The sequence below is a fragment of the Bradyrhizobium genosp. L genome (assembly GCF_015624485.1).
GTDB lineage: Bacteria > Pseudomonadota > Alphaproteobacteria > Rhizobiales > Xanthobacteraceae > Bradyrhizobium.
On the sequence record NZ_CP061378.1, the window covers coordinates 738,928 to 852,369 of the forward strand.

The window sequence follows — 113,442 nt, forward strand, 5'->3', positions numbered from 1 at the left end:
ACAGTTCACGAAACACCCGGAAAATATGGCTTTCTCATCTTCGTTCGGATCTGACCGCGCTCCCGGCGCCGGCGTCACTGCGGTGCTGGGTCCGACCAACACCGGCAAGACGCATCTTGCGATCGAGCGGATGCTGGCGCATTCGTCCGGCCTGATCGGGCTGCCGCTGCGGCTGCTGGCGCGCGAGGTCTACAACAAGATCGCGGACCGCGCCGGCGTCGACAACGTCGCGCTGATCACCGGCGAGGAGAAGATCAAGCCGAAGGCGCCGCGGTTCTGGGTCTCGACCGTGGAGGCGATGCCGCGCGATCTCGACGTGTCGTTCCTCGCCGTCGACGAGATCCAGATCGCGGCCGATCTCGAGCGCGGGCATGTCTTCACCGACCGCATCCTCAACCGCCGCGGCCGCGACGAGACGCTGCTGCTCGGTGCTGCGACGATGCGGCCGATCATCGAGCGGCTGCTGCCGGGCGCCTCGATCATCACGCGTCCGAGGCTGTCGCAGCTCGAATTCGCCGGCGACCGCAAGATCACGCGGCAGCCGCGACGCACCGCAATCGTCGCGTTCTCCGCCGACGAGGTCTATGCGATCGCGGAATTGATCCGCCGCCAGCATGGCGGTGCCGCCGTGGTGCTCGGCTCACTGTCGCCGCGCACGCGCAATGCGCAGGTGTCGATGTTCCAGAACGGCGACGTCGATTATCTCGTCGCCACCGACGCCGTCGGCATGGGGCTCAATCTCGACGTCGATCACGTCGCCTTCGCCTCCGACCGCAAATATGACGGCTATCAGTTCCGCCGGCTGACGCCGGCCGAATTCGCGCAGATCGCCGGCCGTGCGGGGCGTGCCACCCGCAACGGCACCTTTGGCACCACCGGGCGCTGCGCGCCGTTCGAGCCGGAACTGGTCAATGCGTTGCAGAACCACACCTTCGACAGCGTGAAGATGCTGCAATGGCGCAATGCAAAACTGGATTTCTCCTCGCTCGGCGCGTTGCAGGTGTCGCTGGCGCTGTCGCCCAATCATGAGGCACTGACGCGGGCGCCGTTCGCCGAGGACCAGCGCGTGCTCGACCATGTCGCGCGCGACGCCGAGGTGCGCGAGATGGCGCATGGCGCCAAGGCGGTGGAGCGGCTATGGGAAGCCTGCCAGGTTCCTGATTACCGAAAGCTGTCGCCGGCGGCGCATGCCGAACTCGTGACCACGCTGTACGGCTTCCTGATGCAAAAGGGGCGTATCCCTGACGCATGGTTCGGCACCCAGGTCGACCAGGCCAACCGCACCGACGGCGATATCGACACGCTGTCGGGACGGATCGCGCAGATCCGGACCTGGACCTTCGTGGCCAACCGGCCGGACTGGCTGTATGACCCGGAGCACTGGCAGGGGATCACGCGCGATCTCGAAAATAAATTATCCGATGCGCTGCATGAACGGCTCACGGAGCGTTTCGTTGACAGGCGGACCAGTGTATTGATGCGCCGCCTGCGGGAGAACTCAGTTTTGAATACGGAAATTGGCAAGACCGGCGAAGTGATCGTGGAAGGCCACGTGATCGGCCGCCTCGATGGTTTCACCTTCGCGCCCGATGCGGCCGAGGCCGGCAGCGATGCCAAGGCGCTGCAAGCCGCGGCCCAGCAGGTGCTGGCGCGCGAGATCGATGCGCGGGCCGAGAAGCTCGGTGCAGCGCCGGACGAGCAGTTCGTGCTGACGTCCGACGGCACCATCCGCTGGACCGGCGATGCGGTGGCCAAGCTCGTCGCCGCCGACCAGGCGCTGCATCCGCGGCTGCGCATCATCTCCGACGAGCGGCTGACCGGTGCCTCGCGCGAGGCCGTGCAGACCAGGCTCGACCTCTGGCTCAAGACGCATATCGAAAAACTGCTCGGGCCGCTGTTCGAATTGTCCAAGGCGGAGGATCTGCAGGGCATCGCCCGCGGCATCGCCTTCCAGCTCGTCGAGGCGCTCGGCGTGCTGGAGCGTTCGAAGATCTCGGCCGAGATGAAGGATCTCGACCAGCCGTCGCGCGCCACGTTGCGCAAATACGGCGTGCGGTTCGGCGCCTATCACATCTACTTCCCGCTGCTGCTGAAGCCCGCGGCGCGCTCGCTGGCCTCGCTGCTGTGGGCCGAGAAGCAAAGCAATGTCGACATGGCTGCGCTGTCGAACGTGCAGCATCTGGCGTCGAGCGGCCGCACCTCGTTTCCGGTCGACAAGGCGTTGCCGCGCGACGGCTATCGCGTGCTCGGCTATCGCCAGTGCGGCGAGCGCGCGGTGCGCGTCGACATCCTGGAGCGGCTTGCCGACCTGATCCGTCCGGCGCTGGCCTGGCGCGAGACCAATCCCGGCGAAAAGCCCGCCGGCGCATTCGATGGCCGCGGCTTTGTCGTCACCCAGGCGATGACCTCGCTCACCGGCTCCGCCGGCGAGGATTTCGCCTCGATCCTGCGCGCGCTCGGCTACCGCATGGACCGCCGCCCGCCATTGCCGCCGAAGCCGGTTGAAGCCGCGCCGGCGGAAGCGACCGAGACCGTCGCCGCCGAGACGCCGCCGGTTGAGGCGACCTCCGATGCCGCCGCTGACGCGCCGGTCGATGTTGGCGCAGAACCCTCGGCCGAAGCCACCGACACGCCCCATGCGCCGCTGGAGACTGCGGCCGAGCCCGAGGCTGCGACCGAACTGCCGGTCTCCGGGGATCCCGCGCCGACATCGGCGCTGCTGCCCGATATCGGCTTCGCCGAGGTCACGGCCAGCGAGACGACGCCCGTCGTCATCGAAACCCACCAGGATGTTGCGGCCGAGCGCGCCGCACCGGTCGACGAACCCGCCAGCGCAGCCGAGGCTGCGCCCGCGGAAGCCGCCGAGACGCCGTCAGAGCCTGCGACCGAAGCGCCTGCGGAGACCGCAAGCGCTGACCCCGCCACCGCCGAGGCTGCTCCCGCAGCGCCGGAGACGCCGGCCGAGCCGCAACTGATCGAGGTCTGGCGTCCGGGCGGGCGCGCCGACGATCAGCGCCCGCGGCAGCATGATCGAAACCGCGATCGCAACCGCGGCCGTCATCAGGGTGGCCAGCCCGCGCAGGCCGGCGCGCCTGCGGCAGAGGGCGGCGAGGGCGAGAAGCGCGAGCATCATCGCCGGCCGCGCCGCCACCAGGATTTCCGCCACAAGCCGCGCGAGGCCGCGCCCGCCGACGTTTCAGCCGCGGCGCCCGCCGATGCCGCGGCTGCGCCCGCCGATGGCGCGCCGGCCCGCGACAACAATCGTCCGGACCGCGGCGAGCGCCGCGACCGGGTCGAGGGCAAGGGCCGCGATCGCGACAATGAGCGGCGCGGCAACAAGTTCGGCGGCGACCGCAAGGGCGATCGCAATGATCGCGGCGGCCGCGATTTCAACCGCGACAAGGGCGGCCGCGACAAGCGCGACGGCGGCGGCCCGTCGCATCGTCCCTATGCTTCGAGCGCGCCGCGCGAGCGCGACCGGCCGATCGATCCGAACTCGCCGTTCGCCAAGCTTGCCGCGCTGAAAGAGCAGCTCGCCGGCAATCGCAAGGATTGATCGCAGGATTTGGACAGGCAGCGGCTCGACAAATGGCTGTGGCACGCGCGGGTGGTGAAGGCCCGCACCAGCGCTGCTGCACTCGTCGAGTCCGGTCACGTCCGCATCAACGGCGTCAGGGAGAAATCGCCGGGCCATGCGGTCAAGCTCGGCGACGTCGTCACGGTCGCGCTCGACAACAGCGTCCGCCTGCTGAAGGTGATCGGCTTTGCCGAGCGGCGCGGCGATGCCGCCTCCGCGCGCCTGCTTTGCGAGGATTTGCAAGAAGGCAAGGAATAGCTATTTAGGGCCAGCATTTCCTTGCGGCTGCGGTATTCCTGCGCTAGGCAACCCCAGAAAAATGCTGATCGTTTCCGGAGTTTTGGATGACCTACGTCGTCACTGAAGCGTGCATCAAGTGCAAATATACCGACTGCGTCGAGGTCTGCCCCGTCGACTGTTTCTACGAGGGCGAGAACATGCTGGTCATCCATCCCGACGAATGCATCGATTGCGGCGTGTGCGAACCGGAATGCCCGGCGGATGCCATCAAGCCGGACACCGAGCCGGGGCTGGAGAAGTGGCTCGAGGTCAACACCGAATACGCCAAGAGCTGGCCGAACATCACCCAGAAGAAGGACTCGCCCGAGGACGCCAAGGAGTGGGAGGGCAAAGAGGGCAAGTTCGAGAAATATTTTTCTCCGAATCCCGGCAGCGGCGACTGATTCGCTGATCGAGGCCGTGACCGGCGGATCCTTGCTCCGGATGCGCCACGTTTCGGCACGTTGGACCTTTGTTTCGCCTGACGATTTAACCCTAATGACGGACATATGACCGAAAGCGCCGGGCATATGTCCGGAATCGGGCGTAAATCATTGATTTTTGCGGAAAATGTGCTATATTGAGCACATACCAAGCCAAGAACCTGCCATGCGTATCTTGTGGCTTCGAGGTTCCCGCAAACATCGAACAGGGGCGTGGCAGTTTCCACGCGCAGGCTGTGTCACAGAAAACGCGTAAAAAGAGTGCTTCAAAGACGACGAAGAAAGCCGCTGTCGTTGCTCGCAGCGCATCGAAGGGCCGTGCCAAGGCGTCCGTGAAGGCTGCCCGGAAAGCACCGGCCGCAAAGTCCTCAAAGAACAAAAGAAGCGTGATGCCAGAAAAGACTGCCAAGACTGCCGCGAAAGCGGCAGCTGCGAAGACCCCTGCTGCCAAGGTCGCTCCGAAGCCTGTTGCACCCAAGCCGGCCGCCCCCAAGGCTGCCGTTGTGAAGCCTGCTGCCGCCAAGCCCGCCGGCGCCCCCGTTGTCGCTCCGAAGGTCGCCGCCAAGCCGGCCGCCGCCCCGCGCGTCGAGGAGCCGAAGAAGGTCGTGACCCAGCGCCAGGGCTTCAAGGCCAATGAATTCGTCGTCTATCCTGCTCATGGCGTCGGCCAGATCCTGGCGATCGAGGAGCAGGAGATCGCGGGCGCCAAGCTCGAGCTGTTCGTGATCAACTTCATGAAGGACAAGATGACGCTCCGCGTCCCGACGGCGAAGGTCGCCAATGTCGGCATGCGCAAGCTGTCGGAGCCGGCGCTGGTCAAGCGGGCGCTGGAGACGCTGAAGGGCCGCGCCCGCGTCAAGCGCACCATGTGGTCGCGCCGCGCCCAGGAATACGAAGCGAAGATCAATTCCGGCGACATCGTCGCGATCGCCGAGGTGGTCCGCGATCTCTATCGCTCGGAATCGCAGCCCGAGCAGTCCTACTCGGAACGCCAGCTCTATGAAGCGGCGCTCGACCGCCTGTCGCGCGAGATCGCGGTCGTGCAGCACTCGACCGAGACCGAAGCGATCAAGGAGATCGAGAGCCAGCTCGCCAAGAGCCCGCGCCGCGGCGCCAAGGCCGAGGGCAGTGAAGGCGAAGCCGAGGGCGATGCCGAAGGCGACGAGACCGACACCGACGGCGACGACGCCACGGTGGAAGACGAAGCCGCCTGAAAGGGTTCGACGGATTGAAAACAAAAGCCCGGTCGCAAGACCGGGCTTTTTGTTTTGTGAGGTGTCGCTGCTGGCTGCATTGCGCAAATCATCCTTGGCCCAACGCCGCGACTCATGCCTCTTGCGGCGCTGGCGCGCGGCGCCAGTCGGGGGCTCGGCATGCTTGCACAACGATCGCTGGGGCGCGGATTTGGCTGGCTGTGGGCAGCGTTTGCGGTCTCGACGTTCGGGACCACGATCGCCTTCGACGCCTTGCCGTTGATCGCGATCCTGGTGCTCCACGCAGGACCCGCCAGCGTCTCGATCCTTGCGGCGACGGGACTGGCCGTCGGCGCCGCGGTGGCGGTGCCGCTCGGCCCATGGGTCGAGTTTCGCCGCAAGCGCGGCGTGATGATCACGATGGACCTCGTCCGCTTCGCGGCGGCGATCAGCGTGCCCATGGCGTTCATGGTCGGATGGCTGAGCTTCGCCCAGCTGGTCATCGTGGCGATCGTCATGGCGGCATCGGACATCGCCTTCCGCGCCGCGAGCGGTGCCTGCCTGAAGGCGTTGGTCGCGCCGGATGATCTCGTCACCGCCAACGGGCGGCTCGAGGCCACGACCTGGACCGCCACCGCGATCGGGCCGCCGCTCGGCGGCGCGGCGATCGGACTGTTCGGTCCGGTCGTGACCGTCATCGCCAATGCACTCAGCTTCCTGCTGTCGGCGGCGGCGATCGGTGCGATCGGCGGCACCGAGCCGCTGCCGGTTCGGCAGGATACGCAGGGCTTTCGCGTTGCCGAGCTTGCCGCGGGCTGGCGCACCATCCTCGCGCATCCGGTGCTACGGCCGTTGTTCTTCAATACCATTCTGGTCAACGGCCTGATCATGGCGACGGCGCCGCTGCTCGCGGTGCTGATGCTCGGCGAGCTCGGATTTGCGCCATGGCAGTACGGCCTCGCCTTCGGCGCGCCGTGCATCGGCGGCCTGATCGGCGCCCGGCTGGCCGCTCCGCTGGTCGCGCGGTTCGGGCAGCGCAATGTTCTGCTCGTCGCGGGTGCGCTTCGTGCCTGCTGGTCGCTCGGCCTTGCCTTCATCCCCGCAGGCGCTGCCGGGATCGTGGTCGTCATGATCCTGCAGCTCGGCATCGTCACGAGCGTCGGCGTGTTCCAACCGGTGTTCGCAGCCTATCGCCTTGGACAGATCGAGATGGACCGCACGGCGCGGACCCTGTCGGCCTGGTCGATCACCTCTAGCGCGACCATTGCCGCGCTGACCGCATTGTGGGGAGTGCTCGCCGGCCTTGCCGGCGCACGCCCGGCGATCGCGCTCGCCGGTCTGCTGATGCTGGCGACGCCGCTGTTGCTGCCATGGCGCGCACTGGCGATCCCTCGCGGCCTCAGTCCGACCGCTGCTTGATGCCCAGCCGCCCGTTTGCAGCTCAACCCTCTCCGCTCGAAAGCGATCGCGATCGTGTCTCGGGCGCAAGCAGCGCCGCGATGAGGCTCACCGCGGCAAGGCCCGCGAGCCAGGCCGGCGCGGGCCAATAGCTGCCGCCGGCCCATTTCACCAAGGCGGTCGCGATCAATGGCGTGAGGCCGCCGCCGATCGCAGCGGAGAGCTGATAGCCGAGCGACGCACCGGTGTAGCGGACGCTGGTCTTGAACAGCTCCGGCCCGAACGAGCCCATGATTCCGAACAGCACGCCGTTGGCCATTCCACCGACCGCCATGCCGAGCAGGATCAGCGACGTGACTTTCGTGTTCACGAGCCAGAACAGCGGAAAAGCGAACATGATCGTGAAGATCGCCGATGCAACGAATACCGGGCGGCGCCCGATACGATCCGAATACGCGCAGATCGGGACGATGATCAGGAGTTCGGCGAGCGCAAATGCAAGCACGCCATTGAGCATCAGTTCGCGGGGCAGGCCGAGATTTGTCGAGCCGTACGCGACCATGAAAGTCACGTAGACGTAGAAGCCACCGCTGGTGACGAGGAACAGCCCGGCAGCCAGCAACACCTCGCGCCATTGCGTCCGCAAGGTCTCGACCAGAGGCAATGTCACGATCGTGTTGTTGCGCCTGGCCTGTGAGAACGCCTTGCTCTCGGGCATCGAGAAGCGGGCCAGCGCACCGACGATCACGAGCAGAAGGCTCGCAAGAAACGGCAGCCGCCAGCCCCACGCAGCGAATTGCTCGGCGGTCGTCGTCGCGCTGATGGCGGCAAACACCAGCGTTGCGATCACCAATCCTGCCGGTGATCCCAATTGCGGCAGGCTGCCGAGCAGTCCGCGCCGCGACTGCGCTTCGCTTTCGGTCACGATCAGTACGGCGCCGCCCCATTCACCGCCGAGGCCGATGCCCTGGATCACGCGGAGCAGCACGAGAAGGATCGGCGCAAGCACGCCGATCGCATTGTAGTTCGGCAGGCATCCGACCAGCAGTGTCGCGCCGCCCATCAGCAGGAATGTCGTGATCAAGGTCGACTTGCGGCCGATGCGATCGCCCATGTGTCCGAAGATGATCGCGCCGATCGGGCGCGCCAGGAATCCGACGGCAAAGGTCGCGAAGGAAAGCAGCGTGCCGGCGACCGGATCGATGTTTGGAAAGAACTGCGAGTTGAAGATCAGGGCCGCGGCGAGGCCATAGACCTGGAAGTCATACCACTCGATGGTCGTGCCGACCGTCGCCGCAAAGGCCGTGCGAGGGAGTGAGTCTGTGGCCTGATCGGCCGGAGTTGCTACCGCCGTGTCCGAAATCTGCGTCATGAATCAGCTCCTTACGCGCAACGCTGGCTGTCGAATGATCTGCTTGCCTTAGTACCGATATTAGATTATCGATAATCGAAGATCACGTAACGTCACTGGATTGTCAAGGATGACGCTCGCGGACGGCCTCGCCGGCATTTCGACCACCAAGCTCTCGACCCCCGAGCTGATCGCCGACCAACTGCGCCGCGCCATCCTGCTCGGCGCGATTGCCGGCGGTGCACAGCTCAAGCAGAACGACGTCGCGGCGCGGTTCGGTGTCAGCGTCGCGCCGGTGCGCGAGGCGCTGCAGCGGCTGGTCGCGGATGGGTTGGCGGTGCTGCATCCCAATCGCGGGGTGACGGTGTCCCGGATATCCGAGCCGGATTTCCTGGAAATCGCTGAACTTCGCGGGCTGCTCGAGCCGCACGCGCTTCGTCTCTCAGCGCCGCGGCTGACGGAGGTGGACCTCGATTATTCCGAGTCCGTTCTGGCCAAGGCTGCGGCGGCCGCAGACCCGCTCGACCGCGCCGCGCTGCACTGGGAGTTTCATCGCAGCCTTTACCAGCGGGCCGAGAGGCCAAGGCTGCTCGCGCAGATCGCCGGTCTGTACCAGGGCATCAATCGCTATTTGCTGCCGGCCTGGGCGCAGTCCGGCCTCAGCGCGGGCTGGGTCGATAGCCATCTTTTGATCGTGGCCGCGATCCGCAACGGCGATACCGAGGCGGCGGCGCGCCTCATCGTCGATCAGACCGATGCATCGACAAGGCGCGTGCAGGCCCATTTGCACCGCGACACCGCAAAGAGAGAACAGCAGCGATGATCCACTTCGCGCAATTCAAGGTGATCACGTTCGACTGCTATGGAACGCTGATCGATTGGGACTCGTCGATCTCGCAACTGGTCCAGCCCTGGCTCAGCGCGATGGGCTCACCGGTGCCGCCGGATCTCGTCGTCAGCACCTTTGCGCTGATGCAGGCGAGACATCAGCAGACCCGGCCGACCCTGCTGTATCCGGAGGTGCTGAGGCGCTCCTGGCGCGATATCGAGGAGCAGTTCGGGTGGGAGGCCAACCCCGAGCGTGCCGACGCATTTGCGCAGTCCGTGCCGCATTGGCGTCCTTTCGCGGATACTGTCGATAGCCTGCGTTATCTCAGCCGGCATTACCGGCTCGCGATCCTGTCGAATGTCGATAATGCATCGCTGCAGGGCACGCTCAAGCTGCTCGAGGTGCCCTTCCTGTTCACCGTCACCGCAGAGGACGTCAGTTCCTACAAGCCGGGACAGCCACACTTCGATGCGGCATTCCGCGAGGTCGCGCGGCACGGCATGGTCGGCAGCGATATCCTGCACGTCGCCCAAAGCAAGCATCACGACATCGCGCCCGGCAACAGCCTTGGCCTGACGACCGTGTGGGTCAATCGTCGTCACGGCAAAAAGGGCACCGGCGCGACGCTGGCGGCGACGGCTGAGCCCACGCTGACGATCAATTCCCTGGCAGAACTGGTCGATCTGCACCGGGCGGCGCAAGCAGGTTCAGCGCCGCTCGCCTCGGCACGGTAGCTTTGGCGACAGCGTGCGAACCATCGACGACGGCGGCTGCTACTTCACCCGCTGCTTCTCCAGCTTCCGCGCCAGCGTCCTGCGGTGCATGCCGAGCCGTCGTGCGGCTTCGGAGATGTTGAAATCGGTCTCGATCAGGGTCTGGTGGATACGTTCCCATTCCAGCGTCTTGATCGAGGTTGGGCGGGCACCGAGCTCGATGGCGGCATTGCCGGCGGCTTTCTGGAATGCGGCCTCGATGTCGTCGGTGTTCGATGGTTTTGCCAGATAGTGGCAGGCGCCGAGCTTGATCGCCTCGACCGCGGTCGCGATGCTGGCGAAACCCGTCAGCACGACGATCAGCATCTCTGGATCATGCGCGTGCAACGCTTCGACGCAGGCCAGCCCCGAGGCGCCGCCGGCGAGCTTGAGGTCGACCACGGCATAGCCGGGCGAGTGCTGCTCGACGAGATGGCGGACCTCGTCGAGCGAGGCCGCGATGGCGACGCCATAGCCGCGGCGCTCGAACGAGCGCTTCAGGGTGCGGGCAAAGCCGGCATCGTCCTCGACGATCAGGAGCTGGCGTTCATCCGTCAAGATCGTCTCCGATCGCGAGCGTCGACAGCGGCAGTTCGAGCCGGACGGCGGCGCCGATGTCCGGCCGGTTGCGCGCCGTCACCACGCCGCCGAGCTTGCGCACGACATTGACCACCAGGAACAAGCCAAGCCCGCTGCCGGCGCGGCCCTTGGTCGACTGATAGGGTTTTCCGACATGCGGCAGCACTTCGCGCGAAAAGCCGGGGCCACGGTCGATCACCGACAGCACCAGCCGGTCGTAGTCGCGCTCGGCCGTCAGCTCGATCCATTCGCGCGAGACCTCGGCGGCATTGTCGAGCACGTTGAAGATCGCCTGCTTCAGCGCGATGTCGGAGACGATGGGCAGGTCGGCGCCGAACGCGTTGCGGAAATACAGCGTGGCCGAGGGGCGCGTGGTTCGCCACTCCTCCACCAGCGCGGACAGAAACGCCGCGACCGTGGTCGGCGCCGAGCCCTCGCCGCGGGCTTCGCCGGCCGACAGCAAAATCCCCGTGACGATCGACTTGCAGCGCTGCAGCGAGGTTTCCATCTCGCCCAGGTCCTGCGCCAGTTCGGGATCGGCGGCGAGCTGAGGCATTCGCCGCCAGTCGCCGAGGATCACCGAGAGCGAGGCGAGCGGCGTGCCGAGCTCGTGCGCGGCGCCGGAGGCGAGCAGGCCCATCCGGACGATGTGATCCTGTTCGGCGGCATGCTGGCGCAGTGCGGCGAGCCGCGCGTCGCGGTCGCGCAAATTGTGGTTGATCCGGGTCACGAACACCACGAGCAGCACGGCGTCGAGCACCAGGCCGATGAGGGTGCCGGCGATGTAGCGGCTGAACGCATCGCCGAAGCCCTGATGCGGCGACCCCAGCGGCTCGTAATAGCCGGTCAGCCAAGCGTAGCTCATGCAGACCAGCGCCACCAGCGACCAGGTCGAGGGGGCGTCGAGCAGGACCGCGCCGAGCGTCACCTGCAGCAGATAGAGCGAGGTGAACGGATTGGTGGCGCCGCCCGAGAGATAGAGCAGGGTGGTCAGCGCCGCGACGTCGAGCGTCAGCGCGATCAGGAGCTCGCGGTTGTTGACGTCGGCGCGGTAGCGCACCCAGAGCAGGCTGACGAGATTGAGCGCCACCAGCGCGCCGATCACACCGGCCATCGGCAACAGCGGCAGTGCGATGCCCATCCAGAACTGGACGAAGGCGATGGTGACGATCTGGCCGATCACCGCGGTCCAGCGCAGCTGGACCAGGAGCGCCATGTTCTTGCGGTTGGTGGCGACGTCGGGCGGCGACAGCGCCGCGAGATCGAATGGCATGCCGGCGGACGCGCTCGCGCCGGCCGGCATCACGGCCGGCCCGGTCGCGGCATTCTCCTCATGCGGATCCGATGTGCGCTCGAGCATCTGGGCCTGTGTCGCGAGACAGATTGCGGGCTGCGCCGATCAGGCGGCGCACGGCGGCGCGCCGTGAGCCCCACTTTGGATCGGAGGCGCCGGCGCGGCCCCTGCCGCGCAAATTGCGCAGCAGCGCACCCGCCAGCATAAAGGCCAGCGTGAACCATGTCAGCGCGTAAATCAGGTGGTTGTTGGGAAACCGGACAATCGTGAGCCCGCCGAGGGGATAGCCGTCCGGGTTTGGCGTCGCATCGGCGTCGATGAAGTAGGGCGCGACCAGCGACAATCCGTGCGTCGCGGCGATCGCAGCGACGTCGCGCGAATACCATCGGCCCGCCGCGGGATCGTTGTTGCGCAGAAAGCCGCCCCTCGGCTCCGACATCCTGAGCAGGCCGGTGACAGTCACCGGGCCCTTTGGCTCGCCGTCATGCCGGGTCGCGGGGGCGCGCTTGTCCGGTGGAACGAAGCCACGGTTGACCAGCACCGTGGTTCCGTCGGCGGTGCGGAGCGGGGTCATGACCCAGAAGCCGGGACCCTCCGTCGTCACCGCCTGCACCAGCGTCTCGTCGGTGTTCAGGAAGCTGCCGCTGATCGTGACGTGCCTGTATTCGTCGCCGGCGGCGTTGATTGCCGGCCAGGACGACGAGGGCGGCAGCGGCACGGGAGCCGCATGGACGCGCTGCTCGACCCGCTCGATCAGCTCGAGCTTCCAGGTCCTGCGTTCGATCTGCCAGACCCCGAGCGCGGTGAGCAGCACCACGCCGAGCATGCCGAGCGTGAGCAGCGGGACCGATGGTCTGGCAGCCCGCATCGTCACGGCATCTGGCTCATGTCGTGGACCGGCATCATGTTGGTGTTGAGGTGGTGCATGACCCAGAGCGAGCCGGTCAGCCCGATCAGCACCATGATCACGGTGAAGATCAGCGCCATCATGATCCAGCCGTTCTCGGAGCGGGTGTTCATGTGCAGGAAATAGACCATGTGCACCACGATCTGCACCGCGGCCAGCGCCAGCACGATCACGGCGGTGACCTGCTTGTCGGCGATCGCGCCGGTCATCACCAGCCAGAACGGAATCGCGGTGAGGACCACCGAGAGGCCGAAACCGATCAGATAGGTCTTCAGCGAGCCGTGGGCCGCCGCGTCATGGACGTGGTGGCCGCCGTGACCGCCGGCGTTGGCTTCGAGGGCGTGAGCTTCCGTGTTCATCGCAGCATTCCCAGCAGGTAGACGAAGGTGAAGACGCCGATCCAGACGACGTCGAGGAAGTGCCAGAACATCGACAGGCACATCAGGCGGCGCCGATTGGCCTCGATCAGGCCGAAGCGCGCCGTTTGCGCCATCAGCGTCACCAGCCAGACCAGGCCGAAGGTGACGTGCAGGCCGTGGGTACCGACCAGCGTGAAGAACGACGACAGGAAGGCGCTGCGCTGCGGCGTCGCGCCTTCATGGATCATGTGCGCGAATTCGGTGAGCTCGATGCCGAGGAAGGCGAGGCCGAACAGGCCGGTGATGGCGAGCCAGGCCTGGGTGGCGCCGATCTTCGACTTCTCCATGGTCAGCATGGCGAAGCCATAGGTGATCGAGGAGAGCAGCAGCATCGTGGTGTTGAGCGCGACCAGCTTGAGGTCGAACAGGTCCTTCGGCGCGGGTCCGGCGGCGTAGTTGCCGCCGAGCACGCCGAAGGTCGCGAACAGCATCGCGAAGATCAGGCAGTCGCTCATCAGGTAGATCCAGAAGCCCAGCATGGTGCTGGCGCCTTCCGGATGCGCGTGCTCGTCGATGACGTGGAAGACCGGTTCGGCGCTTTGCGTGGGGGCGGTGGCGACGGTCATGACTTGGCTCATCACTTGGCTCCCGCGGCGATAAGGCGCGTGCGCGCGGCTTCGACGTGGTCCACATCTTGGGCGGGGATGTCGAAGTCGCGGTGATAGTTGAAGGTGTGGCCGATCGCGACCGCGAGCAAAGCGACGAAGCAGACCGCGGCGAGCCACCAGATGTACCAGATCAGGCCGAATCCCATCACGGTCGCGAGCCCGGCGAGGATGACGCCGGTGCCGGTGCTGGAGGGCATATGGATCGGCTTGAAACCGGTCAGCGGACGCTTGTAGCCGCGGCGCTTCATGTCCCACCAGGCGTCGTTGTCGTAGACCACGGGCGTGAAGGCGAAATTGTAGGCCGGCGGCGGCGACGAGGTCGCCCATTCCAGCGTCCGCGCGTTCCAGGGATCGCCGGTCGTGTCCTTCAGCTGCTCACGACGCAGGATGCTGACCGCGAACTGCACCAGCATCGAGATGATGCCGAGGAAGATCAGCAGCGCACCGAAGGCGGCGATCACGAACCAGATCTGCAACGACGGATCGTCGAATACGCGCAGCCGCCTTGTGACGCCCATCAGGCCGAGCACGTAGAGCGGCATGAAGGCGAAATAGAAGCCCGAGACCCAGAACCAGAACGACAGCTTGCCCCAGAACGGATCGAGCCTGAAGCCGAACGCCTTCGGGAACCAGTAGTTGATGCCGGCGAACAGGCCGAACAGCACGCCGCCGATGATCACGTTGTGGAAATGCGCGACCAGGAACAGGCTGTTATGCAGCACGAAGTCGGCCGGCGGCACCGCCAGCAGCACGCCGGTCATGCCGCCGAGCACGAAGGTGAGCATGAAGGCGATCGTCCACATCATCGGCAGCTCGAAACGGATGCGGCCGCGATACATCGTGAGCAGCCAGTTGAACATCTTCGCGCCCGTCGGGATCGAGATGATCATCGTGGTGATGCCGAAGAACGAATTGACGCTGGCGCCGGAGCCCATCGTGAAGAAATGATGCAGCCAGACGAGATAAGAGAGGATGGTGATGACGACGGTGGCGTAGACCATCGAGGTGTAGCCGAACAGGCGCTTGCCGGAGAACGTCGCGGTCACCTCGGAGAAGATGCCGAAGGCCGGGAGGATCAGGATGTAGACCTCGGGATGGCCCCAGATCCAGATCAGGTTCACGTACATCATCGGGTTGCCGCCGAAGTCGTTCGTGAAGAAGTTGGTGCCGACGTAACGGTCGAGCGCCAGCAGCGCCAGCACCGCCGTCAGCACCGGGAAGGAGGCGACGATCAGGACGTTGGTGCAGAGCGCGGTCCAGGTGAACACCGGCATCTTCATCATCGTCATGCCCGGCGCGCGCAGCTTGACGATGGTGCAGATCAAATTGATCCCCGAGAGCGTGGTGCCGACACCCGCGACCTGCAGGCCCCATATGTAATAGTCGACGCCGACGTCGGGACTGTAGCCGATGTTCGACAGCGGCGGGTAGGCGAGCCAGCCGGTGCGGGCGAATTCGCCGACGAACAGCGACATCATCACCAGCACGGCGCCGCCGACCGTCATCCAGAAGCTGAAATTGTTGAGGAACGGGAAGGAGACGTCACGGGCGCCGATCTGCAACGGCATCACGAAGTTCATCAGGCCGGTGACCAGCGGCATCGCCACGAAGAAGATCATGATCACGCCGTGGGCGGTGAAGACCTGGTCGTAGTGATGTGCGGGGAGGTAGCCGTCGGCGCCGTTGAAGGCGATCGCCTGCTGCAGGCGCATCATCAGCGCGTCGGCGAAGCCGCGCAGCAGCATCACGATGCCGAGCACCATGTACATGATGCCGATCCGCTTGTGGTCGACCGAGGTGAACCACTCGCGCCACAGATAGCCCCAGAGCCGGAAGTAGGTGACGATCGCGAACAGCGCGAGGCCGCCGGTTGCGACCACCGCGAAGGTACCGACCAGGATCGGCTCGTGCAGCGGCAGCGCGTCGAGGTTGAGGCGGCCGAAGACCATCTTGATGAGATCGGGATTCATGCGGCGGTCCTCAGGATAGCGGAATTGGTTTGCTCAGCTTGCTCGGTGTCATCACCCGCGAATGCGGGTGATTTAGTATTCCGGAGACGGCAGTACTTGAGCCGATAAGCCGCGGCGTACTGGGTCGCCCGGTCGGGCCGGGCGACGACAACGGTGGATGAGGACAAGGACTTCACATCTGCCTCAGGAGTCTGATTTCGGGCGCTGGCCGAGCAGCAAAGACGTCGATGACGGGTTGACGGGCAGGAACGGCGGGCGCTTCAGCCCGACCCCGCGCAGCGGCGTCAGGTCGAGCGGCGCGGCGACATCGCGCGACGGCGCACCCTTGATCTCGTCCATCGAACAGATGCCGGCGACGAAGGTCGGCGCGTTGCCGAGCGGCGCGCCGCGGCGGGCGTATTTGTCGTAGGTCAGCGGCAGCGTGTTGTTGAGGCCCTCGCGGCCGAGGCCGCCCTTGGCGTCGATCGCCATCATCTCGCTCATGCACATCTTGCCCGGCTCGACGCACATGTTGAGGATCGCCTTGTAGAGATCGCGATCGACCGTGCCGTAGAAGCGGACCGGATCGTTCTGGCTCGGGCGTTCGAGTTGCAGATAGTCGCTGCGGCCGAGCATGTCCGGGCTCGCCCTGGCGCTTGCGATCCATTTGTCGAAGTCGGCGGCCGACAGGCTCTTGAACGCGAAATGCATGCCGGAGAATCCGGCGCCGCTGTAATTGGCGGAGAAGCCGCGGAAGGTGCCCGGCTGGTTGGCGACCGCGTGCAGCTTGGTCTCCATGCCGGGCATGGCGTAGATCTGGCCGGCGAGGGCCGGGACGTAGAAGGAGTTCATCACGGAGGAGGCCGTGATGGCGAAGCGGATCGGGCGGTCGACCGGAGCCGCGAGCTCGTTGACGGTGGCGACGCCGTAGTCGGGGTAGATGAACAGCCACTTCCAGTCGAGCGCCACCACCTGAACGTTGAGCGGAGCGTCCTGCGTCGCGATCGGGCGGTTGGTGTCGATGCGGCCGAGCGTGCGGTAGGGATCGAGCAGATGGGTGCCCATCCAGGTCAGCGCGCCCAGGCAGATGATGATCAGGAGCGGCGCCGACCAGATCACGAGCTCGAGCTGGGTCGAGTGATCCCACTCCGGCTCGTAGGTGGCTTCCGTGTTGGATTGGCGGTAGCGCCAGGCGAACAGCACGGTGAGCGCCATCACCGGAATCACGATCACCAGCATCAGGATGGTGGAGATCACGACCAGGTCGCGCTGCTGGGCGGCGACGTCGCCGGCGGGGGCCAGGACGACGAAATCGCAACCCCCGAGCAGCGCCACAAACGGCAATAAGGCCAGTAATTTCAAGGCGCGCACGGCTCACCCCATTAGAATTTTATGAGTTCTGCCAAGGGGTAGCTGCGATGCAGCAAATCGGACATTGGACAATTTGTCCAATGTTGCAGTGCGAGATGGGGGATCAGAAATTTACCGGGAACGCGCGGCAAAGGCTGCCCGCGGCCGCACTTTCCAGGGACGGTTTCGGCGATGGCACAGGCCCCAGCAATGGCTCACGGCACCCCGACGGCATCAGGTCACGGCCAGGCCAAGCCCGGCGAGATCGCCATCGGCGTGATCATCGGGCGGACCTCGGAATTCTTCGACTTCTTCGTCTACGCCATCGCCTCGGTGATCGTGTTCCCGAAGCTGGTGTTTCCGTTCGTCAACGAGCTCACCGGCACGCTCTATTCATTCGGCATCTTCGCGCTGGCGTTCGCCGCGCGGCCGCTCGGCACCATCATCTTCATGGCGGTCGACCGCCGGCACGGCAAGGGCGCCAAGCTCGTCATCGCGCTGTTCCTGCTCGGGACGTCCACGGTCGCGATCGCGTTCCTGCCCGGTCATGCCGACATCGGTGCCGCCGCGATCTGGCTGCTCGCCGCGGCGCGGATCGCGCAGGGTATCGCGTGGGGCGGCGCCTGGGACGGCCTTGCCTCGCTGCTGGCGATGAATGCGCCTTCGCGGCATCGCGGCTGGTACGCGATGGTGCCGCAGCTCGGCGCGCCGCTCGGGCTGATCGTGGCGAGCGCGCTGTTCGCGTTCTTTGCCGGCAATCTGTCGGCGGACGATTTCTTCGACTGGGGCTGGCGCTATCCGTTCTTCGTCGCCTTCGCCATCAACGTGGTGGCGCTGTTCGCGCGGCTGCGGATCGTCGCGACCGAAGAATACGCCGAGCTGTTCGAAAGCCGCGACCTGCAGCCGACACGCATCAGCGAGACCGTCAAGGAAGAGGGGCGCCACATCCTGCTCGGCGCCTTCGCGCCGCTGGCGAGCTTTGCGCTGTTCCACATGGTCACGGTGTTTCCGCTATCCTGGGTGTTCCTGTTCACCCGGGAGAGCCCGGTGCGCTTCCTGATCATCGAGATGGTCGGCGCCATGGTCGGCGTCGGCGCGATCGTGGCCTCGGGCGTGATCGCCGACAGCATCGGCCGCAAGCCGCTGCTGATCGGTTCGGCGATCGCGATCGCGGTCTATAGCGGCTTCGCCCCGCAGCTGCTCGACGCCGGCGCCTATGGCGAGACCGTCTACATGGTGCTCGGCTTCGTGCTGCTCGGTCTGTCCTTCGGCCAGTCGTCGGGCGCGATCGCCTCGAGCTTCGCGCAGACCTATCGCTATACGGCGTCAGCCCTGACCTCGGATTTCGCCTGGCTGTTCGGCGCCGGCTTCGCGCCACTTGCGGCGCTGCTGCTGGCGACCCATTTCGGCCTGCTCTCGGCCGGTGCGTATCTGTTGTCCGGCGCGGTGTGGACGCTGCTGGCGCTGTGGCTCAGCGGCCTGCGCGAGGCGGAGAGCTGACTCATCTCCTTCCCCCTGAAAGGGGGAAGGTCGGGATGGGGGGCAGCCACAAGCACCGCTCTATGCGGAGAGACCGAATCCCCACCCGCTTTGCTCTGGCGAGCAAAGCGACCTCCCCTTTTCAAGGGGAGGTGGAGTTCACCGAAACAGCCCGTCGACGCGGAAGGAATAACCGACGCCGACCACATAGGTCGGCGAGTTGCGGTTGAGGCCGAACGCGACATGGAGGTCGACCTGCTGGGTCGGCGTCAAATGAGCCATGCCGCCGGAATTGATGAGCTGGGTCGGCACCGCGCCATTGGGATAATCGCCGACATATTCGGTGAACACGCTGAGCTTTTCGGTCAGCTTCTTCTCGATCACGAAGGTCGCCTCCGAGATGTGGCGGCCCGTCAGCTCGGCGGGACGGAAGAACTCCGTGAACATGCCGCTGAGCCCCCAGCCATCGTGCAACTCCCACGACCATGGCAGCTGGATGTAGGGCTGCGTGCCACGGCCGGCGATCGCGGTCGCGCCGGTCGGCAGCGCGACGCCGGCCGTGATCGACAGGTCGATCTTGCCGGGCACCGGGCTGACCTGCCATTTGACCGCCGGCGCGACGTCGGAAAAGCCTGAAGCGCCCAGTCCTTTCAGCGGGCCGACATAGCTCGGCAAATCGATGAGCACCTCGAGGCAGGGCGCGACGCCGAGCCGCCAGCGGCTGTTGCTGCCGTCGATGGTGCGGCCGCCGTCGCGGCCGGTCAGGTTGACGCCGTTCTCGTTCTGCAGGCTTCCGACCGGCACGACGATGCTCGAATTGGTCACGTCGGGCCGGTCGGTCGCCATCTCGTCGCTCGATTTCGGACAGCCTTCTGCATGGGCGGCAGCGGAGGCGGCTGTCGCAAGCGCGGTCAATCGAGCGACGACACCGAGCCGGTTCAGAAACACTGGGGATGCTCCAATCGCGCGGTGCCGCTGCTGGGGGGCAGCACCAATGGAGATCGTGCGAGGCGGCAGATATTCCCGCCTCAGCCTGCTAGATAACTGCACCCTCCACGAGTCGTCCCGGCGAAAGCCGGGACCCATAACCACAGAGCATTGTTGCTTGAGCGCGCCGTGGCCCCAGCTTCTTCAAACGACTGATGACGGTGGTTATGGGTCCCGGCCTTCGCCGGGACGACGGCGGTGATTAAGCGCGGGCTCAATCGATGTCCGCGAGCCTCAATCCACCACGATCTTGACGCGGTCGCGCGGCTTGACCTGGGCGTGGGCGTCGAGGCCATTGAGGACGCGGAAGCGCTCGGCCGGGTGATCGATGCCGGCCATGCGGTGCGAGAGCGATTCCACGGTGTCGCCGGGCTGCACGTTGATCACCTTGATGCGCAGCGGACGTGCGGCCTGGATCTCCTCGAGGGTCAGGCGGCGGAACGAGTTGACGGTCTCGCGCGCATTGCGCTCGCTCTCGGTGGACTTCTGCTTGGCGGCGAAGATGAAGCGGTAGACGTCGCTGCCGAAGCGTAGCGCGTAGACCTTGAACTGCCACTGGTCGCCATGCGCGGTGGCGGAGGCCGCCGGAAAACCGTTGATGTTGATGTCCTCGGTCGAGGCCTTGTCGACGCCTTCCATCCAGCCCGAGTTGAGGTAATCGCCGAGCGACTGCTCGGCCGGCACCCGCACCACGTCGAAGCGCATCGCCTGGCTGCCGCCCTCGCGCACGCCGATCACCGCCTGCGCGGTGTTGTCGAGCGTGAAGGTGTCGGGCGCGGTGAAGGTGAAGCCGAGCTTGGGATGCAGGAAGCGGCGGCCGCGCACGAAGCCTTCGCTCGGATCCTCGCCATAGACGATGTTGTCGATCGCGGCGAGATAGGTCTCGCGGTCGCGCTCGTCGCTGTCGGGCGACGAGTATTGCCGCGCGGTGGTCTGCGCATTGGCGATGCGCTCCGGCGTCGCCGGATGCGAGGAGGTGAAATCCTGCGCACGCGGATCGAGCGCGGTGCGGCCGACCTTGAGCGCGGCGTTGCGCTCCATCGCGGTCAGGAAGCGCGCCGCGCCGTAGGGATCGAAATGCGCGCGCGCGGCAATCCCGACGCCGATGCCGTCGGCCTCGAATTCCTGCTGCCGCGAGAAGCTCGCCATCGTCAGCTTGGTCTTGGCGAGTGCGAGCGCGGTGAGATCGGGATCGGTGCTCATGTCGGTGACGACGCGCGTCACCACCGCGGCCTGGCGGGCCTGGTCCTCGCGCATCGCGGCGTGCTTGGCCAGCACATGCGCCATCTCGTGGCTCAGCACCGAGGAGAGCTCGGACGTGTCGCTGGCGAGCGCGATCAGGCCGCGCGTGACATAGAGCTGGCCGGTCGGCAGTGCGAAGGCGTTGACCGCGCCGGAATTGAGGATGGTGACCTTGTAGGCCTGGTCGGGCCGGTCGGAGGCCGCAACCAGCCGCTCGACGGTCTTGCTGATCAGCGCCTCGAGCCTGGGGTCGTCATAGGCGCCGCCATAGGTCGACAGGATGCGCTCATGCTCGCGCTCGCTGGCCGGCGTCTGCTGCACGATCCGGTTCGGCTTGATCGGCGCGGCCGACGCCGGGGGCGCCGCGACCTGCTCGAAGCGGCCGGCGTTGCCGCAGGCCGAGAGCGTGAGCGCGGCGCAAAGCAGCGCCGGCGCAGCTGCAAGGCAGCGACCCGTCACTTCCCCACGCCGTCCTGCGCGCTCAATCACGTTTTCAAAACTCACAATTTTATCGAATGAACCGAACGGGGCTTCGATCTCTGCGGTCCCGCGCCCCTAGTTCCCGCCAACCAGCTCCACCTGCCCGACCCGGAGCAGTTCGATTCGTGGCCCACGTCGTGCTTCCACCCAGCCTCGGACCCGAATCCTTCGATTTTCGAGGGACTTGGGCGCCAACCCGGCCGCCTCGAACGCAGGGACTATGCGCCTTGAAATAGTCGCCGCAAAGTCCTGTGTCCAGTTTCGGCCGAAATTCAGGTAGGTCGTTGACCCAGCCTGCCGCACCGACAAAACCCTGCCCTCGACCACCGCAAAGCGCCCGATCCCCGCCAAAATATCGCCCGGACTTTCGGCGTTTTTTATGACCGTTAACTCTCCCCAGGTTCCCGATTTGGCGGCCCGCGCCTCGGCCTCCGCCGCCATCAGCAGCGCGGTGCAGTCCTTGGCCACGCTGTCGGGCGATACCAGCACGAGCCCCTGCCGGAGCAACTCGCTTTGCACCGGCGTCTCGCTCCCGGCGAGGAAGACGTAAGCCGGCTGGCGGCCATAGCGATCCGGCGTGTCGTCGCCGCCGCGCAGGCTCACCTCGCGGCCGACCAAAAGCGCCGATAGTGCCGCCATCGCCTTGGCTTTGTCCGCGACTTCGATACCGGCCAGCCTGATCTCGCTGCCGTCATCGAGCCGGAAGCTGCGTGCATCGACGATGGCTGCGACACGACCTTCGCCCTGGGTCTCGAAATCGCATCCGGCCGCGTCAGCCCGCCCGATGCACGCGCCGATCAGCACGGCGCAGGCCGTCGTGATCGTCAGCACATTCAGTCTGCGATTTGGTGCTCTCTTGCGCGCGCGTGTCATGCTTTCCGTGCTGGGTCCGCCGGTTCGGTCGCGTCCGAATCTGCCGCTGTTCACGCCGCTTCGCAACTGCCGGTTGAATGAACGGCATTTGCGGTGGCATTCGGTTCCATCGTCGCGGCCATTCAAGTCTCATTCCGGGACGTGCGTCGCCGCAATTCTAGAGGCGTCCACGCGAATCGCGCGGCCGTGGTCGACTAAAGTTAATCAATCCTTATTTGTCTTGTTGGCGTCGCGATCCACTGTTACCTTTTGTCGCATTGCCAGTGCGCGTCAATTATACGCTTGCGCGACTTTTTTCTCGAAGCGCAAGAAAGCGGATAAGAGCTCCGCACATAAACCCAGCCCTGGCACGCGGGAGTGCGGCCAATGAGGCTGAACAAATGGCTGCCGGGGCATCATGGCGCCGGCGACGATATTGCAGACAGCAACGTTGCGGGACTGAACGATCCATTTGCCTCTGACTTTGTCACGCCGTTCACGATTTTCGATCCGCAGTCCTCCCAAGCGCATTCTTCCGAAGCCCATCCATCGACGCTGCCACAGAGCAGTAGCGCCGCGGGCGCGATAGAGGTCCACGACACGCCGGATGCCTCGCACGGGCTGCTCCCGGACGCGCAGGCCTTCGTGGTCGACGGCGGTGGTGCGGGCTCCGATCATCCCGGCGCCGCAGATGTCACCGATCAATCCGGCAGCTTCCAGCTTGTGTACTCCGGCGCGGTTGAAGACGGATCGGTCACGGTCACCGATGTCGCGCTCGAAAGCTACGCCGCACTGATAGTGCAGACCGACGCCGCGACGACAACATCGGACCAGCCGCTGGTCCCGGTCGATCCGGCGCCGAACTCCGAGGTCACCGTCGTCCACAACACCACGACCGCGTCGAACAATTTCGGCGCGGTGTTCGGTGTCGCCTATCTCACGGGTGGCAATACCGTGCTGGTCGGCGCGACGCCGCCCGGTTCCAACGATAGTTCCGCCGGCGGCAATCCCGTCGATACCGGCTTGCAGGTCGCGATCGTCAACGGCTCGAACGTCAGTTTCGTCGATATGCCGTTGCCCGGCGGAAGCGTTTCGACCGACTACGTCGGCGGGGCCTCCGTCACGGCGCTGACCAACGGCAATTTCGCCGTGCTGTATTGGGGGTCGAACGCCAGCAATGGCGGTGAAGGAGCCCAGAACAACGATAACCTTCCAGATTACTACGTTCAGATCTTCACGCCCGACGGGACACAAGTCGGCGGTCTGATCACGCTCGATGCCGCCGCCAGCAACAACTTCAATGGTTACGGTTGGATTGCGGAAGATCCGGCGAACAACGGCTTCGTCGTCTCGACGGCAACCAACGACGAGGTCGACGTTGTCGTCCAGCGCTTCAGCAATACGGGCACGGCGGGCGCGAGCTTCAGCATCACCGGTGGCTATGGCTTTGCTTATGTCGATTCGGCTGGGGACATCGTCGAGACCTACGAGGACCGCAGTCTCAACAGCAAATACGCGTTCATTCCGGCCGGCGCCACGTCGCTTGCGAGCAGCGGCGTCCTGCTCGACCAGCCGATGCCGGGCTCGAGCTACCTGAATTTCACGGCCGCCGCCTCGGGCGGCGGCTTCGTGGCGTTCTACTTCAGCGGCACCAACCTGATGGCCCAGACGCTGTCGGCCACCGGTGCGCTCGGATCGCCGATCACGGTGGCCAATGTCGGATCGGTCGCGACCGGTAACATGCCCTGGTCGGTGGTCACGCTCTCGAACGGCAACTACGCGATCACGCTGGTCTCGCAGAGCAACAGCGGCTACACGGAATATCCCGGCACCAACAAGGTCATCGAGGTCGGTCCGAGCCTGACGTCGGCCGATACGACGGTCTATGACCTGACGACAAGCGGCGGGTCTTCGTCCGTGCAGCTCGGGCCTTATGCGGTGGCCGGGCCTTCGGGCAGCCTCATCAGCTACAATGAGACTGCGGGCAACGGCGTATCGAACCACGACGTTCCGCTGGAAGCCACGGTGACCGCCGTGAGCTATCTCGGCAGCACCGGGCCGACCGTCACCGCGGCGAACATCCACGTCAGCGGCGGCAGCGGCACGGGCAGCGCGTTCAAGATCGGCGACACCGTCACCGCGACCTGGAACAACAGCGCCAGCGGCGACAACAACACCGATCCGATCAACGGCGTGACTTTCGACTTCTCGCAGTTCGGCGGCGGGTCGGCGGTCCACGCGACCAACAGCGGCGGTGTCTGGACCGCGACCTATGTCGTCACTGCCGGCAGCATCGACACCGCCAACGCCCATGTCGCGGTGACCGCGACCGATACCAGCAGCAACGCCACCACCACCAGCGGCAGCGCCGTCACCGTCGACGATGTGCAGCCGGTCATCACTGCGGCGCATATCAGCATCTCCGGCGGCACCGGCACCGGCGGCGCGTTCAAGATCGGCGACACCGTCACCGTCAGTTGGGACAACAGCGCCAGCGGCGACCATAACACGGACACCATCAATGCCGGCGGCGTGACCGCCGACTTCACGGAATTCGGCGGCGGGGTGGTGCACGCGACCAACAGCGGTGGCATCTGGACCGCGACCTACACGATCACCGCGGGCACCGTCGACCAGAGCGGCGTCCACGTCAACGTGGACGTGCTCGACCACGTCGGCAACTCGAGCACCCAGTCCAGCGGTCCCGTGACCGTCGACAACGAGCAGCCGGTCGTCACTCCGGCGCATATCAGCGTATCCGGCGGCACCGGCACCGGCGGCGCATTCAAGATCGGCGACACCGTCACGGCCACCTGGGACGGCGGCGCCGGCGGCGACAACAACACCGACACGATCTCCTTCGGCGGCGTGACCTTCGACTTCTCGCAGTTCGGCGGCGGATCGGCGGTCATCGCGACCGATCAGGGCGGCGGCGTCTGGAACGCGACCTACACCATCACCGCGGGTGCCATCGACACCGCCAATGCACATGTCGGCGTGACGGCAGCCGACCATGTCGGCAACGCCACCACTGCCGCCAGCAGTACCGTCACCGTCGATAACGAGCAGCCGGTCGTCACCACGGCGAATATCACCACGGGTGGTGGCCCGTTCGGGGTCGGCTATAGCGTCACCGCAATCTGGGACAATAGCGCTGCCGGCGACAACAACACGGATACCATCAGCGCCGTGACCTTCGACTTCTCGCAGTTCGGCGGTCCGTCGGCCGTCGCGGGAAGCAACCTGGGCCACGGCGACTGGATCGCGGGCTACACGATCGCCATCGGCAGCATCGACACCGCCAACGCCCATGTCGTGGTGACGGTCACCGACCACGTCGGCAACGCGACCACCGCCAGTGGCAGCGCCGTCACCGTCGACGATATGATACCGCAGGTCCACGCGGCGAATATCCATGCGAGCGGCGGCACCGGCACCGGCGGCGCATTCAAGATCGGCGACACCGTCACCGTGAGTTGGGACAACAGCGCCAGCGGCGACCATAACACCGACACCATCAACGCCGGCGGGGTGACCTTCGACCTCTCGCAGTTCGGCGGCGGCACCGCGGTGGTCGCCACCAACAACGGCGGCATCTGGACCGCGAGCTACACCATCACCGCCGGCAATATCGACATAGCCCCGGCCCATGTCGGGGTCACCGTCACCGACCACGTCGGCAATGCGACCACCACCAGTGCCGTCACCGTCGATGTCGACAACGAGCAGCCGGTGGTCACCACTGCGAATATCCATCTGTCCGGTGCTTCGGGCGCCGGCGGCGCGTTCAAGATCGGCGATACCGTCACCGCGACCTGGGACGACAGCGGAACCGGCGACCACAACACCGATACCATCAACGCCGGCGGGGTGACCTTCGACTTCACGCAGTTCGGCGGCGGATCGGTGGTCGCAACCGATAACGCCGGCGTCTGGACCGCGACCTACATCATTGCCGCCGGCAACATCGACACGGCCTCGGCCCAGGTCGGCGTGACCGTCATCGACCACGTCGGCAACACGGGCTCAGCCAGCAGCAGCGCTGCCACCGTCGACAACGAACAGCCGGGTGCTCCGACATTGGCGCTGCACCAGGACACCGGCGTGCTGAGCACCGACCACGTCACCAGCAATCCATTGATCGACTACACCAAGGCCAATCCCGCCGACACGCTGCTCTACAAGCTCGACGGCGCGGCGGGCTTCACCACGGTCGTGCCGGTCATCACCACCGATGGCGTGCACACGGTATCGGTCGAGGAACAGGATGCCGCCGGCAATGTCAGCGCGGCGTCGAGCCTGACGTTCACGCTCGACACCACCGCGCCGACGGTCACGGTGTCGGCCGATCACCCCGTGCTCGCGCCGGGGCAGACCGCGACCGTGACCTTCGACTTCTCCGAGGCGGTTGCGGGCTTTTCACTTTCCGATGTCCAGCTTGGCGGCGGCGCGCTGAGCGATTTTCAACATGTCGGCCTCAACGGCGGACATGACATCTACACCGCGACCTTCACGCCCCAGGTCGCGGTCAATCTGTCTGATGCGCTGTCGGTCGCGGCCGCGGGCTACACCGACATCGCCGGCAATTACGGCGCCGCCAGCAACACCGTCACCTTCACCGGCGACACCAACAGTCCGGGCGCGCCGCACCTGGCGCTGCAATGGGACAGCGGCACCTCGGCCACCGACGGTGTCACCAGGGATCCGGTGATCGACTACTTCAAGTCCAATCCGGCCGATACGCTGCTGTTCAAGGTGGACAATGCGACGAGCTTTTCGTCGACTATGCCGAGCTTCGCGACGGACGGTTCGCAGGACGGCGCGCACACGGTATCGGTCGAGGAGGCCGATGCGGGCGGCAATCTCAGTGCGGTGGCGAGCCTGAGCTTCACGCTCGACACCACGGCGCCGCATATCACCGAGTTCGGTGCATCCGTCTCCAATGGCAGCGTCATGGCGGGGTCGACGGTGCAGTTCACCATCGGCTTCAACGAGGGGGTCAGCGTGGCCGGCGGAACGCCGGAGCTGACGCTGAACGACGGCGGCACCGCAGTTTACGATGCGGTGGCGACGATGGCGAAGGGCGACACGTCGAAGCTCGTGTTCGACTACGTCGTGTCGGCGACGGACCAGACCTCGGCGCTGACCGTCACCGGCTTTGCTTCCAACGGCGCCGTCGTCAACGACGCCGCCGGCAATCATCCCGATCTCTCCGCCGTCACGCAGGTGTTCAATCTGCTGGAGATCAACGAAACCTCGACCCCCGCCTATTCGGTCGGCGCGCTCGAGCGGCCGGAGCTGCATTTCGATTCGACCGGCCACATCCTGCTCGATGCCGCCGCGACGACATTTGCGGATCAGTACGGCATCCAGGCCCTCTATCTCGGTCTGCCGCCGGGAACACCCTATCCGCCGGTCGCCGAACTGCACGCCTGATCTTTCTTGCGGCCGCGCGCGGAGTGTCATTCCGTCGAGCGGAAAACATCCGTGGCGTCCGTGGCTTGCCGCTCCGGATGGCATGCGGCATGATCCCGCGCGCTGAAGCGGACCCGCCGTCGTGCAGAACCGGTCCGCGCTTTCCCGGGAGGGTTTTGATGAGACGAGTTTTGGCCGGCGTGCTGGCCTGCGCGCTTGCGATTACGGCGAATGCGGCGCTGGCGCAGGGCAAGCCGCCGCTGAAGCTCGGCGGCATCCTCGACATGTCGAGCCTCTATGCGGATATCACCGGCCCCGGCAGCGAAACCGCGGCCAAGATGGCGGCGGAGGATTTCGGCGGCGAAGTGCTCGGCCGCAAGATCGAGATCGTGGTCGGCGACCATCTCAACAAGGCCGACCTCGCCGCCAACATTGCCCGCGACATGCTCGACAATCAGGGGGTCGAGATGATCTTTGACGTCGCGGCGTCGGCGACCGCGCTCGCCGCAGGCGAGATCGCGAAAGCGCGCAACAAGATCATCATCTTCAACGGCCCGGGCTCGATCCGCCTCTCCAACGAGGCCTGCGGCCCCTATACCGTGCACTACGTGTTCGACACCTTCGCGCAGGCCAACGTCACCGGGCTTGCCGCCGTGAAATCCGGGCTCGACACCTGGTTCTTCCTGACCGCGGACTATGCGTTCGGCCAGGACCTGGAAAAGGACACCACCGCCGTGGTGCTGAAGTCGGGCGGCAAGGTGCTGGGCAGCGTGCGGCATCCGCTCAACACCTCGGACTTCTCGTCCTTCCTGCTGCAGGCGCAGGCCTCCAAGGCCAAGGTGATCGGGCTTGCCAATGCCGGCGGCGACACCATCAACGCGATCAAGCAGGCCGCGGAATTCGGCATCATGAAGGGCGGCCAGAAGCTGTCGCCGCTGCTTGCCTTCGTCACCGACATCGACGGTGTCGGACTGGAGACTGCGCAAGGCCTGCTGCTCGCCGAGGCTTTCTACTGGGATCTCAACGACGACACCCGCGCCTTCTCGAAGCGCTTCATGGAGCGCACCAAGCGGGTGCCGACCTCGGCGCAGGCCGGGGTCTACTCCTCGGTGCTGCATTATCTCAAGGCGGTGAAGGCCGCCGGCACCACCGATTCCGCCGCCGTCATGAAGGTGATGAAGGAGACCCCGATCAACGACATGTTCGCCAAGAACGGCCGGATCCGCGACGACGGCCGCATGGTGCACGACATGTACCTGTTCGAGGTCAAGAAGCCGTCGGAAAGCAAGGGACGTTGGGACGACTACAAGCTGCTGGCGACGGTGCCGGGCGACCAGGCGTTCCAGCCGCTGGCCGACTCGCGCTGCCCGCTGGTGAAGAAATGACGCGAAGCGTCATCCCGGGATGCTCCGAAGGATCAGACCCGGGATCTCGAGATTCCGGGTTCACCCCGAATGACGCCGTAGCAACCAACAACAACGAAAGGCAAACGCCATGAGCGACAACCAGATGGTGCTCCAATCCCTCGAGCAGGGCCTGCTCACCATCACCATGAACCGCCCGGAGCGGCGCAATGCGCTCAATCCCGACATGACGCGCGGCCTGGTCGAGGCGGCCCGGCGCGCCGAGAGCGATCCGGACGTCCGCGCGGTGTTGATCCGTGGCGCCGGCGGCACGTTCTGCGTCGGCGGTGACGTCAAGTCGATGGCGGAGGGCCGCGCGCCGCTGCCGTTCGAGACCAAGATGGCGAATTTGCGCCGTGGCATGGAGGTCTCGCGCATCCTGCATACGATGCCAAAGCCCGTGGTGGCGCAGCTCGATGGTGCGGCGGCCGGCGCAGGGCTGTCGATCGCGCTGTCCTGCGACCTGCGCGTGGCGAGCGCGTCCTGCAAGATCACCACCGCCTTCGCCAAGGTCGGCTTCTCCGGTGACTATGGCGGCACCTATTTCCTCACCAAGATGCTCGGCAGCGCCAAGGCGCGCGAGCTCTATCTGATGTCACCGGTGCTGTCGGCGCAGGAGGCGTTCAACCTGCACATCGTCTCCAAGGTGGTGCCCGATGCCGACGTCGAGGCGGAGGCGCTCGATCTGGCGCGCTCGCTGGCGCAAGGGCCGTCGGTGGCGCTCGGCTACATCAAGCGCAACATCAACAATGCCGAGACGATGACCCTGGAAGCCTGCTTTGACGGTGAGTCGATCCACCACACCCGGGCCGGCGAGACCGCTGACCACAAGGAAGCCGCCAAGGCCTTTGTCGAGAAGCGCAAGCCCACCTTCCAGGGGCAATAGGCGATGGCCGCGTACATGCGGCTGCGGCAGATCTGCCTGGTGGCGCCGCAGCTCGCGCCCGTCATTGCGGATATCTCCGCGATCATGGGCCTCGATGTCTGCTACCGCGACGGCAACGTCGCCAAATACGGCCTGGAAAACGCGCTGCTGCCGGTCGATACCATCCTGCTGGAGGTGGTGGCGCCGTTCCAGCCGGGCCCGGGCACCGCGGCCGGCCGCTTCATCGAGAAGACCGGCGGTCGCGGCGGCTATATGGCGATCTTCTGCTGCGAGGATCCCGACGCGCGTGGCGCGAAGGCCAACGCGATCGGTGTGCGCACGGCGAACGTGATCACGCACGCGCCCTATCACGGCGTCCAGCTGCACCCACGCGACTGCCGCGCCGCCTTCATCGAGTTCAATCACACCGACGGCAGCGACGACGTGATGGGACCGTATCCGCCCGCCGGGCCGGACTGGCAGAAGTCGATCCGCAAGGATACGACCCTGGCGTTGACCGAGGTCGAGATGCGGAGCCCGGACCCCGAGGGGCTGGCGGCGCATTGGGGCCGGATCATCGGCGTGCAAGCTGATGGCGCCGTCGTGACGCTGCAAAACAGCACCTTCCGCTTCGTGAAGGGCGACAGCGAGATCATGAGCGGGTTGACGTTCGAGGTCGCCGACAAGCGCAAGGTGCTGGAGGCTGCGAAGGCGAGGGGCTGCGTCGTGTCCGGCGACGAGTTCTTGCTGTGCGGCGTGACGTTTCGATTGACAACCTGACTTCGCTGCATCCCCAACGTCGTCCCGGCGCAGGCCGGGACCCATAGCCACCGAACGTGGTTGGAGAAGCAAGCTAACGCTGCGTGTGCCCTTTTCACGGGCCCGGCGTATGGGTCCCGGCTCGGAGGCCGGGACGACATGTGGAGAGAGCGACGCGGGCTTACCGCCCCTTGAAGTTCGCGACCCGGCGTTCGGCGGTCGCTTTCACGCCTTCCTTGAAGTCTTCCGTGGCGCGGAGCTTGGTCTGCTCGGCGAGCTCGTGGTTGGTCGCGGCGAGCACGCGGTCGGCGAGGCCGGCGCGCATGGTGGCGCGGGTCGAGACCAGGCCGAGCGGCGAGCATTCGGCGATCTCCTGCGCGAGCTTCATCGCCTCAGATCGCACCTGGTCCTGCGGCACCAGCACGTTGGCAAGACCCCAGCGATAGGCCTCCTCGCCGGTGACGCGGCGGCTGGTGTAGAACATCAATTCCGCATTGTTCTTGCCGATCAACTCCGGCAGCGTCGCCGTCAGGCCGAAGCCCGGATGGAAGCCGAGCTTGGTGAAGTTGGCCGCAAAGCGCGCTTCGGGGCAGGCGACGCGGAAGTCGGCCGACACCGCGAGGCCGAGACCGCCGCCGATCGCCGCACCGTGGATCGCGGCAACGATCGGCTTCTTGTTGCGGAAGATGCGCACCGCCTGAACATAGAGATGGTTGATCGGCAGGTTCGAGGCCGGATCGGATTTCGCGCGCTCTTCCTGCTCCTGGCGGGCGGGATCGCCGAAATTGGCCCCGGCGCAGAACGCCTTGCCCTGCGCCGCGAGCACCGAGGCGCGGATCTCGATGTTGTTGTCGAACTCTTCCAGCGCGTCGGCAATCTGGTTGATCAGCGCGACGTCGAAGAAATTCAGCGGCGGCTTGCGGATCTCGATCAGGCCGACATGGCCGTGGGTCTCGACGCCGATATCCGTGTATTTGGTCATGATCGTTCCTCGTTGAATTAGCGCAGGCCCAAGCCGCGGGCGATGATGCCGCGCAGCACTTCGGTGGTGCCGCCCTGGATGGTCAATTTGGGTGCGGTCTTGATGGCGAAATCGAGCTGCTTCTCCAGCGTCTCGCGGTTGGTCGCGGTCTCCTCGACGAACGCCGCGAGATCGCGCACGCGGTGCGGCAGCTGCTGCTCCCATACCGTGCCGATGTCCTTGACGATCGAGGCCTCCACCACGGGCTCCTTGCCGGCCTGCAGCATGCCCGCGACCGACACCGACATGCGCCGCATGGTGTGGACCTGCGCCACCAGCCGTCCGATGCCTTCGGCCGAGCGGGTGTCCGGATTCTTGCCGACCGCGCGCACCAGTTCGGTCAGCACGTAGTAGGTCTCGAGGAAGCGCTCCGGGCCCGATCGTTCATACGCGAGTTCCGACGTCGCCTGCTTCCAGGCACCATCGACTTCGCCGAGCACGTGATCGTCGGGTACGAAATAGTCGGTGAACACGACCTCGTTGAACTCGAACTGGCCGGTGATCTGGCCGATCGGGTTTACCTGGATGCCCGGCTGCTTCATCTTGACCAGGAACTGGGTCAGGCCGTGACGGCGATTTTCCTTGGTCGGCGGCGAGGTCCGGAAGATCGCGATCATGTAGTCGGCGATATGTGCCGACGAGGTCCAGATCTTGGTGCCGTTGATCAGGTAGCCGCCATCGGTCTTGGTCGCGCGCGTCTTGGCCGCGAACAGGTCGGAGCCGGAATTCGGCTCGCTCATGCCGATCGCAAAGCAGACCTCGCCGCGGCAGATCCGCGGCAGGATGTCCACCTTGATATGCTCCGGGGCGTATTTCAACAGCACCGGCCCGCTCTGGCGGTCGGCGACGAAGAAGCGCCGGGTCGGCGCGTTCGCCACCCGCATCTCTTCGGTCACGACGTAACGCTCGAGGAACGAGCGTTCCTGGCCGCCATATTTCTTCGGCCAGGTCATGCCGAGCCAGCCCTTGGCGCCGACGCGGCGGGAGAATTCCGGCGCGTCATTGTCCTCGCGGTTCGGCGCGTGGGGATCAAAGGTGCCGGCGGCGATTTCCTCGGCGAGGAAGGCGCGCACTTCCTTGCGGAGCTGCTCGCATTTCTCGGGCAGGCGGATCGGATCGAAACGAAGGGCTGCGGTCATGATGTCTGTCCCGATCTCAGCGCGAAGCCATCAGCGGCCACAATTCATCGGCACCACGCTCGGCGACGAGCTTGCCGAGCTCGACCGCCCAGTAGCTCTCCGAACCGAAATCGTCGCGCCAGGCCAGCGCCCGCAGCGAGTAGCGGTGCAGGATGTGCTCGATGGTGAAGCCGATCGCGCCATGGACTTGATGCGCGATGCCGCCGCCCTTTTCCGCGGCTTCCGAACAGCGGATCTTTGCGGAGGCTGCTTCGAGGAAAACGGCGTCGGTGGCGAGCGACGTCGCATTGACGAGGGTGTCGGCGGCCGACGTCGCAACCGCCAGCGCGGCAGCGGACTCGCCGGCGAGCCGGGCTAGGTTGTGCTGCACCGCCTGGAATTTCGAGATCTTCTTTTCGAAGGCGACGCGCTCGTTGGAGTAGCGCACGGAGATGTCGAGCATCGCTTCCAGCGCGCCTGCGATCTGCAGGCTGCGCACCACGCCGCCCATCAGCAGCAGCGTGGTCTGGTCGAAACCCTTTGGTGCGGGCTTGATCGCGGCCGGCTGCACCTTGTCCAGCGTGACGGTATCGCTGTGATCGCCGCCGAGGCCGATGCCGGATTCGATCCGGCACTTTGCGGCATCGACCAGCGCGATCGAGGCGCCGTCCTTGCCGCTCGCCAGCGCCGCGAAATGCTTCGCGTCCTTTGCGAACGGCACGCCGCGGGCGCGGCCGGAGAGCGAGCCGTCGCCAGCAAGCGTGATGCGGTCCTTCGGGGTCGCCGGCACCACCGTCATCTCGCCTTCGGGCGAGGCGATCCTGGCCTGCGTCAGCAGCCAGCCGGCCAGCATGGTTTCGGCCAACGGCACGGCGATCGCATGGCGGCCGGCGACGTTGAGAACGGCAAATCCTTCGGCGAGGCTGGCGCCGGAACCGCCGAGATCATCTGAAACCCAGGACAGCGGCAGGCCGGCTTCGGTCAGCGCCTGCCACAGCGGCGCCTTCCATGCGCCTTGCTTGTCGTGGTTGATGGTCTGGGCATCCGCGAGATCGGCGAAAATCTTCTCCGCGGTCTCGGCGACGATGTTCTCACTCTCCGCCACAGCGTTCCTCGTGTTGATTGGCGCAGGGCGGCGATTCCGCCGATCTCTGCTTATGTCGTTGTCTTGCGCGCAATGATGCGGAAAAGCCATAGCCGTGACAAGCGTGGCCCGCAGGGCGACTTGCGCGGATGGCATGCGGTCAGGCATGCGCCCAACCCTTGCGATGAATAAATTCCGCAGCGCGGATTACGCAGATTTGCAGGGACGTGGCTGCGCGATATGGTATGCCACCGCCGCAATTATTTGGCTCAGAACAACTGACAGGAAACGCAGATGTCGAAGGAAGGTTTGTGCGCGATCGTGACGGGGTCGGCATCGGGACTCGGCGCCGCCACCGCGCAAATCCTGGCGACCGCAGGGGCGCGCATCATCATCAACTATTCCAACAGCAAGGCGGAAGCCGAGGCGACCGCCGACGTCTGCCGCAAGCAGGGCGCCGAAGTGCTGGTGGTGCAGGGCGACGTCTCGCGCGACGAGGATTGCAAGACGATCGCCGCGGCCGCACAAGGCTGGGGCCGGCTCGACGTGCTGATCAACAATGCCGGCACCACCAAGCATGTGCCGCATCACGATCTCGATGGTCTCACCGCTGAAGACTTTCAACGCATCTATGCCGTCAACACCATCGGCCCGTTCCAGATGGTGCGCGCCGCGCGCAGCCTGCTCGAGGCCGGCGCCAAGGCCTCGGGCCGGCCGTCGGCGGTGGTGAATGTCTCCTCAGTCGCCGGCATCTCCGGCGGCGGCTCGTCGGTCGCCTATGCCGCGAGCAAGGGCGCGCTCAACACCATGACGCAGTCGCTGGCGCGCGCGCTGGCGCCGCTGATCCGCGTCAACACGGTGTGCCCGGGCTATATCGATACGCCGTGGTTCACCAAGGGCCGCGGCGCTGACGGCGCCAAGCAGGTGCGCGATGCCGTGGTGGCGCGGGTGCCGCTGAAGGTCGCGTCAACGGCGGAGGACATCGCCAATCTGGTCTGCTTCCTGGCGAGCCCGGCGTCGAGCAATATGACCGGCGAGTTCGTCCGCATGGACGCCGGCATGCATTTGATTCAGTGAGGCGGTGACTGTCATTCCGGGGCTCGCGAAGCGAGAACCCGGAATCTCGAGATCCCGGGCTCGATGCTTACGCATCGCCCCGGGATGACGGCTACGCCGTCACCTATTCCCCAAATCCGGGATCACCCGCGCTGCGACCAGCCTGTTCCAGATGAACAGCACCACCAGCGCGCCGATCGTGGCGGTGATGAAGCCGGCGCCCTGGTCGGGGCCGTAATGGCCGATCGCCTGGCCGACCCAGGTCGCCAGGAACGCACCGATGATGCCAAGCACGGTGGTGAGGATGAAGCCGCTCGGATTGTTCGGCCCGGGCGACAGCAGTCGCGCGATGATGCCGGCGACGAAGCCGACGATGATGATCCAGATGATGCCGCCCATGTTCGTTCTCCTCAGCTAGAACGTTGCAGTTAGAGCATGATCCGGAAAAGTGCGAAGCGGCTTTCCGAAAAGACCATGCTCGAACAAAGAGCCAAAGCGCGATGACGGTTTAACCCAATCTCATCGCGCTTTAGAGCCTGCCGTGCAGCTCGTCGCCGCTCGGCAGCCGGCCGTCCGGCGTCAGATGATTGACCGCGTCGGGCAGATACTGGCTCAGCCCCTGCAGCAATTCGTCAGGTGACAGGCCGCTCTGCGACGCCAGCGAGTTGATCTGGTCGGCGCCGAGCGCGTTGGCGAGGTCGCCGGGCGCGATCTGCTTGTTGGGGCCGTTGCTGACCCAGGAATTGGCCGCGTCGCCATGGCCCTTGTCCTTCAACTGGCCGAGCAGATCGCCGAGGCCGCCGCTCAGCACGGAGCCAGCGGCGCCGCCGGCGAGCAGGCCGCCGAGGCCGCCCTTCAGCAGATCGGATAATCCGCCACTGCCGCCGAGGCCGCCGGGCAGGCCAGCTGTGACATTGCCGGGAAGCGACGGAGCCTGCGATGGCGTCGGCGCGGGGGCCGGGGCGCCGGGCTGGCTGCCGGTGAAATGCTTGACGGTCTTCCAGGCGAGCAGTGCCAGGATGGCCATCGTCATCGGCGACATGCCGCCGCCCGAACTGTCGGATTGAGAGCTTGGCGCGCTCGGCCCGCGCGGGCCGTTCTGCATGCCGTTGAGTACGTCGAGCAAACCCATGGTCGTCTCCTGCCGCAACCGTGCCCCGAGCCGGAAACATAGCTTTGGCCCATGACGGTTACAAGGCGAACCGGGGTGGTCGGCGGCGCGTTGAAATGGGCAGCGCCGCCAAGGTCTGCTATCGAGGTTGAATGAACGGACATTTGGCCAGATGAACGACCAGCCGATCGGCATCGCAGGCGCCGGCAGCATCGGCTGCTTCGTCGGCGGCATGCTGGCCGCCGCCGGCCGCCGCGTTGCGCTGCTGGCGCGACTGCGGGTGGTCGACGAGATTACCGCCAATGGCTTGCGCGTCAGCAGTTTCGACGGCTCGGAGCGGATCATCCCGGCCGACCGGATGACGCTGTCGGACGACCCGGCGATCTTCCGCGATGCGCAGACGGTGCTGGTGACGGTGAAGAGCGCCGATACCCCCGAGATGGCCGATCTCGTCGCCCGCCATGCGCCCGACGATGCCGTGGTGGTCAGCCTGCAGAACGGCGTCGGCAATGTGCCGCGCCTGCGCGAGCATCTCGCAGGCCGCCGCGTGCTCGGCGGCATGGTGCCGTTCAACGTGGTCGCACTCGGCAATGGCCGCTTTCATCGCTCGACCTCGGGCGACATCGTGATCGCGCAGGACGACGCCGGCACCGCGGCGCGGCTCGCCGTTCAGGGCCTTGCGGTCGGCGCCACCGACAACATCGATGGCGTGCAATGGGGCAAGCTGATCGTCAATCTCAACAACGCGCTCAACGCGCTCGCCGATATTCCGCTTCGCCAACAGCTCGCGCAGCGCAGTTGGCGGTATTTATTCGCCGACCAGATGGTCGAGGGCCTGGCCGCGGTGCGCGCCGAGGGCATCAGGCCGGTCTCGCCGACGCCGCTGCCGTCGAGCTGGATGCCGCCCTTGCTGCGGCTGCCCGATGCGCTGTTCGACATGCTGCTCGGCCGCACCATGAAGATCGATCCGGAGGCGCGCTCCTCGATGTGGGAGGATCTCAAGCGCGGCCGCCGCACCGAGATCGACTATCTGCAGGGCGTGATCACGGAGATTGCCGACCGCTGCGGGCTCGAGGCGCCGTTGTCGCGGCGGATCATCGCGCTGATCCGGAAAGCGGAAGCCAGTGGCGACGGCTCGCCGGGCCTGACGCCGGAGCAGATTCGCTCCGGCGGCACGCCATGAATCGGCGGTCATTCGTCGGCCAAATCGTCGAAGCATGCGGAGGGATGACACCATGATGCGATCTTGTACGGTGCTGCTCACGCTGGCGGTGCTTGCGGCCGGCTCGGTCCGCGCCGCGCCGCCGACGGTGGTGCCGTCGCCGGGCTATGATGCGCGCTTGCAGGAGCAGCGCGCTGCGGCCGCTGCGTCGAGCCGGTCGGCAATGCCTGCTCACGAGCCGATCGCGCGCCGGCACCACAAGCGCGTCCGCGCGCGCTGATCCGTCGAAGAGAAGGTCCGAGATGAAGTTGCTTGTCCTTGCGCTCGCCGTCCTGCTCGGCCTCGTGACGGCTGCCGGCGCCGCCGACTATGCCGGTTCGATCAGCGCCTACCGGCGCGCTCACGGCATGCCCTCGGTCAAGCTCGATGGAAAGCTCAACGCGATGGCGCTGAAGCAGGCGCAGGCGATGTCGGCGGCCGGATCGGTCAGTCATTCCGCCGGCGGCAGCTTCTTCACGCGCATCGCGCCGTTGAAGAAGCAGCGTGCCGCGGAAAATATCGGCGCCGGTTACATCGCCTTCGCCGAGATGCTGAAGCAGTGGGAAGAATCCACCGGCCATCGCGAGAACCTGCTGATGCCTGGCGCCAGGCGCGTCGGCGTCGCTTTCGTCGACAATCCGAAGTCGCCGTACCGCAGGTTCTGGGCGATGCTGATTACCGACTGACGCGAAAGCGCTAGTTGCGCTTCGCCGTCCTGGTCGGCGTGGTGGGCTGCGATGTGAACAGCTTCTTGAGGCCGTCGAGCCCTTGCGACAGGTTGGGCCATTCGCACGAGAACGAGCTCTTCGCGCATTGCGCGGCCCTGATCCGCGCGGCCTGTTTGACCGGACTGGCGACCGGCATCGGCACTCTTTCGGGCTGACTGCGCAGCGCAACCTGCTCGATCCGTCGCGGCGGCTGCTGTTGCGGCTCTTGTTGTTCCTGCAGCTTCTGCTGCTGTTCGAGTTGCTTGGCGTTGAATGCCGCGACGATGTTCGAGCGCCGCTGCTGGTCGAGATAAGCGGTATAGTCCTGGTCGATCTTCTTCTGCTCGTCCGGGGTCGGATTTGGGCCCGCGATGTCGAAGCTGCGATCCTGCATGAAGTCGTAGTAGGTGTAGCCGCCGCCGGGCTTGCGGCGTCCCGCGAACTTGGCGTTGCAATCGGCGAGCTGCGCGGTCTTGTCTTCCTTGGTCTTGGCCTTCTCGGCGCGATCGGCGCAGTCCTCGAAATCCTTCGGACCGCTGTGCCACCATTGCGCCTGCGCGGGCGCGAGCGTGATGCAGGCGGCGAACGCGGCGACAGCCAACGTCGATGATCGTGACGGCATCACGGACATTGAATCAAACTCGAACGACACGGATTGACCTGATTGTCGCCATTTCGGTGACGCTTGTCACGCTGGAACCCGGCGAATTTCGCAACACGTGGAACCGCGATGCGCGGCTGTGTCTGATCGAACACAGCCCTCCGCATTGCCGCCACATTTCAAACAGTTCTTGGGCACAGTGTGTGGAAAACTTCGGGATTCAATTCGCGCTGCGTTGAATCTCTCACTTCACCTTGTGCAGCAGCGCGACCAACTCTGCCTGCCGGTGCGTGCCGGTTTTCTGGAAGATCGCCTTGAGTTGATTGCGCGCGGTGGCGAGCGCGACGCCGGCCTCTTTCGCCGCATCTTCGATCGACGTGCCGCGGGCGAGCCGCGTCGCGAGGCGTGCCTGCGCCGGCGTGAGCTCGAAGGTGGCTGATAGCAACGCCTGGTCGAACGCAGCGCTGCCTTCGAGGTCGCGGATCAGCAGGATCGCGCGGGCGCCAAGGAAGGGCGAACGCGCCGCCGGCGGTACCGGTTGCATCTGGATCACGATCGGCCGCTTGTCGATCCTGCGCACCACGATTGGCGCCGTCGGCAATGGCAGCAAGTCCGAGGTGTGCTCAAGCTGATCGATCAGCCTGGTCAGATCGGCATTACCCTGGCGATCGCGCAACGCAAGGCGATTGTTGCGGATCGCGAGGTCAGGGCCGAGGCAGGCCTCGGCCTGAACGTTCATGCCGATCACGGCGCCGAAGCGGCCGACTGCGATGGCGGCGACCTGGATTAGATCGAGCGCGCTGGAGATGCCCGACAGCGCGGAGCGGCCGACCACGGTGGACAATGTCGCGGCCTCGGTGAGCCGCGCCGGCAGCCGTGACAGCGCCTTGACCTCGTCGGCATCGAACATGCCTTCCTGCGGCGAACGCTGGATGGTCAGTCCCCACAGCGCCGGACCGGCGCGGAAACCGACCGCTGCAAACCATTTCAGCCCGAACTCGCCGAGACTGGCATAGAGCGGGTCGCGCAGCATCTCGGCCTCGGACTCGAACAGGTCCGCGTCGGTGATGACGTCGACGCCGGCGAGCATCAACGGCACGCCGCGCGCCGCGCGGATGTCGGTGAGATGCAGATTGCTGGCGAAGTAGGTATTCGTGAAGAAGTCGGTGATCGAGTCGGTGCGCGGAATGTCCTCGGTGCGGACATCGCTCTGGAGCATCGCGGCGCCGGTTGCGCCGACCGCAGCACTGAGCTCGGCCATGAAGGCCGGCCAGCCCGCTGGATCGAGCACCAAGTCGCCGAGACGCGCGGTCACATCGTCAAGTCTGCGCAGATCGATCAACCGCTTTCACTCCGCCCGATGCAAGAACCCATGGTTTCGCGAGACGAAACTTGCCGCCTCACTTGCGCCCGCTACCGTGCATAAGACAGCCAAAGCCGGCCGGCTTGCGCAAGTTAAATTGACGACACCAGTTAAGGCCGCCTGTGTAAGCCTTTGCAATCCCGGCAAAACCCGGTCAGTCCGCCGCGTGCAGTTCCCGATGGCGGTCTTGCTCGGCCAGCGCCACGCGGCAGAAGCCGGCAGCGACCGCGATCACCTCCTCGACGGGGTGCGGATATTGCTTCGACACCCAGCGCCGCGCGATCGAGATCACCGCGCCGACCATGCCGACCGGGAGCAGGGCGGAGGCGGCTTTCCCACTGCGCTTCGGATCGATCGCCGGCGGCACCAGGAGATCGCCGAAGGTGCGCAGCGCGTCGAGCACGACCGCATCGACGGCCGGGCTGATGCCGGAGATCTCCAGCAGGAACACCCGCGCGGGCTTGGGATGCTCCTTGAGCCGCGTGAAATAGAGCGTGAGCGCCGCGCGCAATTTCGCCTCGGGATCGTCGCCCGCGGCGGCAACGGCCGCCGCCATGTCCGCGTAGAGATGGCCGACGACATGGCCGTAGGCGGCGATCAGCAGCGCCTCGCCATTGGCGAAGGATTCATAGAAATAGCGCTCGGTGAGCACCGCAGTTTCGCAAATCGCCTTCACGGTGGCGCCGCGATAGCCGACCTCGCCATAGACCGAGACGGCCGCGTCGATCAGCTTGAGCCGCCGCTCGGCACGGCGTTCCTCGGCGTCCATCCCGCCATAGACGCGGGCTTTGCGGCTGTTTGCCATGAAAGTGTATTGACATGAGGTATTGTCAGATGTCAAGTTATCTGACAACAGATGTTGTCAAATAGGACTTCACACAGAGAGCCCGGGGGAGGGCAACGCATGTCCACTCATTTCGACGTGTTGATCGTGGGCGCGGGCCTGTCCGGCATCGGTGCCGGCTATCATCTGCAGACCAACTGCCCGGACCGCAGCTACGCGATCCTCGAAGGCCGCGACTGCATCGGCGGCACCTGGGACCTGTTCCGCTATCCCGGCATCCGTTCCGATTCCGACATGTACACCCTCGGCTATTCGTTTCGACCGTGGACCGAGCCGAAGGCGATCGCCGACGGGCCGTCGATCCTGAACTATGTGCGGGAGACGGCGCGGGCCTACGGCATCGACCAGAAGATCCGCTTCAACCACCGCGTGGTGCGCGCCGACTGGTCGTCGGCCGATGCGCAATGGACCGTCGAGGTCGAGCGCGGCGCGGAGAAGACGATCGAGCGCTTCACCTGCAATTTCCTGTTCATGTGCAGCGGCTATTACAAATACGAGCACGGCTACACCCCGGATTTCCCCGGCCTCGCCGATTTCGCCGGCCGCGTCGTCCATCCGCAGCAATGGACCGACGATATCGATTATGCCGGCAAGAAGGTGGTGGTGATCGGCAGCGGCGCGACCGCGGTGACGCTGGTGCCGGAGATGGCCAAGACGGCCGACCATGTCACGATGCTGCAGCGTTCGCCGACCTATGTCGTCGCCCGTCCCGACACCGACAAGGTCGCCGACTGGCTGCGGGCTCGGCTGCCCGCAAAACTCGCTTACGGCATCACGCGCTGGAAGAACGTGGGGTTCGGCATGTTCTTCTACCGGCTCTGCAAGAAGAATCCCGAGCGCGTGAAGCGGCTGATCCGCCGCGGCGTGCGCCATGCGCTGGGTGACGACTATGACATCGCCACCCATTTCACGCCGCGCTACAATCCGTGGGACCAGCGGCTCTGCCTGGTGCCGAACGGCGACCTGTTCACGTCGATCAAGAGCGGAAAATCGACCGTCGTCACCGATCAGATCGAGACGTTCACCAAGCACGGCATCAAGCTCAAATCCGGCGACACGCTCGATGCCGATGTCGTGGTGACGGCGACCGGTCTCGATCTGCAGGTGCTGGGCGGGCTCGCGATCAGTGTCGACGGCGCCAGCGTCGATCTGTCGAAGAGCATGAACTACAAGGGGCTGATGTGCAGCGGCGTGCCGAATCTCGCGGCCGCCTTCGGCTACACCAACGCGTCCTGGACGCTGAAATGCGACCTGACCTGCGAATATGTCTGCCGGCTGCTCAACTACATGAAGGCCAAGGGCTATGCGCAAGTCACGCCGCGGCGCAACGATCCGACTGTGACGGAAATGCCGTGGGTCGATTTCTCCTCCGGCTACATCCAGCGCGCCGTCGACAGGTTCCCCAAGCAGGGCTCGCGCCGGCCGTGGCGGCTCTACCAGAACTACGCGCTCGACCTGATCACGCTGCGCTTCGGCTCGTTGACCGACGAGGCGTTGGAATATCTGCCGCCGCGGCGGGCTGCGACGGTGGGATCGGCCGCCGGCCCGGCGCGCCAGGTGGCATAGCGGCGAAGGTTCGACGCCGCACAACTTCGCGCGCCTGACGCTGCCGCGGGCTGGCGATCAGCCGGCGTCTCTGCTATGGGATGGCACGCCTGCGCGTCGCGTGGGTTCGCGGTCCCGTAGCTCAGCCGGATAGAGCGACGGTTTCCTAAACCGTAGGTCGGAAGTTCGAGTCTTCCCGGGATCGCCAGCGCTCGCGAGGCGCTTGATACGGTCAAGTCAGCGACTGCAGGTGTGTCCTGTCCGAGCAAAGCGTCCCCCAATTCGCAGCCTCCATCCATCCGACCCTCGACGTAGGCGGTCTCGTTCCGTCCATGCGCCAACACGAGAACTTCCAAGAATGACGACCCTCGACAACATGTCTGCGGTGGCCCCGGTGGGCTATCGGCTCCGCCTGCCCGGCCCGACGGAGGTGCCCGAGCGGGTTCGCCAGGCGATGGCGCGGGTGGTGGTCAATCATCGCGGACCGGAGTGCAAGGCGGCGATCGGCCAGGCGCAGGAGATGATCCGGCCGGTGCTCGGCACGGCCAATCCGGTGCTGTTCTTTGCCAGCTCCGGCACCGGCCTGATGGAGGCGGCGCTGGTCAACGTCGCGGGACCGGGCTGTCGTATTCTCGTCGTCGAGCACGGTCAGTTCGGCGAGCGCTTCACGTCGATCGCGCGGGCGATGCGGATCGAGGTCGATACGGTCGCGGTCGAGTGGGGCCGGGCGATCGACATCGCGGCGGTCGAGGCCAGGCTGCGCGAGGTCGACTACCGGGCGGTCGTCGTGGTGCATAACGAAAGCTCGACCGGCATCATCGCGGATCTTGCGGCGCTCGGCGCGCTCGTTCGCGAGCGGCCGACCTTGCTGATCGCCGATTCCGTCAGCGGCCTCGGCGGTGTCGAGATGCGCCAGGACGAATGGGGCGTCGATATCGTGGTGTCGGCTTCGCAGAAGGCGTTGATGTGCCCGCCCGGTCTCGCGCTTGCCAGCGTCAGTCCGAAGGCCTGGCGCGTCATCGGCCAGGACGATGGCCGCGCGGTGTTCTACTGGGATTTCCGCCGCGCCCTGAAATCGGCCGAGCAGAACGAGACCGCCTTCACGGCGCCGGTCAGTCACATCTACGGTCTGCGCGAGGCGCTCGCGATGATCCACGAGGAAGGGCTGCCAGCCGTGCTGGCACGGCACGCGCGTCTTTCAAGCGCTCTGCGGACCGGCGGCGCTGCGTTAGGCCTCGCGGATTTCTGCGCCGAAGGACCGCGGTCCAACACGGTGGTCGTGTTCCAGGTGCCGAAGGGCCTGGAAGGCAGCACCATCGTGCGCCGCCTCTATCAGGATCATCGCACCGTCATCGCGGGTGCCCGCAACCGCCTCTCCGGACGCGTCATCCGGTTCGGCACGATGGGGACCTTCGATGCCGGCACCATCCTGACCGATCTCTTGCATCTTGAAGACACGCTGGCCAAGCTCGGTCATCCGGTCGTGCCCGGTGCCGGCCTCAAAGCTGCAACGGAGCACCTTGCCGCGACGGCGTGACCGACAACGAAATCGAGGGGCGAACCACGATGCGACTGGCCGTCAAACTTCTCACCCGGGCGCTTGTCCTGGCGGTCGCCCTCGTTACGGCGGGTATCGCCAGCGCCCAGCAGAGCGTCGTGCTCTACTCCGCCAATGATGACACCGTGAACAAGCTGGTAGCCGACGGCTTTGCCAAGGCCACCGGCATCCGGGTCGACGTCGTCTCGACCGGCTCGGGCGTGCTCGCCCGGCGGATCGCGTCCGAGGCGGCCAATCCGCAGGGCGACGTCATCTGGGGCGTCAGCGCAACGCTGTTGCGGCTGATGAGCCCGCATTTGCAGGCCTATCCGGTGCAGGGGCGCGAGGCGGTGCCGGCAGAGTTTCGCGATCCCGGGGATCTCTGGATCGGCACCAATATCCAGGTCGTCGTGATCGGCCAGAACACCAAGTCGATCGAAAAGAGCGCCGGCCCGAAATCCTGGGCCGATCTGATCGATCCTAAATGGAAGGGCAAGCTTGCCTTCACCGATCCGGCGAATTCCGGCTTCTCCTACGGCGCGGCGACGACGCTGCTCGCGCTCTGGGGCGACAACGATGCGGCCTGGACCAGGATCGGCACGCTGCTAGCGAACGCGAAAGTCCTGAATCGCTCGACGCAGGTGTTCGACGGCAATGGCAGCGGCGAATACCCGCTCGGCATCGCACTGGAGTACGCCGGTCTGCTGTGGGCGCACAATGGCGCCCCCGTCATCGCCGTCTATCCGTCCGAAGGCACGCATGGCTTCGTCGAGGGCGCGGCCGTGCTCAAGGGCGGCCCCAATGCCGACAACGCCAGGAAGCTGGTCGACTATCTGGCCAGCAAGGAGACGCAGGAAATGCTGCTGAAGGCGACGTTCCGCCGGCCGGCGCGGCAGGACATCGATCTCGCCGCTATCGCGCCCGACATGCCTCCGCTCTCGTCCATCAAGCTGCTGCCCTATGACGACGCCAAATGGGATGCGGTGCGGCGCGACACCCTCGCGAAGTTGAAGACCACGATCCAGAACACGCGCTGATCCCATGAGCACGATCCGGATCGAGCATCTGGTCCGCAGCTTCGGTGGGGTGCGGGCGGTCGACGATATCTCGTTGTCGGTGCGCCATGGCGAGCTGTTCACGCTGCTCGGCCCTTCCGGTTGCGGCAAGACCACGCTGTTGCGTATGATCGCCGGCTTCACCGACGTCGAAGCGGGCAGCATTTCCTTCGACGATCGCCGGATCGATCGCCTGCCTGCGCATCGGCGCGACACCGGCATGGTGTTCCAGAACTATGCGATCTTCCCCAACCATACCGTCGCGGAGAACGTCGCCTACGGCCTCAAGGCCCGCAAGGTGGCGCATCAGGAGATCGGTCCGCGCGTCGAGAAAGCGCTGGAGCGGGTCCGCCTCGCCGGCTACGGCACGCGCGCGCCGCATCAGCTCTCCGGCGGCCAGCTCCAGCGCGTCGCCATCGCCCGCGCGCTGGTCATCGAGCCGGCGGTGCTGCTGTTCGACGAGCCGCTGTCGAATCTCGATGCGCAGCTGCGTGTCGAGATGCGGATCGAAATCCGCCAGTTGCAGCAGGCGCTCGGGCTGACGACCATCTACGTCACGCACGACCAGGAGGAGGCGCTTGCGATCTCAGACCGCATCGCCGTGCTGCGTGGCGGCAAGGTCGAGCAGATCGACACGCCGGAACGGATCTATCGCGCGCCACAAACGGCGTTCGTGGCCGAATTCCTCGGCTCGACCAACATGCTGTCAGGCATCGCCGGCGCTTTCGACGGATCGAGCACCAGGGTGGCCGCGGCCGGGACCGAACTCGCGGTGCGCGGCGAGGTGGCACGACCGGGCGCGCCGGTCATGCTGTCGGTCCGTCCCGAGGCGCTACGCCTCCATGGCGGCGACGACGCGCCGACGCTGCAGGCCAAGCTTGTGCTGCGGGAGTTTCTTGGCCCGGTGCAGCGGCTGCATGCCAGCCTCCCCGACGGCACCCAAATCCGGATCGCAGCCCTCGGCGGCCAGGCGTTCGATCTCGCGCCCGGCGCGCCGCTGACGCTGGCCTACGACCCGGCTCAGATCACGGCATTCCCCGCGCCATGAAAGGCTTCGCCACCACGGTCATCCTGGCGGCGCTGGTCTTCCTCGCCGTCTTCCTGCTCTATCCGCTGGCGCTGGTGCTCGACGCAAGCCTGCGGACCGATGGCACGGGAGGTCTGACGCTTGCGAACTACACCGCGATCCTCAAAAGCGGGTATTACCTCGGCAGCATCGGCAACAGCCTGATCGCAGCCGCGCTCGCGACCGTGTTCGCCTGCGCCATCGGCATCCCGCTTGCCTTCTGCCTCGCCCGCGTCGAGATGCCCGGCCGCGCGCTGCTGCTGACGCTCGCCTCGCTGCCGCTGGTGCTGCCGTCTTTCGTCAGCGCCTATGCGCTGGTGCTGCTGTTCGGCCATGCCGGCGTGATCACGACGGCGCTGCGTGCAATCGGCATCCCGATCGGCTCGATCTATGGACTGCCAGGCATCGTCGCGGTGTTCACGCTGACGCTGTATCCCTATGTCGTGATGCCGGTACTGGCCGGCTTCCAGGCCGTCGACGCCTCGATGGAGGAGGCGGCCTGCAATCTCGGCGGATCGCGCGCCTACGTGTTCCGCACGGTGCTGTTGCCGATCGTGATGCCGGCGATCCTGGCCGGCGGGCTGCTCGTCTTCATCGAGGCGCTGGAGAATTTCGGCGTGCCCGCCGTGCTTGCCGAGGACCGGCCGTTCCTCGCCGTCGACATCTTCAAGCTGTTCGCCGGCGAGGCCGACGCCAACCCGGCGGCTGCCGGTGCGCTCAGCGTTCTCCTCATCGTCTGCACGGCGGTGGCGCTGCTGGTGCAGCGCCATTATCTCGGCAAGCGCCGCTTTGCGACCGGTGCCCGCAGCGCGCCCGCGACGCTGCCGCTGTCGCCGGGCTTGCGGCTCGTGGCTGTTGTCACCAGCTGGGGCATCGTGATCGCGTCGCTGCTGCCGTTCGCGGCCGTGCTGATGATTTCGTTGCTGCGCTTCAGGGGACCGGTCCTGACCTGGGAGATCGGGATCGGCAACTATGCGGCGCTGCTGTCGGGGTCGCTGCGACCGCTGCTCAACACCATCACGCTCGCCACCATCGCGGCCTTCGTCACCATGCTGATCGGGGCGCCGATCGGCTATGTCGTGACCCGCCACCGCTCGCGCCTTGCAGGGCTGCTCGACTTCGTCGGCATGGTGCCTTTCGCGGTCTCCGGCACCATCTTTGCGATCGGGCTCATCATCGCCTTCAACAGCGGCCCGCTGGTGCTGACCGGCGGCGGGCTGATCCTCGTGGTCGCCTATGTCGTGCGCAAGCTGCCTTTCGCGATCCGTTCGGCGTCGGCGATCGTGCATCAGCTCGATCCGTCGCTCGAGGAGGCCTCGATCAATCTCGGGGTGTCGCCAAGTCGGACGTTCGCGACCCTGACGGTCCCTCTGATGGCGAGCGGCCTGGTCGGCGGCCTTGTGCTGGTCTGGATTTCGGCGGCATCCGAGCTCTCCTCCACCATCGTGCTCTATTCGAGCCGTTGGGAGACCACGACCGTGGTGATGTACCATGCCATCGAAGGGACCGGTGCAGGGCTGGCCGCGGCGGCTGCGGCGGTGCTGATCATCGTGACGGCGATCCCGCTGCTACTGGTCAACCGGCGCCTGCGCAGGCAGGGCGGCGCGATGACATGATGGGCCATGGCATGAAATCACCCGCACTTTGGCAGGATATCACCTTGTCCTGATCGGCCGGGATTCCGATGCTTCAACCTGAAGGGAGGCAATGTCCCCCGACGGAGGAAGCCGGATGCGCCAACTGAGCCCAGAGCAGACGCGGGAGATTCTCGCCGATGCAGCGTTCAAGGAGCTTGTCTCGGGACGCGCGCGGTTGCGATGGGGCCTGTCCATCGTGACTCTCGTGATGTTCTTCGGCTTCATCGCGCTGGTCTCGGCCGCGAAGTCTGCGCTCGGCGCGAGCATCGCGGGAAGCGCGCTGCCGCTCGGCTTTGCGCTGGCGCTCGCGATGGTCGCGGTGGTCATCCTGCTCACCGGCATCTACGTGCAGCGGTCGAATGCCCGCTTCGACGAACTCTCCCGCACCGTCAACCGGGAGCTCGGCCGATGATCGCCAGACTCCTGCTCGCCGCGCTCGGCGTGGCTTTTCCATTCGCTGCATTGGCACAAAATGCGCCGGCGTCTGGCGGGCGCGGGCCCGATTGGATCGCGATTGCGATGTTCGCCTTCATCGTCGCCATCACGCTCGTCATCACCTACCGTTCGGCCGGCAGCACGAAGTCGAAGGCCGGCTTCTACACGGCCGGCCACTCCATCACGCCGTTGCAGAACGGGTTGGCGACCGCCGGGGATTTCCTGTCGGCAGCGGCCTTCCTCGGCATCTCCGCGCTGGTTTACGCCAACGGCTTCGACGGCTTCCTTTACGCACTTGGCTTTCTGACCGGCTGGCCGATCGTGCTGTTCCTGATGTCGGAGCGGATGCGCAATCTCGGCAGCTACACCTTCGCCGATGCGGCAGCGTTCCGCCTCGACCGGACCTCGGTCCGGCTGGTCGCCGCGACTGGTAGTCTGGTCGTCGTGCTGTTCTATCTGATCGCGCAGCTGATAGGGGCCGGCAAGGTGATCCAGCTGCTGTTCGGCATCGACTACGTGCTCGCCGTGCTCGGCGTCGGCATCCTGATGATGCTCTATGTGATCGTCGGCGGCATGCAGGCGACCACCTGGGTGCAGATTTCGAAGGCGGTGCTGCTGCTCTGCGGCGGAACGCTGCTCGCAATTGCCGCGCTGTGGCATTTCGACTTCAGCCTCGGCAAGCTGCTCGATGCCGCAAGCCGCATCCATCCCAAGGGCGCGGCGATCCTGGTGCCCGGCGGCCTGTTCGCCGAACCGGTGTCCGCGATCTCGCTCGGTCTGGCGCTGGTGTTCGGCACCGCCGGGTTGCCGCACATCCTGATGCGGTTCTTCACCGTGAAGGACGCCGCGGCCGCGCGCAAATCGGTATTCTACGCGACGACCTGCGTGGCCTATTTCTGCTGGGTGATTCCGGTGCTGGGCTTTGCCGCCGCGGCGATCCTGATGGCCGATCCCAGCTACTTCAATGTCGCGTCATCCGGGCAGTTCAACAAGATCGCCGATCTGATCGGCGGACCGAACATGGCCTCGATCCATCTTGCGCACGCGATGGGCGGCCCGGTGCTGCTTGGCTTCATTTCCGCGGTGGCCTTCGCCACCATTCTGGCCGTGGTCGCCGGCCTGACGCTGGCCGGCGCCTCGGCCGTCAGCCATGACATCTACGGCCAGGTGCTGCGCGGCGGCAAGGCCTCGGAGGCGCGCGAGCTGCTGGTCTCGCGGATCGCTGCGGTCGCCATTGGCGTCATTGCGGTGCTGTTGGCGGATGCCTTCGAGAACCAGAACGTTGCTTTCATGGCGGGGCTCGCACTGTCGGTCGCCGCAAGCTGCAATTTTCCCGTATTGGTGATGGCGATGTTCTGGCGCGGCACCACCACGCGCGGCGCCGTCGCCGGAGGCCTCGTCGGCTTGGTTTCATCGGTCGTCCTGGTCGTGCTCAGCAAGACCGTATGGGTTGCCGTTCTCGGCTTTCCGTCGGCGTTATTCCCCTACGACAATCCTGCGCTATTCTCGATGCCGCTGGCCTTCCTGTTCGTGTGGCTGTTCTCGGTGACGGATCGCACGGCGCGGGCGGCGCGGGAACGCGAGGCGTTCGCAGCGCAGTTCATCCAGTCGGAGATCGGATCGGCTCTCGCGAGCGAGGCTCCGAGCCTCGCGGCGGCACATACGTAAGCGGAGAGTGGATAAAGCATGAGCGACCCGCATCAACTCGATGAGACGCACGACCCGGCACGGCAAAGCTTCGTCGAGACGGCGAACGGCAAGGACACCGATTTCCCGATCCAGAATCTGCCGCTCGGTATCTTCAGCACAGCGGCCGATCCGCAGCCGCGGATCGGCACCGCGATCGGGGACCGCATCTTCGACCTGAAGCGCGCGCTCGGGTCGGACGAACGTCTCGGCCAGCCGATTCGACAGGCCCTGCAAGACCCGACGCTCAACGCGCTGTTTGCGCTCGGACCAGCCGCCACGCGCGAGCTGCGCCGCCGCGCCGCCGACATGCTCGGGCAGGGCAGTGCGGCCAACGAGATCAGGCGCGCGCCTGATTTGCTGATGCCGATCGCGGATGCGACGCTGCATCGCCCGACCCATGTGTCGAACTACACGGATTTCTATGCCGGCATCTATCACGCGCAGGCGGCCGGCGCGCTGCTGACGCCGGAAAATCCGCTGCCGGCGAATTACAAATGGGTCCCGATCGCCTATCACGGCCGCGCGTCGTCCGTGCAGGTCGGGCGTGGTACGGTGCGACGGCCGCTCGGGCAGCGGCCGCCCGCGACAACTGGTGGCGCGCCAAGCTTCGGTCCCTGCGAACGGCTGGATTTCGAGCTCGAGATGGGATTCTACCTCGCCAACGGCAACCGGCTCGGCAAGCCTGTCCCGATCGCCGAGGCATCGCAGCAGATCATCGGCTTTTCGTTGCTGAACGACTGGTCGGCGCGCGACATCCAGCGCTGGGAGATGTTTCCGCTCGGGCCCTTCCTCAGCAAGAGCTTTGCCACGTCGGTGTCGCCCTGGGTCGTCACCTCACATGCGCTGGCGCCGTTCCGTGTCCCGGCGCTGGCGCGCCCGGCGACCGATCCGCGGCCGCTCGACTACCTCTTCGATACGATCGACCAGTCCCATGGCGGTCTCGACGTCGATCTCGAAGTGCTGCTCTCGACCGCGCGGATGCGTGCCGAGAAGCAGCCTGCCGCAGCGATTCTCACGTCCAACGCCAAGTATCTGTACTGGACGCCGGCGCAGATGGTGGCGCACCACTCCGCCAACGGCTGCAACCTGCAGCCGGGCGATCTGATCGGCACCGGCACAATTTCGGGGCCGCGCCCGGAACAGCTCTCGAGCATGCTCGAACTTACCGCCGCCGGATCGAAACCGGCCATGCTCCCCAATGGGGAAAGCCGCGGCTTCCTGCACGATGGCGACGAGATCACCTTCCGCGGCAAGTGCCGCAGGGACGGCTACGCAACGATCGGGTTCGGGGCATGCGTGGGCAGGATCGAGCCGACCGATGCGGTCATTGCCGGAAGCAGCCACGCTTGATGGAGGGCTGACATGGAATGTCAATCTCTGCTCTTGAGCACCTACCTGCCGGGATCCTCGCTCGATGCGGACGAGGTCCGCCTCGGTCAGCTTCTGGCGCTGGTCGCGGGATTGTCCCTGCTGCTGGTCGTGCGCCTGATGGTGATGCTGGTCGTCGCTCTTTAGCGCGGTCACGTCGCGCCTCTTGAGTGCTCCCGCTGCTCCGGATGACGGAAGTCCGACGGTGAGCGGTTGGTCCACTTCTTGAACGCCTTGCGAAAGCTGGTCGCGTCGGCAAAGCCGACGCGCTCGGCGACCTGATCGATACCCATATGGGTGTTCTCGAGCAGCTCGGTCGCGATCGACTGGCGGATTCCGTCGACGATCGACTGGTAGGAAAGCCCATCGTCCGACAGCCTGCGGTGAAAGGTGCGCAAGGAGAGACCGAGCTGGGACGCGATCTCGGGCGCGGCCGGAAATCGGTTGGGGCTGTTGAGGCACGCGGCGCGAATCCGCCTGACCAATTCGGATTCGCCGGGGCGCTCGGTGAGGACGACGTCGCAGAGCTGCTGGCAGATCTTGGCGGTGATCGGGTTTGCGTTGGGGCAGGGCAGATCGAGCACCTTGGCGTCGAAATGCCACTCCATCCGATCGGCGGCAAAGTCGATCGGACAGTTGAACATCCGCTCATAATTGCGCCAGTGCACCGGTGCCGGGAACGGAAAGATCATCCGCTTGGTCGGGAACGGCGATTCCAGCACGCGGCTGAACACCGCGGTCATCGAGCTGCGCCAGAATTCCGCGGCGAACGGCAACAGCTCGCCGAGCGGATCAAGCCCGTGGCTGCGCAGGATCGCGGTGGTGCCGTGCTCGATCCGGAAGCTGATCTGCCGCACCGCGGGTCCCGCCATGGTGATATGATCGAGCGAGAACAGCAGCGCCTCGCCGAAGGTCCGGCTCGACACCAGCGCATAGCCGTAGATGCCGTAATCGCTGATGCGCTGCCGCGCGCCGGCAAGCAGCGCGATGTCGGAGCGCTTCGCCAGCCGCATGGCGTTGCGATAGATCGACAGCCGCTGGCGATGCGAGATGCGGGCATGCGGATCCTCGAGCTGCGTGGCATCGAGGCCGGTCCGCGCAAACAGTTCGCGGACCGAGACGCCCTGCGAGGCCAGCTCAGCCGCCAGCGCGCCGAGGCCGAGCAGGCTCTGCGTCGGCGCATCGGGATCGCTCGAGATCGGCATCACGATCTTGATCGGCTTCATGACACGTCCTCCCCGTTCGGCTGGCACAGATTGACAGGCCGATCCGCGGCTCTTCCGGCCGGTTGGCAATTTTCGACATCATAAATGGCAGAGCTTGACGTTGTCACGCTTGTTATGACGCGCGACATTCAAACCATCGAGACAAGCGGAGCCTTGCCAGAGCAGGCCCGCGACGAGGAAACGCCTGTCCGCCGCGATGCCGCATCTCAAGCGGCTGCCGGCTTTTGATCGAGCGAGGGAACCGGATGACGACAGTTACGCACGAGATGGATGGCAAGGTCGGCGTGGTCACGCTGGCGAAGCCGCCACACAATCTGCTCGACGACGCGCTCATCAATGGCTTGATCGCCGCCTACAACGCGGTGGTCAAAGCCGGCTGCCGCGCCATCCTGTTGCGTAGCGCGATGCGGCATTTCTGCGCCGGCGCCGAGATGGCCTCCTGGGGAACCGGCACGATCATCCACACCGATCAGGCCAAGCTGGAGGCGGTCTGGCGCAGCCTCGAGGACGTGCCGGTCCCGACGGTTGCGGCCGTCAACGGCGGTGCGCTCGGCGGCGGGCTCGAACTGGCGCTGACCTGCGACATGATCATCGCGGCGAACACCGCGTTCCTCGGCCAGGTCGAGGTCGCGGTCGGCTTGCTGCCCCTGCTCGGCGGCACCCAGCGCATCGCCCAGCGCGCCGGCATCGCGCGCGCCAAGGAGATCGCAATGCTCGGCCGCCGTCACACCCCTGAGGCGTTCGAACGCTGGAACATCATCAATCTCGTCGTCCCGGAGGCCGAGCTGGGCGCGGCGTCGATGACCATGGCCCGGCAGCTCGCCGCCGGTCCGACCAAAGTGATCATGGGCGTCAAGATGCAGGCCAACCTCGAGGCGCGCGGCGGCATCGCCGCGGCGGACGCGCGGCAGGTCGAGATCAACGACATGATCTGGCAGGCCAAGGATCGCCAGCGCGGCGCCGACGCCTTCTTTGCCGGCGGTCCCGCAACCGCCGTTTACGAGGGAGATTGACGATGTCGGCAGCACCCCTGCAAGGACTGCGTGTCGTCGATTTCACCCGCGTGCTGGCCGGTCCGCACTGCACCAAGGCGCTGCGCGACCTCGGCGCCGAGGTGACGAAGATCGAGCCGCCGGCCGGCGATATCGGCCGCGCCGGCCTGCCCAACGTCAACGGCATCGGCCTCTATTTCGTGCAGCAGAACGCCGGCAAGCGGAATCTCAGCATCGATCTGAACTACGCCGAGGCGCGCGAGATCGTCACCCTTCTGTGCCGCGACGCCGACGTCATCGTCGAGAATTTCCGGCCGGGCACGCTGGCGCGGTTCGGCTTCAGCTATGAGGATGTCAAAGCGTTCAATCCCGGCATCATCTACGTGTCGCTCAGCGGCTACGGGCAGTCGACGTCCTGGCGCAATCGTCCGGCGTTCGCGCCGACGGTGCAGGCCGAGACCGGACTGACCTCGATCGTGCAGGATCATTTCGGCGAGGCGCTGTCCGAGCCGCGCGGCGATTCATGCAGCCATGCCGACATTTATACCGGGCTGCAAGGCGTGATCGCCGTGCTTGCCGCGCTCCAGCATCGTAACCGCACGGGCGAGGGCCAGCATGTCGACGTCTCGATGGCGGCGACCATGCTGTCGGTCAACGAACGTGCCGGCGCGATGCTGTCCGACATCGACAATGACGGCGAGCCGATCGCGCTCTCGGCCAACGAATCCCATATCTTCGAAATGGCCGACGGCAGCCGCCTGACGATCGCGGCGAGCCCGATCTATTCGCCGATGTTCACGCGCTATTGCGCGATGATGCGGCGGAGCGATCTGCTCGGCGATCCGCGCTACGCCACCGCGAAGCTGCGCCGGCAGAATCTCGCATCGCTGCTCGTCGAAATTCGCGCCTGGCTCACGACGTTCGAGAATCTCGAGCAGCTCCAGGCGCAGGTCAGCGAAGCCGGGCTCGCGGTCGGCCGCGTGCGAACCGTCAACGAGTTCGCGGCCTCCGAGTGGGTCAAAGAGTGGAACGCGGTGGTCGAGGTCGACGATCGCGCCGGCGGCACGGTGCGCATGCCGGGCAATCCCTGGATCTTCAGCCATTCGGAACTGCCATCTCCGGGCGCGCCGGCCTATCAGGGCGAGCACAATGAGGACATCCTCGGCCAGCTCGACGTTTCGTCCGACACGGTGAGGGATTTGCAGCAGCGCAACATCCTGCTCAGTCGGCGGTAAGGGATGGTGCGGTCTTCGGGATGCTAGTCGGCGGCGGTGACAAGGGCGGTATCGCCATGTCATAACGCCTCGCATGCCGAAGCCTCCTCCTCCCGCCAACCGTGGCTCCCCTCCATCACCGGCTCTGCAACGTGCCGCGCTCGCGCTGCAGATGGGGCAGGTCGCCGAGGCCGAACGGCTCGCGGCCGAAGTTCTGAAGGCGAGCCGGACCGATGTCGCGGCGGCCTCGATCCTGGCGCGGGCGCTGATGGCGCAGAACCGTGGCGCGGAGGCGATCGCGCCGCTGGAGCGGATCGCGCGCCGCGTCGAGGACGGCGGCGTCGACACCCTGCTCGGTGCGGCGCTCGGCGGCGCCGGCCGCCGCAACGAGGCGATCGAGCTGCTGCGGCGGACCACGGCTCGCCGCCCGCCGTTCTTTCCGGCATTTCAGGAGCTGGCAGGCCAACTCGCGGCAGCGAACTGCGTCGACGACGCCGTCGCCGTGATCGAGGGTGCGCTTGTGCTGGCGCCCGGCGCCGTCGAGCTGCAGCTCAGCCTCGCGCGCCTGCTGCTGCAACGCCATGACCGCAGCCGGGCCCGCGCGATCCTCGAAGCGGCGCACGCCACAGCGCCCGGGCATCCCGAGATCATGACGACGCTTGCGCGGGTGCGGCTGCTCGACGGCGAGTATGCCGCGGCAGCTACGCTCTACCGCCATGTGCTGGCGCAGCGTCCCGATGATGCCATGATGCGCGCCGATTTCTCGGTGTGCCTGCTGGAGATGGGCGACCGCGCGGCAGCCGAGGCCAATCTGCGCCAGGTGACGCGCGCCCGGCCGCAACTGATCGGCCGCGCCACCCACGCACTGGTGCATTCATCGCACGGCCGCTTCTTCTTCCGCCCGAGCACGGCGGCGAAGTTCTTGAACGAGCCGGGCTAGCCGCAAGGCTAACCCCGACGTCGTGCCGGCCTTCGCCGGCACGACTCAATGGGCTACGTCCGGAATTGCCGGCGATAGAGTCCGGGTTCGCGGCCGATCCGTTTGGTCAGCTCCTGCGCCCGCAGCGTCTCCTCCGGCGTCATCGCGGCGGTCTCTACGGCCCAGCCCTCGCGCTTCACCGGAAAACACTGCGCGATCGGCGTGCCCTTCGGCAGCACGCCCTGGAAATTCGGGTCGTGCCAGCGCGCCGGGAAATGGATCCAGCTGTCGCGGAACAGATCGCAATCGACGACGCCGGTCAGCGTGGTGAACGGCAGGTCGAAGCGATTGACCGGATGGGTGAAGAACAGCGAGTAGCCCGGCGGCGTCTCGATGGTCCACAGATTGTGAAACTTGATCACGTAGCGATCGGGCTCGAACAGCGGCGAGCCCGTCATCTGGCTCTCGTCGTGGAAGCCGACCGGCGAGCGTGGGAATTCCAGCGTGCCGCTGACGGGAAGGTCGTTGTCCCAGGTCACCCCGCCGTTCTCGACCTTGAGGTCGCAGATCAGCGGCAGCAGGAAGCCCGACGTCATGGCGTCGACGAAAGGCGGACAGCGCTTGACGGTATCGATCTCGCGCATGTCGATGGTGCTGAAGGCCTGCGTCGGCATCGCCTTGAGCCAACCAGGCAGGCCGAGTGACGCCCGCACCGGCGGCGGGATCTTGCCTTCGAGCTCGGCCGGGCAGCGGAATTTGACGGTCATTGCTTCGCTGCTGTCGGACATCGCGCCCTCGCTTTTGGTTCGTTGCTATTGGAAGCGCGCTTGCGCCGGACGAGGCTGATCTAGCACGCGCAGGTGCTTACGAGAAAGCCGCACCATCGGATCCGCGGCGCGCGCCGCGCGGCCTCCATAAGCCATTGTTATCGCGGGGGATAAGGCGACCCTTAAATCCCGACCTGGGGCGTGCAAATCTTGCCATGAGGTGGCCTTTCGCGCGCTGCTCTGTGCACGACTCCGCGGATAGCCATTGGCTTTCGACACCAGCCCGGCGCATCATGCCCGGCGTCGGCGACGACAGAATTCTGGCAGGCAACGGAGGCAGCGATGGCCGAATCGAAAGTTGAGACCACGAACACCGCAGGCGCCACGCCGCCATCCGGCGAGAGCACGAGCAGCCCCAGCGAACTCGCGGTCGCCACCGTCCGTACCGTGCCGATCGAGCAGGCGCTGTCGCGCACCGAGCACGATCTGCTCGGTGAGGACGAGGTGCCGGCCAACGCGCTATGGGGCATCCACACCAAGCGCGCGGTGGTGAATTTTCCGATCACCGGCGTGCCGGTCGGCCATTTCCCGGAATTCGTCCGCGCGCTGGCGCTGGTCAAGCAGGCGGCGGCGCGCGCCAACAAGCGGCTCGGCTATCTCTCGCCCGAGAAAGCCGATGCGATCGACGCGGCCTGCACGCAGGTCGCGACCGACCGGGTCTATGCCGAATCCTTCGTGGTCGATGCGATCCAGGGCGGCGCCGGCACCTCGACCAACATGAATGCGAATGAAGTGATCGCCAATGTCGCGCTGCGGCTGATGGGCCGCAAGCCGGGCGACTATCACGCGCTGCATCCGAACGACGACGTCAACATGGCGCAGTCCACCAACGACGCCTATCCGACCGCGCTGCGGCTCGCGGTGATCTTCGCCACCCAGCCTTTGGTGCGCGCGCTGGACGATCTCGCCTATGCCTTCAAGGGCAAGGCGGTCGAGTTCGCCGACGTCCTGAAGATGGGCCGCACCCAGTTGCAGGATGCGGTGCCGATGACGCTCGGCCAGGAGTTCGATGCTTTCCACGCCACCGTGAAGGAGGACGTCGCCCGGTTGAACGAGATTTCCGGCCTGTTCCGCGAGGTCAATCTCGGCGCCACCGCCATCGGCACCGGCATCAATGCCGACCCGCGCTATGCCGCGCTCGCGGTCGAGGAATTGTCGCGCCTGTCGGGCCAGCCGATGATACTGGCCTCCAACCTGATCGAGGCGACCTCGGATCTCGGCGCCTTCGTGCTGTTCTCCGGCGTGTTGAAGCGCGTCGCGGTCAAGGTGTCGAAGATCTGCAACGATCTGCGGCTGTTGTCGTCGGGGCCGCGCACCGGCATCGGCGAGATCCGTCTGCCGGCGGTGCAGGCGGGCTCCTCGATCATGCCGGGCAAGGTCAATCCCGTCATCCCCGAGGTGGTCAACCAGGTCGCCTATCTCGTGATCGGCCACGATCTCACGGTGACGATGTGCGCCGAGGGCGGCCAGTTGCAGCTCAACGCGTTCGAGCCGACCATCGGCTATTGCGTGCTGAGCTCGCTGCGCATGCTGACCGCGGCGATCGATACGCTGACCAAGCGCTGCGTCGACGGCATCGAGGCCGACCGCGAGCGTGCCCGCAGCCTGGTGCAAGGCTCGATCGGCCTGATCACCGCGCTCGCGCCCACGCTCGGCTATGAGGCGAGCTCGCGGGTGGCGCGCCGCGCGCTGAAGGAGAACCGCTCGGTTGCCGACATCGTGCTGGAGGAGAAGCTGTTGACCGAGGCGCAGCTCAACGAGCTGCTCGAGCTCGAAGCCATGACCCGCCCGGCGCGGCGCCAGGGCTCGCCAGTGCCGAAAGGATAGGGCGTCGCAGGAGATCTCGCGCAGCGATCTGCCGCCAGAAAGCGACGGTCGCGGAAACGTGCGTTTAATCTGAGGTTGTTCCATGTGAGAATGCGCGCATTGCGCAACGAGGTTTTCATGGAACATCCGCTTCGCGTCGACGAGTTCGTCCCCGCCGAAGCACCGCCTGCCGCGGCCGGTGCCGAGAGCGTTGCGCCTGCGGCGAAGGCGGCCGCGACGGCGTTGCCGCCATTGCCGAACCTTGCGGCCAGCGACGTCCAGTTCCTGACACCGTCCGATCCGCACTATGCCGACTTTCTTCCCGCAGCCAACAAGCTCACGCAGCTTGCGCCGGCGCTGCGCGCGGTCTGCAAGACCGAACATGCGGTTGCCGTGATGGTGGACTGGGTCCGTGACAACGGCCTGAACTTCGCGACGCGCTGCGGCGGACACTCCTATGAGGGCTTTTCGCAATCCGCCGATGTCGTCATCGACGTGCGCGGGCTGAAGCAGATCACGGTCGACAAGGCATCGAACGTCGTCACCGCAGGCTCCGGCGTGTCGCTGTACGAGCTCTATTCGGCGCTGGCGGCGCAGGGGCTCGCGGTGCAGGCCGGCAGCTGCCCGACGGTCGGCATCTCCGGTCACCTGACCGGCGGCGGCCATGGCCTGCTGGCCCGTTCGCACGGGCTGACTTGCGACGGCCTGCAGCAGGCGACGCTGATCGACGCGCAGGCAAGGACGTTGCACGCCAATGCGACGTCGGAGCCGGACCTCTATTGGGCCTGCCGCGGCGGAGGCGGCGGCAGCTTCGGCATCGCCACGGAATTCAAGATCGGCGTCTTCCCGCTGAACAACGTCCTGGTGTTCGGCGTGACCTGGAAGCTGTCGCAGGCGCATGCCGCGCAATTGTTCGCGGCGTGGCAGAGCTGGGCGCCGAACGCGCCGTCCGACATCACCTCGATCATGAAGGTGGGGCCGCTGGGAAACGGCCTGGTCATGTTGCGCTGCATCGGCCAATCGGTCGGCAGCGAGGCCGCGTTGCGCAGCGAGCTCAAGCATCTGATCTCGCTGCAGACGCCGTCGTCGGCGCTGACGGTGCAGTCGCTGTCGTTCCTCAAGGCAGTGCTGCACTTTGCCGGGACGCTCAGCTACGAATCGGTCCTGATGAAGGCGAAGTCCGACTACGTGCTGACGCCGCTGGCGGCCAGCGGCATCGCTGCGATGATGGCGGCAGTGGCGCCGCTTCCATCAGGCGCGATCGCGCTGTTGTGCGACTCCTATGGCGGCAAGATTGCCGACATCGCCCCCGACGCGACCGCGTTTCCGCGTCGCGCCGGCACGCAGTTCTGCATCCAGTACTATGCGAGCTGGAGCCGTGCCGCCGACACCGCGACGCATCTGGCGCAGGTCGCGAAGGTCTACGCGGCGATGCGGCCCTATATGCCGGGCGCATCCTATGTCAATTACTGCGACCTCGACCTTGCCGATTACGCCACGGCCTATTGGGGCGACAACCTCGCCCGCCTGGTCGCAGTGAAGCAGCAATACGATCCCGACAATCTGTTCCACCACGCCCAGAGCGTGCCGCTGAGTGTGCCTGCGGTGTGAGACATGCTCACAGCGTCTTGATGAACTCGATCAGCGCGCGCCGCTCGTCCGGCTTCAGCTCCGGCCCGATCACGCCTTGGCCCTTCTCGTTGGAGAATTCGTGCCCGGTATTTCGATTGCCTTGCTTGGTGGTGTCGAGCAGGAAGCCGTTCTTGATGCTGACGTTGGTGACGTAGCCGAGATCCTTGGGATCGTATTCCCGGCTGCCGAGCCAGAACTGCGCCGGCCGTTCCTTCACGGGTGACAGCAACGCATAGATGCTCGGCACCGAGCCGTTGTGCAGATAGGGCGGCGTCGCCCAGATGCCGTTGAGCGGCCGCACCTTGTAGGCGAGCTTGGCCTGGATGTCGGGCGGCCGGTAGCCGTTGATCCGGTCGCGATCCGGGGTCGGGGTCTTGTTCTGGTCGTACCAAGAGTTGACGGTGTTCACGACCACATCACGCAGCGCGAATCCGAAGCTCTTGTCCTTGATCCCGAGATTGTCTGGTGTCTCGACCGTGCGCGATGCCAGGCCCTCGGCCTGCGCGGCATCGGTGCCGATATGGCTGATCGGAATCAGTTCGACGTCGAGCAGCATCTCGCCGGCGCTGTTCTTGGTCCACCGCTTGTCGTCCTGGAACAGCGCAAAGGCTTCGCCCGGGGGGCGGGCCTTGCTGTCGATCGCCGGGCCATGGCAACCCTGACAGTGGGTCACGTAGAGGTCGCCGCCTTTCTTCGCGAGGTCCATGTTGATCGGCGGCAGGATGTTGTCCGGCCATTTCGGCGACGCCAGGCCGCCAAAGCCCTTGTCCTTGCTGGGCGCGTCGCCGGCGATCATCCGCTCCATCTCATACAGCACGTCGATGCGCGAGCTCGACCTGAACAGGTCCCTGGACGGGTCGAGCAGGTTGAGCTCGGCGGACACGCCGAGCGACTCGCCGGCATTGCGCACCATCGGCTGCATGATCGAGCCGTCATACTGTACCCAGCTGAACCACGGCGCGTTCCAGATCCGCGGGAAGTGTACCGGCGCCGAGTGCGAGGCATAGTTGCTCGGATTGTTGAGGTCGATCGAGAACACCTGGTTGCCGATCCGGTTCAGCGCGTCGAGCCGGGCGTAGCCCTCCTCGACGCTGTTGGCCGCGACCTTGGTCTCCAGGTTGTTGATATTGGCGTACTGCTTCAGCACCAGGTCGAGCTGCCCGCGCAGCGCCATCTTCTCGTCGAGGCTCGAATCCTTGCCGAGGATCTCGTCGGCGAAGCGCGAGAAGCGGCCCGGCCAGAACCGGGTCAGCAACAGCGACAGGCCGACGCTCTTCTGGAACTCGAACAGATTGGTGTTGGCCGGCCCGCCGTCGATCACGATCTCGGTGCCGCGGTAGCTGAAGCTGCCGGTGTGGCAGGCCGCGCAGGTCAGCCCGATTCCGGTCATGTCGCTCTTGTCGTGCGGATTGCGCCAGGGGGCTCCGTTCGCATCCAGCATTGCGGTGCCATGCGCGAATCCGATCGGCAGCGGATCGGCCTTGCCGGGAATCACGGTGTCGGGGATGAAGCCGAAGCGGCCGAGATAGTTGGTGTCGCTGAGCCGTGGCGCGGCGCCGATCAGCGGCCAGATCGTCGGCTGCTCCAGCACCATGAACCATTCTTGGGGAATGCCGAACGTCCGGGTGCCCTGGTCGGCGTGGTAGAACCAGCGCAGTTGCTCGGCAGAGACCTTCTGGTCCAGCCACACGGTCTTGGCGGGTGGCTGGTAGTCGACCGCCTTGACGTTGAACCCTTCGGCGAGGAATTTCAGATCATCTTTGAAGTAGGCGAGGCCCGCGACAAGCACCAGTCCAATGAAGATGATCGTCTTGCGAGGCATGCCCGTCCCCCAGATTCGCGGTCACCGCGCGTCATATGGATGAGATGTTAAAAATCGCCAAAACATGTTCGCGCGGAGCGTGTGTCACGTTGCACGCCATCCTACAGTAGCGCCTTTCGCTCTAACAGTGAAAATATCGGTCGGCTGTGAAGCAGTTCACTTTCGGCAGCTCGGTCCGCGGCGGCATTTGCGCGCATCACGGCCGGACGCTAGAAATAGCCGGCAATTTTTCGCGGGGCAATTGCTTGAACGCCGCCGGCGCGCAACCTCTCACCATCACCATCTCGGACGACCGCGCGGTGTCCGCGCTGCTGCTGCGGCCGGCGCAGCCGCGTGCGGCCTATGCGTTCGCCCACGGCGCCGGCGCCGGCATGACGCATCCGTCGATGGCCGCCATCGCGGAAGGGCTCGCGGCGCGCGGCATCGCGACGCTGCGCTATCAGTTTCCCTATATGGAGCAGGGCAGCAAGCGGCCCGATCCGCCCGCCGTCGCACAGGCCGCGGTGCGCGCGGCCGTGGCCGAGGCCGCACGCCGTTGCGGCGATCTGCCGCTGTTCGCCGGCGGCAAATCCTTCGGCGGCCGCATGACCTCGCAGGCGCAGGCCAAGACGCCGCTTGCCGGCGTGCGCGGCCTGGCGTTCCTCGGCTTTCCGCTGCACGCCGCCGGCAAGCCGTCGAACGAGCGGGCGAGCCATCTCGCCGAGGTCAAGATCCCGATGCTGTTCCTGCAGGGCACTCGCGATGCGCTGGCCGAGTTCGATCTGCTCCAGCCGGTCGTCAAAGGGCTCGGGGCGCGCGCGACGCTGCATCCGGTGCAGGAGGCCGATCACTCCTTCCACGTGCTCAAGCGCTCCGGCCGCAACGATGCCGAGGTGATGACCGAGCTGCTGGATGCGTTCGCCGCGTGGGTGACGAAGCATTCGTAGCCGCATCCGCGCTACGATCCACCATAAATCCGATCGCGCAGCCGGCGCATGCCGGACAGCCAGCGGTCGCGGTTGGCGGCCTTGCGCTGCATGTAGTCCTGCACCTGCGGATGTGAGAGGATCAGGAAGCGCTCCTCGTCCATCGCCTCGAGCACCATCCGCGCGACGTCGCCCGGTTGCAGCACGCCGTCGACGCGGGCGGCGCTCGGACCCGGCGTCGTCATGCCGGTCTGCACCGATTGCGGACAGAGCACCGAGATGCGGATGCCGCGGTCGCCATACTGGATTGCGAGATGCTCGGCGAGCGCAACCGCGGCATTTTTCGTCACCCCGTAAGGCATCGAGTTCAGCGATGCCAGCAGCCCCGCGGCTGATGCGGTGTTGATGAGATAGCCGGAGCCGCGCGCGAGCATGCCGGGCACCAGCGCGCGCGCCGCGAACACGTGGCTCATCACATGCACCCGCCAACTGACGTCCCAGTCGGCATCGGACGCACTCTCCTGTCCCTTGCGCGACAGCCCGGCATTGGAGAAGAACACGTCGACCGGGCCGTATTTGTCCTCCGCTGCGGCGATCAGCGCCTTGATGTCCTCTTCCAGCCCGACATCTGCGGTCACCGCCAGGCCGTCGATATCGCCGGCAACGCTGGCGAGGCGGTCGCGCGAGGTCTTGAGGTCGGCAACGACGACGCCGCGCGCGCCGGCCTGTGCATAGGCCCGCGCCACCGCCTCGCCGATTCCGCTGGCGCCGCCGGTGACGACGCAGACCTTGTCCTTGACGTGCATGGTTGGATGTCCCTGCTTGTTGTCGTTGCGTGGAGTGTCAGCCCTGATCGAGCCCCTTGTCACGCGCCTTCTGGATCGCGAGCGCGGCCATCAGATCGAGCATCGGGGTGGCGAGGCCGGCGGCGCGGGCAAAGGCGGCCGGTGCGCGCACCAGCACGTCGATCTCCATGGCGCGGCCGAGCTCGTAATCCTGCAGGATCGACGGCTTGTGATCCGGCGCCGGCCCGGTGCGGGCGACGCGCTTGACCTCCGGGATGAAGTGCGTCGCAATCGCATTGGCCTCGTCGAGCAGCCGCGGGATCACCTCTTGCATCGCAGGATCGTCGCGCAGAGCGCGCGCCGTCAGCCCGGTCAGCAGGCACAGGACCGACATCGACATGTTGGTGAGCAGTTTCGACCAGATGGTCTCGCGGATTTCCTTGACGTCGAACGATTCGATCGCCGCTTCGTTCAGCGCGCCGCGCAGCCGCGCGATCCGCTCGCTGTCGCGGTCGTCGCATTCGCCGATCAAGAGCCGATTGCGCTCCGGCGTGAGGTTCGCCACCACGCCGGGCGCGACCACCTCGTTGGAGGAGAAGATCACGCCGCCGATGATCCGCTGCTTCGGCACCGCCGTGCGCAGCCGTCCGCCCGGATCGAGGAAGCCGAGATCGGGAATTTTGGGATGAGCCGCCGGCATGCCGAGATCATACCACCAGGGAATGCCGTTCTGTGCGAACACGATGGCGGTGCCATCATGCAGCAATGGCTTGAGCCCGTCTGCGAGCGCGCCGATGCCGGTCGCCTTCAGCGTGCTGATGACGACGTCCTGCGGCCCGAGTTCGGCCGGATCGGCCGATGCCTTGATCCGCGCGGTAAAAGCGGTGTCGCCGACCTTCAGCGTCAGCCCGTTGGCCTTGACCGCGTCGAGATGCGGCCCGCGCATCACGCAGGACACGTCGTGTCCGGCCCGCGCCAGCCGGACCGCGAAATGGCTGCCGACGGCGCCCGCGCCGAAGATGCAAATGCGCATGGATGGAACTGTCCCTCGAAGTTACGGCTTCAGTTTCCACAAGCGCGAGGCCGTGCGCAACCCGGTTACGCCACTGCGCAACCCGGTTGCGCCATTGCGCAACCGCTCATGCGCATGGCGCGGGCCGATGCGCTCGAAAGTGATGGAAGGATCCATCTCGTATCGGCCATAGTGCCGGGCACGAGAGCATGCCGAACGAAGGAGAGACGTCCATGTCCGCCAGCCCAGTCCTGTGGAGCCTCGATGCGCGCGGGGTCGCGACCGTCACGCTGAACCGGCCGGAGGTCAACAATGCCTATGACGGCGCGCTGATTGCGGGCGTGCTCGCTGCGATCGACGATCTCTCCGGCGAGCCGCTCCGCGTCGTCGTGCTCAAGGGCAACGGCAAGCATTTCCAGGCCGGCGCCGACCTGAAATGGATCAACAGCGTGCGCCCGAAATCGTTCGAGGAAAACGAAGCGGCATCGCGCGCCACCTTCGAGGCGGTGCAGCGCCTCAACACGCTGCCGGTGCCGACGGTCGCGCTGGTGCAGGGCGGCTGCTTCGGCGGCGGCACCGGGGTGATCGCGGCCTGCGATGTCGTGATCGCGGCCGACAATGCGCTGTTCTCGATCACCGAGGTGCGCTGGGGCCTGACGGCCGCGATCATCATCCCGCAATTGTGCGACGCCATCGGCGTCCGCCAGGTGCGCCGCTACGCGCTGACCGGCGAACGTTTCGGCGCCGAAGACGCCCGCCGCATCGGCCTCGCGCATGAAGTGGTGCCGTTGGCCGAGCTCGAGAGCGCGGGCAGCAAGGTCGTCGAGCAGTTGCTGGCGAACGCCCCCGACGCGCTGACCGAGACGAAACGGCTGGCGATGGAAAGCTCGTTCGGCGGCATGGCCGCCGACGATGCCGCCTATGCGCGCCTGGTCCATCTGCACTCAGCCAAGCGGCAGACCGCGGAGGCAGCGGAAGGACTAGCGTCCTTTGCGGAGAAGCGCGCCGGTCGGTGGGCGTAAGCAAGGCGTAGGTTTATTGTGCCGTTCAGCAGCCGTTGCAGATGCCGCGGATGCTCCGATAGACCTGCTCGTCGTCGCGCCGCATCTGCTGCAACGATTCGATCGTCTTCGATTCGCTTGATCTTGATACTGCCGGTTCGGGCTTGCGCTGGGCGGCGAGCTCTTCTTCCTGGCGGTGATAGCAGGCTTCGCGCTCCGCTTTGGCGGGAATGAAGCGGCAGGTCTCGATCGCCGCCGCGGGCGTGGCGGCGAGGGCGAAAGCAAGCGAAGCTGCCGTCAGGAGTTTCAAGCGGGCGATCCTTTCGCGCCGTTGTCTCAGGTCCGCGCGACAGGGGCAAGACTGGCGTCGGATCACAGCGGCTGCGACAGCGACGCCTTCAACGTCTTGAGCAGTGCCTGCACCGCGGCCGCGTCGATGCGGCGTTCGGGAACGGCGGCCTTGACCCACAATTCCGGGATCGGAAACTCCGGTAGCACCGGCCGCAACGCGCCCTCGCGCAGCGCATCCGCAATCAGATAATGCGAGAGCAGCGCGATGCCGTTGCCGGCGATCGCGCTTTGTGTCAGCACGCGACCCTCGTTCGACGAAAGATAAGGCCGCACCTGGACATTGATACGGCCGCGCGGTCCCTCGAACGGCCACTCGGGCCCGGTCGGCAGGAAGCTGAGGCAGCGATGATCGACCAGGTCGCGCGGATGTTTCGGCGTGCCATGCTTCTTTAGATACGCGGGTGAAGCGCACACCAGCCTCGGCAATTGGCACAGCGGCTCGTCGACCACCCCGCCGAAGGAATGCGGGAAGGCGCCGATCGCGATATCGAATCCTTCGGTCACCGGATCGACCGGACGGTCGATCATCACGATCTCGAGCTTCACGCTGGTGTTCTGCTTCTGGAAGCTGGTGAAGGCATCGGCGAGCCGCGCCACGGTCAGCGACGTCGGCGCCTTGACGCGCAGATGATCGGTGAGGTCGCGCTGCTTCTCGCCCATCCGCGACAGGAGATCGCCGACGTCGGCAACGACGCCGCGTGCGCGATGCACATATTGCTGCCCGGCCTCGGTTAGCCGCAATTGCCGGGTCGAACGATGGAACAGCGCGGTGCCGATGCGCTGCTCGAGCTGGGTGACGCGCTTTGCCACCACTGACGTTGCGATGTTGAGCTTGCGCGCAGCCGCGGAGAAACCGCCGGCGTCGGCGGTGGCGAGGAAGGCTTCGAGGTTGACCAGCGTGTCCATGTGCCTTCTCGAAGTGTGCCTTCTCGAAGTCTATCTTTCTCGATTCGCGAAAGCTGATACCATAATTTGGTGGATTGTACTGCAATCCGCATCAATTCATAGTCGGCCCAACCAATTTACCCAGGGCGGAAGCGATGCGAGCGAGCACGATCGAAGAACCGGCGCGGCAGGTCCCGATCTACGGCGAATACGACGTGGTGGTGCTCGGCGGCGGGCCGGCCGGGATCACGGCGGCGGTGGCCGCGGCGCGCGCGGGACGGCGAACGCTGCTGATCGAGCGTTACGGATTCCTCGGCGGCATGGGCACCGCGGCAGGCGTCACCAATTTCTGCGGTCTGCACGCCAACATCTTCGGCGAGATGCACCGGGTGGTGCAGGGCATCGCCTCCGACCTGCTTGATCGGATCGATCGGCTCGGCGGGCTCAACGCCCCGCATCTGATCCTCGGCAAGATCCTGGCGCAGGCCTATGACACCGCGGCCTACAAGATCGCCGCGGACGATCTGCTCGCCCATCACAAGGTCGACATTCTCTTTCATGCGCTCGGTGCCGGCGTCGTGATGGACGGCGCGCGCATCCGCGCGCTGACGTTGGAGACCAAGGCCGGTCGCCAGGCGGTCGTGGCCGGCATCTTCATCGATTGCTCCGGCGACGGCGATCTCGCGGTGTGGGCCGGTGCGCCCTATGAAGTAGGCGACAATGAAGGCGGCATGCTCTATCCCTCGATGATGTTCCGCCTCAACGGCATCGATCCGGCCAAGGCAGGCGATGCGTGGCGGACGATCCCGGAGCGGATGGCGGAGGCCGAGGCCAAAGGCACGCACAAATTTCCGCGCAAATCCGCGATCGTGCGGCCGCAGAAATCGCAGATCGAATGGCGGGTGAATTTCACGCAGGTGACGCGCCGCGACGGTGGTGCGATCTCCGGCATCGACCCCGATGACATGACGCGCGGCGAGATCGAGGGCCGCCGCCAGGCGGTCGAGGCCTTTGCGTTCCTGCGCACGCTGCCGGGCTTCGAAAACTCCTACATCGTCGATCTGCCGCCGCAGCTCGGCATCCGCGAGACGCGGCGGGTGATCGGCGGCTATATGCTGTCGGGCGATGACGTGCTCGGCTGCGCCTCGTTCGAGGACTCGATCGGCGTCAATGGCTGGCCGAAGGAATCGCACGTGCCCGGCGACGTGATCTTCGAGTTTCCGCCGATCCCGGAGAGCCGCGGCTACAACGAATTGCCGTACCGCATGCTGGTACCTGATGGCGTCGACAATCTCTTGGTCGCGGGCCGCTGCGCCTCGATGACCCATGAGGGACAATCGGCGGCGCGCGTCTCCGGCGCCTGCTTCGTGATGGGTGAAGCGGCGGGAACTGCCGCCGCTCTAGCACTTTCTGGCAATACGATTCCGCGCGACATTTCCGTCGAAAAGTTGCAACAACAGCTCGGCAAACAGGGCGCGTTCATCGGCCGCGATCAGGCCGTGCCCCAGGGACTTTAAGCGGAGGACGGCAATGAAGGGTTGGGCGCGATTCGCACTCGCGGGTCTGCTTGTCTGGGCCGCGAGCAGCATCGCGCAGGCCGACGGTCTTCTGAAGGCCAGGATCGGCGTGCTGCGGCTGTCCTCCTCGGCGCCGGTGTTCATCGCGCAGGACAAGGGCTATTTCCGCGACGCCGGCCTCGACGTCGAACTGAAATTCTTCGACGCGGCGCAGCCGATCGCGGTTGCCACCACTGCGGGCGATGTCGATTTCGGCATCACCGCGTTCACCGCGGGTCTCTACAATCTCGCCGGCAAGGGCACGCTGAAGGTAATCGGCGGCATGAGCCGCGAGAAGGCCGGCTATCCCCTGATCGGCTATTTCGCCAGCAACAACGCCTATGCGGCCGGCCTCAAGGCGCCGAAGGATCTCGCGGGCAAGCGCGTCGCGGTGACCCAGGTCGGCTCCAGCTTCCATTATTCGCTCGGGCTGCTCGCCGACAAATACGGCTTCAAGCTCTCGGATGTGAAGATCGTGCCGCTGCAATCGCTGTCGAACGCCGCCGCCGCACTGAAGGGCGAAACCGTCGATGCCGCGCTGTTGCCGGCCTCGACGGCGCGCACGTTGATGGATTCCAACGGCGCAAAATTGTTGGGCTGGGTCGGCGACGAAACGCCCTGGCAGCTGGGCGCGATCTTTGCCTCGCCGAAGACGCTGACCAACGCGGCGCTGGTGACCAAACTGCTCACCGCGCTTGACCGCGCCGACCGCGAATATCACGACGTCGTCCTCGCCGCGATCAAGGACGGCGTGGTGCCGATCAACGACAAGACAAAGCCGTTGCTCGAGATCATCGCAAAGTACACCAACCTGCCGGTGGAGCAGGTGGTCGGCAACTGCGCCTATGTCGATCCCGACGGCAAGCTCGACGTGAAGAATGTCGACAACCAGATCAAATGGCTACAGGGGCAGGGCTTCGTCGACAAGGGCTTTGACGCGAATGCGATCGTCGCGAAGGACTATGTGAAGGCGGATTGATGTCACAGCACCATGCGCACCACTCCGTCCCCGTCACGCTGAGAGGCGGTGAGTATATGATTTCCGATGTCGCAACATATTCGCTGTCGTCCCGGCGAAAGCCGGGACCCATAGCCACCGAAGTTCATTGTCGTGCGACGCTGGGGCCACAGCCTGCTTCAATAACTCAACCCTGTGGTTATGGGTCCCGGCTTTCGCCGGGACGACGTGGGGAAAGAGACACGCACCTTCGTCACCCTCCACAGAGTGACGGATTGAAAGCCGAAGTCGGGCTGACATGGACCTGATCGCCGACCACATCTCCCATCGCTTCGGCGCGCTCGACGTGCTCTCCGACGTCTCCTTCACCGTCCGCGCCGGCGAGATCGTCGCGATCGTCGGACCCTCCGGCTGCGGCAAGAGCACGCTGCTGCAAATCCTCGGCGGCCTGCTGCTGCCGAGCAAGGGCGCGGCCGAGCTCCGCGGCGCGCCGCCGGCCGGCAGCCTCAATCCGCTGACCTTCGTGTTCCAGGATTTTGCCCTGCTGCCCTGGAGCACGGTGGAGGAGAACGTCGCCTTTCCGTTGCTGCATACGAGCTTGAGCGCGGCCGAGCGCCGCGCCGTGATCGACGATGCGCTGCGCCGCACCGGACTGTCGGATTTTCGCGCGACCTATCCGAAGCAGCTCTCCGGCGGCATGCGCCAGCGCGTCGGCATCGCCCGCGCGCTCGCGGTGCGGCCCGCGATCCTGTTGATGGACGAGCCGCTGTCGGCGCTGGATTCGCAGACCCGCGAGCTCTTGATGGAGGATTTCGTCGGCCTGCTCGCCGACGGCACGATGGGCGCGGTCTATGTCACGCATAATCTCGAAGAAGCCGTGCGGCTCGCCGATCGCGTCGTCGTGCTGTCGCGCCGACCCGGCCGCATCCGCGAGATCGTGACCATTCCGATGACGCGCGCCGAGCGCGGTGCGGCGGACGCCCGCGGGCAAATGGCCGCGCTGCAAAGCGAGCTCTGGTCGCTGATCCGCAAGGAGGCGATCGACGCCGAACGCGAGGTGCAGCATGCTTGATGGCGCGGTGTCGGAGACGAAACAGCAATCGAGCGAGGCAACGCGACCGGTCGCATTTCGCGGTGCGGGCTTCGCGCCGGCCGGCAGCCGCTTTGCCGGTTGGATTGCGCTCGCGCTCGTGATCGCGGTCTGGCAGCTCGCCGGCAGCGCCGGCTGGGTCAATCCGCTGTTTCTGCCGGCGCCGTCGGCCATTGCCGTTGCGATTGGCAAGCTCGCCGCATCGGGCGCGCTGTGGCACCATCTCTCGTGGTCGTTGCTGCGGATCGGCACCGGCTGGATCATCGGCACGGTCGCCGGCGTCATTGTCGGCTTTGCAATCGGTCTCTCGACCACCGCGCGCGGCGTCGGCATCACCTTCATCTCGGCGCTGTTTCCGATCCCGAAGATCGCGCTGCTGCCGCTGTTGATCCTCTGGCTCGGTATTGGCGAGGAGCCGAAGATCGCGACCATCGCGCTCGGGGTGTTCTTCTCGACCGCGATCTCGGTCTATAGCGGCGTCGACGCGGTGCCGCGCAACCTGATCCGGATGGCGCAGAGCTTCAACGTGCCGTTCCACGCCATCGTCCGCCGCGTGATCTGGCCGGGTGCGCTGCCCTCGATCCTCGCCGGCTTCCGCATCACCGCATCGGTCGCGCTATTGCTGGTCGTCAGCGCCGAGATGATCGGCGCCGAATACGGCATCGGCGCCTTCGTGCTGCAGGCCGGCAATCTGATGCAGACCGATCAGCTGCTCGCCGGCGTCGTGATCCTGTCGCTGTTCGGGCTCGCGGTGGGCAGGCTGATCAATCTGCTCGAGGCGCGGTTGCTGCACTGGCGGTGAGGGACGGGAATTGTAGGGTGGGCAAAGCGAAGCGTGCCCACCATCGCGAGCACGTCGTGAATGGTGGGCACGTCGCTGCGCGCCTTTGCCCACCCTACGATCGCTACGCGTTCCCGCGATCCTCGCGGAACAGGTCGAGCTTCTGCTGCACCGGGCGGTCCGAGAACGAGAACAGCACCGAATCCATGTCGGCCTCGTGCGTCACCCAGCGCCAGCTCGGCACCACGAACAAATCACGCGGGCCCCATTCGAAGACCTCGTCGCCGATTCGTGTGCGGCCCTTGCCTTCGATCGCGGCGAACACGGTGGCGTCGGTGGACCGATAGCGCGCGGTCTTGAAGCCCTTCGGCAGCAGCTGGATGAAGGTGCCGATGGTCGGCATCGCATAGTCGCCGGTCTCCGGGTTGGAGAACTTCAGCTTCAGGCCGTGACAGGCGTCCCATTCCTCGCGGGCCCTGGCTTGTTCCAGCGTCTCGCGGGTGTGGTCGTAGGGATAGTTGAAGATCGGCGAGGTCTTCGACGCCCGCTTCTGGTCGACGGGTAACAGATTGCGGCCGTAGCGCGCAAAGCTGTCGCCGGCGGGTTTCGAGATCTTCTGCTGATCTTCCTTGGCGCCCTCGGCAAAGGAGCAATCGAAGAACTGCACCATCGGGATGTCGAGCCCGTCGAGCCAGAACATCGGCTCTGATGTCTCATTGGAATGGTCGTGCCAGGTCATCGACGGCGTGATGATGAAATCGCCCGGCGCCATCGCGGTGCGCTCGCCGTCGACCGCGGTGGTGGCGCCCTTGCCTTCGAGCACGAAGCGCAGTGCCGACTGGGTGTGGCGATGCGCCGGCGCGACGTCGCCCGGCACCACCATCTGCACGCCGGCGAACAGCGAGGTCGTGATCCGGGACTGGCCGCGCAGGCCGGGATTTTCCAGCACCAGCACGCGGCGCTCGGCTTCCTTGGCCGTGATCAATTTGCCGGCCTCGTTCATGTAGTCGCGGATCTGGTCGAACTTCCAGAGATGCGGCCGGCAGGCGCTGCGCGGCTCGGGCGTGACCAGGTCGCCCAGCACGTTCCATAGCGCCGAGAGGTTTTCACCATCGATCTTGTTGTAGAACGCCTCGCGCTCCGGGGTCTTCTGCACGGCTTCCATGGCAAGCCTCCCTTATGTTCCTTGCATCGTTCTTTGTCGGTTCAATTTAATTGACAGTATACTGACGATATGGCTAGCGTCAATCAACCAAGCCAGAGCGTTTTCGAGCGAAGTGGATACCGGTTCGCGAGAAGAAAACGCGTCAAAATCAATGACGAAATGCAAGGGAGGTTCCGATGAAGCTGCATGGCTATTTCCGCAGCAGCGCGTCCTACCGGGTGCGGATCGCCCTCAATTTGAAGGGGCTCAGCCCTGAGCATCTGCCGCATCATCTGCGCAAGGGCGAGCAATGCGCGCCGGCCTATGTCGCGATCAATCCGCAGGGGCTGGTGCCGACGCTGGAGAACGACGCAGGCGCTATCCTGACCCAGTCGCTCGCGATCATCGAATGGCTGGACGAGACCCACCCCAATCCGCCGCTGTTGCCGAAGGATCCGCTGCGCCGCGCCAAGGTGCGGGCGTTCGCGCAGGTGCTCGCCTGCGACACCCACCCCGTGCAGAATCTGAAGGTGCTGGCGCGGCTGCGCCAGCTCGGTCTGCCCGAGGAGAAGGTCACGGAATGGGCCGCCTGGGCCAATCGCGAAGGCTTGTTGGCCTGCGAGACCCTGATCGCGGACGAGACGGGGCCGTTCTGTTTCGGCGAGCAACCGACCATCGCCGATCTCTGCCTGGTGCCGCAGCTCGCCAATGCGCGGCGCTTCGGCGCCGACGTGTCGGCCTATCCGCGGCTGCTCAAGGCCGAAGCCGCAGCGAAGCAAATGAAGGCATTCGCCGACGCCGCCCCGGACAAGCAGCCCGATGCCGAATAGCAAGCCCGTCACCATGGACGCGGTCTACACCGCGCCCGGCTATCTGTTCCGGCGGATGCAGCAGATCGCGGTCGCGCTGTTCATCGAGGAGTGCGGGGCGTTCGACCTGACCCCGGTGCAATACGCCGCGCTGGTCGCGATCTCGACCCATCCCGGCATCGACGCGACGCGGCTCTCCGCGGTGATCGCGTTCGACCGTTCGACGCTCGGCAACGTCATCGAGCGGCTCGAGGCCAAGGCGTTCATCGTGCGCAAGCCGGCGCTCGAGGACAAGCGGGTCAAGCTGCTCACTCTCACCAAGGCCGGCGCCGCCGTGCTCGACGACATCATGCCTTCGGTCGACAAGGCGCAGGCGCGGATGCTGCAGCCGCTGAAGGCCGCCGACCGCAAGGCGCTGCTGGCGCTGCTGACGCAGCTGGTCGACCTCAACAACGAGGCCTCGCGCGTGCCGCTGCGCGCGGAGGACGCGCTCGAACATCTCGGGAAGGCGGGCTGATGGCGGAGGCAAAACCAGTCCTGATCGCGGGCGGCGGCATCGGCGGCCTCGCCGTGGCGCTCGGTCTCGCGCAAAAGGGCATCCGCTCGATCCTGCTGGAGAAAGCCGCCGCGCTCGGCGAGATCGGCGCCGGCATCCAGCTCGGGCCGAACGCCTTCCACGCCTTCGACTATCTCGGCGTCGGCGAGGCCGCGCGCAACATGGCTGTTTATATCGACCAGCTGCGGCTGATGGATGCGCTCACCGCCAACGAGATCACCCATATCGACCTCGGCGATACGTTTCGTTCGCGGTTCGGAAATCCCTATGCGGTGGTGCATCGCGGCGATCTGCACGGCGTGTTCCTGCGCGCCTGCCAGAGCCACGAACTGATCGAGCTGCGTGTCAGCAGTGAAGTCGTCGGCTATCAGCAGGAGGCCTCGTCCGTCACCGCAAAGCTCGCCAACGGCGAACGCATCACGGGACGGCTCCTGATCGGCGCCGACGGCCTATGGTCGAACATCCGCAAGCAGGTCGTGGCGGATGGGCCGCCACGCGTCTCCGGCCATACCACTTACCGTTCGGTGATCCCGACCGAGCAGATGCCGGAGGATCTGCGCTGGAACGCGGCGACGCTGTGGGCCGGCCCGAAATGCCACATCGTGCATTACCCGCTGTCGGGCTGGAAGGTGTTCAACCTCGTCGTCACCTATCACAACGACGCGCCGGAGCCGGTCGCCGGCAAGCCGGTCTCGGAAGACGAGGTGATGAAGGGTTTTGCCCACGTCCATGAGCGCGCGCAAAGCATTATCCGCCACGGCACCAACTGGAAGCTCTGGGTGCTGTGCGACCGCGATCCGACCGAGCGCTGGATCGACGGCCGCGTCGCGCTGCTCGGCGACGCCGCGCATCCGATGCTGCAATATTTCGCGCAAGGCGCCTGCCAGGCGATGGAGGACGCGGTCTGCCTGTCGCACATGCTGGCAAATCACGACGACCAGGCGGCGGCACTGGAAGCCTATCGTGCGCAGCGATTCCAGCGCACCGCGCGCGTGCAGCTGATGTCGCGCGCGATCGGCGAGCACGTCTACCACCCCGCCGGCGCCCATGCCCGCGTGCGTAACGCGATCATGAGCGCGAAGTCGCAGGAAGAGTGGTGCGATGACATCGCGTGGCTGTATGGCGGGACGGGGTTGGGCAACTAGCTGCCCTCTCCGTCGTCCCGGATAAGCGAAGCGCGATCCGGGACCCATAACCACGAATGGGCGTTGTTTTGATAAGCTGGGGCCCCAGCCTTCGCACCACAAAGATTTGTGGTTATGGGTCCCGGCCTTCGCCGGGACGACACTGAGGGGGTAGCTGCAGCGGTGGCTACATCCGCATCACCGCCTGCCGGTCGATCTTGCCCGTCCCGGTCTTCGGCAGTTCGTCGATGAACGTTACCTCGCGCGGATATTTGTAGGGCAGGAGCTTCGCCTTGACGAAATCCTGCAGCCTTCGTGTCGCCTCGCTGGCGTCGAAGCCGGCGTTGTTCATCACCACCACCGCCTTCAAGGTCATGCGCCGGTCCGGCAGCTCGGCCGCATACACCGCGCATTCGCGGACGTCGGGGTGATCGGCGAGGCAGAGCTCGACCTCGAGCGGGTAGACCCACTGGCCGGAGATTTTCACCAGATCGTCGGCGCGGCCGCGGAAGAAGTGGAAGCCGTCGCTGTCGCGCACGAAGCGGTCGCCGGTGTAGATCCAGCCGCCTTCGCGTACGGTCTCGGCGGTCTTGTCCGGCCGGTTCCAGTACAGCGGCGTCGCGGAATCGCCGCGCACCCACAAAATGCCTTCCTCATTGTCGCCGACCTCGCGGCCGTCGCTGTCGCGCAGTGCGATCTCGTAGCCGGCGACGCGCAGCCCGGCGGCGCCGAGCTTCTTCTGCTCCGCGCGGTTGCAGAGATAGATGTGCAGCACCTCGGTCGAGCCGAGGCCTTCGATGATCTCGAGCCCGGTGAGCCGCTTCCAGCCATTGAAGACATCGGCCGACAGCACCTCGGCTGCCGAGACCGCCATCCGCAGCGAGGAGAAGTCGGCTTGCCCGGCGCCCTCGGCCTTGGTCAGCGAGATGTAAAGCGTCGGCAGGCCGAAGAACACGGTCGGCCGATAGGTCGCGATCGCCGCGAAGATCGCCGCCGGCTTCGGCTGGCCCGGCAGCAGCAGTGTGGCGGCGCCGACCGAGAAGGGAAAGGTGATCGCGTTGCCGAAGCCGTAGGCGAAGAAGATTTTCGGCACTGAGAAGCAGATGTCGCCCGGCTTGAGATCCAGCACGCTGCGCGCGAAGGCCTGCTCGCTATAGGCCATGTCGTGTTGCAGATGCACGATGCCTTTGGGGCGGCCGGTCGAGCCCGACGAATACATCCAGAACGCCATCTCGTTGCGATGCGTGTCGGCGGCCTCGAGCTCGCCGGGAAAGCCTTGCAGCCATTCGCCGGCATGACGCGCCTCGGCGACGGCGTGATCGGCCGCCGTGCCGTTGACCACGATCAGCGTGCGCAGCGGCGTGTCCTTGCAGGCTTCCGCGTCGAAGCGCACGCAGAATTCGGCATCAGTGACGGCGACCTGCGCACCGGCGTCGGTAAGATAGAATTGCAGCAATTCCGGCGTCGTCAGCGTGTTGATCAACAGCGGCACGAAGCCGGCGCGCACCGCGCCGAAGAACGCCGCCGGATAGGCCGGAGTGTCGTCCAGGAACAGCAATATGCGGTCGCCGCGCTTCAGCCCGAGCGACAGGAAGGCGTGGCCCCAGCGCGCCGCCTCGGTGCAGAGCTCGCGATAGGTCCGCCTGCCGGCAGGTCCGGTCAGTGCCATCCGTTCGGCGTTGCCGTTGCCGAGATTGTCGAACAGGATGCGGCTCGCATTGTAGCGCTCGGGAAGCGCAAAGCCGATTTCGCGCGCGCCCGGATTGTCCTGCGGAACCTGGTCGGCGATCACGGTCATGACTGTCCCTTTGTCCCCTCGTAGCGGGCCATGAAGGCCGGCGACATCGCGCGGAGCCGCGCATCGTCGATCCGGCCGGAGCGGGTGATGTAGCTGTAGGCGAAATCCAGGAGATCGCGCTTCATGTGCGTGCGAAAATGCTCGTACCAGTCGGCGCTGGTGCGCGCGGCGGTGACGAGCTTCCTTACGATCGGCTTGCGCTCGCTCTCATAGCGCGCCAGCGCGGCGGGAATGCCGCCTTCGCTTTCCAGCGCCTTGGTCAGCGCGATCGCGTCCTCGATCGCGAGCCGTGTGCCCGAGCCGATCGAGAAATGCGCCGAATGCAGCGCGTCGCCGATCAGCACCATGTTGCCGTGCGACCAGCGCTCGTTCCAGATCCACGGAAAATTGCGCCACAGTGATTTGTTCGAGATCAGCTTATGGCCGTCCAGCGTCGCGGCGAACACGCCTTCGCAGATTGCTTGCGATTCCTCGATGCTCTTGTCGGCAAAGCCGTAGGCCGCCCAGGTTGGCGCGTCGCACTCGACCAGGAAGGTGCTCATGTCCTTCGCATAGCGATAATGATGAGCGTTGAAGCAGCCCAATTCGGTCGCCACGAAGGTCTGCGACAGCGTCGCGAACGTTTTCGTGGTGCCATACCAGGCGAATTTGTTGGTCGAATGCGTCACCGAGGCGCCGAACGCGCTCTCGAAACTGCGGCGGACCAGCGAGTTGAGCCCGTCGGCGGCGACGATCAGGTCGTAGCCTTGGAGCTCGTCGACCGACTGCACCACGGTGTCGAACCGCGGCGTCACGCCGACGCTGCGCACCCGCTGTTGCAGGATCGTCAGCAGCTTCAGCCGGCCGATCGAGGAGAAACCGACCCCGTCGATCTCGACGCTCTCGCCGCGCAGGTTCAGCGTGATGTTGGTCCAGCTCTCCATCTGCGGCGCGATCGCCTCGACCGTGTCCGGGTCGTCGGCGCGCAAGAACTCCAGCGCCTGCTCGGAGAACACCACGCCGAAACCCCAGGTGGCGCCGGCTGAGTTCTGTTCGAACAGGTCGATCTCGGCGTCCGGATGACGCCTCTTCCAGAGATAGGCGAAGTAAAGCCCGCCGGGCCCTCCGCCGATCACGGCGATGCGCAACGTCTACCTCCCAGATTGACAGTGTACTTACTATTTCCGGCACACTAGTCCGGCTTCAGCCGGAACGCCAGAGGGAAAATGCGGGCTTGCGGCGATGTCGAGGAGCCTGGCGGCCTAGCACGCAGGCAGCTCCATCCCCGTCATTGCGAGCGAAGCGAAGCAATCCATAGCGCCACTTGCGGAGCCATGGATTGCTTCGTCGCGGAGCCTGTCATCGGGCGCGCATTCGCGCGACCCGTTGGCTCCTCGCAATGACGAACCCGCTTATGAAACTCGCTACTTCTTCTCGGCCGCCTCCAGCACCTTCTTGCAGGCCGGCGTCAGCTTGTCGGTTTCCTTGGCGAGGCAGGCGATGATGCGGCCGCCGCCGGGCGTCACGCTTTTGCAGAACTTCTGGTAGTCGCCCATGCAGGCATCGCGCTGCGCGGCGGTCAGCTCCTGGGCGAAGGCGGCCGTCGATGCGCAAAGCAGCGCGGTGGTCAGGATGATACGCAACATGTGTTTCTTCCCCGAGTGATTGGTCTGTGCAGATCACGTTATTGCGCCGCGAACGGCGCCAGCACGTCGCGGCAGGCCGGCGACAGCGAGCCGGCATTGGTCGCCAGGCACTGGATGATCCGGCCGCCGCCGGGTTGCACCCCGCCGCAGATCGATCGGACGTCGCCGCCGCAGGCCGAGCGCAGCACGAACAGCTCTTCGCGCGGCCGCATCGGCCGCAGCACGATCACGGCCGGCGCGGCCGCAGGTGCGGCAGCCGCTCCTGCTGCGGGTGCGGCGGCCTCGGTCGCGGCAGCCGGAGCCGCGCCACCGCCGCTCGCTGCGGCCACCGCCTTCTCGCAGGCCGGCGAGAGCTTGGCCTTGTTCTTCTCCAGGCACTGCAGCGCCGGCGCGCCGCCGGTGGGCACGCCCGCGCAGACCTTGGGGTAATCCGAGCGGCATGCGCTGCGGATCGCCGAAATCTGCGCGTTGCTCGGCTTGCCGGTCGCGGCCTTCGGCGTCGCAGCCTCCGCGGCGGGCTTGGTCGCAGCCGCCGGGGCCGGACTTGCTTCAGTTTTTGCTGCCGGCGCTGCATCGGTCTTCGGCTCGGCGTCGGCCTTCGGCGCGGCCGGCGCCTCCACCGCCTTCACCGCGCTGGCGCAACCCGGCGCAAGACTGGCCATGTTCTTCTGCAGGCATTGCAGCGACGCCTCGCCGCCGGGCGGAATGCTGGAGCAGTGCGCGATGTAATCGTTGCGGCATTGCGACTTGATGGCATCACGCTGCGCCGGGGTCGGTGCTTGCGACAAAGCCGGTGCGGCGCTCATCATTGTCGCGAACGCAAGCCATGCCGACAGCCTCGCCCCACGTGTCAACACGTTGATCATTTGACTAAATCCCTTGTTGGCGTCGGAAGCCGCCGCTTCAATCGAACGGAGTTTTGAAAAGTCTCGTTGTCGCAACCTGAAAACGAGCGGCATCATTTTCGCTTTCGAGTTCCACTGCAAGCGGATTGTTGCTATGCAGGGAGCAAGCTGCTTTTCGCCCGATGCAACGTCTTTGAATGAAGCATTTTGAATCGAGGCCCCGACATGAGGCATGCGCGCGCACCGGCACATTTCATGCGGAGCTATTTTGTGCGGCTGCGAAGCACCACGCCGGCGCGTATCGCTTTCGCCACATCCGCCTTCGTCAGTTTAAGTGCCTGCGATCAAAATAGTTTTGTGCCGCCGCCGCCGCCGAAGGTCGATGTTGCACTGCCGGTGCAGCGCGCCATCACGCGCTATCTCGATGCCACCGGTAACACCGCGCCGATCAAGAGCGTCGACCTCGTCGCGCGCGTGCAGGGCTTTCTGCAATCGATCAACTACAAGGACGGCTCTTTCGTGAAGGAGGGCACCACCCTGTTCACGATCGAGCCGGAGACCTACAAGCTGAAGCTCGAGCAGGCGCAGGCTGCCGAAGCCGGCGCGCAGGCGACGGTGAAGCAGGCTGAGGCCGACTTCAAGCGGCAATCCGATTTGGTGCAGCGTCAGGCGGTGTCGCAGGCGACGCTGGACACATCGACCTCGACCCGCGACAACGCGCAGGCCAATCTGCAGCAGGCCCAGGTCAACACCCGGATCGCTGCGGTCAATTACGGCTACACCAACGTCGCCGCGCCGTTCGAGGGCATCGTCAGCAACCACCTGGTTTCGGTCGGCGAACTGGTCGGTGCGGCATCGCCGACCCAGCTTGCTACCATCGTTCAGCTCGACCCGATCTACGTGAACTTCAACGTCAGCGAACAGGACGTGCAGCGCGTGCGCGACGAAGCGCGGCGGCGCGGCATTTCGATCGACGAGATCCGGCAATTGCCGATCGAGGTCGGCCTGCAGACCGAAACCGGCTATCCGCACAAGGGCAAGCTCGATTATATCGCGCCGACGGTCAACCAGTCGACCGGGACGCTGCCGGTGCGCGGCCTCGTGCCGAATTCGGATCGCGCGCTGCTGCCGGGCTTCTACGTCCGCGTCCGCGTGCCGTTCGACAAGCAGGACAATGCACTGCTGGTGCCGGACACCTCCATCGGCAGCGATCAGGCCGGCCGTTACGTGCTGGTCGTCAACGCCGACAATGTGGTCGAGCAGCGCAAGGTGACGACGGGGCCGCTCGATGACGGCCTGCGCGTGATCGAGAGCGGACTGAAGGGCGAGGACCGCGTCGTCACCGCGGGGCTGTTGCGCGCGATTCCCGGGCAGAAGGTCGACCCGCAGATGCAGAAGGGCGACGCGGCGCCGGCACCGGCGAAATAGGGGCGCGCCATGATCTCGAAATTCTTCATCGAGCGGCCGGTCCTTTCCAACGTCATCGCGATCCTGATGATCCTGCTCGGCGGCGTCGCGCTGTACAATCTCGCGGTCGCGCAATATCCGGATGTGGTGCCGCCGACCGTGCAGGTGACGACGCGCTATCCCGGCGCCTCGGCCAAGACCGTGGTCGACACCGTGGCGCTGCCGATCGAGCAGCAGGTCAACGGCGTCGAGGACATGCTCTACATGCAGTCCTACAGCGGCGCCGACGGCACCTATACGCTGACGGTGACCTTCAAGATCGGAACGGATCTGAACTTCGCGCAGGTGCTGGTGCAGAACCGCGTCTCCTCGGCGTTGTCGCAACTGCCGACGTCGGTGCAGAACCAGGGCGTCACGGTGCAGAAGAGATCGACCTCGATCCTTTTGTTCGTGACGCTGACCTCGCCGAACAAGACCTATGACAGCCTGTTCCTGTCGAACTACGCCACCATCAATATCCGCGACGAGCTGTCGCGGTTGCCCGGTGTCGGCAACGTCACGGTGTTCGGCGCCGGGCAGTATTCGATGCGGGTCTGGCTCGATCCGAACAAGCTGCAGGTGCGCGGGCTGATGCCGCAGGACGTCATCCAGGCGATCCAGCAGCAGAGCCAGCAGGTCACTGCCGGCCAGGTCGGCGCGCCGCCGACGCCGGCGGGGCAGGCGTTCCAGTACACGCTGAACGTCAACGGCCGGCTCGACGACAAGAGCCAGTTCGAGGACATCATCGTCAAGACCGGCAGCGTCGGCGACGTCACGAGGGTGCGCGACGTCGGCTGGGTCGAGCTCGGCGCCCAGACCTATAGCCAGATATTCTCGCTGAACCAGAAGCCTGCGGTGGGCATCGGCGTGTTCCAGTCGCCCGGCGCCAATGCGCTGCAGGTCGAGAAGGCGGTCGACAAGAAGATGGCGGAGCTGGCCAAGCAGTTCCCGCAGGACATCAAATACGACACGCCGTTCGACACCACGAAGTTCGTCAACGCCTCGATCGAAGAAGTCTACAAGACCCTGCTCGAGGCCGGCGTGCTGGTGCTGGTCGTGATCCTGATCTTCCTGCAGGACTGGCGGGCGATGCTGGTGCCGGCGACCACGGTGCCGGTCACCATCATCGGCGCCTTCGCCGGCATGGCCGCGCTCGGCTTCACCATCAACCTGTCGACGCTGTTTGCGATCGTGCTGGCGATCGGTATCGTGGTCGACGACGCCATCGTCGTGGTCGAGGGTGCCGCGCACAACATCGAGCGCGGCATGTCCGGCCACGACGCCGCGATCAAGGCGATGGACGAGTTGTTCGCGCCGATCGTCGGCATCACGCTGGTGCTGATCTCGGTGTTCCTGCCCGCCGCCTTCCTGCCGGGCCTGACCGGGCGGATGTACGCGCAATTCGCGCTCGTGATCGCCGCAACCGCGCTGCTCAGCGCCGTCAACGCCGCGACGTTGAAGCCGACGCAATGCGCGCTGTGGCTGCGCCCGCCGGCGCCGCCCGAGCAGCGCAACTTCTTCTATCGCGGCTTCAATGCGGCCTATGACCGGTTGGAGCGCGGCTATGCCCGCCTGATCACCGGCATTGCCGGCCACGCCAAGACGTCGGTCGCGATTGCGCTGATCATCATCGGGCTTGCCGGTTATGGCCTGTCGCGGGTGCCGACCGGCTTCATCCCGATCGAGGATCAGGGCTATCTCTTGGCCGCCGTGCAACTGCCTGACGGCGCGGCCCTCGACCGCACCCAACACGTGCTCGACAAGGTCACCGAGATCGCGAGCAAGACGCCCGGCGTCGAGCAGGTGGTCTCCATCGCGGGCATCTCCGCACTCGACAATTCGTCGAGCCTCGCCAATGCCGGCGTCGCCTATCTGATCCTGAAAGACTGGAGCTCACGTGGGCCCGGCGAAGACCTGCGCTCGCTGGTCTATGGCCTCAACGACAAGCTCGCTGTCATCCCGGAGGCGCGCATCCTGGTGATCCCGCCGCCGCCGATCCAGGGCATCGGCAATGCGGCGGGCTTCGCCATGCAGGTCGAGCTGCGCGACGGCAACGCCGATTACGGCAAGCTCCAGGCGGTCACCGGCGCCATCGTCGCCAACGCGCAGACCCAGAGCGCGCTGCAGCGGGTGCAGTCCTCGTTCCGCTCGATGGTGCCGCAGTTCGACGTCGAGGTCGACCGCATCAAGACCCAGACGCTCCATGTCACCACCGACCAGATCTTTTCGACGCTGTCGTCGTATCTCGGCGCCAGCTATGTCAACCAGTTCACCAAGTTCGGCCGCACCTTCCAAGTCTACACCCAGGCCGACGCGCAGTATCGCCTCAGCCTGCGCGACATCGAGAACCTGATGGTGCGCAACAGCAATGGCGACATGATTCCGCTAGGCACCGTGGCGAAGATCACGCCGTCGGTCGGGCCGTCGCTGATCAGCCTCTATAACCTCTATCCGTCGGCCACCGTGATCGGCCTGCCGGCGCAGGGTTTTTCATCCGGTCAGTCGATGGGGCTGATGGAGGAGATCGCGGCCAAGACGTTGCCGGCCGGCGCGGGTTATGAATGGACCGCGATGTCGTACCAGGAGAAGGCGGTCGGCGGCCAGATCTACTACGTATTCGCGCTAGCGCTGCTGCTGGTCTATCTCGTGCTCGCCGGGCAGTATGAAAGCTGGTACGCGCCGATCTCGGTGATCCTGGCGGTGCCGCTGTCGCTGCTCGGACCGACGCTGGTGCTGACGGGCTTGCGGATCGAGAACAACCTCTACACCCAGATCGGCATCATCCTCCTGATCGCGCTGTCGGCCAAGAATGCGATCCTGATCGTCGAGGTCGCGCTGGAGCACCATGTCCGCGACGGCAAGCCGGTGCTGCAATCGGCGATCGACGCCGCCCGCGCGCGCTTCCGGCCGATCCTGATGACGTCGTTCGCCTTCATCCTCGGCGTCGTGCCGCTGGTGATCGCAAGCGGCGCCGGCGCCAACGCCCGCAAGTCGATCGGCATCACGGTGTTTTCCGGCATGATCGCCTCGACCTGCCTCGCCGTGCTGTTCGTGCCGGCGTTCTTCGTCGTGGTGCAGAATTTCGAGAACTGGCGCAAGGCGAGGAAGGGCAAGGCGCTCGGCGCGCAGCCGGCGCCGCAGCCGTCCGGCACCGTGCACTGAAGCTCCCGCTGTCGGTTCTTTGCGTGTACGATTTCGGAATATTGGAATAGTAGCGCTGAGCTGCCCGACGTGTCAAGCATCTGTACGGGCTGCCGGACGCCGACTCCTTTGCATGGGGTTGTTTTCGACATTTTGGCAGGTGTGAAGCTGCGTAGGGTGGGCAAAGGAGTAAAGCGACGTGCCCACCATCCGCGACGTGCTCGTGATGGTGGGCACGGCGCAAGCGCCTTTGCCCACCCTACGACCCTACGGCACCTTGCTTCCGTCTACATCTTCACCATGCGCTTGCCACGGTTCTCGCCGGCGAGCAGGCCGATCAGCGCCTGCGGCGTGTTCTCGATGCCCTCGATCACGTCCTCCTGCACCTTCAGTTTGCCCGAAGACACCCAGGCCTGCAGGTCGGCCAGCGCGGCGTCGCGCTGGTCCATGTAGTCCATCACGATGAAGCCCTGCATGACGAGCCGCTTCACCACGATCAGGCCGGGCACGCCGCGCGGACCGTGGGCGGAGGGGACGCCGTCATATTGCGAGATCGCGCCGCAGCAGGCGATGCGGCCGCGGTTGTTCATCTGCGCCAGACAGGCCTCCAGGACGTCGCCGCCGACATTGTCGAAATAGACGTCGATGCCCTTGGGCGCGGCCGCGCGCAGCGCCTTGTAGGTGGCGCCGTCCTTGTAGTCGACCGCGGCATCGAAGCCGAGCTCCGATGTCAGCCAGTGGCACTTGTCCTTGCCGCCGGCGATGCCGACCACGCGGCAGCCCTTGATCTTGGCGATCTGGCCGACGATCGAGCCGACCGAGCCGGCCGCGGCCGACACCACCACGGTCTCGCCCTCTTTGGGCTTGCCGACATGGAGCAGGCCGAAATAGGCGGTCAGCCCGGCAATGCCGTAGACGCTGAGCAGATGGGTCATCGGCTCGAGCTTCGGCATCTTCGCGAGATGCTTCGCCGGCACCGCGGCGTAGTCCTGCCAGCCGGTGTCGCCGAACACGATGTCGCCCGGCTTCAGGGCCGGATCCTTCGACGATACGACCTCGGCGATGCCGCCGCCGGCCATCACGGTGTTGGCCTCGACCGCGGCGCGATAAGTCGCTCCATGCATCCAGGCGCGGTTGGCGGCGTCGAGCGAGATGTAGTGCGTGCGCACCAGCGCCTCGCCGTCCTTCGGCTCCGGGATCGCGCCCTTGGTCAGACGGAAATGCTCAGGCCCGAGCTTGCCGGTCGGCTTCTCCACAAGCAGGATCTGGCGATTGACGGTGTCGTTCATTGGCGATGTCTCCCCCTCGCGTTGATCGCTAACGATGCAATTGACTGCGCCGCAGGCGCCTCATTGCACAGATTGTGCGCTGCATGAACGCTAGTCCGCGCGCTGGCATTCCACAACGGGAACATTCCGGCAAAGTCCCGCTCGGCGCGAAGCGTGTTGCATAGGTGCGTAAATCTGCCACACTTGCCCTTCGCTGGGAACTTACGGGGGTAAGAGAATGTCGAACAGGTTTACGCAGTACATCCTGATTGCGATGGTCCTAGGCATCGCGATGGGGACGATCATCTTCAACTATCTACCCGACAGTCGCGCCGAGATCGCAGGCGACGTCAATCTGATTGCAATGCTGTTCCTGCGCCTGATCAAGATGATCATCGCGCCGCTGGTGTTTGCGACCCTGGTCGGCGGCATCGCCCATATGGGATCGGGCGCCAAGCTCGGGCGCATCTTCGCCAAGACCATGGGCTGGTTCGTCTCCGCCTCCTTTATCTCGCTGCTGCTCGGCCTCGTAATGGTCAACCTGCTGCAGCCCGGCGCCAACTTCCCCGGCACGCTGCCCGACAAGGCGCAGTCGACCGGGCTGCCGGTGTCGGCCTTCTCGATCGAGAAATTCCTGACCCATCTGATCCCGACCTCGATCGCGGATGCGATGGCGCAGAACGAGATCCTGCAGATCGTGGTGTTTGCGGTGTTCTTCGCGGTGGCGCTCGGCGCCATGCCGGAACGTTCGAAGCCGATCATGAGCCTGATCGACGATCTCGCGCACATCATGCTCAAGGTCACCGGCTACGTGATGCTGTTCGCGCCGATCGCGGTGTGGGCGGCGATCACGGCGACCGTGGCCAAGAACGGCCTCGCCGTGCTGTGGAAGCTGATCGTCTTCATGGGCGGCTTCTATCTGTCGCTGATGATCCTGTGGGGCATCCTGGTCATCGTCGGATTCATCGTCATCGGGCCGCGTTACAGCCACCTGCTGCGGCTGATCCGCGAGCCGCTGATGATCGCGTTCTCGACCGCCTCCTCGGAGGCGGCCTATCCGAAGACGCTGGAGGGACTGAACAAGTTCGGCGCCTCCTCGCGGATCTCGGCCTTCGTGCTGCCGCTCGGTTACTCCTTCAACCTCGACGGCACGATGATGTACTGCACCTTCGCGAGCATCTTCATCGCGCAGACCTACCACATCGAAATGTCGCTCGGCACCCAGTTCGCGATGCTGGCGACGCTGATGATCACCTCGAAGGGCGTCGCCGGCGTGCCGCGCGCGTCGCTGGTGGTGATCGCCTCGACACTCGGGCAGTTCAACATCCCCGAGGCCGGCCTGTTGATGATCATGGGCATCGACACCTTCCTCGACATGGGCCGCAGCGCCACCAACGTGATCGGCAACTCGCTGGCGACCTCGGTGGTCGCGAAGTGGGAGGGCGAGCTGAAGGCCGAGCACGAACTCGGGCCCGATGACGCCGTGCCCTCGGATGCGGTTGCCGGTGACGCTGTGCCGGCACATTGACGGGAGGGATGCATGCATCGGATCCGCTGGGGGCGGATACGGGCTGAAGCCGGGGCGCTGTCGGCAGGTTTGCTGGCAGCGTGCCTGCTGGCGGCGCCGCTATCCGCGCAGACGGCCGGCGAGGGGCTGAGCCCCACGCTCGCCAACATCAAGGCCACGCATACGGTGCGGGTCGGCTACCGCGAAAGCTCGCCGCCGTTCTCGTTCCTCGACCATTCCAACCGGCCGATCGGCTACAGCCTCGAACTGTGCGATGCAATCGTCGAGGAGATCGGCGCCGAAGTCGACGACGCCAATCTCAAGATCGACTACGTCAAGGTCACGTCCGACGACCGCATTCCCGCTGTCGTCGACAAGAAGATCGATCTCGAATGCGGATCGACCACGGCCAACGCCGAGCGCGGCAAGCAGGTCGCGTTCTCGCCCTTGATGTTCGTCGCCGGCACCAAGCTGATGGTGCCGAAGGCCTCCGGCGTCGCGCAAGTTGCCGACCTCAAGGGCAAGACCGTGGTGGTCACCAAGGGCACCACCAACGAACAGGCGATGCACAATGTCGACGCCAAGCAACAGCTCGGCCTCAACATCGTGACCTCGCCCGATCACGAGCAGTCCTACCAGATGCTGGTCGACGGCAAGGCCGACGCGTTCGCGACCGACGACATCCTGCTCTATGGCCTGATCGCGCGGCACAAGTCGCAGGACAAATTCCGCGTCACCGGCGACTATCTGTCCTACGATCCCTACGGGATCATGTACCGCAAGGGCGAGCCGCAGATGAAGGACGTGGTCGAGCGCGCCTTCCGCAGGCTCGCCTCCAACCGCGACATCATCCCGCTCTACAACAAATGGTTCGTCGCCCGCCTGCCGACCGGCGAAAAGATGAACGTCGCGCTGTCGCCGCAGCTGGAAGAGGCATTCAAGGTGCTCGACGAGAACCAGTAGGCCGAGGACGAGCCGCAAACATAAATGTCGTCCCGGCGAAGGCCGGGACCCATAACCCCAAATGATGATTGTTGCGCAGCGCTGGGGCCGCAGCCGTCTTAACAACTGGATACTGTGGTCATGGATCCCGGCCTTCGCCGGGATGACGAGGTTGGGGCCGGGTTGCCCAGCCTACGCATCTTCCGCAAACACCTCATCCAGCGCGGCGAAGTAGATCGCCTCGACCACCTCAGGCGCGTGCCTGCCGAGCGCTTCCATCTTCACCCCGGAATTGACCTCGAGGATCCGCCAGCAGCCGTCGACCTCCACCACATCGATCGAGGCGAAGCGGATGCGCAGGGCCTGTGCGGCCCTGATCGCAAGCGCCGCGCCGAATTGCTCCATCTCCTCGCGCTTCAGCAGCACCGGCGCGGCGCCGGCATCGAGATTGTGCCGCCAGTTGATCTCGCGTCGTTCACCCGCGGGTGGAATCGCATCGAGTTCTGCGGGCGAGAAGTCGTCGCTGATGGTTTCGAGCTGCTCAGCGGATGCGGCCGCGTGCGCGAGCTCACGAAGCGAATGGATGCCGTCGCCGACCACAGACGGGCGCAGCTTGATGTAGCCGGCCAGCGCGCGGTCATCGAGCACGACGAAGCGCACCTCATGCTTGATCGCGACATAGGGCGAGATCGCAAGGCTGCGGTACTCCGCCAGCACGCGCTCGACCGCTGTCTCCAGCTGCACGCGCGCGGTGACGCGAAATACCAGCTCACCCGAGGTGCCTTCGTTCGGCTTGACGACGATACCGCGCGGATGCGCATCGAGCAGCCGCGCCATCGCATCGCGCGAGCCTGATCCCGGAATATGCGGGCTGTGCCGCGGGCCCAAAAACAGCGTATGCGGAATCGCGTCGACACCGGCCGACGCCAGCACCTCGGCGCAGGCCGACTTGTCGTTGGCGACCTGGTGCGCCACCGCGTTGTTCAGCCCGAGGTCGTAGCCGATCGCGAGCCGCCGCACGCCGCCACGCTGCATGATGACCAGCCAGCCGCCGGAACGCGGCTCGACGGCGATATCGCGCGCCAGACAATATTTTTTGATGGTTTCCAGGACAATTCGCTGACCGATCAGGACCACGAGAGCATTTTCCCTTCAGCGCGGTTCTCGCAGCAATTATTTGCCAGATCGGCCGCGATCTCAGCAAGTAAATTGCTCTCGTCATGGCGCGTTAACGATGTCGTCGCTGAACCTCACGGCGGATTCGAGCGACTGCCATTCTGAGATCGCAATTGCACGCCAGTTGATCTTGACTATCTCACACACAGGCGCAATGGAGACGCGAGATCCACAGTGATTTCGGGCACTTCTGCGCCGCCCCGGATCGCCTGAAAATCAAACCATTCTAAATCTTGTCAATCGAGAAAACGAAAACACATGAGCGCGTTCTATCGAGAGAAGGTTCTTTCCGTTCAGCACTGGACCGATACGCTTTTCAGCTTCCGAGCCACCCGCGATTCCGGTTTCCGCTTCCAGAACGGCCAGTTCGCCATGATCGGCCTCGAGGTCGAGGGACGGCCACTGCTGCGCGCCTATTCGATGGCGAGCGCCAATCATGAGGAAGAGCTCGAGTTCTTCTCGATCAAGGTGCAGGACGGCCCGCTCACCTCCAAGCTGCAGAAGATCCGCGAGGGCGACACCATCCTGGTCGGCCGCAAGGCCACCGGCACGCTGATCACCGACAATCTGATTCCGGGCAAGCGGCTGATGCTACTGTCGACCGGCACCGGCCTCGCGCCGTTCGCGAGCCTGATCAAGGACCCCGAGGTCTACGATCAGTACGAGCAGATCGTGCTGGTGCATGGCTGCCGCCAGGTCTCCGAGCTCGCCTATGGCGAGGAGCTGGTCGCCAAGCTGCGCGACGACGAATTGTTCGGCCCGCTGCTGTCCGAGAAGCTCTCGTATTATCCGACCGTGACTCGCGAGCCGTTCCGCAACCGCGGCCGCATCACCGACCTCATCACCTCCAACCAGCTCTTCGCCGACTTGCATCAGGGCCCGCTCGACATCGAAACCGACCGCATCATGATGTGCGGCAGCCCGGGGATGCTGGAAGAATTGAAGCAGCTGTTCGAAACCCGCGGATTTGCGGAAGGCAGCGGCAACAATCCCGGCCACTTCGTGATCGAGAAGGCGTTCGTCGAGCGCTGATCCTCTGTCGTCCCGGGCAAGCGAAACGCGACCCGGGACCCATAACCACCGTTGCTGATTTGACGAAGGCTGGGGCCCCATCAGGCTCCAGCCTTTTGCATTTGTGGTTATGGGTCCCGGCCTTCGCCGGGACGACGGCTGTGTCTGTGGCGTGCACCATTCCTCGCGCAGCCGCGCGATTGTTGACGTGCGCCCTTCCCCCTCTCCGTGAAGAAGGGGGCGAGCGAGCGCGGCGTCTCTCCGCGGCCCCTTCGTTGCACCGCAATAGGCGATTTTCGTTTCAGTTTGGCCGGATCTGCCGGCGCCACCCGCCCATCCGGGCGGTTGTCACATCCGTGACTGACCGGCGGATATAACGTGTAGCGCTTGCTCGCAAAGTTGGATTAGGCTTACGGCCCAACAAGATCGCCATGCCGATTGGCTGAGGGATTCCATGGAAACGATGCTGCTTCCGTTCTCGCCGCGCTTCATCGTGCTGACGATCTGCGCCGTGGTCACCGCGCTGCTGCTGCTGGTGGGAATTTTCGACCACAAGGTCTTCAATATCGTTCTGATCCCGCTGGTCATCTTCGGCGCGCTGACCTTGCTCGGCATCCGCGACCTGACCCAGAAGGGCCACGCGGTGCTGCGCAACTATCCGATCTCGGCGCATGTCCGCTTCCTGCTCGAGGAAATCCGCCCGGAGATGCGGCAGTACTTCTTCGAGAGCGAGAAGGACGGCATGCCGTTCTCCCGCGACACCCGCGCGGTGGTCTATCAGCGCGCCAAGATGGTGCTCGACAAGCGGCCGTTCGGCACCCAGGAGGACGTCTATCGCGAAGGCTATGAGTGGATGCACCATTCGGTGGCGCCGAAGCCGCATGCCGACGAGAAATTCCGCATCACCATCGGCGGCCCGGACTGCACCAAGCCGTATTCCGCCTCGGTGTTCAACATCTCGGCGATGAGCTTCGGCGCGCTGAGCCCGAACGCGGTGCGGGCGCTCAACGCCGGCGCCAAGAAGGGCGGCTTTGCTCATGACACCGGCGAGGGCGGCGTCAGCCCCTATCACCGCGAGATGGGCGGCGACATCATCTGGGAGGTCGGCTCCGGCTATTTCGGCTGCCGCAACCGCGACGGCACCTTCAACCCGGATGAATTCGCGCGCGTCTCGGCCGACGACCAGATCAAGATGGTCGAGCTCAAGATCAGCCAGGGCGCCAAGCCCGGTCATGGCGGTGTGCTGCCGGCCGCCAAGGTCTCCGAAGAGATCTCCAAGATCCGCGGCGTAGCGCTCGGCGAGGATTGCATCTCGCCGGCCTATCACAAGGCATTCTCGACCCCGCTGCAGATGATGGAATTCGTCGCCAATATGCGAAAACTGTCCGGCGGCAAACCGGCCGGCTTCAAGATGTGCATCGGCCATCCCTGGGAGTTTCTGGCGATCTGCAAGGCGATGAAGGAGAGCGGGCTGTATCCCGATTTCATCGTGGTCGACGGCAATGAGGGCGGCACGGGTGCTGCCCCGCTCGAATTCATGGACCATCTGGGCATGCCGATGCGCGAGGGCGTCAATTTCGTCCACAACGCGCTGGTCGGCATCGGCGCGCGCGACCGCATCAAGATCGGCGCGTCCGGCAAGATCGCGACCGCGTTCGACATGGCGCGGGCGATGGCGATTGGCGCCGACTGGTGCAATTCGGCGCGCGGCTTCATGTTCTCGCTCGGCTGCATCCAGTCGTTGAGCTGCCACACCGACCGCTGCCCGACCGGTGTCACCTCGCAGGACCCGTCGCGCAACCGCGCGCTGTTCGTGCCGGACAAGAAAGAGCGCGTCTACAACTACCACCATAACACGCTGCACGCGCTGACCGAGCTGCTCGCTGCCGCCGGCCTCGAGCACACCCAGGATCTGCGCCCGATCCACTTCTCGCAGCGGACCTCGACCACCGATGTTCGTACTTTCGCCCAGCTCTATCCGGCGCTGCGGCCCGGCGAGTTGCTCGAAGGCACGCAAGATCAGCGCTACCGCGACGCCTGGGCGATGGCCCGCGCGGATTCGTTCCAGCCGGCGGGCTAGGGCGGCTGCCGCAAACACGCCGTCGTCCCGGCGAAAGCCGGGACCCAACCACAGGACTTTGTGGTTGCACTCGCTGTGGCCCCAGCCAACTCTAACCACGCACAGCAGTGGTTATGGGTCCCGGCTTTCGCCGGGACGACGATGGGGAGATAGCACCGAACCATTTCGTCAGCGCCTCGGTCAGACCCGCCTGCGTTCGCTCGCCGACCCACGCCACATGGCCGTCAGGCCGCACCAGCACGGCGGTAGGAGCCGGCACAGTCCCGAGTGCAGGAAGCTCCCACCCGCCGTCGTATGCCGCATCGACCAACTGAACCCGATCTGCCCATCCGGTGATATCGACGCTGCCAGGCTCGCCAAAATTCAGCAGCACGGACTGCGCATGATACAGCAGATTGAAGATCTGCATCGCACCGTCAGCCGTGATCAGATCGAGGTCGGGCATGCGGCGGCCGAGCAGCGGATGGCCGTTACCGAGATCGTAATGCACATCAAGGCCCGACATCATCGCGGCTACGCGTCTGCGCGGCTCCTCCATGCGCAGCAGGTCGGACACGACGTCGTGCAACGCCCTGGTTCGTGCATCGGTACGGTTCAGCGCGACATGCGCCATCGTGTTGCGCAGCACGCGGGCTGCGATCGGATGCCGTTCGGCCTGATAGGTGTCGAGCAGGCTCTCAGGTGACGTCTGCTTGACCACCTGTGCCAGCTTCCAGCCCAGATTGACCGCATCCTGCACGCCGATATTGAGGCCCTGTCCGCCCATCGGCGGGTGGACATGGGCGGCGTCACCGGCCAGCAGCACGCGGCGATCGCGGTATGTAGTGGCCTGCCGGGTCATGTCGGTGAATCGCGAGATCCAGACCGGACTGTGGATGCCGAAATCAGTCCCGTACACCGCGATCAGGGCGTCGCTGACCTCGCGCAGGGTCGGCTCGTTGTTGCCGCCGAGCTGCCGCTCGGTCAACACGACCCGCACGCGCCCGCTGTCCTCCACCTTGCCGATCGCATAGGTGCCGCTGTCGTCCTGCCGTATGCCCCATTCCGGCTCTTGGGACATCTCAGCCTCGGCGTTCAGCCAGCTCTTGGTCGGGTCCCATCCGGCGAATGCGATGCCGGCCGATATCCGGATCACACTGCGTCCGCCATCGCAGCCGACGAGATATTGCGCGTGGAGCGGGCTTTCGTCCGACAGCGCGACGTCGACGCCGGTGTCGTCCTGGGTGAAGCCCGTCACCTCACGCCCGCGATAGACCGGAACCGCCAGTTCGTCGATCCATTCGCCGAGCATGCGCTCGGTATGAATCTGCCAGAGCCCAAGCGTGAAATTGCGCCGGGTCGGCAGGTCGGTGATATCGAGCGGAACCAGATGCGAATGGAACAGTACCGCCGGATGGCGCGTCCCCTGTGAAACGAAGCGCTCTCCGATGCCGCGCTGATCGAGCACCTCCATGGTGCGCGCATGCAGGCCTCCGGCCCGCGAGCCGGTGAGGTCAGGGCTGGCACGGCGCTCGACGATCGCAACATCGACCCCGCCGATCGCCAGCTCACCCGCCAGCATCAGCCCGGTCGGACCGCCGCCGACAATCACCACATCATGTTCCCGCATCCCGCGCTCCTCCGTTCGATGGGCGCGCGTTCTACGGGATGAGGTGGGGGTTGCGGCAAGCCGGGGGTGGCTACATATATCTGAGTGGGGAGAGGGGCGTGGCCCGTCGAACTATTCCAGCCGTCATTGCGAGGAGCGAAGCGACGAAGCAATCCATGCTTCAGCGCATGCGAAGCCATGGATTGCTTCGCTCCGCTCGCAATGACGGTTGAGAAAGCGTGGCCGTCGCTTCTTCCCTAACGGCGATGCGGCCTAAAACTCCCCGTGGACGCGGCCGGAGAAGATGTGCACCGGGCCGCGGTCGGCGTTGTAGGCGGGGTTGGTGATGAACTGGTAGTCCGCGGTCAGCGTCAGGTTCTTGTTCACCTGGTAGGCGTAGTAGGTCTCAAAGATCCGCTCCGGGCTGTAATTCAGCGCGCCGTCACCGATCAAGAGGCCGAGGCCGCCTGCGGCGAGGAAGTCGCGATGTGCGGTGGACAAGCCGTTGATCGCGCCGCCGATGCCGATCGTGTCGTTCGCCCGTCCCCACGAGCTGCCCTTGATCGACAGGCCTCCGGAGAGGCTGCGATCGACATCGGTGAAGGACAGGATCTCGTTCTGGCCGTCGTTCCAGGAGAACCGGCCGAACAGGCCGACGTCCTTCACGATCTGCTGCTCGCCGTTCAGGTAGAAGCCGTATTTCAGATTGTCCTTGCGGATCGATGCCATCACGTCGTTGATGTCGAGCGCGGGATTGGCGTCCTCGATCGCCAGCGCCTGGTTGTAATTGCCGGTGTTGCCGCGATTGCCGAAGATGCCGACGCGCAATTTGCCGGGCTGGTCGAAGATCGAATAGCGGCCCTCGAACTCGACCACTGCGCCGCCGGTCGAGAACACCAGCGTGTCGCTGTTCGGCTCGTTCGGCACCTGGAACACGCCGGCCCGCACTGCCCAGTCCTTGCGGTTGAGCTCGACCACGGCGCCGCGGGTATAGCCGGGCAGGTCGGCCGGGAAGTCGTAGGCGGCGGACGCCCACATCGCCCAGTTCATGAAATCGGCGCGCGGGTCCTTGGCGTAGGAATTGCCGTCGAAGAAATCGCCGACCGCGAAACGCCCGACCACCAGCGTGACGCGGTCGATGTCGCGCTTGCCGGATAGCTGGTTGGGCCCGTCGTCGACGTCTTCCTGCTCGCCGCCGAGCCCGAAGGTCTGCTTGAAATAATAGCGCTGCGGCCGGATCTTCGGAAACTCGGCGCCGGCCTTTTGCGCCTCGCCGTTCGAGAAGCCGGCGAGACCGAGCGTGCCGTTGAGGCCAAAGCCCTGCGCGGTCTCCGGATTGAAGTAGAACTCACCGCCCTCCCACAGCCGCACGCCGAGGAATGCGGTGGTGGTCCAGGTCTGCTGCACCTGGCCGGGCCCCGGCAGGCTGTTGGTGCCGGTGTAAGGTGCGCGGAACGACGGGTAGCCTTGCCCGATCAGCGTGGTCTGTGCGTGCACGCTCCAGTCGTCGGACTTCGGCGGCGCTGCGGCCTGCGTCGGCGCCGCCGACCACGGCGAATCCCCGAACTGATAGTTGAGGCCGAACTTGAGCAGCTGCAGTCGCGGCTCGATGGTGACGCCGGGCATGCCGAAATCGGCAAGGCCCATCGTCCGTCGCGACAGGTCGATATAGTCGTATTCGAGCTTGGCGGTCCAGTTGCCGCCGACCGCGAATTCCGCGCCGCCGCCGACGGTCCAGCCGGTCTGGTACTGGCCGGGCTCGCTGACCACCGTGCCGGTGGGGTCGTTGATCCTGACGGTGCTGTGCCCCCAGGCGAAGCCGCCGGTGACATAGGGCATCCAGTTGCCGAAGGCATAGCCGATGCGGCCCCGCGCCGTGCCGACATAGTCGATCGTCGAATTGTAGGGCGCCAGCACCCGCCGCGGCAGGTCGACCGGACCGGTGAAGGTCGCGTCGGCTTCGACGCCGAGCACGAAGCGGTTGGCGAACTGGCGGTTGTATCCGGCCTGGAAGCCGCCGATCCCGCCAGTGATCGTCGGCGGGAAGAACACGCCCTGCTCGGGAAGCGGGTTAGTGCCGGGACCGAGGCTGCCGTCGCCGTAGCCGACATGGGCGCCGACGTAAAAGCCGGTCCAGTTGTAGACGGCGTCGCGCACCGGCGATTTGACGGCCAGGTCGGCCGCCGATGCCGGCGTGCCGAAAGCGGCCGCGCCGAGCGCAGCGCCGGCGGCGAAATGGACCCGGATGAGGCGGACGCAGGTCATGACGCGGCGTGGTTCGGCGGAGTTGCCAAGCATCACTGCAGATTTGGCGGCCGCTGGCCACCCGAGATTTGAAGTCATCGCCCGCCGTCCCCGATCCGATCTGCGCTTTTGGTTCCAAACTCAGATCAGCCCCCTACCATCCCCCAACTCTTATTGCAAATAATTCGCAATAGCAACTGAGGACCGTCGATTACCTCTCCGATTCCCATGCCATTATGACAGCCATGCAACAGCGCGAGGCGGGGGCCTGTTCGGCTGCGTCCTCGCCGCCGCCGGGCGCGGCGAAGGACGCGAGGCGCGTTGATGCGCGCGGGTCTGCGCTGCCGTGAGCAGCAGATGTCGGGTTGCTTGAACGTCCCGTTGCGGCACCGGACCGGCGCGCAACGGGGGCAACCAGATCTTCGCCCATGTCGGGCCTCCGTTATGCTGCGCGTCGCTGGTGATCGCGATCACCGGTGGGATCGTCGAACGTCCAGCGGCATTCCAGGCGGCCGCGGACCAGGATCCAGTGACAGACCGGGGCCGGCCGCCGGCGGCGGCGAACGCCCGGCTGGTTATCGTTGCAATGAATCGCCGTCGGCGGCGCCAGGCGCAGCCGCTCGAACGGCCAGAATTTTGCGAGCTTTTCGAACATCGCTCACCTCCACTTCCGCTGGTCGCGCGGCAGGCCGGTGAGGATCGGGCGGGTCAGCCGGGCGGCGACCGCCTGTCCACGCAGCGGGAGCTTGCGCGATCAGTCTTGTTGTGTTGCGGCGAAATTAGTCCCGGCATCGCCGGTCTACTGTCGCCTGAGTTGCTACTGCCCATGTGCCTTCTGTGCTGGCTCGTGGTCCGATGATGTCAGGGGATCACCCCCGATGCGGAACGCTTGTTCCGATAAGCGGGCACTACGCCCGGCGCAAAAGCCTGTCAAGCCGAAAGTGCTATCCTCCAGGGAGGATCGTCTCTATCCTCCCCGGAGGATAGGAGATCCACATGACCGACGACCACCCGCACGCCGCGATCGCCCGCCGCCTGAAGCGCGCCGGCGGCCACCTCGAGACCATCGTCGAGATGATCGAAGCGGGCCGCCCCTGCGTTCAGATCGCCCAGCAATTGCAGGCCGTGGAGAGCGCGATCGAGAGCGCCAAGAAGGCGCTGATCCATGACCATATCGGCCACAGCCTCGAGGCCACGCTGGACGCCTCCGCCCCAAAGCGCCGTGCCGTGCTGCGCGATTTCAGGCTGATCGCAAAATATCTGTAATCGCGCAGGCTATTTCGCCGGCCAGCGCGGCGTAGTCGCCAGCGCGCCGAGGTCGAATCTGTCGACATCCGCGAGCAGCTCGCATAACGCCCGCGCGCCGTGGTCGAGCAGCGCCGCGCCCTTCGCGGCCGAAGCCCTGGTCGCATCGCCGATCGCGCCGCTTGGATGCAGGTCCTGTGCCTGCCAGGCGAACGGGGCCGGCCGCTGCGTCGACAGATGGCGGTGATCCTTCTCGATTCTGACGCTGGCAGGCTTGAAATCCGCGATCGCATCCATCCGGACGGCTTGCGGATATTTCGCCAGCATGATCGAGGTCTCGACCGCGCCGCCATGGATGCCGTGGCGCAATTCGTCCGTGTCGAATAATCCATCCGGCGCGCCGAACCGCGACCAGCTCGTGGTCACCACCAGCATGCCGTGCTGCGCGCGCAGATCCTGCGCCACCAGCGACATCGCGGCCGAATTGCCGCCGTGGCTCGTCACCATCACCAGCTTCCTGACGCCGGCGCGCGCCACGCTCGCCCCGAGCGCCGTCCAGCTGTCCAGCGCGACCGCGTTCGGCAAGGTCAGCGTGCCCGGAAAATCGATGTGCTCGGTCGAGATGCCGACCGGCTGAAGCGGCAGGAAGGTCGCGGGGATATCGGTGGCGAGAAGCTCGCGCACCCGCGCCAGATAGGCCTCGCCGATCATGACGTCGGTTCCAAGCGGCAGATGCGGCCCGTGCTGCTCGGTCGCGGCCAGCGGCAGCACTGCGATCCAGCGCGCAGGCGTGCTGCGTTCGATGTCGGGCCAGTGGATCGCGGTCCAGTCGCGGGGCGGAAGTTTTGAACTCATCGAGCCGGGCGTTTCATTGCAGGTGTTTCATGGCAGGCGTTTCAATGGATGGATTTGCGGGGTAGCCTGTTCATCCCGATCGGGGGTATGAACCAATGCCATTCGGGGGCGTTTCCCGCGTCCCCCGGCGCGGTCCATCGCCTCCGCCTGCCATCATGGGCCAGAATGATCGACGGAGTCCAACCATGAAGCCGGCCTTTTTGTCGCGAGCGTTAACCACGGGCCTGTCCGCCGTCGTGTTGTCCGCGCTGGCGGCCCTTGCCCCGGCCTGCGGGCAGACCCTGGACAAAGTCTCGTTCGGCACCAACTGGGTTGCCGAGGGCGAGCACGGCGGGTTCTTCCAGGCGGTCGCCGACGGCACCTACCAGAAATACGGCCTCGACGTCACCATCGTGCCCGGCGGGCCCAACGCGAACAACCGCGTGCTGCTGATCGCGGGCAAGCTTGACTTCTTCATGAGCGCGAACTCGCTGCAGACCTTCGATGCCGTCACCAACAACGTGCCGCTGGTCGCGGTCGCCGCCATGTTCCAGAAGGACCCGCAGGTCTTCCTGACCCATCCCGAGATCAAGCTGACCAAAATCGAGGATCTCAAGCCGCTGACGCTTTTGATCTCGAAGGAGGGCATCACCAGCTACTTCCAGTGGCTGAAATCCGAATACGGTTTCGACGAGAGCAGGGTGAAGCCCTACACTTTCAACCCGCAGCCCTTCATCGTGGACAAGCAGACCGCGATGCAGGGCTATGTGACGTCAGAGCCTTATGCGGTGGAGAAGGCCGCCGGCTTCAAGCCGAACGTGCTGCTGCTCGCCGATTACGGCTTCAACTCCTATTCGACCCTGATCGAGACCCGCCGCGACCTCGTCGACAAGAAGCCGGACCTGGTGCAGCGCTTCGTCGATGCCTCGATCGTCGGTTGGTACCACTACGTCTACGGCGACAACTCCGCCGGCAATGCGATGATCAAGAAGCTCAACCCTGAAATGACCGACGAAGTGCTGGCCTATTGCGTCGCCAAGATGCGCGAATACGGCATCGTCGATTCCGGCGATTCCCTCAAGAACGGCATCGGCGCCATGACCGACGAACGGATGGCGAGCTTCTTCGACAAGATGGTGCGATCGGGCGTGGTCAAGAGCACCATCGACTATCGCCAGGGCTACACGCTGCGCTTCATCAACAAAGCCGTCGGCGTCGAGCTTCGGCCGAAGAATTGACGGTCGGACGCGCGTGATGGTGGAGCCCGTATTGCCCGATACCGATGCCGGCGCATCCGGCATGGCGGTACGCTTGCGCGGGGTCACGAAGATCTATGACACCGGCGTGACGGCGCTCGGGCCGCTCGATCTCGACGTCGGCAGCGGCGAGTTCGTCTCGCTGCTCGGTCCCTCCGGCTGCGGCAAATCCACCGCGCTGCGGCTGATCGCCGGGCTCTCGGCGCCGAGCGCGGGCACGGTCGAACTCTCGCGTTACGGCACTGCGCGCCGCGGCAGCCACAGGATCGGCTTCGTGTTTCAGGAGCCGACCTTGATGCCCTGGGCGACCGTGCGGGACAATGTCCGTCTGCCGTTCCGCCTCGCGCAGACGGCGCGGGCCGATGCCGAGGCGCGCATCGACGACGCGCTCGAGCAGGTCGGGCTCGCCGATTTCGCGGCCGCCTATCCGCGCGAATTGTCCGGCGGCATGAAGATGCGGGTGTCGCTGGCGCGCGCGCTGGTCACCGATCCCGACATCCTCTTGATGGACGAGCCGTTCGCCGCGCTCGACGAGATCACGCGCTTCCGTCTCAACAACGATCTGTTGTCGCTGTGGCGCAATCTGCACAAGACCGTCATCTTCGTGACGCATTCGGTGTTCGAGTCGGTCTATCTCTCGCAACGCGTGATCGTGATGACGGCGCGTCCCGGCCGCATCGGCGCCGAGTTTCGCATCACCTCACAGGAGCCGCGCGGCGAGGCGTTCCGCACCTCCGCCGAATACGCCGCGTTCTGCCGCGAGGTCTCGGCCGCGCTGGCGCCGTCCTATGCAGGGCAGGCGGGCGCATGAGGTCTCCGCAGGATATTGTCCGCTGGCTCGCTCCAGTCGCGGTGTTCGCCATCGGCCTCCTCGTCTGGGAAGCGATCGTCCGCATCTACGGCATCCAGCCCTACGTGCTGCCAAGCCCGCTGCTCGTCGTCAAAACCTTGATCAGCGACTGGCCGGTGCTGTCGCAATCGCTCGGCGTCACGCTGCTCACCACGCTCGAAGGATTCGTTGCGGCCGCGATCGGCGGCGTCGCGCTGGCGCTGTTGTTCAATCAGTCGAAATGGCTGGAATATTCACTGTTCCCCTATGCCGTGGTCCTGCAGGTCACGCCCGTGATCGCGATCGCGCCGTTGCTCCTGATCTATCTGCAGCAGCAGACCGCGGTGATCGTCTGCGCGTGGATCGTGGCGTTCTTCCCGGTGCTGTCGAACACCACGCTCGGGCTGAACTCGGTCGATCGCAACCTCACCGGATTGTTTCAGCTTTATGGCGCTTCGAAGCTGCAGACGCTGCTGTTCCTGAAACTGCCCGCCGCGCTGCCCTATATCCTGGGCGGCCTGCGCATCGCCGGCGGGCTGTCGCTGATCGGCGCCGTGGTCGCGGAGATCGCGGCGGGCAGCGCCGGCGCCGGTTCGGGGCTCGCCTTCCGCATCGCCGAGTCCGGTTACCGGCTGAATATTCCACGCATGTTTGCCGCCCTGCTGCTGCTGTCGCTGGCCGGGATTGTCATCTATGGGTTGCTGGCGCTAATTTCGCATCTGTTGTTGCGGCGCTGGCATGAGAGCGCGCTAGGAAAGGAAAGCTGAATGGCCCCGATGTCTTCCGAGAAGATCGATCTGTTGATCTATGGACCTGTCAGGCCAATCCTCGAAAACGGCTTTTCCGATCAATACGTGCTGCACAAGGCCGAAAGCCGCGGCGACCTCGAGCGGCTGACGGCGGAAACCAAGGCCAGGATCCGCGCCATTGCCGTCACCTACCACACCATGGCGACCGACAAGACCGCGCTGGCGATGTTTCCGAAGCTCGAGATCGTCGGTAGCTTCGGCGTCGGTTACGACCACATCGATTCCCACCATGCGCGCGATCACAATATCGTGGTGACCAACACGCCCGACGTGCTGACCGAGGAGGTCGCCGACGTCGCGATGGGCCTCTTGATCGCGACCTTGCGCGAATTCGTCAAGGCCGATCGCTACGTGCGCTCCGGCCTGTGGCAGACGCAAAACTATCCGCTCAGCGTCGGTTCGCTGCGCGACCGCAAGATCGGCATCGTCGGCATGGGCCGGATCGGCCAGGCGATCGGCCGAAGGCTCGAAGCCTCGCGCGTGCCGGTGTCGTATCACTCGCGCAACCCGTCCAAGGACGTCGCTTACAAGCACTATCCCGACCTGCTCGAGATGGCGAAGGCCGTCGATACGCTGATCGTGATCGTGCCCGGCGGCGCCTCGACATCGAAGATGATCAACGCCGACGTGTTGAAGGCGCTCGGACCCCGCGGCGTGCTGATCAATGTCGCCCGTGGCTCCGTGGTCGACGAGCCGGCGCTGGTCGCCGCGCTGAAATCCGGCACCATCCTCGCCGCCGGCCTCGACGTATTCGCGGCCGAGCCCAACGTGCCGGACGAGATGAAGGCGATGCAGAACGTCGTGCTGCTGCCGCATATCGGCTCGGCCTCGGTGGTGACGCGCAACGCGATGGACCAGCTCGTGGTCGACAACATCAAGCACTGGTTCGCCGGCAAGCCGCCGTTGACGCCGGTGGCCGAGACGCCGGTGAAGGCGCGCTGATGTCGTCGTCCCGCTGCAACGTCGTGTTGCTTGTGCTGCTCGCCGGCCTCGCGCCGGCAGCGGCGCAGGACGTCAAGACGTTGCAGCAGGACATGATCGGGCAGTGGGAGCTCGCCACCACCGACCGCAGCAAGACCTGCGTCGTCACGATGAAGAGCGATGCCACGCCGCAAGGCTTCAAGCTCGAGCTCGAGCCGGCCTGTGCGGCGGCGCTGCCCTTCACCAAGGACATCGCGGCCTGGAGCATCAAGGGCCTCGGCGACATCGTGCGTTTGCAGAGCGCGGCCGGCGAATCCGTGATCGATTTCACCGAGGTCGAGACCGGCATCTTCGAGGGCCTGCGCACCAATGAGGGTGTCTACATCCTGCAGAACCTCGCCGCGGCGCGTTCGCTCGCCAAATCGATGGACCAGATGATCGGCGACTGGTCGATGGTCCGCGGCAACGGCCAGCCGATCTGCGGCCTAGTGCTGACCAATACCGACGCCGGCAACGACAATTTCCAGGTGTTCCTGAAAGGCAAATGCGATCCTGCGGTCGCAGCCTTCAATCCGACCGTGTGGCGGCTCGATCACGGCCAGATCATCCTGATGTCGGCCAAGGGCGAGAGCTGGCAGTTCGAGGCCGACGACAACGCGCAGTGGCGCCGCGTGCCCGACAGCGCCGACCCGCTGATCATGTTGCGCGAGCAGTAAGGGACGCGCCTCTTCACCTCCCCTTGAAAAGGGGAGGTCGCTTTGCTCGCCAGAGCAAAGCGGGTGGGGATTTGCTCTCTCCGCATAGAGCATCGCCGTGGCTGACCCCCATCCCGACCTTCCCCCTTTCAGGGGGAAGGAGAACGCAGATCCGGGTTACGATGGCCAACATGGTGTCCGAAAATAATTCCCGCGCCGCTGTCGATCCGGCGCGCCATGGATCGTCGTCTCCCATAGCGGGCCGATTTCGCCGCCGTCCGCCGCCAACAGGAGCAATTTCATGCGCTTTATGTCGATCGTCACTTCGCCCCAGCCGCCCGCCCAGCCGACCCCGGGGCTATTGGAGGCCATGCACAAGCTCGCCGACCGCGAGATCAAGTCCGGCCGCATGATCGACAATGCCGGCCTGATGCCGCTCGCGACCGGCGCGCAGGTCCGCCTGGTCGATGGCAAGCTCAGCGTCGTCGACGGCCCCTTCGTCGAGGCCAAGGAAGTGGTCGGCGGCTACGCGATCTTCGAGCTCGGCAGCAAGGAGGAGGCGCTGGCGCTGGCGGTCGAGTTCATGCAGCTGCACAAGGATCACATGCCGGGCTGGGAAGGCACCTGCGAGGTCCGTGCCTTTGCCGGCTTCGCCGGGCGGCAGTGCGGCGGTTAAAGAGGAGGTTGCGATGCGCTTCATGTACGTCCTGGTGGCCGAGAAGCCGATGCTGCCCAATCCCCCATTGAGGGAGGCGATCCAGCAACTCGCCGCGCGTGAGGTCGCGGCCGGACGCATGCTCGATACCGGCGCGCTCAAGCCGCGCACGGCGGGGGCGGAGGTGCGGATCAAGGACGGTAAGCTCACCGTCACCGATGGCCCCTTCATGGAAGCCAAGGAAGTGGTCGGCGGCTACGCGGTCTTCGAGCTGAAGGACAAGGAGGAGGCCGTGGCGCGCGCGGTCGAGTTCATGCAGCTTCATCTCGATCACATGCCGGACTGGGAATTGTCATGCGAGGTTCGTCCCTTCATGGACTACTGACGGTCGGATCGCTCGCATGCCGGTGGCCGGCATGACCGAGGACGATGTCAGGCGCACCATCCTCGGTGTCTGGCGCATCGAGCAACCGCGGCTGATCACCAGCCTGTCGCGGATGCTGCGCGACGTGCCGCTTGCCGAGGATCTGACCCAGGAAACCCTGGTCGCAGCGCTCGAACACTGGCCTGCCAGCGGCGTGCCGGAGAAGCCGGGCGCCTGGCTGATGGCGACCGCCAAGCGGCGCGCGCTCGATCATCTGCGCCATGCCGGCATGCGCGCGCGGAAGCACGGCATGCTGGCGCACGATCTGGTGCGGGAGCAGGAGACCATGCCCGATTTCGATTCCGCGCTCGACGATGACATCGGCGACGAATTGCTGCGGCTGATCTTCACCGCCTGCCATCCGCTTCTCGCGCGCGAGGCGCGCGCCGCGCTGGCGCTGCGCATGATCTGCGGCCTCACCACCGAAGAGATCGCGCGCGCCTTCCTGCAGGCGGAAGCGACCATCGCCCAGCGCATCGTGCGCGCCAAGCGCACGCTGTCGGAGTCGGGCCTCGCCTATGAGACGCCGCGCGGCGAGGAATTGTCGGAGCGGCTCGCCTCGGTGCTCGAGGTCGTCTACCTCATCTTCAACGAGGGCTACACCGCGGCAAGCGGCGACGAATGGCAGCGGCCGCAGCTTTGCAACGAGGCGCTGCGCATCGGCCGCGTGCTGACCTCGATCGCGCCGAACGAGCCGGAAGTGCATGGGCTGCTGGCGCTGATGGAGTTCAACGCTTCGCGGATGGCCGCGCGCACCGATGCGGCGGGCGAGCCGATCCTCCTGATGGACCAGGACCGCACGCGCTGGGACCGCCTGCAGATCCGCCGCGCGCAGCTCGCGTTGGCGCGCGCCCGCGAGCTCGGCGGCGCTGGCGGTTTCTACGTATTGCAGGCCGCGCTGGTCGCCTGCCACGCCGAGGCTGAGACGCCCGCGATGACCGATTGGCGCCGCATCGCCGCGCTCTATGGCGATCTTGCCGCGCTGGTGCAATCGCCGGTGATCGAGCTCAACCGTGCGGTGGCCGTCGGCATGGCCGACGGGCCGCTGGCGGCGCTCGCCATCGTCGACGGCCTCGCGCACGAGCCAGCGTTGAAGTCCTACCATTTGCTGCCGAGCGTGCGTGGCGACCTGCTGCTGAAACTGAGCCGCTTCGACGAGGCCCACGCAGCATTCGAGGCCGCCGCCGCACTCGCCGGCAACACCCGCGAGCGCGATCTGCTGCAACGTCGCGGGGCCGCAGCGGAGAAAGCTGCACGAGCCGAAGTGAGGTGAGCACGCCTCTCAGGCTCCCTCCCCCCTTGCGGGGCCCCGCAAGGGGGGAGAGAACCCTCACGCCGGTGCGTCCCTTACTGCAACACTTGCGCACGAGCCGTGCAGCCTCGCGTCCGCGCTTCCGACTTAAATCGATGCCATGCTCGATCGACGATCATCGCACCAGGAGCCGCGATCACATGACCAAGCCATCTGTGCTGGCGATCGGCCTTGATCCGGCCGTCGTCAATCTCTCCGCGTTCCCGCAATTCACGCCCGAACTGGTGCGCAGCTACATCGACGCGCAAATCGAGGGGCTGCGCACGCTCGGCTATGACGCCGACAGCTGCCTCACCGATCTCGGCGACACCGCGGAAGCCGTGACGGCTACGGCGCTCAACGCGAGGCGTTACGATTGCGTCGTGATCGGTGCCGGCCTGCGCGAGTCGCCGGAGCGGCTGCTGCTGTTCGAAAAGATCCTCAATCTGGTGCATCGCCTGGCTCCCGATGCGTGCATCTGCTTCAACACCAACCCGGCCGATACCGCAGCGGCAGTACAACGCTGGGTCAAGCCCTCGCGAGAGTGAGCTTCCGACCGGGCGACCCGGTACGACGCGGCCCATCGGCTCAAGCACCGCCGCGTCTGGAATACTGGATCACCCGCATGCCGCATGCGCTGGTGATGACACCACCTTCGTTGAAGCACGCCATTTCAAGCGACCGCGGGACGCATGCTTCGGGCTACCCTTTGCCGGCCCGATCTTCTATGGTGGCCGTTCGGTGCGCGGCCGGCGCGCATGATAAATCCACGATATCAAAGGCTTAAGGTTTCGGATCGGAGCCTTTGGAGGGCGGTTTGACGCGGTATATTTCGACCAGGGGCGAAGCCCCGAGCCTCGGCTTCTGCGACGTGATGCTGACCGGGCTCGCCCGCGACGGCGGGCTCTACGTGCCCGAGACCTGGCCGCAATTGTCGGCGGAGACCATCGCCTCCTTGTTCGGCCGGCCCTACTGGGAGGTCGCGGTCGAGATCATCCGCCCGTTCGTTGCCGGCGAGATCTCGGATGCCGAGCTCGGCCGCATGGCCAACGAGGCCTATGCCACGTTCCGCCATCCCGCCGTGGTGCCGCTCGACCAGATCGGGCCGAACCAGTTCTTGCTCGAGCTGTTCCATGGCCCGACCCTGGCGTTCAAGGACGTCGCGATGCAGCTGATCTCGCGGCTGATGGATCACGTGCTCGCCAAGCGCGCCGAGCGCACCACCATCGTGGTCGCGACCTCCGGCGACACCGGCGGCGCTGCGGTCGAGGCCTTCGCGGGGCTCGACAATGTCGATCTCGTGGTGCTGTTCCCGAACGGCCGCATCTCCGAGGTGCAGCGGCGCATGATGACGACGACGGGCGCCGCCAATGTCCACGCGCTCGCGGTCGAAGGTACGTTCGACGATTGCCAGGCGCTGGTGAAGGCGATGTTCAACAACCATCGCTTCCGCGACAGCGTCGCGTTGTCGGGCGTCAACTCGATCAACTGGGCGCGCATCGTGGCGCAGGTGGTCTACTACTTCACCTCGGCGGTCGCGCTCGGCTCGCCCTCGCGCAAGGTCGACTTCACCGTACCGACGGGCAATTTCGGCGATATCTTCGCGGGCTATGTCGCCAAGCGCATGGGCCTGCCGATCCGTTCGCTGCGCATCGCCGCCAATGTCAACGACATCCTGGCGCGGACGCTGAAGACCGGCATCTACGAGGTCCGCGAAGTCCATGCCACGACGTCGCCCTCGATGGACATCCAGGTGTCCTCGAATTTCGAGCGGCTGCTGTTCGAGGCGAGCGGCCGCGACGCCGCGCAGGTCCGCCGGCTGATGGATTCGCTCAAGCAATCGGGCCGCTTCGTGCTGCCGGACGCGACGCTCGCCGCCGTGCGCAAGGATTTCGACGCCGGCCGTGCCGACGAGACCGAGACCGCGGCTGCGATCCGCGCCGCCTGGCGCGAGGCCGGCGATCTGGTCGACCCGCACACGGCCGTGGCGCTCGCGGTCGCCGACCGCGACACCGCGGAGACCAAGATCCCCAACATCGTGCTGTCGACCGCGCATCCGGCGAAATTCCCCGACGCGGTCGAAGCCGCCTGCGGGGTGCGCCCGCAACTGCCGGCCTGGCTCGGTGGCCTGATGAGCAAGTCCGAACATATGACTGTGACGAAGAACGATTCCGCCGAGATCGAGCGCTTCGTGCTGTCGGTCAGCCGCGCCGCCAAGCAGGGAGCCATCGGATGAGCGTCGAGATCACCAAACTTCCGAGCGGGCTCACCATCGTCACCGACAGCATGCCGCATCTGGAGACCGCCGCGCTCGGCGTCTGGGCCGGGGTCGGCGGCCGCGACGAGAAGCCCAACGAGCACGGCATCTCGCATCTGCTCGAGCACATGGCGTTCAAGGGCACCACGCGGCGTTCCTCGCGCGAGATCGTCGAGGAGATCGAGGCGGTCGGCGGTGACCTCAACGCCGGCACCTCGACCGAGACCACGGCCTATTATGCGCGGGTGATGAAGGCCGACGTGCCGCTGGCGCTCGACGTGCTCTCCGACATCCTCGCCAACCCGTCCTTCGTGCCCGATGAACTCGAGCGCGAGAAGAGCGTGATCGTGCAGGAGATCGGTGCCGCGCAGGACACCCCCGACGATGTCGTGTTCGAGCATCTCAACGAGCTCTGCTATCCGGACCAGCCGATGGGCCGCTCGCTGCTCGGCACCGCCAAGACGCTGAAGAGTTTCGACCGCGACATGCTGCGCGGCTACCTCTCGACGCACTACCGCGCGCCCGACATGGTGGTGGCCGCCGCCGGCGCCGTCGACCACACGCGCATCGTCGAGGACGTGACGCAAAGGTTTGCCAGCTTCGACGCCACGCCGGCGCCGAAGCCGCAAACCGCGATGTTCGGCAAGGGCGGCTCCCGCGTGGTGCATCGCGATCTGGAGCAGGCGCATCTGACGCTGGCGCTCGAGGGCGTGCCGCAGGCCGATCTGTCGCTGTTCTCGCTGCAGGTCTTCACCAACATCCTCGGCGGCGGGATGTCCTCGCGGCTGTTCCAGGAGGTCCGCGAGAAGCGCGGGCTGTGCTACTCGATCTACTCGTTCCACGCGCCCTACAGCGACACCGGGTTCTTCGGGCTCTACACCGGGACCGATCCCGCCGATGCGCCGGAAATGATGGAAGTCATCGTCGACGTCATCAACGACGCGGTGGAAACCCTGACCGAGGCCGAGATCGCCCGCGCCAAGGCGCAGATGAAGGCCGGCCTGCTGATGGCGCTGGAAAGCTGCTCGGCCCGGGCCGAGCAATTGGCACGGCACGTGCTAGCTTATGGCCGGCCGCAGACGGTCGACGAGCTGGTGGCGCGGATCGATGCTGTCAGCGTCGAATCGAGCCGCAATGCCGCCCGTGCGCTGTTGTCGCGCAGCCGGCCCGCCGTCGTCGCGCTCGGCAGCGGCAGGGGTCTGGACACGGCGGTGGCTTTTGCGGAAGGATTGACCAAGTCGAAGGCAAAGACGCTGCTGCATTGAAGTTCACCTCTCCCCGCCTGCGGGGAGAGGTCGGATTGCGGAGCAATCCGGGTGAGGGACTCTCCGCGAGTCTGCTTTGCGGAGAAACCCCTCACCCCAACCCTCTCCCCGCAAGGGCGGGGCGAGGGGGAAGTCGCGGGGGAGTAGTGGGCCATGGCCCTGTTTCGTTTGCCATCCAGCGGACCGGCTGCCTTGATGCCGCGCGGTCACGGGCTGTTGCTGCGCGCACCGACGATGTCGGACTTTCCGCAATGGGCGCAGCTGCGCGAATCCAGCCGCGCCTATCTCACGCCCTGGGAGCCGATCTGGCCGTCGGACGACCTGACCCGCTCCGGCTTCCGCCGCCGGCTGCGGCGCTACGCGGAGGACATCGGGGCCGACCGCTCCTATCCGTTCATCGTCTTCCGCGAATCGGATGGGGTGATGATCGGCGGCATCACGCTCGCCAATGTCCGCCGCGGCATCGTGCAGGCCGGCACCATCGGTTACTGGGTCGGCCAGCCCCATGCGCATCGCGGCTACATGACCACGGCGCTGCGGGTGCTGCTGCCGTCGCTGTTCGGCGAGCTCAATCTGCATCGCATCGAGGCCGCCTGCATCCCCTCCAATGGGCCGTCGATCCGGGTGCTGGAGAAATGCGGCTTCACCCGGGAAGGGCTGGCGCGGCGCTATCTCTGCATCAACGGGATCTGGCAGGACCATCTGTTGTTCGGCCTGCTGCATGAGGATTTTCGCGGCTGATGGTACGCCTTTTGGCTGACCCCTGCGCATCCGAAGTGCCTTGGCTTCGCCGCCATTACCCTGTTATTTCGCCCGCTGAATTGGGAACCGGAGGCTACTGAAAAAGAGATGGGCGACAGAGGCGTGAGCAGGCTTGCGGTTGCGGCTGTGGTGTCGATCGGGCTCGGCTGCGGATTATGGGCGTCCGCGGCGTCCGCGCAGTCGTTGAGCGACCGCTTCAAGAGCCTGTTCGGCGGCGGCTCCTCGGATTCCGACAAAGCGGCCGCGCCGAGGGCGCCGGCCCAGCTCGATGACAGTGCCGCCGAACTGACCTGTCCGCCGGTGCAGGTGCGCGCCGGCGCCTCGACCTATGCCGTGGCCAACCCCGGCAAGGACGCGGTCGGCAACGACATCAAGTTCCTGGCCTCGATCACCAAGATGGCGCGGCAATGCAGCCTGAACAGCGGCCAGATCGTCGCCAAGATCGGCATCCAGGGCCGGGTGATCGTGGGGCCGGCAGGCGCCCCGCCGACCATCGAGGTGCCGTTGCGCGTCGCCGTGGTGCGCGGCGGCGTCGGCGAGAAGACCATCATGACCAAGGCCTACACGACCGCGGTCCAGGTCGACGAGAGCGGCAGCGTGCCGTTCAGCCTGGTCGCCGAGGACGTCGCCTATCCGGCGCCGTCGGCAGCGGAGAACGACGACTACGTGTTCTATGTCGGCTTCGACCCGCAGGCCCTGAAGCCCGAGCCGAAGCCGCGCGCGCCCCACAAGAAGAAATAGCGCCGTATCGCGGCCGCCTCGACAAACAAAAGGCCGGCGCGATCGTCTCGCGCCGGCCTTTTGCTTTGGTTGGATTTGCCTCAGTTCAGCTTCGAGCGAACCTCGGCGATGCCCTTGCCGACGAGGTCGTCGGCGACCGGGCCTTTGACCGACTGCGACAGGATGGTCGATGCGGCGGCGACCGCGGCATTGGCCGCGGCGGCACGGACGTCGGCGACAGCCTGGGCCTCGGCGAGGGCGATCTTGCTCTCGGCGGTCTTGGTCCGCCGCGCGACAAAATCCTCCATCTTGGTCTTGGCCTCGGCCGCGATCCGCTCGGCTTCCGCCTTGGCGCTCGCGATGATGTCCTGGGCCTCGCGCTCGGCGCTGGCACGGCGGGCCTTGTACTCGCCGAGCAGTTTGTTGGCCTCGTCCTTCAGGCGGCGGGCATCGTCCAGTTCGGCCTTGATGCGTTCGGCGCGATGATCGAGCGCGGTCAACAGCGTGCGATGGACGCCGAGATAGGCGAACACGATCATCAGAACGACGAAGGCAACCGCAACCCAGGTTTCCGGTTCGTAAAGCATCCGACTATCCCTTCAGCGAAGCGTCGACGGCGCTGTTCACCGCAGCCGCATCCGGCGTCACGCCGGCGAGCTGCTGGACGATGGCGCCGGCGGCATCCGCCGCGATGCCGCGGACGTTGCTCATGGCGCTGGTCCGGGTCGTTGCGATCTGCTTCTCGGCGTCGGCGAGCTTCACGGCCAGCTTGTCCTCCAGCGCCTTGCGCTCGGCTTCCGAGGCCGCGTTCAGCTTCTCGCGGGTCTCGTTGCCGATCGCCTGCGCGTTGGCGCGTGCATTGGCCAGTTCGGTCTCATAGGCCTTCAGCGCCGCGTCGGACTCGTCCTTCAGCTTCTGCGCTTCGGCCAGGTCGCCTTCGATCTTGTTCTGTCGTGCGTCGATGGTGCCACCGACGCGCGGCAGCGCGATCTTCGACACGATCAGGTAGAGCGCGACGAACGCGATCGCCAGCGACACCAATTGCGAGGCGAAATTGGAGGAATCGAACGGTGGAAAGGCTCCGCCGTGATGTCCGCCATCGGCCTCGGTGTGGGCACCGGCGTCGTGGCCTTTTGCCTCGCCATGACTTTCAGCCATGGTGTTCTCCTGTTGCTGTCAAACGCGCCGCCCTTGGGACGACCTTTGGGCGACGCGACGGGTTACCGCAGGGCGGAACCGGGTTACCGCCAGAGCGGAACCGGGTTGCCGCTCGGATCAGAGCGGAACGAACAGCAGCAGCAGCGCGATCAGCAGCGAGAAGATGCCGAGCGCTTCGGTCACCGCGAAGCCGAAGATCAGGTTGCCGAACTGGCCCTGCGCGGCCGACGGGTTACGCACCGCAGCGGCGAGGTAGTTGCCGAAGATGATGCCGACGCCGACGCCCGCACCGCCCATGCCGATGCACGCGATGCCCGCGCCGATAAGTTTTGCTGCTGCCGGTTCCATATGTAGCTCCTTGAGAAAGATAGACGGATTGGTGGGTGGAGATTCCCCGGACCGCTTAGTGTCCCGGATGAATGGCGTCGTTGAGGTAGATGCAGGTCAGGATCGCGAACACGTAGGCCTGCAGGAACGCGACCAGCAGTTCGAGGGCGTACAGCGCAATCGTGAGCGCGAGCGGCAGCACACCGCCGACCCAGCCGAGCGCGCCCAGCGAGAAGCCGAGCATCGCGACGAAGCCCGCGAATACCTTCAGCGCGATGTGGCCCGCCAGCATGTTGGCGAACAGACGCACGCTGTGCGAGACCGGGCGCAGGAAGAACGACAACACCTCGATGAACATGACCAGCGGCAGGATGTAGATCGGAACGCCGGAGGGGACGAAGATCTTGAAGAATTTCAGCCCGTTCTTGTAGAGGCCGTAGATCAGGACGGTGAAGAACACCAGTAGCGCCAAGGCTGCGGTGACGATCAGATGGCTTGAGATCGTGAAGGTGTAGGGGACGACGCCGACCAGGTTCGAGACGCAGAGGAACATGAAGATCGAGAAGATCAGCGGGAAGAACTTCATGCCTTCCGAGCCGGCCGTGCTGCGAATCGTCGAGGCGACGAACTCGTAGGAGATCTCGGCGACCGATTGCAGCCGTCCAGGAACCAGCTCACGGCCGCTCGCCAGCATCAACAGCGCGATCAACAGCACTGCGATCAGCATGTAGAGCGACGAATTGGTGAACGCGATCGTGTGGTTGCCGATATGGCCGAGCGTGAACAGGGGCTCGATGTTGAACTGATGGATCGGGTCGATTTTCATCCGCGCGGCTCTTGGTCCACCGGCCGTTCTGCCGGTAATCGAATTGCAAATGTCATGACTTCCCGCCAGCGCTCAACGCTTGCCCGAGGCCACGCCCGCAGACCTCACCACGTTGACCACGCCGGCGACGAAGCCGAGCAGCGTTAACACGATGAAGCCGAATGGCGATGTCGACAGCAAACGGTCGACCCCCCAGCCAAGCGCCGCCCCGACGACAACGCCCGCGATCAGTTCCGAGGAAAGACGAAAACCGAGCGCCATTGCCGAAGCCCTGGCCGCACTGTCCCCGCTTTCAGTACCGGATTGATCAGTCTTGCTTCTCCGGCTGTCGCGAATTTCAGACAGCCGATGATCGAGACTTCCGAGCCTTGCGGAAAGCGCAGCTTCGTCAGGGGACGATGGATCGCGATGTCCACCTGCGCCGTGGTTGGTGTTCTCAGCCATGCTGCAAACACTAACCGATGCCGCGGATGATGGAAATTGCGCTCGTCCCCGTCAAAGCCGCGCGGACCATACTGACCGCGTCCAATCAAGTCAAGATTGCGTCTTCACCAGCTATTGCTTTGATTCAATTGCATTTATTCGGAGTTGTTCAAGGTCAGAGTGACGCAGCGTTCGCAGTGCAAACCGGTTGCACGCATGGCTGCACGATTGTGGCGGCTTCGCTGCACTGCCGGGACTGCCGGACAGCGTCTCCGCATCGGCGCTTCGGGATGCCGGCCAGTCGTGGCAGCGGGATCTTGGTAAACTCGTAAGCCGTTACGATATCAATGCAAATGTCTGCGTCTTGAGGCTCCTTGGCCGGCGCTGGCACACGTTGCGGCGACTGGCTGACGCGTTGAAATCGAGCGGCGCGCCCTATAGGTCTGGTACTCAGGGGCAGGATCTGGTTGAGGCGGAGCGAGCCATGCCGACAGCGACGTTGCCCTCGAAACTCTCCATAGCGATTGCCGCTGCGATTCTTGCCGGTGGTGCGGCGATGGCGCAGCCGGCGCCCGACACCGAGAACGGCCGCTACACGCTGTCGCCTGCGGGCGAGGGCTTCCTGCGGCTCGACACGCGCACCGGCGCGGTGTCGACCTGCAGCAATTCCAGCTCCGGATGGGCCTGCTACACGGTGCCCGACGAACGCGCCGCGCTTGATGCCGAGATCGGGCGCTTGCAGGCCGACAACGACAAACTGAAGGCGACGCTGGCAGCACGCGATGCCACGACGCCGAAGACCGACGAGGCATTGCCGAAATCCGACCAGCTGAAGAAGCCGGAGCCGAAGACAGCCGAGGGCGAGCGCAAGATCGAGATCCCGCTGCCGAGCGACCGCGACATGGACCGCATGATGTCGTTTCTGGAAGGTGCCTGGCGGCGGCTGATCGAGATGGCCAACCGGGTTCAGCGCGACGTCAATGGCGGCAAGATCTGATCCAGCGCTGCCCACATCGCCGGGACGACATCATGAGAGATTACGGATGAACTCATCGAAAACCGTCACCCGCTCGACGTCGTCCTCAATCGCCGCGACCAGCATCGTCTCGTCGCATCTCGCCGTCGAGACGTCGGGTGCGGGCTTCACCGACATCACGCGCGAGGTCGCCAAATTCCTGCGCGAGGCGCGCGCGGTGGAAGGCGCGGTGACGCTGTTCATACGTCACACCTCGGCCTCGCTGACCATCCAGGAGAATGCCGACCCCACGGTGCTGGTTGACCTGATGACGGCGCTTGACCGCGCCGCGCCGGAGGATGCCGGCTGGCGTCACGACACCGAGGGCCCCGACGACATGCCGGCGCATATCAAGACCATGCTGACGTCGACCTCGCTGCAGATTCCCGTGCTTGAAGGAGAAATGGCGCTCGGCACCTGGCAGGGCATCTACCTGATCGAGCACCGTGCCCGGCCGCACCGGCGCGAGGTCGTGCTACAATTCATCGGCGCCATCAAATGAAATCGGCCGCGGATCGCTCCGCGGCCGATGCAATTGGATCGTGATGTCGACGGATCAGGTCTTGGTGATATCGACGTCCTTGGTCTCGGGCAGGAACAGGAAGCCGATCACCAGGCTCATCAGGGCGATGACGACCGGGTACCAGAGACCGGAATAGATATTACCGGTCGCGGCTGCGATCGCGAACGCGGTCGCTGGCAGGAAGCCGCCGAACCAGCCGTTGCCGATGTGGTACGGCAGCGACATGCCGGTGTAGCGGATGCGGCTCGGGAACAGCTCGACAAGCCAGGCGGCGATCGGCGCGTAGACCAAGG

106 protein-coding genes and 1 tRNA gene (1 of these 107 only partly in view) are annotated in these 113,442 nt (G+C 65.5%); 64 read left to right on the plus strand and 43 right to left on the minus strand.

What is annotated here, in order from left to right:
- Positions 1-25 precede the first annotated feature (25 nt).
- The 5 genes from IC762_RS03400 (at position 26) to IC762_RS03420 (ending at position 6,911) form a co-directional block, all read left to right on the plus strand.
- Entirely contained in the window at positions 26-3,556 is a 3,531-nt protein-coding gene (locus tag IC762_RS03400; protein WP_195787250.1) for a helicase-related protein, read from the plus strand.
- A gap of 9 nt (positions 3,557-3,565) precedes the next feature.
- Positions 3,566-3,835 carry an RNA-binding S4 domain-containing protein gene (locus IC762_RS03405; protein WP_195787251.1) on the plus strand — a complete coding sequence of 90 codons (270 nt, stop codon included), beginning with the start codon at positions 3,566-3,568 and terminating at the stop codon, positions 3,833-3,835.
- An 86-nt stretch (positions 3,836-3,921) separates the two neighbouring features.
- Positions 3,922-4,260 carry a ferredoxin FdxA gene (gene fdxA / locus IC762_RS03410; protein WP_092120017.1) on the plus strand — a complete coding sequence of 113 codons (339 nt, stop codon included), beginning with the start codon at positions 3,922-3,924 and terminating at the stop codon, positions 4,258-4,260.
- A gap of 428 nt (positions 4,261-4,688) precedes the next feature.
- Entirely contained in the window at positions 4,689-5,513 is an 825-nt protein-coding gene (locus IC762_RS03415) for a CarD family transcriptional regulator (protein WP_195787252.1), read from the plus strand.
- Between the two features lie 159 nt (positions 5,514-5,672).
- On the plus strand, positions 5,673-6,911 hold the full coding sequence (locus IC762_RS03420; protein ID WP_195787253.1) for an MFS transporter: 1,239 nt from the start codon (positions 5,673-5,675) through the stop codon (positions 6,909-6,911).
- Positions 6,912-6,933: 22 nt separating this feature from the next.
- On the opposite strand, the gene IC762_RS03425 is transcribed toward IC762_RS03420, so the two are convergent.
- Positions 6,934-8,262 (minus strand): MFS transporter, encoded by a 1,329-nt coding sequence (locus IC762_RS03425; RefSeq protein ID WP_195787254.1) that lies wholly within the window; start codon positions 8,260-8,262, stop codon positions 6,934-6,936.
- A gap of 109 nt (positions 8,263-8,371) precedes the next feature.
- Here IC762_RS03425 and IC762_RS03430 point away from each other — a divergent pair, with 109 nt between their 5' ends.
- Positions 8,372-9,064 carry a GntR family transcriptional regulator gene (locus tag IC762_RS03430; RefSeq protein ID WP_195787255.1) on the plus strand — a complete coding sequence of 231 codons (693 nt, stop codon included), beginning with the start codon at positions 8,372-8,374 and terminating at the stop codon, positions 9,062-9,064.
- Positions 9,061-9,804 carry an HAD hydrolase-like protein gene (locus tag IC762_RS03435; protein WP_195787256.1) on the plus strand — a complete coding sequence of 248 codons (744 nt, stop codon included), beginning with the start codon at positions 9,061-9,063 and terminating at the stop codon, positions 9,802-9,804. The genes IC762_RS03430 and IC762_RS03435 overlap by 4 nt, the downstream gene beginning before the upstream one ends.
- A 39-nt stretch (positions 9,805-9,843) precedes the next feature.
- Here the strand turns inward: IC762_RS03435 and IC762_RS03440 are convergent, their stop codons facing one another.
- From IC762_RS03440 to cyoA, 7 genes are all read right to left on the minus strand, one after another.
- Positions 9,844-10,380 carry a response regulator transcription factor gene (locus tag IC762_RS03440; RefSeq protein WP_195787257.1) on the minus strand — a complete coding sequence of 179 codons (537 nt, stop codon included), beginning with the start codon at positions 10,378-10,380 and terminating at the stop codon, positions 9,844-9,846.
- Positions 10,370-11,674, minus strand: coding sequence for an ATP-binding protein (locus tag IC762_RS03445; RefSeq protein ID WP_433995935.1), 1,305 nt, complete (start codon positions 11,672-11,674; stop codon positions 10,370-10,372). Before IC762_RS03445 ends, IC762_RS03440 begins: the two co-directional genes overlap by 11 nt.
- Positions 11,675-11,732: 58 nt before the next feature.
- Positions 11,733-12,563: an SURF1 family protein gene (locus IC762_RS03450; RefSeq protein WP_195789976.1), complete on the minus strand. Its 831-nt coding sequence runs from the start codon at positions 12,561-12,563 to the stop codon at positions 11,733-11,735.
- A gap of 2 nt (positions 12,564-12,565) precedes the next feature.
- Positions 12,566-12,961 carry a cytochrome o ubiquinol oxidase subunit IV gene (gene cyoD / locus IC762_RS03455; protein WP_195787259.1) on the minus strand — a complete coding sequence of 132 codons (396 nt, stop codon included), beginning with the start codon at positions 12,959-12,961 and terminating at the stop codon, positions 12,566-12,568.
- Complete coding sequence (gene cyoC, locus IC762_RS03460; RefSeq protein WP_195789977.1) at positions 12,958-13,587, minus strand: cytochrome o ubiquinol oxidase subunit III; 630 nt, start codon at positions 13,585-13,587, stop codon at positions 12,958-12,960. The genes cyoD and cyoC overlap by 4 nt, the downstream gene beginning before the upstream one ends.
- 11 nt (positions 13,588-13,598) lie before the next feature.
- Positions 13,599-15,599: a cytochrome o ubiquinol oxidase subunit I gene (gene cyoB / locus IC762_RS03465; RefSeq protein ID WP_195787260.1), complete on the minus strand. Its 2,001-nt coding sequence runs from the start codon at positions 15,597-15,599 to the stop codon at positions 13,599-13,601.
- Positions 15,600-15,782: 183 nt separating this feature from the next.
- Positions 15,783-16,949 (minus strand): ubiquinol oxidase subunit II, encoded by a 1,167-nt coding sequence (gene cyoA / locus IC762_RS03470; RefSeq protein WP_195787261.1) that lies wholly within the window; start codon positions 16,947-16,949, stop codon positions 15,783-15,785.
- Between the two features lie 189 nt (positions 16,950-17,138).
- Here cyoA and IC762_RS03475 point away from each other — a divergent pair, with 189 nt between their 5' ends.
- The gene (locus IC762_RS03475) at positions 17,139-18,428 is read left to right on the plus strand and encodes an MFS transporter (RefSeq protein WP_195787262.1); all 1,290 of its coding nucleotides are present in this window, start codon (positions 17,139-17,141) and stop codon (positions 18,426-18,428) included.
- Between the two features lie 138 nt (positions 18,429-18,566).
- Here the strand turns inward: IC762_RS03475 and IC762_RS03480 are convergent, their stop codons facing one another.
- From IC762_RS03480 to IC762_RS03490, 3 genes are all read right to left on the minus strand, one after another.
- Positions 18,567-19,355: a transporter gene (locus tag IC762_RS03480; RefSeq protein WP_246801409.1), complete on the minus strand. Its 789-nt coding sequence runs from the start codon at positions 19,353-19,355 to the stop codon at positions 18,567-18,569.
- Between the two features lie 273 nt (positions 19,356-19,628).
- A complete protein-coding gene (locus IC762_RS03485) occupies positions 19,629-21,125 on the minus strand; it encodes a M48 family metalloprotease (protein ID WP_195787264.1) in 1,497 nt (498 codons plus the stop codon).
- Positions 21,126-21,191: 66 nt separating this feature from the next.
- A complete protein-coding gene (locus tag IC762_RS03490; RefSeq protein ID WP_246801759.1) occupies positions 21,192-21,938 on the minus strand; it encodes a thermonuclease family protein in 747 nt (248 codons plus the stop codon).
- Positions 21,939-22,355: 417 nt separating this feature from the next.
- On the opposite strand from IC762_RS03490, the gene IC762_RS03495 reads away from it, so the two are divergent.
- The 4 genes from IC762_RS03495 to IC762_RS03510 all read left to right on the plus strand — a co-directional run bounded on the left by IC762_RS03495 (position 22,356) and on the right by IC762_RS03510 (position 30,431).
- Positions 22,356-27,404, plus strand: a complete 5,049-nt coding sequence (locus tag IC762_RS03495; protein ID WP_195787265.1) for a beta strand repeat-containing protein — start codon at positions 22,356-22,358, stop codon at positions 27,402-27,404.
- 158 nt (positions 27,405-27,562) lie between these two features.
- Entirely contained in the window at positions 27,563-28,768 is a 1,206-nt protein-coding gene (locus IC762_RS03500; RefSeq protein ID WP_195787266.1) for an ABC transporter substrate-binding protein, read from the plus strand.
- Positions 28,769-28,877: 109 nt separating this feature from the next.
- Positions 28,878-29,672: an enoyl-CoA hydratase gene (locus IC762_RS03505; RefSeq protein WP_195787267.1), complete on the plus strand. Its 795-nt coding sequence runs from the start codon at positions 28,878-28,880 to the stop codon at positions 29,670-29,672.
- A gap of 3 nt (positions 29,673-29,675) precedes the next feature.
- Positions 29,676-30,431, plus strand: coding sequence for a hypothetical protein (locus IC762_RS03510; RefSeq protein WP_195787268.1), 756 nt, complete (start codon positions 29,676-29,678; stop codon positions 30,429-30,431).
- Positions 30,432-30,591: 160 nt separating this feature from the next.
- Here the strand turns inward: IC762_RS03510 and IC762_RS03515 are convergent, their stop codons facing one another.
- The 3 genes from IC762_RS03515 to IC762_RS03525 are packed head-to-tail and all read right to left on the minus strand — an operon-like array spanning position 30,592 to position 33,654.
- Positions 30,592-31,392, minus strand: a complete 801-nt coding sequence (locus tag IC762_RS03515) for an enoyl-CoA hydratase/isomerase family protein (RefSeq protein WP_195787269.1) — start codon at positions 31,390-31,392, stop codon at positions 30,592-30,594.
- Positions 31,393-31,409: 17 nt separating this feature from the next.
- A complete protein-coding gene (locus IC762_RS03520) occupies positions 31,410-32,570 on the minus strand; it encodes an acyl-CoA dehydrogenase family protein (RefSeq protein WP_195787270.1) in 1,161 nt (386 codons plus the stop codon).
- 16 nt (positions 32,571-32,586) lie between these two features.
- Positions 32,587-33,654, minus strand: a complete 1,068-nt coding sequence (locus tag IC762_RS03525; RefSeq protein ID WP_195787271.1) for an acyl-CoA dehydrogenase family protein — start codon at positions 33,652-33,654, stop codon at positions 32,587-32,589.
- Positions 33,655-33,927: 273 nt separating this feature from the next.
- Between IC762_RS03525 and IC762_RS03530 the strand changes: the two genes are divergently transcribed.
- Positions 33,928-34,710, plus strand: a complete 783-nt coding sequence (locus IC762_RS03530; RefSeq protein WP_195787272.1) for an SDR family NAD(P)-dependent oxidoreductase — start codon at positions 33,928-33,930, stop codon at positions 34,708-34,710.
- Positions 34,711-34,809: 99 nt separating this feature from the next.
- Here IC762_RS03530 and IC762_RS03535 read toward each other — a convergent pair whose 3' ends face one another.
- Entirely contained in the window at positions 34,810-35,088 is a 279-nt protein-coding gene (locus IC762_RS03535; protein ID WP_195787273.1) for a GlsB/YeaQ/YmgE family stress response membrane protein, read from the minus strand.
- 130 nt (positions 35,089-35,218) lie between these two features.
- The gene (locus IC762_RS03540) at positions 35,219-35,821 is read right to left on the minus strand and encodes a YidB family protein (protein ID WP_195787274.1); all 603 of its coding nucleotides are present in this window, start codon (positions 35,819-35,821) and stop codon (positions 35,219-35,221) included.
- Positions 35,822-35,972: 151 nt separating this feature from the next.
- Between IC762_RS03540 and IC762_RS03545 the strand changes: the two genes are divergently transcribed.
- The 3 genes from IC762_RS03545 to IC762_RS03555 are packed head-to-tail and all read left to right on the plus strand — an operon-like array spanning position 35,973 to position 37,687.
- Positions 35,973-36,983, plus strand: coding sequence for a 2-dehydropantoate 2-reductase (locus IC762_RS03545; protein ID WP_195787275.1), 1,011 nt, complete (start codon positions 35,973-35,975; stop codon positions 36,981-36,983).
- 52 nt (positions 36,984-37,035) lie between these two features.
- The gene (locus tag IC762_RS03550) at positions 37,036-37,242 is read left to right on the plus strand and encodes a hypothetical protein (RefSeq protein WP_195787276.1); all 207 of its coding nucleotides are present in this window, start codon (positions 37,036-37,038) and stop codon (positions 37,240-37,242) included.
- Positions 37,243-37,264: 22 nt separating this feature from the next.
- Positions 37,265-37,687, plus strand: coding sequence for a CAP domain-containing protein (locus IC762_RS03555; protein ID WP_195787277.1), 423 nt, complete (start codon positions 37,265-37,267; stop codon positions 37,685-37,687).
- A gap of 10 nt (positions 37,688-37,697) precedes the next feature.
- On the opposite strand, the gene IC762_RS03560 is transcribed toward IC762_RS03555, so the two are convergent.
- On the minus strand, positions 37,698-38,339 hold the full coding sequence (locus IC762_RS03560; RefSeq protein ID WP_195787278.1) for a hypothetical protein: 642 nt from the start codon (positions 38,337-38,339) through the stop codon (positions 37,698-37,700).
- On the opposite strand from IC762_RS03560, the gene IC762_RS03565 reads away from it, so the two are divergent.
- Entirely contained in the window at positions 38,315-38,548 is a 234-nt protein-coding gene (locus IC762_RS03565; protein WP_195790446.1) for a hypothetical protein, read from the plus strand. The two genes, IC762_RS03560 and IC762_RS03565, sit on opposite strands and share 25 nt — an antisense overlap.
- A gap of 5 nt (positions 38,549-38,553) precedes the next feature.
- On the opposite strand, the gene IC762_RS03570 is transcribed toward IC762_RS03565, so the two are convergent.
- Both IC762_RS03570 and IC762_RS03575 read right to left on the minus strand, forming a co-directional pair.
- On the minus strand, positions 38,554-39,651 hold the full coding sequence (locus IC762_RS03570) for a helix-turn-helix transcriptional regulator (RefSeq protein WP_195787279.1): 1,098 nt from the start codon (positions 39,649-39,651) through the stop codon (positions 38,554-38,556).
- Between the two features lie 175 nt (positions 39,652-39,826).
- Entirely contained in the window at positions 39,827-40,477 is a 651-nt protein-coding gene (locus tag IC762_RS03575) for a TetR/AcrR family transcriptional regulator (RefSeq protein WP_195787280.1), read from the minus strand.
- A gap of 99 nt (positions 40,478-40,576) precedes the next feature.
- Between IC762_RS03575 and IC762_RS03580 the strand changes: the two genes are divergently transcribed.
- The 10 genes from IC762_RS03580 to IC762_RS03625 all read left to right on the plus strand — a co-directional run bounded on the left by IC762_RS03580 (position 40,577) and on the right by IC762_RS03625 (position 50,995).
- The gene (locus IC762_RS03580) at positions 40,577-42,082 is read left to right on the plus strand and encodes a flavin-containing monooxygenase (RefSeq protein WP_195787281.1); all 1,506 of its coding nucleotides are present in this window, start codon (positions 40,577-40,579) and stop codon (positions 42,080-42,082) included.
- Between the two features lie 110 nt (positions 42,083-42,192).
- A tRNA-Arg gene (locus IC762_RS03585) sits at positions 42,193-42,269 on the plus strand.
- 150 nt (positions 42,270-42,419) lie between these two features.
- Positions 42,420-43,598: a pyridoxal-phosphate-dependent aminotransferase family protein gene (locus tag IC762_RS03590; protein ID WP_195787282.1), complete on the plus strand. Its 1,179-nt coding sequence runs from the start codon at positions 42,420-42,422 to the stop codon at positions 43,596-43,598.
- The gene (locus IC762_RS03595) at positions 43,595-44,635 is read left to right on the plus strand and encodes an extracellular solute-binding protein (RefSeq protein ID WP_195787283.1); all 1,041 of its coding nucleotides are present in this window, start codon (positions 43,595-43,597) and stop codon (positions 44,633-44,635) included. The genes IC762_RS03590 and IC762_RS03595 overlap by 4 nt, the downstream gene beginning before the upstream one ends.
- A 4-nt stretch (positions 44,636-44,639) precedes the next feature.
- On the plus strand, positions 44,640-45,701 hold the full coding sequence (locus IC762_RS03600) for an ABC transporter ATP-binding protein (RefSeq protein ID WP_195787284.1): 1,062 nt from the start codon (positions 44,640-44,642) through the stop codon (positions 45,699-45,701).
- Positions 45,698-47,335, plus strand: coding sequence for an ABC transporter permease (locus IC762_RS03605; protein ID WP_195787285.1), 1,638 nt, complete (start codon positions 45,698-45,700; stop codon positions 47,333-47,335). Before IC762_RS03600 ends, IC762_RS03605 begins: the two co-directional genes overlap by 4 nt.
- A 115-nt stretch (positions 47,336-47,450) precedes the next feature.
- Positions 47,451-47,768 (plus strand): DUF485 domain-containing protein, encoded by a 318-nt coding sequence (locus tag IC762_RS03610; protein WP_195787286.1) that lies wholly within the window; start codon positions 47,451-47,453, stop codon positions 47,766-47,768.
- Positions 47,765-49,459 carry a cation/acetate symporter ActP gene (actP, locus tag IC762_RS03615; RefSeq protein WP_195787287.1) on the plus strand — a complete coding sequence of 565 codons (1,695 nt, stop codon included), beginning with the start codon at positions 47,765-47,767 and terminating at the stop codon, positions 49,457-49,459. Before IC762_RS03610 ends, actP begins: the two co-directional genes overlap by 4 nt.
- 18 nt (positions 49,460-49,477) lie before the next feature.
- Positions 49,478-50,830 carry a fumarylacetoacetase gene (gene fahA, locus IC762_RS03620; RefSeq protein ID WP_195787288.1) on the plus strand — a complete coding sequence of 451 codons (1,353 nt, stop codon included), beginning with the start codon at positions 49,478-49,480 and terminating at the stop codon, positions 50,828-50,830.
- 12 nt (positions 50,831-50,842) lie between these two features.
- A complete protein-coding gene (locus IC762_RS03625) occupies positions 50,843-50,995 on the plus strand; it encodes a hypothetical protein (RefSeq protein ID WP_195787289.1) in 153 nt (50 codons plus the stop codon).
- A gap of 5 nt (positions 50,996-51,000) precedes the next feature.
- On the opposite strand, the gene IC762_RS03630 is transcribed toward IC762_RS03625, so the two are convergent.
- Positions 51,001-52,074 (minus strand): AraC family transcriptional regulator, encoded by a 1,074-nt coding sequence (locus tag IC762_RS03630; RefSeq protein ID WP_195787290.1) that lies wholly within the window; start codon positions 52,072-52,074, stop codon positions 51,001-51,003.
- A gap of 84 nt (positions 52,075-52,158) precedes the next feature.
- Here IC762_RS03630 and IC762_RS03635 point away from each other — a divergent pair, with 84 nt between their 5' ends.
- From IC762_RS03635 to IC762_RS03650, 4 genes are all read left to right on the plus strand, one after another.
- On the plus strand, positions 52,159-52,302 hold the full coding sequence (locus tag IC762_RS03635; RefSeq protein WP_195787291.1) for a hypothetical protein: 144 nt from the start codon (positions 52,159-52,161) through the stop codon (positions 52,300-52,302).
- A gap of 17 nt (positions 52,303-52,319) precedes the next feature.
- On the plus strand, positions 52,320-53,087 hold the full coding sequence (locus IC762_RS03640; RefSeq protein WP_195787292.1) for an enoyl-CoA hydratase/isomerase family protein: 768 nt from the start codon (positions 52,320-52,322) through the stop codon (positions 53,085-53,087).
- A 2-nt stretch (positions 53,088-53,089) separates the two neighbouring features.
- The gene (locus tag IC762_RS03645; RefSeq protein WP_195787293.1) at positions 53,090-54,301 is read left to right on the plus strand and encodes a CaiB/BaiF CoA transferase family protein; all 1,212 of its coding nucleotides are present in this window, start codon (positions 53,090-53,092) and stop codon (positions 54,299-54,301) included.
- 73 nt (positions 54,302-54,374) lie between these two features.
- Positions 54,375-55,220, plus strand: a complete 846-nt coding sequence (locus tag IC762_RS03650; protein ID WP_195787294.1) for a tetratricopeptide repeat protein — start codon at positions 54,375-54,377, stop codon at positions 55,218-55,220.
- A 53-nt stretch (positions 55,221-55,273) separates the two neighbouring features.
- Here IC762_RS03650 and IC762_RS03655 read toward each other — a convergent pair whose 3' ends face one another.
- Positions 55,274-55,987 (minus strand): hypothetical protein, encoded by a 714-nt coding sequence (locus IC762_RS03655; protein ID WP_195787295.1) that lies wholly within the window; start codon positions 55,985-55,987, stop codon positions 55,274-55,276.
- A 321-nt stretch (positions 55,988-56,308) separates the two neighbouring features.
- On the opposite strand from IC762_RS03655, the gene IC762_RS03660 reads away from it, so the two are divergent.
- Entirely contained in the window at positions 56,309-57,853 is a 1,545-nt protein-coding gene (locus tag IC762_RS03660; RefSeq protein ID WP_195787296.1) for an aspartate ammonia-lyase, read from the plus strand.
- 117 nt (positions 57,854-57,970) lie between these two features.
- A complete protein-coding gene (locus IC762_RS03665; RefSeq protein ID WP_195787297.1) occupies positions 57,971-59,443 on the plus strand; it encodes an FAD-binding oxidoreductase in 1,473 nt (490 codons plus the stop codon).
- A gap of 7 nt (positions 59,444-59,450) precedes the next feature.
- On the opposite strand, the gene IC762_RS03670 is transcribed toward IC762_RS03665, so the two are convergent.
- Positions 59,451-61,286 (minus strand): di-heme-cytochrome C peroxidase, encoded by a 1,836-nt coding sequence (locus IC762_RS03670; protein WP_195787298.1) that lies wholly within the window; start codon positions 61,284-61,286, stop codon positions 59,451-59,453.
- A gap of 245 nt (positions 61,287-61,531) precedes the next feature.
- On the opposite strand from IC762_RS03670, the gene IC762_RS03675 reads away from it, so the two are divergent.
- Positions 61,532-62,212: an alpha/beta hydrolase family protein gene (locus IC762_RS03675; RefSeq protein ID WP_195787299.1), complete on the plus strand. Its 681-nt coding sequence runs from the start codon at positions 61,532-61,534 to the stop codon at positions 62,210-62,212.
- Positions 62,213-62,223: 11 nt separating this feature from the next.
- On the opposite strand, the gene IC762_RS03680 is transcribed toward IC762_RS03675, so the two are convergent.
- Positions 62,224-62,997 (minus strand): SDR family oxidoreductase, encoded by a 774-nt coding sequence (locus tag IC762_RS03680; protein ID WP_195787300.1) that lies wholly within the window; start codon positions 62,995-62,997, stop codon positions 62,224-62,226.
- Positions 62,998-63,034: 37 nt separating this feature from the next.
- Complete coding sequence (locus IC762_RS03685; protein ID WP_195787301.1) at positions 63,035-64,009, minus strand: 2-dehydropantoate 2-reductase; 975 nt, start codon at positions 64,007-64,009, stop codon at positions 63,035-63,037.
- 212 nt (positions 64,010-64,221) lie between these two features.
- Here IC762_RS03685 and IC762_RS03690 point away from each other — a divergent pair, with 212 nt between their 5' ends.
- Entirely contained in the window at positions 64,222-65,010 is a 789-nt protein-coding gene (locus tag IC762_RS03690) for an enoyl-CoA hydratase-related protein (protein ID WP_195787302.1), read from the plus strand.
- Between the two features lie 25 nt (positions 65,011-65,035).
- On the opposite strand, the gene IC762_RS03695 is transcribed toward IC762_RS03690, so the two are convergent.
- Positions 65,036-65,299, minus strand: coding sequence for a hypothetical protein (locus tag IC762_RS03695; protein WP_246801411.1), 264 nt, complete (start codon positions 65,297-65,299; stop codon positions 65,036-65,038).
- Positions 65,300-65,361: 62 nt separating this feature from the next.
- The gene (locus IC762_RS03700) at positions 65,362-66,246 is read right to left on the minus strand and encodes a LysR family transcriptional regulator (protein ID WP_195787303.1); all 885 of its coding nucleotides are present in this window, start codon (positions 66,244-66,246) and stop codon (positions 65,362-65,364) included.
- 134 nt (positions 66,247-66,380) lie between these two features.
- On the opposite strand from IC762_RS03700, the gene IC762_RS03705 reads away from it, so the two are divergent.
- The 4 genes from IC762_RS03705 to IC762_RS03720 all read left to right on the plus strand — a co-directional run bounded on the left by IC762_RS03705 (position 66,381) and on the right by IC762_RS03720 (position 70,631).
- Positions 66,381-67,742 (plus strand): FAD-dependent oxidoreductase, encoded by a 1,362-nt coding sequence (locus IC762_RS03705; protein WP_195787304.1) that lies wholly within the window; start codon positions 66,381-66,383, stop codon positions 67,740-67,742.
- A 13-nt stretch (positions 67,743-67,755) separates the two neighbouring features.
- Positions 67,756-68,760, plus strand: a complete 1,005-nt coding sequence (locus IC762_RS03710) for an ABC transporter substrate-binding protein (protein WP_195787305.1) — start codon at positions 67,756-67,758, stop codon at positions 68,758-68,760.
- A 277-nt stretch (positions 68,761-69,037) separates the two neighbouring features.
- Entirely contained in the window at positions 69,038-69,811 is a 774-nt protein-coding gene (locus IC762_RS03715) for an ABC transporter ATP-binding protein (protein ID WP_195787306.1), read from the plus strand.
- Positions 69,804-70,631, plus strand: a complete 828-nt coding sequence (locus IC762_RS03720) for an ABC transporter permease (protein ID WP_195787307.1) — start codon at positions 69,804-69,806, stop codon at positions 70,629-70,631. Before IC762_RS03715 ends, IC762_RS03720 begins: the two co-directional genes overlap by 8 nt.
- Before the next feature lie 103 nt (positions 70,632-70,734).
- Here IC762_RS03720 and gtdA read toward each other — a convergent pair whose 3' ends face one another.
- Positions 70,735-71,775, minus strand: coding sequence for a gentisate 1,2-dioxygenase (gene gtdA / locus IC762_RS03725; RefSeq protein ID WP_195787308.1), 1,041 nt, complete (start codon positions 71,773-71,775; stop codon positions 70,735-70,737).
- Positions 71,776-71,951: 176 nt separating this feature from the next.
- On the opposite strand from gtdA, the gene maiA reads away from it, so the two are divergent.
- The 3 genes from maiA to IC762_RS03740 are packed head-to-tail and all read left to right on the plus strand — an operon-like array spanning position 71,952 to position 74,264.
- Positions 71,952-72,584, plus strand: coding sequence for a maleylacetoacetate isomerase (maiA, locus tag IC762_RS03730; protein ID WP_195787309.1), 633 nt, complete (start codon positions 71,952-71,954; stop codon positions 72,582-72,584).
- Entirely contained in the window at positions 72,574-73,080 is a 507-nt protein-coding gene (locus tag IC762_RS03735) for a MarR family winged helix-turn-helix transcriptional regulator (RefSeq protein WP_195787310.1), read from the plus strand. The genes maiA and IC762_RS03735 overlap by 11 nt, the downstream gene beginning before the upstream one ends.
- On the plus strand, positions 73,080-74,264 hold the full coding sequence (locus IC762_RS03740) for a 3-hydroxybenzoate 6-monooxygenase (protein ID WP_195787311.1): 1,185 nt from the start codon (positions 73,080-73,082) through the stop codon (positions 74,262-74,264). The genes IC762_RS03735 and IC762_RS03740 overlap by 1 nt, the downstream gene beginning before the upstream one ends.
- A gap of 166 nt (positions 74,265-74,430) precedes the next feature.
- On the opposite strand, the gene IC762_RS03745 is transcribed toward IC762_RS03740, so the two are convergent.
- The 4 genes from IC762_RS03745 to IC762_RS03760 form a co-directional block, all read right to left on the minus strand.
- Positions 74,431-76,041: a benzoate-CoA ligase family protein gene (locus IC762_RS03745; RefSeq protein ID WP_195787312.1), complete on the minus strand. Its 1,611-nt coding sequence runs from the start codon at positions 76,039-76,041 to the stop codon at positions 74,431-74,433.
- Positions 76,038-77,168 carry an FAD-dependent monooxygenase gene (locus tag IC762_RS03750; protein WP_195787313.1) on the minus strand — a complete coding sequence of 377 codons (1,131 nt, stop codon included), beginning with the start codon at positions 77,166-77,168 and terminating at the stop codon, positions 76,038-76,040. The genes IC762_RS03745 and IC762_RS03750 overlap by 4 nt, the downstream gene beginning before the upstream one ends.
- A gap of 276 nt (positions 77,169-77,444) precedes the next feature.
- A complete protein-coding gene (locus IC762_RS03755) occupies positions 77,445-77,666 on the minus strand; it encodes a cysteine rich repeat-containing protein (RefSeq protein ID WP_195787314.1) in 222 nt (73 codons plus the stop codon).
- Between the two features lie 38 nt (positions 77,667-77,704).
- On the minus strand, positions 77,705-78,532 hold the full coding sequence (locus tag IC762_RS03760) for a cysteine rich repeat-containing protein (RefSeq protein ID WP_195787315.1): 828 nt from the start codon (positions 78,530-78,532) through the stop codon (positions 77,705-77,707).
- Positions 78,533-78,766: 234 nt separating this feature from the next.
- Between IC762_RS03760 and IC762_RS03765 the strand changes: the two genes are divergently transcribed.
- Both IC762_RS03765 and IC762_RS03770 read left to right on the plus strand, forming a co-directional pair.
- Positions 78,767-79,939, plus strand: coding sequence for an efflux RND transporter periplasmic adaptor subunit (locus tag IC762_RS03765; RefSeq protein WP_195787316.1), 1,173 nt, complete (start codon positions 78,767-78,769; stop codon positions 79,937-79,939).
- A 9-nt stretch (positions 79,940-79,948) separates the two neighbouring features.
- Entirely contained in the window at positions 79,949-83,119 is a 3,171-nt protein-coding gene (locus IC762_RS03770; protein WP_195787317.1) for an efflux RND transporter permease subunit, read from the plus strand.
- Positions 83,120-83,385: 266 nt separating this feature from the next.
- On the opposite strand, the gene IC762_RS03775 is transcribed toward IC762_RS03770, so the two are convergent.
- Positions 83,386-84,387 carry an NADP-dependent oxidoreductase gene (locus tag IC762_RS03775; RefSeq protein WP_195787318.1) on the minus strand — a complete coding sequence of 334 codons (1,002 nt, stop codon included), beginning with the start codon at positions 84,385-84,387 and terminating at the stop codon, positions 83,386-83,388.
- 217 nt (positions 84,388-84,604) lie between these two features.
- Between IC762_RS03775 and IC762_RS03780 the strand changes: the two genes are divergently transcribed.
- Complete coding sequence (locus tag IC762_RS03780; protein WP_195787319.1) at positions 84,605-85,894, plus strand: dicarboxylate/amino acid:cation symporter; 1,290 nt, start codon at positions 84,605-84,607, stop codon at positions 85,892-85,894.
- A gap of 12 nt (positions 85,895-85,906) precedes the next feature.
- Complete coding sequence (locus tag IC762_RS03785) at positions 85,907-86,836, plus strand: amino acid ABC transporter substrate-binding protein (RefSeq protein WP_195787320.1); 930 nt, start codon at positions 85,907-85,909, stop codon at positions 86,834-86,836.
- 171 nt (positions 86,837-87,007) lie between these two features.
- On the opposite strand, the gene IC762_RS03790 is transcribed toward IC762_RS03785, so the two are convergent.
- On the minus strand, positions 87,008-87,952 hold the full coding sequence (locus IC762_RS03790) for an ATP-grasp domain-containing protein (RefSeq protein WP_195787321.1): 945 nt from the start codon (positions 87,950-87,952) through the stop codon (positions 87,008-87,010).
- A gap of 297 nt (positions 87,953-88,249) precedes the next feature.
- On the opposite strand from IC762_RS03790, the gene IC762_RS03795 reads away from it, so the two are divergent.
- A complete protein-coding gene (locus tag IC762_RS03795) occupies positions 88,250-89,023 on the plus strand; it encodes a ferredoxin--NADP reductase (protein WP_195787322.1) in 774 nt (257 codons plus the stop codon).
- 433 nt (positions 89,024-89,456) lie between these two features.
- On the plus strand, positions 89,457-91,082 hold the full coding sequence (locus IC762_RS03800; protein ID WP_195787323.1) for an FMN-binding glutamate synthase family protein: 1,626 nt from the start codon (positions 89,457-89,459) through the stop codon (positions 91,080-91,082).
- Positions 91,083-91,173: 91 nt separating this feature from the next.
- Here IC762_RS03800 and IC762_RS03805 read toward each other — a convergent pair whose 3' ends face one another.
- The 3 genes from IC762_RS03805 to IC762_RS03815 form a co-directional block, all read right to left on the minus strand.
- Positions 91,174-92,691: an FAD-dependent monooxygenase gene (locus tag IC762_RS03805; RefSeq protein ID WP_195787324.1), complete on the minus strand. Its 1,518-nt coding sequence runs from the start codon at positions 92,689-92,691 to the stop codon at positions 91,174-91,176.
- Positions 92,692-92,943: 252 nt separating this feature from the next.
- The gene (locus IC762_RS03810; protein WP_195789980.1) at positions 92,944-94,935 is read right to left on the minus strand and encodes a carbohydrate porin; all 1,992 of its coding nucleotides are present in this window, start codon (positions 94,933-94,935) and stop codon (positions 92,944-92,946) included.
- A 421-nt stretch (positions 94,936-95,356) separates the two neighbouring features.
- Positions 95,357-95,569, minus strand: coding sequence for a hypothetical protein (locus IC762_RS03815; protein ID WP_195787325.1), 213 nt, complete (start codon positions 95,567-95,569; stop codon positions 95,357-95,359).
- Between the two features lie 341 nt (positions 95,570-95,910).
- On the opposite strand from IC762_RS03815, the gene IC762_RS03820 reads away from it, so the two are divergent.
- Positions 95,911-96,180, plus strand: coding sequence for a metal-sensing transcriptional repressor (locus IC762_RS03820; RefSeq protein WP_195787326.1), 270 nt, complete (start codon positions 95,911-95,913; stop codon positions 96,178-96,180).
- A 9-nt stretch (positions 96,181-96,189) separates the two neighbouring features.
- Here the strand turns inward: IC762_RS03820 and IC762_RS03825 are convergent, their stop codons facing one another.
- Positions 96,190-97,014 carry a creatininase family protein gene (locus IC762_RS03825; protein WP_195787327.1) on the minus strand — a complete coding sequence of 275 codons (825 nt, stop codon included), beginning with the start codon at positions 97,012-97,014 and terminating at the stop codon, positions 96,190-96,192.
- A gap of 185 nt (positions 97,015-97,199) precedes the next feature.
- Between IC762_RS03825 and IC762_RS03830 the strand changes: the two genes are divergently transcribed.
- From IC762_RS03830 to IC762_RS03890, 13 genes are all read left to right on the plus strand, one after another.
- Positions 97,200-98,231, plus strand: a complete 1,032-nt coding sequence (locus tag IC762_RS03830; RefSeq protein WP_195787328.1) for an ABC transporter substrate-binding protein — start codon at positions 97,200-97,202, stop codon at positions 98,229-98,231.
- A 16-nt stretch (positions 98,232-98,247) separates the two neighbouring features.
- On the plus strand, positions 98,248-99,060 hold the full coding sequence (locus IC762_RS03835) for an ABC transporter ATP-binding protein (protein WP_195787329.1): 813 nt from the start codon (positions 98,248-98,250) through the stop codon (positions 99,058-99,060).
- A complete protein-coding gene (locus tag IC762_RS03840) occupies positions 99,057-99,845 on the plus strand; it encodes an ABC transporter permease (protein ID WP_195787330.1) in 789 nt (262 codons plus the stop codon). The genes IC762_RS03835 and IC762_RS03840 overlap by 4 nt, the downstream gene beginning before the upstream one ends.
- Positions 99,846-100,829 carry a 2-hydroxyacid dehydrogenase gene (locus IC762_RS03845; protein WP_195787331.1) on the plus strand — a complete coding sequence of 328 codons (984 nt, stop codon included), beginning with the start codon at positions 99,846-99,848 and terminating at the stop codon, positions 100,827-100,829.
- Positions 100,829-101,524: an AprI/Inh family metalloprotease inhibitor gene (locus IC762_RS03850; protein WP_195787332.1), complete on the plus strand. Its 696-nt coding sequence runs from the start codon at positions 100,829-100,831 to the stop codon at positions 101,522-101,524. Before IC762_RS03845 ends, IC762_RS03850 begins: the two co-directional genes overlap by 1 nt.
- Positions 101,525-101,804: 280 nt before the next feature.
- Positions 101,805-102,179 carry a YciI family protein gene (locus tag IC762_RS03855; protein WP_195787333.1) on the plus strand — a complete coding sequence of 125 codons (375 nt, stop codon included), beginning with the start codon at positions 101,805-101,807 and terminating at the stop codon, positions 102,177-102,179.
- A 13-nt stretch (positions 102,180-102,192) separates the two neighbouring features.
- Positions 102,193-102,543: a YciI family protein gene (locus IC762_RS03860; RefSeq protein ID WP_195787334.1), complete on the plus strand. Its 351-nt coding sequence runs from the start codon at positions 102,193-102,195 to the stop codon at positions 102,541-102,543.
- Positions 102,544-102,559: 16 nt separating this feature from the next.
- Positions 102,560-103,855: an RNA polymerase sigma factor gene (locus tag IC762_RS03865; RefSeq protein ID WP_433995871.1), complete on the plus strand. Its 1,296-nt coding sequence runs from the start codon at positions 102,560-102,562 to the stop codon at positions 103,853-103,855.
- A gap of 179 nt (positions 103,856-104,034) precedes the next feature.
- Positions 104,035-104,421, plus strand: coding sequence for a hypothetical protein (locus tag IC762_RS03870; protein ID WP_195787335.1), 387 nt, complete (start codon positions 104,035-104,037; stop codon positions 104,419-104,421).
- Positions 104,422-104,690: 269 nt separating this feature from the next.
- A complete protein-coding gene (thrC, locus tag IC762_RS03875) occupies positions 104,691-106,109 on the plus strand; it encodes a threonine synthase (protein ID WP_195787336.1) in 1,419 nt (472 codons plus the stop codon).
- Positions 106,106-107,395 (plus strand): M16 family metallopeptidase, encoded by a 1,290-nt coding sequence (locus IC762_RS03880; protein ID WP_195787337.1) that lies wholly within the window; start codon positions 106,106-106,108, stop codon positions 107,393-107,395. Before thrC ends, IC762_RS03880 begins: the two co-directional genes overlap by 4 nt.
- A 153-nt stretch (positions 107,396-107,548) precedes the next feature.
- Complete coding sequence (locus tag IC762_RS03885; RefSeq protein ID WP_195787338.1) at positions 107,549-108,136, plus strand: GNAT family N-acetyltransferase; 588 nt, start codon at positions 107,549-107,551, stop codon at positions 108,134-108,136.
- Positions 108,137-108,244: 108 nt separating this feature from the next.
- Positions 108,245-108,898 carry a hypothetical protein gene (locus IC762_RS03890; protein ID WP_195787339.1) on the plus strand — a complete coding sequence of 218 codons (654 nt, stop codon included), beginning with the start codon at positions 108,245-108,247 and terminating at the stop codon, positions 108,896-108,898.
- 80 nt (positions 108,899-108,978) lie between these two features.
- Here IC762_RS03890 and IC762_RS03895 read toward each other — a convergent pair whose 3' ends face one another.
- The 5 genes from IC762_RS03895 to IC762_RS03915 form a co-directional block, all read right to left on the minus strand.
- On the minus strand, positions 108,979-109,464 hold the full coding sequence (locus IC762_RS03895) for an ATP F0F1 synthase subunit B (RefSeq protein WP_195787340.1): 486 nt from the start codon (positions 109,462-109,464) through the stop codon (positions 108,979-108,981).
- A 4-nt stretch (positions 109,465-109,468) separates the two neighbouring features.
- On the minus strand, positions 109,469-110,035 hold the full coding sequence (locus IC762_RS03900; RefSeq protein ID WP_195787341.1) for a F0F1 ATP synthase subunit B: 567 nt from the start codon (positions 110,033-110,035) through the stop codon (positions 109,469-109,471).
- 117 nt (positions 110,036-110,152) lie between these two features.
- Positions 110,153-110,383 (minus strand): F0F1 ATP synthase subunit C, encoded by a 231-nt coding sequence (locus IC762_RS03905; RefSeq protein ID WP_016847054.1) that lies wholly within the window; start codon positions 110,381-110,383, stop codon positions 110,153-110,155.
- Positions 110,384-110,438: 55 nt separating this feature from the next.
- On the minus strand, positions 110,439-111,188 hold the full coding sequence (locus IC762_RS03910; protein WP_195787342.1) for a F0F1 ATP synthase subunit A: 750 nt from the start codon (positions 111,186-111,188) through the stop codon (positions 110,439-110,441).
- 72 nt (positions 111,189-111,260) lie between these two features.
- A complete protein-coding gene (locus IC762_RS03915) occupies positions 111,261-111,632 on the minus strand; it encodes an AtpZ/AtpI family protein (protein ID WP_195787343.1) in 372 nt (123 codons plus the stop codon).
- Between the two features lie 463 nt (positions 111,633-112,095).
- Between IC762_RS03915 and IC762_RS03920 the strand changes: the two genes are divergently transcribed.
- On the plus strand, positions 112,096-112,608 hold the full coding sequence (locus IC762_RS03920) for a hypothetical protein (RefSeq protein WP_195787344.1): 513 nt from the start codon (positions 112,096-112,098) through the stop codon (positions 112,606-112,608).
- Positions 112,609-112,654: 46 nt separating this feature from the next.
- A complete protein-coding gene (locus tag IC762_RS03925; protein ID WP_195787345.1) occupies positions 112,655-113,128 on the plus strand; it encodes a secondary thiamine-phosphate synthase enzyme YjbQ in 474 nt (157 codons plus the stop codon).
- A gap of 54 nt (positions 113,129-113,182) precedes the next feature.
- Here IC762_RS03925 and IC762_RS03930 read toward each other — a convergent pair whose 3' ends face one another.
- On the minus strand, positions 113,183-113,442 hold the 3' end of the coding sequence (locus IC762_RS03930; RefSeq protein ID WP_210338455.1) for an MFS transporter. The gene runs 1,369 nt beyond the window's last position; only the last 260 of its 1,629 coding nucleotides appear in the window; its start codon lies off the right edge, out of view; the stop codon is at positions 113,183-113,185.

Excerpts from the sequence above, each read along its gene's own strand:
- IC762_RS03400 (WP_195787250.1), top strand. The coding sequence starts at position 26 with ATGGCTTTCTCATCTTCGTTCGGATCTGACCGCGCTCCCGGCGCCGGC.
- fdxA (WP_092120017.1), top strand. The coding sequence starts at position 3,922 with ATGACCTACGTCGTCACTGAAGCGTGCATCAAGTGCAAATATACCGAC.
- IC762_RS03415 (WP_195787252.1), top strand. The coding sequence starts at position 4,689 with ATGCCAGAAAAGACTGCCAAGACTGCCGCGAAAGCGGCAGCTGCGAAG.
- IC762_RS03420 (WP_195787253.1), top strand. The coding sequence starts at position 5,673 with ATGCTTGCACAACGATCGCTGGGGCGCGGATTTGGCTGGCTGTGGGCA.
- IC762_RS03425 (WP_195787254.1), bottom strand. The coding sequence starts at position 8,262 with ATGACGCAGATTTCGGACACGGCGGTAGCAACTCCGGCCGATCAGGCC.
- IC762_RS03430 (WP_195787255.1), top strand. The coding sequence starts at position 8,372 with ATGACGCTCGCGGACGGCCTCGCCGGCATTTCGACCACCAAGCTCTCG.
- IC762_RS03435 (WP_195787256.1), top strand. The coding sequence starts at position 9,061 with ATGATCCACTTCGCGCAATTCAAGGTGATCACGTTCGACTGCTATGGA.
- IC762_RS03445 (WP_433995935.1), bottom strand. The coding sequence starts at position 11,674 with ATGCCATTCGATCTCGCGGCGCTGTCGCCGCCCGACGTCGCCACCAAC.
- IC762_RS03450 (WP_195789976.1), bottom strand. The coding sequence starts at position 12,563 with ATGCGGGCTGCCAGACCATCGGTCCCGCTGCTCACGCTCGGCATGCTC.
- cyoD (WP_195787259.1), bottom strand. The coding sequence starts at position 12,961 with ATGAACACGGAAGCTCACGCCCTCGAAGCCAACGCCGGCGGTCACGGC.
- cyoC (WP_195789977.1), bottom strand. The coding sequence starts at position 13,587 with ATGACCGTCGCCACCGCCCCCACGCAAAGCGCCGAACCGGTCTTCCAC.
- cyoB (WP_195787260.1), bottom strand. The coding sequence starts at position 15,599 with ATGAATCCCGATCTCATCAAGATGGTCTTCGGCCGCCTCAACCTCGAC.
- IC762_RS03475 (WP_195787262.1), top strand. The coding sequence starts at position 17,139 with ATGGCTCACGGCACCCCGACGGCATCAGGTCACGGCCAGGCCAAGCCC.
- IC762_RS03495 (WP_195787265.1), top strand. The coding sequence starts at position 22,356 with ATGAGGCTGAACAAATGGCTGCCGGGGCATCATGGCGCCGGCGACGAT.
- IC762_RS03500 (WP_195787266.1), top strand. The coding sequence starts at position 27,563 with ATGAGACGAGTTTTGGCCGGCGTGCTGGCCTGCGCGCTTGCGATTACG.
- IC762_RS03505 (WP_195787267.1), top strand. The coding sequence starts at position 28,878 with ATGAGCGACAACCAGATGGTGCTCCAATCCCTCGAGCAGGGCCTGCTC.
- IC762_RS03510 (WP_195787268.1), top strand. The coding sequence starts at position 29,676 with ATGGCCGCGTACATGCGGCTGCGGCAGATCTGCCTGGTGGCGCCGCAG.
- IC762_RS03515 (WP_195787269.1), bottom strand. The coding sequence starts at position 31,392 with ATGACCAAATACACGGATATCGGCGTCGAGACCCACGGCCATGTCGGC.
- IC762_RS03520 (WP_195787270.1), bottom strand. The coding sequence starts at position 32,570 with ATGACCGCAGCCCTTCGTTTCGATCCGATCCGCCTGCCCGAGAAATGC.
- IC762_RS03530 (WP_195787272.1), top strand. The coding sequence starts at position 33,928 with ATGTCGAAGGAAGGTTTGTGCGCGATCGTGACGGGGTCGGCATCGGGA.
- IC762_RS03535 (WP_195787273.1), bottom strand. The coding sequence starts at position 35,088 with ATGGGCGGCATCATCTGGATCATCATCGTCGGCTTCGTCGCCGGCATC.
- IC762_RS03540 (WP_195787274.1), bottom strand. The coding sequence starts at position 35,821 with ATGGGTTTGCTCGACGTACTCAACGGCATGCAGAACGGCCCGCGCGGG.
- IC762_RS03545 (WP_195787275.1), top strand. The coding sequence starts at position 35,973 with ATGAACGACCAGCCGATCGGCATCGCAGGCGCCGGCAGCATCGGCTGC.
- IC762_RS03550 (WP_195787276.1), top strand. The coding sequence starts at position 37,036 with ATGATGCGATCTTGTACGGTGCTGCTCACGCTGGCGGTGCTTGCGGCC.
- IC762_RS03555 (WP_195787277.1), top strand. The coding sequence starts at position 37,265 with ATGAAGTTGCTTGTCCTTGCGCTCGCCGTCCTGCTCGGCCTCGTGACG.
- IC762_RS03565 (WP_195790446.1), top strand. The coding sequence starts at position 38,315 with ATGATCGTGACGGCATCACGGACATTGAATCAAACTCGAACGACACGG.
- IC762_RS03560 (WP_195787278.1), bottom strand. The coding sequence starts at position 38,339 with ATGTCCGTGATGCCGTCACGATCATCGACGTTGGCTGTCGCCGCGTTC.
- IC762_RS03575 (WP_195787280.1), bottom strand. The coding sequence starts at position 40,477 with ATGGCAAACAGCCGCAAAGCCCGCGTCTATGGCGGGATGGACGCCGAG.
- IC762_RS03580 (WP_195787281.1), top strand. The coding sequence starts at position 40,577 with ATGTCCACTCATTTCGACGTGTTGATCGTGGGCGCGGGCCTGTCCGGC.
- IC762_RS03590 (WP_195787282.1), top strand. The coding sequence starts at position 42,420 with ATGACGACCCTCGACAACATGTCTGCGGTGGCCCCGGTGGGCTATCGG.
- IC762_RS03600 (WP_195787284.1), top strand. The coding sequence starts at position 44,640 with ATGAGCACGATCCGGATCGAGCATCTGGTCCGCAGCTTCGGTGGGGTG.
- IC762_RS03605 (WP_195787285.1), top strand. The coding sequence starts at position 45,698 with ATGAAAGGCTTCGCCACCACGGTCATCCTGGCGGCGCTGGTCTTCCTC.
- IC762_RS03610 (WP_195787286.1), top strand. The coding sequence starts at position 47,451 with ATGCGCCAACTGAGCCCAGAGCAGACGCGGGAGATTCTCGCCGATGCA.
- actP (WP_195787287.1), top strand. The coding sequence starts at position 47,765 with ATGATCGCCAGACTCCTGCTCGCCGCGCTCGGCGTGGCTTTTCCATTC.
- fahA (WP_195787288.1), top strand. The coding sequence starts at position 49,478 with ATGAGCGACCCGCATCAACTCGATGAGACGCACGACCCGGCACGGCAA.
- IC762_RS03625 (WP_195787289.1), top strand. The coding sequence starts at position 50,843 with ATGGAATGTCAATCTCTGCTCTTGAGCACCTACCTGCCGGGATCCTCG.
- IC762_RS03630 (WP_195787290.1), bottom strand. The coding sequence starts at position 52,074 with ATGAAGCCGATCAAGATCGTGATGCCGATCTCGAGCGATCCCGATGCG.
- IC762_RS03635 (WP_195787291.1), top strand. The coding sequence starts at position 52,159 with ATGGCAGAGCTTGACGTTGTCACGCTTGTTATGACGCGCGACATTCAA.
- IC762_RS03640 (WP_195787292.1), top strand. The coding sequence starts at position 52,320 with ATGACGACAGTTACGCACGAGATGGATGGCAAGGTCGGCGTGGTCACG.
- IC762_RS03645 (WP_195787293.1), top strand. The coding sequence starts at position 53,090 with ATGTCGGCAGCACCCCTGCAAGGACTGCGTGTCGTCGATTTCACCCGC.
- IC762_RS03650 (WP_195787294.1), top strand. The coding sequence starts at position 54,375 with ATGCCGAAGCCTCCTCCTCCCGCCAACCGTGGCTCCCCTCCATCACCG.
- IC762_RS03655 (WP_195787295.1), bottom strand. The coding sequence starts at position 55,987 with ATGTCCGACAGCAGCGAAGCAATGACCGTCAAATTCCGCTGCCCGGCC.
- IC762_RS03660 (WP_195787296.1), top strand. The coding sequence starts at position 56,309 with ATGGCCGAATCGAAAGTTGAGACCACGAACACCGCAGGCGCCACGCCG.
- IC762_RS03665 (WP_195787297.1), top strand. The coding sequence starts at position 57,971 with ATGGAACATCCGCTTCGCGTCGACGAGTTCGTCCCCGCCGAAGCACCG.
- IC762_RS03670 (WP_195787298.1), bottom strand. The coding sequence starts at position 61,286 with ATGCCTCGCAAGACGATCATCTTCATTGGACTGGTGCTTGTCGCGGGC.
- IC762_RS03680 (WP_195787300.1), bottom strand. The coding sequence starts at position 62,997 with ATGCACGTCAAGGACAAGGTCTGCGTCGTCACCGGCGGCGCCAGCGGA.
- IC762_RS03685 (WP_195787301.1), bottom strand. The coding sequence starts at position 64,009 with ATGCGCATTTGCATCTTCGGCGCGGGCGCCGTCGGCAGCCATTTCGCG.
- IC762_RS03690 (WP_195787302.1), top strand. The coding sequence starts at position 64,222 with ATGTCCGCCAGCCCAGTCCTGTGGAGCCTCGATGCGCGCGGGGTCGCG.
- IC762_RS03700 (WP_195787303.1), bottom strand. The coding sequence starts at position 66,246 with ATGGACACGCTGGTCAACCTCGAAGCCTTCCTCGCCACCGCCGACGCC.
- IC762_RS03705 (WP_195787304.1), top strand. The coding sequence starts at position 66,381 with ATGCGAGCGAGCACGATCGAAGAACCGGCGCGGCAGGTCCCGATCTAC.
- IC762_RS03710 (WP_195787305.1), top strand. The coding sequence starts at position 67,756 with ATGAAGGGTTGGGCGCGATTCGCACTCGCGGGTCTGCTTGTCTGGGCC.
- IC762_RS03715 (WP_195787306.1), top strand. The coding sequence starts at position 69,038 with ATGGACCTGATCGCCGACCACATCTCCCATCGCTTCGGCGCGCTCGAC.
- IC762_RS03720 (WP_195787307.1), top strand. The coding sequence starts at position 69,804 with ATGCTTGATGGCGCGGTGTCGGAGACGAAACAGCAATCGAGCGAGGCA.
- gtdA (WP_195787308.1), bottom strand. The coding sequence starts at position 71,775 with ATGGAAGCCGTGCAGAAGACCCCGGAGCGCGAGGCGTTCTACAACAAG.
- maiA (WP_195787309.1), top strand. The coding sequence starts at position 71,952 with ATGAAGCTGCATGGCTATTTCCGCAGCAGCGCGTCCTACCGGGTGCGG.
- IC762_RS03735 (WP_195787310.1), top strand. The coding sequence starts at position 72,574 with ATGCCGAATAGCAAGCCCGTCACCATGGACGCGGTCTACACCGCGCCC.
- IC762_RS03740 (WP_195787311.1), top strand. The coding sequence starts at position 73,080 with ATGGCGGAGGCAAAACCAGTCCTGATCGCGGGCGGCGGCATCGGCGGC.
- IC762_RS03745 (WP_195787312.1), bottom strand. The coding sequence starts at position 76,041 with ATGACCGTGATCGCCGACCAGGTTCCGCAGGACAATCCGGGCGCGCGC.
- IC762_RS03755 (WP_195787314.1), bottom strand. The coding sequence starts at position 77,666 with ATGTTGCGTATCATCCTGACCACCGCGCTGCTTTGCGCATCGACGGCC.
- IC762_RS03760 (WP_195787315.1), bottom strand. The coding sequence starts at position 78,532 with ATGATCAACGTGTTGACACGTGGGGCGAGGCTGTCGGCATGGCTTGCG.
- IC762_RS03765 (WP_195787316.1), top strand. The coding sequence starts at position 78,767 with ATGCGGAGCTATTTTGTGCGGCTGCGAAGCACCACGCCGGCGCGTATC.
- IC762_RS03770 (WP_195787317.1), top strand. The coding sequence starts at position 79,949 with ATGATCTCGAAATTCTTCATCGAGCGGCCGGTCCTTTCCAACGTCATC.
- IC762_RS03775 (WP_195787318.1), bottom strand. The coding sequence starts at position 84,387 with ATGAACGACACCGTCAATCGCCAGATCCTGCTTGTGGAGAAGCCGACC.
- IC762_RS03780 (WP_195787319.1), top strand. The coding sequence starts at position 84,605 with ATGTCGAACAGGTTTACGCAGTACATCCTGATTGCGATGGTCCTAGGC.
- IC762_RS03785 (WP_195787320.1), top strand. The coding sequence starts at position 85,907 with ATGCATCGGATCCGCTGGGGGCGGATACGGGCTGAAGCCGGGGCGCTG.
- IC762_RS03795 (WP_195787322.1), top strand. The coding sequence starts at position 88,250 with ATGAGCGCGTTCTATCGAGAGAAGGTTCTTTCCGTTCAGCACTGGACC.
- IC762_RS03800 (WP_195787323.1), top strand. The coding sequence starts at position 89,457 with ATGGAAACGATGCTGCTTCCGTTCTCGCCGCGCTTCATCGTGCTGACG.
- IC762_RS03805 (WP_195787324.1), bottom strand. The coding sequence starts at position 92,691 with ATGCGGGAACATGATGTGGTGATTGTCGGCGGCGGTCCGACCGGGCTG.
- IC762_RS03810 (WP_195789980.1), bottom strand. The coding sequence starts at position 94,935 with ATGACCTGCGTCCGCCTCATCCGGGTCCATTTCGCCGCCGGCGCTGCG.
- IC762_RS03815 (WP_195787325.1), bottom strand. The coding sequence starts at position 95,569 with ATGTTCGAAAAGCTCGCAAAATTCTGGCCGTTCGAGCGGCTGCGCCTG.
- IC762_RS03820 (WP_195787326.1), top strand. The coding sequence starts at position 95,911 with ATGACCGACGACCACCCGCACGCCGCGATCGCCCGCCGCCTGAAGCGC.
- IC762_RS03825 (WP_195787327.1), bottom strand. The coding sequence starts at position 97,014 with ATGAGTTCAAAACTTCCGCCCCGCGACTGGACCGCGATCCACTGGCCC.
- IC762_RS03830 (WP_195787328.1), top strand. The coding sequence starts at position 97,200 with ATGAAGCCGGCCTTTTTGTCGCGAGCGTTAACCACGGGCCTGTCCGCC.
- IC762_RS03835 (WP_195787329.1), top strand. The coding sequence starts at position 98,248 with ATGGTGGAGCCCGTATTGCCCGATACCGATGCCGGCGCATCCGGCATG.
- IC762_RS03840 (WP_195787330.1), top strand. The coding sequence starts at position 99,057 with ATGAGGTCTCCGCAGGATATTGTCCGCTGGCTCGCTCCAGTCGCGGTG.
- IC762_RS03845 (WP_195787331.1), top strand. The coding sequence starts at position 99,846 with ATGGCCCCGATGTCTTCCGAGAAGATCGATCTGTTGATCTATGGACCT.
- IC762_RS03850 (WP_195787332.1), top strand. The coding sequence starts at position 100,829 with ATGTCGTCGTCCCGCTGCAACGTCGTGTTGCTTGTGCTGCTCGCCGGC.
- IC762_RS03855 (WP_195787333.1), top strand. The coding sequence starts at position 101,805 with ATGCGCTTTATGTCGATCGTCACTTCGCCCCAGCCGCCCGCCCAGCCG.
- IC762_RS03860 (WP_195787334.1), top strand. The coding sequence starts at position 102,193 with ATGCGCTTCATGTACGTCCTGGTGGCCGAGAAGCCGATGCTGCCCAAT.
- IC762_RS03865 (WP_433995871.1), top strand. The coding sequence starts at position 102,560 with ATGCCGGTGGCCGGCATGACCGAGGACGATGTCAGGCGCACCATCCTC.
- IC762_RS03870 (WP_195787335.1), top strand. The coding sequence starts at position 104,035 with ATGACCAAGCCATCTGTGCTGGCGATCGGCCTTGATCCGGCCGTCGTC.
- IC762_RS03880 (WP_195787337.1), top strand. The coding sequence starts at position 106,106 with ATGAGCGTCGAGATCACCAAACTTCCGAGCGGGCTCACCATCGTCACC.
- IC762_RS03885 (WP_195787338.1), top strand. The coding sequence starts at position 107,549 with ATGGCCCTGTTTCGTTTGCCATCCAGCGGACCGGCTGCCTTGATGCCG.
- IC762_RS03890 (WP_195787339.1), top strand. The coding sequence starts at position 108,245 with ATGGGCGACAGAGGCGTGAGCAGGCTTGCGGTTGCGGCTGTGGTGTCG.
- IC762_RS03895 (WP_195787340.1), bottom strand. The coding sequence starts at position 109,464 with ATGCTTTACGAACCGGAAACCTGGGTTGCGGTTGCCTTCGTCGTTCTG.
- IC762_RS03900 (WP_195787341.1), bottom strand. The coding sequence starts at position 110,035 with ATGGCTGAAAGTCATGGCGAGGCAAAAGGCCACGACGCCGGTGCCCAC.
- IC762_RS03905 (WP_016847054.1), bottom strand. The coding sequence starts at position 110,383 with ATGGAACCGGCAGCAGCAAAACTTATCGGCGCGGGCATCGCGTGCATC.
- IC762_RS03910 (WP_195787342.1), bottom strand. The coding sequence starts at position 111,188 with ATGAAAATCGACCCGATCCATCAGTTCAACATCGAGCCCCTGTTCACG.
- IC762_RS03915 (WP_195787343.1), bottom strand. The coding sequence starts at position 111,632 with ATGGCTGAGAACACCAACCACGGCGCAGGTGGACATCGCGATCCATCG.
- IC762_RS03920 (WP_195787344.1), top strand. The coding sequence starts at position 112,096 with ATGCCGACAGCGACGTTGCCCTCGAAACTCTCCATAGCGATTGCCGCT.
- IC762_RS03925 (WP_195787345.1), top strand. The coding sequence starts at position 112,655 with ATGAACTCATCGAAAACCGTCACCCGCTCGACGTCGTCCTCAATCGCC.